100 protein-coding genes, 2 tRNA genes, 1 rRNA gene and 1 other RNA gene (1 of these 104 cut by a window edge) are annotated in these 114298 nt (G+C 67.8%); 60 read left to right on the forward strand and 44 right to left on the reverse strand.

Going from position 1 to position 114298, the window contains the following annotated elements:
• The 4 genes from rrf to MKK49_RS19565 all read left to right on the forward strand — a co-directional run bounded on the left by rrf (position 1) and on the right by MKK49_RS19565 (position 5384).
• Positions 1 to 116: ribosomal RNA gene (rrf, locus tag MKK49_RS19550) — 5S ribosomal RNA — on the forward strand.
• A gap of 233 nt (positions 117 to 349) precedes the next feature.
• On the forward strand, positions 350 to 1048 hold the full coding sequence (locus MKK49_RS19555; RefSeq protein WP_244031828.1) for a response regulator transcription factor: 699 nt from the start codon (positions 350 to 352) through the stop codon (positions 1046 to 1048).
• Complete coding sequence (locus MKK49_RS19560; protein ID WP_244031436.1) at positions 1048 to 2487, forward strand: sensor histidine kinase; 1440 nt, start codon at positions 1048 to 1050, stop codon at positions 2485 to 2487. The genes MKK49_RS19555 and MKK49_RS19560 overlap by 1 nt, the downstream gene beginning before the upstream one ends.
• A complete protein-coding gene (locus MKK49_RS19565) occupies positions 2484 to 5384 on the forward strand; it encodes a bifunctional [glutamine synthetase] adenylyltransferase/[glutamine synthetase]-adenylyl-L-tyrosine phosphorylase (protein ID WP_244031438.1) in 2901 nt (966 codons plus the stop codon). Before MKK49_RS19560 ends, MKK49_RS19565 begins: the two co-directional genes overlap by 4 nt.
• A gap of 114 nt (positions 5385 to 5498) precedes the next feature.
• On the opposite strand, the gene MKK49_RS19570 is transcribed toward MKK49_RS19565, so the two are convergent.
• Together MKK49_RS19570 and pepN are read right to left on the reverse strand one after the other, a co-directional pair.
• Positions 5499 to 7874 carry a PAS domain-containing sensor histidine kinase gene (locus tag MKK49_RS19570; RefSeq protein WP_244031440.1) on the reverse strand — a complete coding sequence of 792 codons (2376 nt, stop codon included), beginning with the start codon at positions 7872 to 7874 and terminating at the stop codon, positions 5499 to 5501.
• Positions 7875 to 8073: 199 nt separating this feature from the next.
• On the reverse strand, positions 8074 to 10692 hold the full coding sequence (gene pepN, locus MKK49_RS19575; protein WP_244031442.1) for an aminopeptidase N: 2619 nt from the start codon (positions 10690 to 10692) through the stop codon (positions 8074 to 8076).
• Positions 10693 to 10841: 149 nt separating this feature from the next.
• Here pepN and gloA point away from each other — a divergent pair, with 149 nt between their 5' ends.
• Positions 10842 to 11282, forward strand: a complete 441-nt coding sequence (gloA, locus tag MKK49_RS19580) for a lactoylglutathione lyase (RefSeq protein WP_244031443.1) — start codon at positions 10842 to 10844, stop codon at positions 11280 to 11282.
• A gap of 59 nt (positions 11283 to 11341) precedes the next feature.
• Here the strand turns inward: gloA and MKK49_RS19585 are convergent, their stop codons facing one another.
• Positions 11342 to 11518, reverse strand: coding sequence for a hypothetical protein (locus MKK49_RS19585; RefSeq protein ID WP_244031444.1), 177 nt, complete (start codon positions 11516 to 11518; stop codon positions 11342 to 11344).
• A 186-nt stretch (positions 11519 to 11704) separates the two neighbouring features.
• Here MKK49_RS19585 and rnpB point away from each other — a divergent pair.
• The 16 genes from rnpB to MKK49_RS19665 all read left to right on the forward strand — a co-directional run bounded on the left by rnpB (position 11705) and on the right by MKK49_RS19665 (position 31949).
• Positions 11705 to 12104, forward strand: an RNA gene (gene rnpB, locus MKK49_RS19590) — RNase P RNA component class A.
• Between the two features lie 372 nt (positions 12105 to 12476).
• Positions 12477 to 13520 carry a 16S rRNA (cytosine(1402)-N(4))-methyltransferase RsmH gene (rsmH, locus tag MKK49_RS19595; protein WP_409565109.1) on the forward strand — a complete coding sequence of 348 codons (1044 nt, stop codon included), beginning with the start codon at positions 12477 to 12479 and terminating at the stop codon, positions 13518 to 13520.
• Complete coding sequence (locus MKK49_RS19600; protein ID WP_244031446.1) at positions 13517 to 13948, forward strand: hypothetical protein; 432 nt, start codon at positions 13517 to 13519, stop codon at positions 13946 to 13948. The genes rsmH and MKK49_RS19600 overlap by 4 nt, the downstream gene beginning before the upstream one ends.
• Positions 13949 to 14001: 53 nt before the next feature.
• Positions 14002 to 15804: a peptidoglycan D,D-transpeptidase FtsI family protein gene (locus tag MKK49_RS19605; protein ID WP_244031447.1), complete on the forward strand. Its 1803-nt coding sequence runs from the start codon at positions 14002 to 14004 to the stop codon at positions 15802 to 15804.
• Positions 15801 to 17270 carry a UDP-N-acetylmuramoyl-L-alanyl-D-glutamate--2,6-diaminopimelate ligase gene (locus tag MKK49_RS19610; protein WP_244031448.1) on the forward strand — a complete coding sequence of 490 codons (1470 nt, stop codon included), beginning with the start codon at positions 15801 to 15803 and terminating at the stop codon, positions 17268 to 17270. The genes MKK49_RS19605 and MKK49_RS19610 overlap by 4 nt, the downstream gene beginning before the upstream one ends.
• Complete coding sequence (locus MKK49_RS19615; protein WP_244031449.1) at positions 17267 to 18739, forward strand: UDP-N-acetylmuramoylalanyl-D-glutamyl-2,6-diaminopimelate--D-alanyl-D-alanine ligase; 1473 nt, start codon at positions 17267 to 17269, stop codon at positions 18737 to 18739. Before MKK49_RS19610 ends, MKK49_RS19615 begins: the two co-directional genes overlap by 4 nt.
• A gap of 82 nt (positions 18740 to 18821) precedes the next feature.
• A complete protein-coding gene (mraY, locus tag MKK49_RS19620; RefSeq protein WP_147708801.1) occupies positions 18822 to 19907 on the forward strand; it encodes a phospho-N-acetylmuramoyl-pentapeptide-transferase in 1086 nt (361 codons plus the stop codon).
• A complete protein-coding gene (gene murD, locus MKK49_RS19625) occupies positions 19907 to 21268 on the forward strand; it encodes a UDP-N-acetylmuramoyl-L-alanine--D-glutamate ligase (protein ID WP_244031450.1) in 1362 nt (453 codons plus the stop codon). Before mraY ends, murD begins: the two co-directional genes overlap by 1 nt.
• A 99-nt stretch (positions 21269 to 21367) precedes the next feature.
• Entirely contained in the window at positions 21368 to 22483 is a 1116-nt protein-coding gene (locus MKK49_RS19630; protein WP_244031451.1) for an acyltransferase family protein, read from the forward strand.
• 84 nt (positions 22484 to 22567) lie between these two features.
• Positions 22568 to 23830 carry an O-antigen ligase family protein gene (locus MKK49_RS19635; RefSeq protein WP_244031452.1) on the forward strand — a complete coding sequence of 421 codons (1263 nt, stop codon included), beginning with the start codon at positions 22568 to 22570 and terminating at the stop codon, positions 23828 to 23830.
• Positions 23831 to 24122: 292 nt separating this feature from the next.
• Positions 24123 to 26270: a sodium-translocating pyrophosphatase gene (locus MKK49_RS19640; protein ID WP_244031453.1), complete on the forward strand. Its 2148-nt coding sequence runs from the start codon at positions 24123 to 24125 to the stop codon at positions 26268 to 26270.
• 237 nt (positions 26271 to 26507) lie between these two features.
• Positions 26508 to 27599 carry an alkene reductase gene (locus MKK49_RS19645; RefSeq protein ID WP_244031454.1) on the forward strand — a complete coding sequence of 364 codons (1092 nt, stop codon included), beginning with the start codon at positions 26508 to 26510 and terminating at the stop codon, positions 27597 to 27599.
• Between the two features lie 171 nt (positions 27600 to 27770).
• On the forward strand, positions 27771 to 29669 hold the full coding sequence (locus tag MKK49_RS19650) for a PAS domain S-box protein (RefSeq protein WP_244031455.1): 1899 nt from the start codon (positions 27771 to 27773) through the stop codon (positions 29667 to 29669).
• Positions 29666 to 30313, forward strand: coding sequence for an HAD-IA family hydrolase (locus MKK49_RS19655; RefSeq protein WP_244031456.1), 648 nt, complete (start codon positions 29666 to 29668; stop codon positions 30311 to 30313). Before MKK49_RS19650 ends, MKK49_RS19655 begins: the two co-directional genes overlap by 4 nt.
• A gap of 101 nt (positions 30314 to 30414) precedes the next feature.
• Positions 30415 to 30639 carry a hypothetical protein gene (locus MKK49_RS19660; RefSeq protein WP_244031457.1) on the forward strand — a complete coding sequence of 75 codons (225 nt, stop codon included), beginning with the start codon at positions 30415 to 30417 and terminating at the stop codon, positions 30637 to 30639.
• A gap of 212 nt (positions 30640 to 30851) precedes the next feature.
• A complete protein-coding gene (locus MKK49_RS19665; protein ID WP_244031458.1) occupies positions 30852 to 31949 on the forward strand; it encodes a GGDEF domain-containing protein in 1098 nt (365 codons plus the stop codon).
• A gap of 85 nt (positions 31950 to 32034) precedes the next feature.
• On the opposite strand, the gene MKK49_RS19670 is transcribed toward MKK49_RS19665, so the two are convergent.
• Positions 32035 to 32532, reverse strand: a complete 498-nt coding sequence (locus tag MKK49_RS19670) for an outer membrane protein assembly factor BamE (RefSeq protein ID WP_244031459.1) — start codon at positions 32530 to 32532, stop codon at positions 32035 to 32037.
• Between the two features lie 209 nt (positions 32533 to 32741).
• Between MKK49_RS19670 and MKK49_RS19675 the strand changes: the two genes are divergently transcribed.
• The 10 genes from MKK49_RS19675 to MKK49_RS19720 all read left to right on the forward strand — a co-directional run bounded on the left by MKK49_RS19675 (position 32742) and on the right by MKK49_RS19720 (position 42687).
• Positions 32742 to 33308: a ubiquinol-cytochrome C chaperone family protein gene (locus tag MKK49_RS19675; protein ID WP_244031461.1), complete on the forward strand. Its 567-nt coding sequence runs from the start codon at positions 32742 to 32744 to the stop codon at positions 33306 to 33308.
• A complete protein-coding gene (locus MKK49_RS19680) occupies positions 33305 to 33820 on the forward strand; it encodes a YceD family protein (protein ID WP_244031463.1) in 516 nt (171 codons plus the stop codon). Before MKK49_RS19675 ends, MKK49_RS19680 begins: the two co-directional genes overlap by 4 nt.
• A 167-nt stretch (positions 33821 to 33987) precedes the next feature.
• On the forward strand, positions 33988 to 35022 hold the full coding sequence (gene plsX / locus MKK49_RS19685) for a phosphate acyltransferase PlsX (protein WP_244031464.1): 1035 nt from the start codon (positions 33988 to 33990) through the stop codon (positions 35020 to 35022).
• Between the two features lie 25 nt (positions 35023 to 35047).
• Positions 35048 to 36025, forward strand: a complete 978-nt coding sequence (locus MKK49_RS19690; RefSeq protein WP_244031465.1) for a beta-ketoacyl-ACP synthase III — start codon at positions 35048 to 35050, stop codon at positions 36023 to 36025.
• Positions 36026 to 36120: 95 nt separating this feature from the next.
• On the forward strand, positions 36121 to 36444 hold the full coding sequence (locus MKK49_RS19695) for an integration host factor subunit alpha (RefSeq protein WP_244031466.1): 324 nt from the start codon (positions 36121 to 36123) through the stop codon (positions 36442 to 36444).
• Between the two features lie 8 nt (positions 36445 to 36452).
• Positions 36453 to 36947 (forward strand): MerR family transcriptional regulator, encoded by a 495-nt coding sequence (locus tag MKK49_RS19700; protein ID WP_244031467.1) that lies wholly within the window; start codon positions 36453 to 36455, stop codon positions 36945 to 36947.
• 130 nt (positions 36948 to 37077) lie between these two features.
• On the forward strand, positions 37078 to 37521 hold the full coding sequence (locus tag MKK49_RS19705) for a 4-aminobutyrate aminotransferase (RefSeq protein WP_244031468.1): 444 nt from the start codon (positions 37078 to 37080) through the stop codon (positions 37519 to 37521).
• Between the two features lie 168 nt (positions 37522 to 37689).
• A complete protein-coding gene (locus MKK49_RS19710) occupies positions 37690 to 39642 on the forward strand; it encodes a PrkA family serine protein kinase (protein WP_244031471.1) in 1953 nt (650 codons plus the stop codon).
• A 96-nt stretch (positions 39643 to 39738) separates the two neighbouring features.
• Positions 39739 to 41040 (forward strand): YeaH/YhbH family protein, encoded by a 1302-nt coding sequence (locus tag MKK49_RS19715; protein WP_244031472.1) that lies wholly within the window; start codon positions 39739 to 39741, stop codon positions 41038 to 41040.
• Positions 41041 to 41112: 72 nt separating this feature from the next.
• Positions 41113 to 42687, forward strand: coding sequence for a SpoVR family protein (locus MKK49_RS19720; protein WP_244031473.1), 1575 nt, complete (start codon positions 41113 to 41115; stop codon positions 42685 to 42687).
• A 136-nt stretch (positions 42688 to 42823) separates the two neighbouring features.
• Here MKK49_RS19720 and MKK49_RS19725 read toward each other — a convergent pair.
• From MKK49_RS19725 to MKK49_RS19745, 5 genes are all read right to left on the reverse strand, one after another.
• Positions 42824 to 42900: transfer RNA gene (locus MKK49_RS19725), tRNA-Pro, on the reverse strand.
• A gap of 198 nt (positions 42901 to 43098) precedes the next feature.
• Positions 43099 to 46308 (reverse strand): efflux RND transporter permease subunit, encoded by a 3210-nt coding sequence (locus MKK49_RS19730; RefSeq protein WP_244031474.1) that lies wholly within the window; start codon positions 46306 to 46308, stop codon positions 43099 to 43101.
• A gap of 291 nt (positions 46309 to 46599) precedes the next feature.
• The gene (locus MKK49_RS19735) at positions 46600 to 47736 is read right to left on the reverse strand and encodes an efflux RND transporter periplasmic adaptor subunit (protein WP_244031475.1); all 1137 of its coding nucleotides are present in this window, start codon (positions 47734 to 47736) and stop codon (positions 46600 to 46602) included.
• A 140-nt stretch (positions 47737 to 47876) separates the two neighbouring features.
• Positions 47877 to 48200 (reverse strand): rhodanese-like domain-containing protein, encoded by a 324-nt coding sequence (locus tag MKK49_RS19740; RefSeq protein WP_244031476.1) that lies wholly within the window; start codon positions 48198 to 48200, stop codon positions 47877 to 47879.
• Positions 48201 to 48228: 28 nt separating this feature from the next.
• Positions 48229 to 49533, reverse strand: a complete 1305-nt coding sequence (locus MKK49_RS19745) for a glycosyltransferase family 4 protein (RefSeq protein ID WP_244031477.1) — start codon at positions 49531 to 49533, stop codon at positions 48229 to 48231.
• 104 nt (positions 49534 to 49637) lie between these two features.
• Here MKK49_RS19745 and MKK49_RS19750 point away from each other — a divergent pair, with 104 nt between their 5' ends.
• Positions 49638 to 50507, forward strand: a complete 870-nt coding sequence (locus tag MKK49_RS19750; protein WP_244031478.1) for an MBL fold metallo-hydrolase — start codon at positions 49638 to 49640, stop codon at positions 50505 to 50507.
• Between the two features lie 3 nt (positions 50508 to 50510).
• Here the strand turns inward: MKK49_RS19750 and MKK49_RS19755 are convergent, their stop codons facing one another.
• Positions 50511 to 51215, reverse strand: coding sequence for a glutathione binding-like protein (locus tag MKK49_RS19755; RefSeq protein ID WP_244031479.1), 705 nt, complete (start codon positions 51213 to 51215; stop codon positions 50511 to 50513).
• Positions 51216 to 51463: 248 nt separating this feature from the next.
• Between MKK49_RS19755 and MKK49_RS19760 the strand changes: the two genes are divergently transcribed.
• The 3 genes from MKK49_RS19760 to MKK49_RS19770 all read left to right on the forward strand — a co-directional run bounded on the left by MKK49_RS19760 (position 51464) and on the right by MKK49_RS19770 (position 52115).
• Positions 51464 to 51622, forward strand: coding sequence for a hypothetical protein (locus MKK49_RS19760; RefSeq protein WP_244031480.1), 159 nt, complete (start codon positions 51464 to 51466; stop codon positions 51620 to 51622).
• A 63-nt stretch (positions 51623 to 51685) separates the two neighbouring features.
• Positions 51686 to 51762: transfer RNA gene (locus MKK49_RS19765), tRNA-Pro, on the forward strand.
• 41 nt (positions 51763 to 51803) lie between these two features.
• Positions 51804 to 52115 (forward strand): ETC complex I subunit, encoded by a 312-nt coding sequence (locus MKK49_RS19770; protein ID WP_244031481.1) that lies wholly within the window; start codon positions 51804 to 51806, stop codon positions 52113 to 52115.
• A 169-nt stretch (positions 52116 to 52284) separates the two neighbouring features.
• On the opposite strand, the gene MKK49_RS19775 is transcribed toward MKK49_RS19770, so the two are convergent.
• From MKK49_RS19775 to MKK49_RS19785, 3 genes are all read right to left on the reverse strand, one after another.
• The gene (locus tag MKK49_RS19775) at positions 52285 to 52749 is read right to left on the reverse strand and encodes a nucleoside deaminase (RefSeq protein ID WP_244031482.1); all 465 of its coding nucleotides are present in this window, start codon (positions 52747 to 52749) and stop codon (positions 52285 to 52287) included.
• A 24-nt stretch (positions 52750 to 52773) separates the two neighbouring features.
• Complete coding sequence (locus MKK49_RS19780) at positions 52774 to 53841, reverse strand: spore photoproduct lyase family protein (protein ID WP_244031483.1); 1068 nt, start codon at positions 53839 to 53841, stop codon at positions 52774 to 52776.
• A 160-nt stretch (positions 53842 to 54001) separates the two neighbouring features.
• Positions 54002 to 54748: an SHOCT domain-containing protein gene (locus tag MKK49_RS19785; protein WP_244031485.1), complete on the reverse strand. Its 747-nt coding sequence runs from the start codon at positions 54746 to 54748 to the stop codon at positions 54002 to 54004.
• A 310-nt stretch (positions 54749 to 55058) separates the two neighbouring features.
• On the opposite strand from MKK49_RS19785, the gene glgX reads away from it, so the two are divergent.
• Entirely contained in the window at positions 55059 to 57287 is a 2229-nt protein-coding gene (gene glgX / locus MKK49_RS19790; RefSeq protein WP_244031486.1) for a glycogen debranching protein GlgX, read from the forward strand.
• A 149-nt stretch (positions 57288 to 57436) separates the two neighbouring features.
• Complete coding sequence (locus tag MKK49_RS19795) at positions 57437 to 57748, forward strand: plasmid stabilization protein (protein WP_244031487.1); 312 nt, start codon at positions 57437 to 57439, stop codon at positions 57746 to 57748.
• A 40-nt stretch (positions 57749 to 57788) separates the two neighbouring features.
• Here MKK49_RS19795 and MKK49_RS19800 read toward each other — a convergent pair whose 3' ends face one another.
• Positions 57789 to 59000 carry an NADP-dependent isocitrate dehydrogenase gene (locus tag MKK49_RS19800; RefSeq protein ID WP_244031488.1) on the reverse strand — a complete coding sequence of 404 codons (1212 nt, stop codon included), beginning with the start codon at positions 58998 to 59000 and terminating at the stop codon, positions 57789 to 57791.
• Positions 59001 to 59222: 222 nt separating this feature from the next.
• Between MKK49_RS19800 and MKK49_RS19805 the strand changes: the two genes are divergently transcribed.
• The 3 genes from MKK49_RS19805 to MKK49_RS19815 are packed head-to-tail and all read left to right on the forward strand — an operon-like array spanning position 59223 to position 62906.
• Positions 59223 to 59771, forward strand: a complete 549-nt coding sequence (locus tag MKK49_RS19805) for a formaldehyde-activating enzyme (protein ID WP_244031489.1) — start codon at positions 59223 to 59225, stop codon at positions 59769 to 59771.
• 34 nt (positions 59772 to 59805) lie between these two features.
• A complete protein-coding gene (locus tag MKK49_RS19810; protein ID WP_244031490.1) occupies positions 59806 to 60543 on the forward strand; it encodes an RNA methyltransferase in 738 nt (245 codons plus the stop codon).
• A 38-nt stretch (positions 60544 to 60581) separates the two neighbouring features.
• Complete coding sequence (locus tag MKK49_RS19815) at positions 60582 to 62906, forward strand: putative bifunctional diguanylate cyclase/phosphodiesterase (protein WP_244031491.1); 2325 nt, start codon at positions 60582 to 60584, stop codon at positions 62904 to 62906.
• Positions 62907 to 62934: 28 nt separating this feature from the next.
• On the opposite strand, the gene MKK49_RS19820 is transcribed toward MKK49_RS19815, so the two are convergent.
• From MKK49_RS19820 to MKK49_RS19830, 3 genes are all read right to left on the reverse strand, one after another.
• Entirely contained in the window at positions 62935 to 64230 is a 1296-nt protein-coding gene (locus tag MKK49_RS19820; protein ID WP_244031492.1) for an O-acetylhomoserine aminocarboxypropyltransferase/cysteine synthase family protein, read from the reverse strand.
• A gap of 29 nt (positions 64231 to 64259) precedes the next feature.
• A complete protein-coding gene (locus MKK49_RS19825) occupies positions 64260 to 64643 on the reverse strand; it encodes a response regulator (RefSeq protein WP_244031493.1) in 384 nt (127 codons plus the stop codon).
• 198 nt (positions 64644 to 64841) lie between these two features.
• A complete protein-coding gene (locus MKK49_RS19830; RefSeq protein ID WP_244031494.1) occupies positions 64842 to 66122 on the reverse strand; it encodes an O-acetylhomoserine aminocarboxypropyltransferase in 1281 nt (426 codons plus the stop codon).
• Between the two features lie 218 nt (positions 66123 to 66340).
• On the opposite strand from MKK49_RS19830, the gene MKK49_RS19835 reads away from it, so the two are divergent.
• The 3 genes from MKK49_RS19835 to MKK49_RS19845 all read left to right on the forward strand — a co-directional run bounded on the left by MKK49_RS19835 (position 66341) and on the right by MKK49_RS19845 (position 70562).
• Positions 66341 to 66688 carry a DUF3140 domain-containing protein gene (locus MKK49_RS19835; protein ID WP_244031495.1) on the forward strand — a complete coding sequence of 116 codons (348 nt, stop codon included), beginning with the start codon at positions 66341 to 66343 and terminating at the stop codon, positions 66686 to 66688.
• 514 nt (positions 66689 to 67202) lie between these two features.
• Positions 67203 to 68489, forward strand: coding sequence for an MFS transporter (locus tag MKK49_RS19840; protein ID WP_244031496.1), 1287 nt, complete (start codon positions 67203 to 67205; stop codon positions 68487 to 68489).
• 345 nt (positions 68490 to 68834) lie between these two features.
• Entirely contained in the window at positions 68835 to 70562 is a 1728-nt protein-coding gene (locus MKK49_RS19845; protein WP_244031498.1) for a retron Ec67 family RNA-directed DNA polymerase/endonuclease, read from the forward strand.
• Positions 70563 to 70573: 11 nt separating this feature from the next.
• On the opposite strand, the gene MKK49_RS19850 is transcribed toward MKK49_RS19845, so the two are convergent.
• A complete protein-coding gene (locus MKK49_RS19850) occupies positions 70574 to 70996 on the reverse strand; it encodes a CoA-binding protein (RefSeq protein ID WP_409565110.1) in 423 nt (140 codons plus the stop codon).
• A gap of 59 nt (positions 70997 to 71055) precedes the next feature.
• Here MKK49_RS19850 and MKK49_RS19855 point away from each other — a divergent pair, with 59 nt between their 5' ends.
• The 4 genes from MKK49_RS19855 to MKK49_RS19870 all read left to right on the forward strand — a co-directional run bounded on the left by MKK49_RS19855 (position 71056) and on the right by MKK49_RS19870 (position 73180).
• Entirely contained in the window at positions 71056 to 71496 is a 441-nt protein-coding gene (locus tag MKK49_RS19855; protein WP_244031500.1) for a PaaI family thioesterase, read from the forward strand.
• A gap of 395 nt (positions 71497 to 71891) precedes the next feature.
• Positions 71892 to 72365, forward strand: coding sequence for a 50S ribosomal protein L13 (rplM, locus tag MKK49_RS19860; RefSeq protein WP_244031502.1), 474 nt, complete (start codon positions 71892 to 71894; stop codon positions 72363 to 72365).
• 2 nt (positions 72366 to 72367) lie between these two features.
• Positions 72368 to 72847 carry a 30S ribosomal protein S9 gene (rpsI, locus tag MKK49_RS19865; protein WP_056093906.1) on the forward strand — a complete coding sequence of 160 codons (480 nt, stop codon included), beginning with the start codon at positions 72368 to 72370 and terminating at the stop codon, positions 72845 to 72847.
• 81 nt (positions 72848 to 72928) lie between these two features.
• Entirely contained in the window at positions 72929 to 73180 is a 252-nt protein-coding gene (locus tag MKK49_RS19870) for a hypothetical protein (protein ID WP_244031503.1), read from the forward strand.
• Positions 73181 to 73184: 4 nt separating this feature from the next.
• On the opposite strand, the gene MKK49_RS19875 is transcribed toward MKK49_RS19870, so the two are convergent.
• From MKK49_RS19875 to MKK49_RS19915, 9 genes are all read right to left on the reverse strand, one after another.
• Entirely contained in the window at positions 73185 to 76130 is a 2946-nt protein-coding gene (locus tag MKK49_RS19875; RefSeq protein WP_244031504.1) for a PAS domain S-box protein, read from the reverse strand.
• Complete coding sequence (locus tag MKK49_RS19880; RefSeq protein WP_244031505.1) at positions 76123 to 76827, reverse strand: TerC family protein; 705 nt, start codon at positions 76825 to 76827, stop codon at positions 76123 to 76125. Before MKK49_RS19880 ends, MKK49_RS19875 begins: the two co-directional genes overlap by 8 nt.
• A gap of 608 nt (positions 76828 to 77435) precedes the next feature.
• Positions 77436 to 79892, reverse strand: a complete 2457-nt coding sequence (locus MKK49_RS19885; RefSeq protein WP_244031506.1) for a PAS domain-containing protein — start codon at positions 79890 to 79892, stop codon at positions 77436 to 77438.
• Between the two features lie 4 nt (positions 79893 to 79896).
• The gene (locus tag MKK49_RS19890) at positions 79897 to 80229 is read right to left on the reverse strand and encodes a hypothetical protein (protein WP_244031507.1); all 333 of its coding nucleotides are present in this window, start codon (positions 80227 to 80229) and stop codon (positions 79897 to 79899) included.
• A gap of 106 nt (positions 80230 to 80335) precedes the next feature.
• A complete protein-coding gene (locus MKK49_RS19895; RefSeq protein ID WP_244031508.1) occupies positions 80336 to 80476 on the reverse strand; it encodes a hypothetical protein in 141 nt (46 codons plus the stop codon).
• A gap of 99 nt (positions 80477 to 80575) precedes the next feature.
• Positions 80576 to 83572, reverse strand: a complete 2997-nt coding sequence (locus MKK49_RS19900) for a PAS domain S-box protein (protein ID WP_244031510.1) — start codon at positions 83570 to 83572, stop codon at positions 80576 to 80578.
• Positions 83573 to 83944: 372 nt separating this feature from the next.
• The gene (locus tag MKK49_RS19905; RefSeq protein ID WP_244031829.1) at positions 83945 to 84784 is read right to left on the reverse strand and encodes an HWE histidine kinase domain-containing protein; all 840 of its coding nucleotides are present in this window, start codon (positions 84782 to 84784) and stop codon (positions 83945 to 83947) included.
• 139 nt (positions 84785 to 84923) lie between these two features.
• A complete protein-coding gene (locus MKK49_RS19910) occupies positions 84924 to 85067 on the reverse strand; it encodes a hypothetical protein (RefSeq protein WP_244031512.1) in 144 nt (47 codons plus the stop codon).
• 71 nt (positions 85068 to 85138) lie between these two features.
• Positions 85139 to 85777, reverse strand: a complete 639-nt coding sequence (locus tag MKK49_RS19915) for a winged helix-turn-helix domain-containing protein (protein WP_313899191.1) — start codon at positions 85775 to 85777, stop codon at positions 85139 to 85141.
• A gap of 126 nt (positions 85778 to 85903) precedes the next feature.
• On the opposite strand from MKK49_RS19915, the gene MKK49_RS19920 reads away from it, so the two are divergent.
• The 3 genes from MKK49_RS19920 to MKK49_RS19930 are packed head-to-tail and all read left to right on the forward strand — an operon-like array spanning position 85904 to position 87922.
• Entirely contained in the window at positions 85904 to 86236 is a 333-nt protein-coding gene (locus MKK49_RS19920) for an NIPSNAP family protein (protein WP_244031514.1), read from the forward strand.
• The gene (locus MKK49_RS19925) at positions 86233 to 87210 is read left to right on the forward strand and encodes an alpha/beta hydrolase (RefSeq protein ID WP_244031516.1); all 978 of its coding nucleotides are present in this window, start codon (positions 86233 to 86235) and stop codon (positions 87208 to 87210) included. Before MKK49_RS19920 ends, MKK49_RS19925 begins: the two co-directional genes overlap by 4 nt.
• A gap of 19 nt (positions 87211 to 87229) precedes the next feature.
• The gene (locus tag MKK49_RS19930) at positions 87230 to 87922 is read left to right on the forward strand and encodes an antibiotic biosynthesis monooxygenase family protein (RefSeq protein ID WP_244031518.1); all 693 of its coding nucleotides are present in this window, start codon (positions 87230 to 87232) and stop codon (positions 87920 to 87922) included.
• A 25-nt stretch (positions 87923 to 87947) separates the two neighbouring features.
• On the opposite strand, the gene MKK49_RS19935 is transcribed toward MKK49_RS19930, so the two are convergent.
• The 6 genes from MKK49_RS19935 to MKK49_RS19960 form a co-directional block, all read right to left on the reverse strand.
• Positions 87948 to 88301, reverse strand: coding sequence for an NIPSNAP family protein (locus MKK49_RS19935; RefSeq protein ID WP_244031519.1), 354 nt, complete (start codon positions 88299 to 88301; stop codon positions 87948 to 87950).
• Positions 88298 to 90298, reverse strand: a complete 2001-nt coding sequence (locus MKK49_RS19940; RefSeq protein ID WP_313899192.1) for a PAS domain S-box protein — start codon at positions 90296 to 90298, stop codon at positions 88298 to 88300. Before MKK49_RS19940 ends, MKK49_RS19935 begins: the two co-directional genes overlap by 4 nt.
• Positions 90288 to 91094: an alpha/beta fold hydrolase gene (locus MKK49_RS19945; protein ID WP_244031520.1), complete on the reverse strand. Its 807-nt coding sequence runs from the start codon at positions 91092 to 91094 to the stop codon at positions 90288 to 90290. The genes MKK49_RS19940 and MKK49_RS19945 overlap by 11 nt, the downstream gene beginning before the upstream one ends.
• 398 nt (positions 91095 to 91492) lie before the next feature.
• Complete coding sequence (locus MKK49_RS19950) at positions 91493 to 92314, reverse strand: methyltransferase domain-containing protein (protein ID WP_244031521.1); 822 nt, start codon at positions 92312 to 92314, stop codon at positions 91493 to 91495.
• Positions 92315 to 92554: 240 nt separating this feature from the next.
• Entirely contained in the window at positions 92555 to 92938 is a 384-nt protein-coding gene (locus MKK49_RS19955) for a VOC family protein (protein WP_244031522.1), read from the reverse strand.
• A 191-nt stretch (positions 92939 to 93129) separates the two neighbouring features.
• Positions 93130 to 94020 carry a LysR family transcriptional regulator gene (locus MKK49_RS19960; RefSeq protein ID WP_244031523.1) on the reverse strand — a complete coding sequence of 297 codons (891 nt, stop codon included), beginning with the start codon at positions 94018 to 94020 and terminating at the stop codon, positions 93130 to 93132.
• A 107-nt stretch (positions 94021 to 94127) separates the two neighbouring features.
• Here MKK49_RS19960 and MKK49_RS19965 point away from each other — a divergent pair, with 107 nt between their 5' ends.
• Positions 94128 to 95009, forward strand: coding sequence for an SDR family oxidoreductase (locus tag MKK49_RS19965; RefSeq protein ID WP_244031524.1), 882 nt, complete (start codon positions 94128 to 94130; stop codon positions 95007 to 95009).
• 156 nt (positions 95010 to 95165) lie between these two features.
• Here MKK49_RS19965 and MKK49_RS19970 read toward each other — a convergent pair whose 3' ends face one another.
• The 6 genes from MKK49_RS19970 to MKK49_RS19995 all read right to left on the reverse strand — a co-directional run bounded on the left by MKK49_RS19970 (position 95166) and on the right by MKK49_RS19995 (position 101854).
• Positions 95166 to 96422 (reverse strand): amidase, encoded by a 1257-nt coding sequence (locus tag MKK49_RS19970; RefSeq protein WP_244031526.1) that lies wholly within the window; start codon positions 96420 to 96422, stop codon positions 95166 to 95168.
• Positions 96423 to 96457: 35 nt separating this feature from the next.
• Positions 96458 to 97762: an amidase gene (locus MKK49_RS19975; RefSeq protein ID WP_244031528.1), complete on the reverse strand. Its 1305-nt coding sequence runs from the start codon at positions 97760 to 97762 to the stop codon at positions 96458 to 96460.
• A 69-nt stretch (positions 97763 to 97831) separates the two neighbouring features.
• The gene (locus tag MKK49_RS19980; RefSeq protein ID WP_244031530.1) at positions 97832 to 98809 is read right to left on the reverse strand and encodes an ABC transporter substrate-binding protein; all 978 of its coding nucleotides are present in this window, start codon (positions 98807 to 98809) and stop codon (positions 97832 to 97834) included.
• Between the two features lie 107 nt (positions 98810 to 98916).
• Positions 98917 to 99837, reverse strand: a complete 921-nt coding sequence (locus tag MKK49_RS19985; protein ID WP_244031532.1) for an ABC transporter permease — start codon at positions 99835 to 99837, stop codon at positions 98917 to 98919.
• Positions 99837 to 100622, reverse strand: a complete 786-nt coding sequence (locus MKK49_RS19990; protein WP_244031534.1) for an ABC transporter ATP-binding protein — start codon at positions 100620 to 100622, stop codon at positions 99837 to 99839. The genes MKK49_RS19985 and MKK49_RS19990 overlap by 1 nt, the downstream gene beginning before the upstream one ends.
• Before the next feature lie 251 nt (positions 100623 to 100873).
• Positions 100874 to 101854 carry a LysR family transcriptional regulator gene (locus MKK49_RS19995; RefSeq protein ID WP_244031536.1) on the reverse strand — a complete coding sequence of 327 codons (981 nt, stop codon included), beginning with the start codon at positions 101852 to 101854 and terminating at the stop codon, positions 100874 to 100876.
• A gap of 149 nt (positions 101855 to 102003) precedes the next feature.
• On the opposite strand from MKK49_RS19995, the gene MKK49_RS20000 reads away from it, so the two are divergent.
• From MKK49_RS20000 to MKK49_RS20040, 9 genes are all read left to right on the forward strand, one after another.
• On the forward strand, positions 102004 to 103020 hold the full coding sequence (locus MKK49_RS20000; protein ID WP_244031537.1) for a carbon-nitrogen hydrolase family protein: 1017 nt from the start codon (positions 102004 to 102006) through the stop codon (positions 103018 to 103020).
• An 83-nt stretch (positions 103021 to 103103) separates the two neighbouring features.
• Positions 103104 to 104414 (forward strand): substrate-binding protein, encoded by a 1311-nt coding sequence (locus MKK49_RS20005; RefSeq protein WP_244031538.1) that lies wholly within the window; start codon positions 103104 to 103106, stop codon positions 104412 to 104414.
• Positions 104415 to 104425: 11 nt separating this feature from the next.
• Positions 104426 to 105301 (forward strand): branched-chain amino acid ABC transporter permease, encoded by an 876-nt coding sequence (locus tag MKK49_RS20010; protein WP_244031539.1) that lies wholly within the window; start codon positions 104426 to 104428, stop codon positions 105299 to 105301.
• Complete coding sequence (locus MKK49_RS20015; protein ID WP_244031540.1) at positions 105301 to 107211, forward strand: ABC transporter permease subunit; 1911 nt, start codon at positions 105301 to 105303, stop codon at positions 107209 to 107211. Before MKK49_RS20010 ends, MKK49_RS20015 begins: the two co-directional genes overlap by 1 nt.
• On the forward strand, positions 107198 to 107902 hold the full coding sequence (locus MKK49_RS20020) for an ABC transporter ATP-binding protein (protein ID WP_244031541.1): 705 nt from the start codon (positions 107198 to 107200) through the stop codon (positions 107900 to 107902). The genes MKK49_RS20015 and MKK49_RS20020 overlap by 14 nt, the downstream gene beginning before the upstream one ends.
• 115 nt (positions 107903 to 108017) lie before the next feature.
• Complete coding sequence (gene nthA / locus MKK49_RS20025) at positions 108018 to 108659, forward strand: nitrile hydratase subunit alpha (RefSeq protein WP_244031542.1); 642 nt, start codon at positions 108018 to 108020, stop codon at positions 108657 to 108659.
• The gene (nthB, locus tag MKK49_RS20030; RefSeq protein WP_244031543.1) at positions 108656 to 109333 is read left to right on the forward strand and encodes a nitrile hydratase subunit beta; all 678 of its coding nucleotides are present in this window, start codon (positions 108656 to 108658) and stop codon (positions 109331 to 109333) included. The genes nthA and nthB overlap by 4 nt, the downstream gene beginning before the upstream one ends.
• Positions 109330 to 109674: a nitrile hydratase accessory protein gene (locus MKK49_RS20035; protein WP_244031545.1), complete on the forward strand. Its 345-nt coding sequence runs from the start codon at positions 109330 to 109332 to the stop codon at positions 109672 to 109674. Before nthB ends, MKK49_RS20035 begins: the two co-directional genes overlap by 4 nt.
• Before the next feature lie 386 nt (positions 109675 to 110060).
• Positions 110061 to 110582 (forward strand): DUF1993 family protein, encoded by a 522-nt coding sequence (locus tag MKK49_RS20040; RefSeq protein WP_244031547.1) that lies wholly within the window; start codon positions 110061 to 110063, stop codon positions 110580 to 110582.
• Between the two features lie 163 nt (positions 110583 to 110745).
• On the opposite strand, the gene MKK49_RS20045 is transcribed toward MKK49_RS20040, so the two are convergent.
• The 5 genes from MKK49_RS20045 to MKK49_RS20065 all read right to left on the reverse strand — a co-directional run.
• Positions 110746 to 110925: a hypothetical protein gene (locus tag MKK49_RS20045; RefSeq protein ID WP_244031548.1), complete on the reverse strand. Its 180-nt coding sequence runs from the start codon at positions 110923 to 110925 to the stop codon at positions 110746 to 110748.
• 250 nt (positions 110926 to 111175) lie between these two features.
• Positions 111176 to 111559: a hypothetical protein gene (locus tag MKK49_RS20050; protein ID WP_244031549.1), complete on the reverse strand. Its 384-nt coding sequence runs from the start codon at positions 111557 to 111559 to the stop codon at positions 111176 to 111178.
• A 305-nt stretch (positions 111560 to 111864) separates the two neighbouring features.
• Positions 111865 to 112362 carry an HD domain-containing protein gene (locus MKK49_RS20055; protein WP_244031550.1) on the reverse strand — a complete coding sequence of 166 codons (498 nt, stop codon included), beginning with the start codon at positions 112360 to 112362 and terminating at the stop codon, positions 111865 to 111867.
• Complete coding sequence (locus MKK49_RS20060) at positions 112362 to 112655, reverse strand: hypothetical protein (RefSeq protein WP_244031551.1); 294 nt, start codon at positions 112653 to 112655, stop codon at positions 112362 to 112364. Before MKK49_RS20060 ends, MKK49_RS20055 begins: the two co-directional genes overlap by 1 nt.
• A gap of 956 nt (positions 112656 to 113611) precedes the next feature.
• Positions 113612 to 114298, reverse strand: partial view of an efflux RND transporter permease subunit gene (locus tag MKK49_RS20065; RefSeq protein ID WP_244031552.1) — the 3' portion only. It continues 2493 nt past the right edge of the window; only the last 687 of its 3180 coding nucleotides appear in the window; its start codon lies beyond the right edge, outside the window — the gene reads right to left on this strand; its stop codon occupies positions 113612 to 113614.

Consider the following 114298-nt stretch of genomic DNA (forward strand, 5'->3'; position numbering starts at 1 on the left):
TCTGGTGGTTTGAGCGGTGTGCCCAGAACCCGATCCCATCTCGAACTCGGCCGTTAAACGCACCAGCGCCCATGGTACTGTGTCTCAAGACACGGGAGAGTCGGTCGCCGCCAGACCTGCACAGCACATCAATCACAAACACTCCCTCCAGACGATCACCCCCGAAACAGGCCGCCCCTCAACAGGGCGGCCTGTTCGCGTTCGCGGCCCTCGTACATGACCAAACCGTCATCGGCCCGCCAGCGTCCCGTCATGGGCCCGCCGCCATCCTCTCCGCCTTGGTCGAGAAGGGGAGGGGGCCATGGGAACTGCTTCCCCGTCGCGCAGCGAGGCCGTATCGTTCGGCCCCATGCGCCTACTCATCATTGAGGACGACCGTGAGGCGGCGTCCTATCTCGCCAAGGCCTTCCGCGAGGCCGGTCACGTACCCGATCTGGCCCATGACGGCCTCGACGGCTACGCGCTGGCTCGCGAAGGCGATTACGACATGCTCATCGTCGATCGGATGCTGCCCAAGCTCGACGGATTGTCGCTGATCCGCGCCCTGCGCGAGCAGGCCGTGACGACGCCGGTCCTCATCCTGTCGGCGCTCGGTCAGGTCGATGACCGGGTGAAGGGTCTGCGCGCCGGCAGCGACGACTACCTCCCCAAACCCTACGCCTTCTCGGAACTGCTCGCCCGGGCCGAAATTCTGGCCCGCCGCCGCGTTGCGCCAGCGGGGATCGCCGAGACCACGGCCTACCGGGTCGGCGACCTGGAACTCGACCGCTTGTCGCGTCGCGTGACCCGGGCGGGACACGAGATCGTCCTCCAACCGCGCGAGTTCCGGCTACTCGAATACCTCATGCGTCATGCCGGCCAAGTGGTGACGCGGACCATGCTGCTCGAACACGTCTGGGACTACCATTTCGATCCGCAGACCAACGTCATCGATGTCCACGTGTCGCGTTTGCGGGCCAAGGTCGACAAGGATTTCGAGCGGCCGATCATCCACACCGTGCGCGGGGCGGGCTATGTCGTGCGTGCCGACGAAGCGCGCGGCAGCTGATGGCCGCCGGTCTTCGAAAGCCTCGATCCTCGCCGACGCGCGGCCACGTCAAACTTCAGAACGTCTTTCGTACGACGGCCTTCAAGCTGTCCTTCGCCTATCTGCTCGTCTTCGCCACCTTCGCCTTCCTGGCGCTGGGCTACGTCGCCTGGAACGCCGGCCGGGTGCTCGACGACCAGATGGTGTCCACCATCGAGGCGGAAATCAACGGGCTGTCGGAGCAGTACAAGTCCGGCGGGCTGCGGCGCCTGATCTCCGTGGTCGAGCGCCGCGCCGGCGAGCCGGGGGCGTCCCTCTACCTCGTGACCACGGCGGCCGGCGAGCACGTGGTCGGCAACGTCGGTGCCTTGCCGCCAGGACTCCTCGCCGAGCCGGGACAGACCGAGGCCTCCTATGCCCGCGGCGGCTCGTCCAGCCTCGATCACCGCGCGATCATGCGGATCTTCACCCTGCCGGGGGGCTTTCGCCTCATCGTTGGTCGCGACGTCGAGGAGCGCGACCGCCTGCGTTCGGTCATCGGCGGCACCTTCGGCACGTCCCTGCTGCTGGTGATTATCCTTGGTGTCGTCGGCGGCTGGTTCGTGGCGAGCCGCGTACTGAAGCGGGTCGACGCCATGACGGAGACCACCCGGCGGATCATGGCGGGTGACCTCGGGGGGCGCCTGGCGGTGGCTGGCAACGGCGACGAACTCGATCGCTTGGCTCAGAACCTCAACGAGATGCTGGAGCGCATCGGAGAGTTGATGCTGGGGCTGCGCGAGGTGTCCGACAACATCGCCCACGACCTCAAGACGCCGCTCACCCGTCTGCGCAACCGGGCCGAAGAGGCCGTGCGTTCGGCTTCCGATGCCGAGGAACTGCGTCTCGCCATGGAAGGGGTGATCGAGGAGAGCGACGGTCTGATCCGGGTGTTCAACGCTCTCCTGATGATTGCCCGCCTGGAGGGTGTGTCCGCCCGGGAACTCGTGGCGGCGTTCGATATCGGGGCGACGGCGCGCGAGGTCGGCGAACTCTACGAGGCCGTGGCCGCCGAGGCGGGCCTGTCCCTCGACGTCTTCGCCGAGGATGGCCTTTGGTTCGTGGGCAGCCGCGAACTCATCGGCCAGGCGCTCGCCAATCTCATCGACAACGCGGTGAAGTACGGGGCCGCGCATCCGAGTCGAGGCGGTATCCGGGTCACGGCCGAGCGGGGCGCCGACGCGATCCGCCTCGTCGTATCCGATCGCGGACCCGGTATTCCGGAGGCGGCGCGTGGCCGCGTCCTCGACCGGTTCGTTCGCCTGGAGGACGCCCGCTCGCGGCCCGGGTTCGGCCTCGGGCTCAGCCTCGTGGCGGCCATCGTGCGCCTGCACCAGGGCAGCCTGGAACTCGAGGACAATGCCCCGGGCCTCGCCGTCGTGGTAACCCTTCCGGCCCTCGCCGTGGGAGACCGTGCATGACCGAGTCGGGCAGCCTCCACCACCGCCTGCGCCGGGCCCCGCCCCTGGTCGATCCGGCGGCAGCGGCCCGGCTCCTCGCCGATATCGAGGATGCGCTTCCCGCCGGACTGCTCGATGCCCCCCTGCGAGCGCTCCTCCTCGCGCTGACGGAGCAATCGCCGTTCCTGTGGCAGGCCGTGGCGCGCGATCCGGCGCGGTTCGCCGTGCTGGTTTCGCAATCCCCCGAGACCGCGCATGCCGATCTCGTGGCGCGCCAGCGCGCCGCCGGCGGCATCGGCGACCCCCTCGCCATTGCCCGCACCCTGCGGGTGAACCGCACGGAGCACGCGCTCCTCGTGGCCCTCGCCGATCTCGGGGGGCTCTGGACCCTCGACGGGGTGACGGCGGCCCTTTCCGACTTCGCCGATGCGTCGGTGCTGGCGGCGACGGACGCCGTCCTGGCCGAAGCGGCGGCGGCGGGGCGGTTCCTGCCCGTCGATCCGAACGATCCACAGACCGGGTCCGGGCTCGTCATCCTGGCGCTCGGCAAACACGGATCGGGCGAGCTGAACTACTCCAGCGATATCGATCTCGTGGTGTTCTTCGATTCCGCCGACGCCCCCCTCAAGGAAGGGCTCGCACCGACGCAGTTCTTCACCAAGCTCGCACAGGGCATCGCCAAGCTCCTGCAGGAGCGCACGGCCGACGGCTACGTTCACCGCGTCGATTACCGCCTGCGGCCGGACCCGGGCTCGACGCCGACGGCCGTGTCCCTGAACGCCGCGTATCTCTACTACGAGACCCTCGGCCAGAACTGGGAGCGCGCGGCCTACATCAAGGCCCGGCCCATCGCCGGCGATCTCGCCCTCGGCGCACGCTTCCTCGAAGATCTGCGCCCGTTCGTCTGGCGCAAGTACTTCGATTTCGCCTCCATCGCCGACGTCCATGCCATGAAGCGGCAGATCCATGCCGTGCGTGGACACGACACCATCGCGGTGGCCGGGCACGACATCAAACTCGGGCGCGGCGGCATCCGCGAGATCGAGTTCTTCGTCCAGACCCAGCAACTCGTGTTCGGCGGACGCCGGCCGGCTTTGCGCGGACGGCGCACGGTGGAGATGCTCGCCACCCTGACCGACGAGGGTTGGATCGACGCGACGGCCCGCGACGAACTGGCGAAGGCCTACGATTTCCTACGGACCATCGAGCACCGTATCCAGATGGTGCGCGACGAGCAGACCCAGCGCCTGCCGTCGGAACCCGCCGATCTCGAAAGGTTCGCGCGCTTCGCGGGCTTCTCGACGCTTGCGGAGTTCGAGACGGCGCTGCTGCATCATGCCCGCCGGGTCCAGGCCCACTACGCCCTCCTGTTCGAGGCAGAGCCGGACCTGTCGTCGGCGGTGGGCGATCTCGTCTTCAGCGGGACCGGCGAGGACCCCGAAACCCTCACCACCCTCCGCACCCTCGGCTTTCGCGAGGCCGAGCGCGCCGTCGAGACCGTGCGCGGCTGGCATTTCGGGCGCCGTCCCGCCGTTCGCACGGCGCGGGCAAGGGAGGTCCTTACCGAACTCGTCCCGGCGCTGCTGCAGGCCCTCGGCGGGACGGCCGAGCCCGATGCGGCCCTGGAAACCCTCGACCGGGCCTTCGCCCGGATGCCCGCCGCCCTCGAGCTCCTGACGATCCTGCGCTCCAACGAGCGCCTGCGCCTGCTCTTCGCCGATCTGCTCGGGACGGCGCCGCGCCTGGCCGAGACCGTCTCGTTCAGCCCGCACGTCCTCGATGCGGTGCTGGAGCGTGACTTTTCCGCGCCGCCCGCGGAGCCCGGCGGGATCGCCGCGCATTTTCAGGCCCTCCTCGGACACCCGGCCGACCACGAGGATTTCCTGGATCGCAGCCGCGACGCAGCCCGGCACCTGCGCTTCCTCACCGGCGCACGTCTCCTCTCGGGCATCCTCGCGCCGGCCGAGGCGGGCCGTGCCTATACGGCCGTGGCCGATGCGGTCGTCGCGTCCGCCCTCGAGCAGGTCTCGGAGACCTTCTTTGCCGAGCACGGGGCGGTGCCGAAGGGGCGCCTCGCAATCCTCGGACTCGGCCGGCTCGGATCGTGCCAGCTGACGGCGGATTCCGATCTCGACCTCGTCATGGTCTACGATTTCGATCCCGAGGCACGCCTGAGCGCCGGATCGCGCCCCCTCGACGCGGCGGTGGCCTATAACCGCCTGATCCAGCGCTTCGTCGCTGCCCTCACCGTCCCGACCCGGCGGGGGCGCCTCTATGAGGTCGATCTGCGCCTGAGGCCCGGCGGCGGACAAGGGCCGGTCGCCGTGCAGTTGCGCGGGTTCCGAGCCTATCATGAGACCGAGGCCGAACTCTGGGAACACATGGCCCTGACCCGCGCGCGGGTGATCGCCGGCGATGCTGGGTTCGGCGCCGAACTCCTCGACACGATCCGCGCCATCGTCACGCGCCCGCGCGCGGCCGCCGACGTGTATGGCGCCGTGCAGTCCATGCGGACCCTGGTGGCCGAGGAGAAGGGCGATTCCGGCCCCCTCGATCTGAAGCTCGCGCCGGGCGGTCTCCTCGACCTCGACTTCCTGGTCCAGGCCCTCGTCCTGGCGCATGGCGCCCGATTCCCCGATCTCGCGGGCGTGGCGGGCGCGGAGGTGCTGGCGCGGGCGGCCGAGCACGGTCTCCTGGCCCGCGACGATGCCGAACGCCTGCGCGGTGCCTACCGGCAGTTCGACGATGTCCTGCATTGGCAGAGGCTGATGGTGGAGGGCGACCCGACCCAGGCCTCGCCCATTGCCATGACGCGTCTGGCCGTGGCGCTGGGCATGCCGGACGCGGCCCACCTGATGGTTCAGCTCGACGAGCGCCGCGCCGAGGTCCGGACCCTGTTCGATCGCCTCCTCGCCTGAAGGGGACGGTCCTACGACCATCGCTTGAGCGCTTCGGCGAGGCGGAAGCCGCCTTCGCGCGAGCGCCGCGCTGCCTTGCCGATCCCCATCCGCCCTGATCGAGCGGACACGGTATCAGCCGGCGGCCGGCTCCATCCGGCCGAGGCGCGGCGTCGCCCCCGCCGCATCGCGCAGGGACGCGACGGTCTCCTGGGATGTCTCGAAGGCGACGTCACGCAGGCGCTCCGGCGTCGGGGCCGGCAGGCGTACGAGAACGATGGTGCCCAGGCCCTCCTGCGAGCGCAGGCGCAGGGAGCCGCCATGCAACTCGGCCATGGATCGGGCGATGGCGAGGCCGAGGCCGGAGCCTTTGTAGGTCCGGGTGAGGTTGGTCTCGACCTGCTGGAACGGGGCACCGAGGCGCCGCAGGGCCGCCCTGGGGATGCCGATTCCCGTATCCTCAATGAATATGTTTACGGCATCCCCCGACGGCCGCGCCTTCACGATGATCCGGCCATCGCCCTCGGGGGTGAACTTCACCGCATTCTGGACGAGGTTGAGCAGGATCTGATGCAGAGCTCGCTCGTCGGCCAGGACCGTCAGGCCCTCGACGAGATCGACGTCGATGGTCAGCGACTTGGCCCGGGCCGGCTCGGCCACGAGCTTGAGTGCCGCCTCGATGGCGTGGGCGAGTTCGATCTCGCGGCGGACCAGTCTGACCCGATGGGATTCGATGCGCGACATGTTCAGGATGTCGTCGATGACCGACAGGAGGTAGTCGCCGCTCGAACGGATATCCCGGCAGTACTCCGTGTAGCGTAGAGAACCGAGGACGCCGTAGACCCCGCTCTCCATGAGTTCGGCAAAGCCCATGATCGCGTTGAGCGGTGTGCGCAGCTCGTGGCTCATGTTGGCGAGGAATTCGGATTTGGCCTGGTTCGCCGACTCGGCCTGGGCCTTCTGATCGAGGTAGCGCTCGGCGAGGTCCGCGAGCTGCTGGGTCTGGAGTTCGAGGGTCCGGCGCGAGCGCTTGAGATCCTTGACCGTGGCGAGGAGTTCGCGCTCGGAGGCCACGAGCTGTTCCTGATGGCGTTTCAGGCTGGTGATGTCCGTGCCGACGGAGACGTAGCCCCCATCCTTGGTGCGCCGCTCGCTGATCTGCAGCCAGCGCCCGTCCGTGAGTTCCGCCTCGAAGGTGCGGGCGGTAGCGCCCGCATGCTCGAGTTCGCGCATCTCGCGGCGGATCGGCGGCAGCACGCCGCGTCCCATGATCTCTCCGTAGCGCCGTCCCGGTACGGCATCGTCCTGGCTCAGGGCGTGGAGGTGCCGGAACTTGGAGTTGCACAGGACGAGGCGGTTGCTGGTATCCCACAGGACGAAGGCCTCGGAGATCGCCTCGACGGCGTCGCGCAGGCGCATGTCGGCGGTGGCGTTGAGTTCGGCCAGATTGCGCTGCTCGGTGACGTCGAGGGCGATGCCGACGAGGTGGCGGCCGCCGGTCACGGTGTCGGGGACGATCTCGGCACGCATGCGCATCCAGGTCCAGATCCCAGAGGCCGACCGGATCCGGAATTCGTGGTCGACGGTGGACTGGCTGGCGGCAAGGTGGCGGGCGAGGCTGTAGAGGTCGCCGTCCTCGGGATGCACCAGGGCGTTGACGTCGCCGAAGGAGAGGAACTCGCGCTCGCGACGGTATCCGAGCAGGGTGTACATGGAGTCCGACCAGTAGATCCGGCCGCGCGGGATGTCCCAGTCCCACAGGCCGCAACGGCCACGGCCCAGCGCCGTGTCGAGGCGCTGCTTGATCTGCTCGCAGACCCGATCGACCGCATAGGCGCGGCGGGTCTGGAGCACGTAGGCGATTCCCGTGCCGACGATGACCAGGGCAGCGGCCCCCAGCAGGATGGCATGATTGCGCATCTGCACGCTCCAGGCGGCGGTGACGACCGCGAGGGGTTGCAGCACTGCGACCTGTCCGCGTCCGGCCGACAAGCTGCGAAGCGCGCCCAGGGCGGGACTGCCGTCGGCCAGGGCCACATTCATCACGCCGGCGCGCTCGCGCAGGGTGGTGAGGGCCTGCATCTCGCCGAGATGTCCGGTGAGGGTCTGGCTGCCGGTCCAGGGCGGTATCGCGGCGACGATGACGTCGTCGTTGCCGACGATGAGAAGCTGGCGCCCGTCCGGAAGGAGATGGGCGGGAAGAAGCGCGGAAAGGCGACCGCTCAGGTCGGCGTCGTTCCCGTCGGACTGAACCAGGGCGGCGGCGACCAGCCGCGTCAGGGCATCGATATCCGCGACAGCATGGCGGATCGTGTCCTGCCGCTGGGCATTCAGGTGCAGGCTCTCCACGATCGCCAGACAGGCCAGGAAAGTCGCCAACAGGGCCGGCAGAGCGAAGCGAAGCCAGGTCTCCGCCTGCACGAAACGGGTATGCGTCGCGGTCTGCGGGCGATGAATTCCAAGAATCGTATCCGCACGCGCGGAGAGGGAAGCGGAATCCGCCTCCAGCATGGTCTGACCCCGCGGTTAGGATGAATCGTCGTGGAAGCGCGATCGCGTCGCGCTTCGAATCGCATTCATAACACCATTTTCACTGCGGAGTTGTCCACGCTTTTTTGCGGGTTCCGTCGTAATGCAACTTTTAGTACGCCGATTCGATGGAGCTTGACCGTGGAAGAAATTCACCATTAACAACAATGGTTTGCCGAATTTACAGCATGCGTCCGACGATGTCCGACACGTCCCGTGATAGGCCCGTGCGGGCACGGATGGCCGTAAGTGCTTGTTCCGCTTGGGCTCGTCGTTCCGGCTCCAACGTCCGCCACGCGCTGAACCCCGTGAGCAGCTTGGCCGCGATCTGCGGATTGGTACCGTCGAGGGTCGTGACCGTCTCGGCGAGGAGGTCGTAGCCGGCCCCGTCCGGCCGGTTGAACTGGGTCGGATTGCCGACGCTGAAGCTGCCGATGAGGGATCGCACCCGATTCGGGTTGGTCATCGCGAAGGCCGGATGAGCCTGGAGTCGGCGGACGCGGGCGAGGGTGGCCTCCTCCGGGATCATGGCCTGGATCGCGAACCACTTGTCGAGGACGAGCGGCTCGTCGGCGTAGCGCTCCGCGAAGCCCGCGAGGGCGGTTTCACGGGCCGGACCTGGAATCTGCGCCAGGACCGCCAGGGCGGCGAGGCGGTCGGTCATGGTCGTCGCCGCCTCGATCTGCGCCAGGGCGAGGTCGCCACCAGCCCGCGGGTCGGCGGCCGCGATGAGATCGAGGGCGATGTTGCGCAGGGCCCGGCGGCCGGCCGCGGCGGCATCCGGCGAGAACGGCGTGCCAGGCCGGTCCGCCAAGGTCTCGCGCAGGCGGATCAGACGGTCGTGGAGGCCCTGTCCGAGGCGTCGGCGCAGAAGGGTGCGGGCGCGGTGGATCGCGTCGGGGTCGATGTCCCGGCCCAGGGTGTTGGCGATGTCCCCCTCGCTCGGCAGCGTCAGCACGAGGGCGGCATAGGCCGGGTCGCCAAGCGCCTCCGCATCGAGGAACGTCGCCAAGGCCGCGACAAGGCCGTCATCCGCCGCGTCCGGCGCCGGGGTACGGGACTCGGCGACGAGGCGCGCCATGGCGACGTCCTGCGCCGCCTGCCACCGGTTGAACGGATCGGTGTCGTGCGCCAGGAGGACGAGGCGGTCGGCATCCGTCGCCGCAGCTCCGATGTGCACGGGCGCGGAGAACCCCCGAAACAGGGACAGGACCGGGGCGACGGGCACATCCGTGAACGTGATGGTGTCGCCGGCCCGCTCCAGCACGAAGACGCCGTCCTGGACGCGGTTGCAGACGGCTTCGTCGATCACCCCGTGAGGGCCGACGAGGCCGAGGGCCACCGGGATGACGAGGGGTGATTCGGAGTTCCCGTTCAGCTCCTGGCGAAACCGTAGGGTCTGGGTCCGGGCGACCGGGTCGTGTTCGTCCTCGACGGTCACCATCGGGGTGCCGGGGCGCTCGTACCAGCGCGCGAAAGCGGTGAGGTCACGCCCCGAGACGACGGCGAAGGCGGCGAGGAAATCCTCCACCGTCGCGGCCGTGCCGTCGCACTCCGCAAAGTAGCGGTCCATGCCCCGGGCGAACGTGTCCGCGCCCAGCAGCGTGCGCAGCATCCGTACGATCTCGGCGCCCTTCTCGTAGACGGTGGCCGTGTAGAAGTTGTTGATCTCGGCATATTGCTGCGGGCGCACGGGGTGGGCGAGCGGCCCGGCATCCTCGGGGAACTGGCGGGCGCGCAGGGTGCGGACCTCTCCGATGCGGTGCACCGCCCGGGAGCGCATGTCCGAGGAGAATTCCTGGTCGCGAAAAACCGTGAGGCCCTCCTTGAGGCAGAGCTGGAACCAGTCCCGGCAGGTGACGCGATTGCCCGACCAGTTGTGGAAGTATTCGTGCGCGATGATCGTCTCGATGGCGGCGTAGTCCGCGTCGGTGGCGGTCTCGGGGCTGGCGAGCACGTAGCGGTCGTTGAAGATGTTGAGGCCCTTGTTCTCCATGGCGCCCATGTTGAAGTCCGACACGGCGACGACGTTGAACACGTCGAGGTCGTAGGACCGGCCGAAGGCGGTCTCGTCCCAGGCCATGGAGTGGATGACCGCGTCGAGGGCGTAGGCGGCGCGCTCCGCCTTGCCGGGTTCGACGTAGATGCCGAGCTCGACGGCGCGCCCCTCGCTCGTGGTGAAACGCCCGCCGAGCCGGTCGAGGCGCCCGCCGACGAGGGCGAACAGGTAGGCGGGCTTCGGGTGGGGATCGTGCCAGACGGCGTAGTGCCGCCCCGACCCCGCATCCCCGGCCTCAATGGGGTTGCCGTTGCCCAGCAGCACGGGCGCTTCCGTCCGGTCGGCCTCGATGCGGGTGGTGTAGACGGCCATCACGTCGGGCCGGTCGAGGAAGTAGGTGATGCGTCGGAAGCCGTCCGCCTCGCACTGGGTGCAGTAGACGCCGTTCGAGCGGTAGAGGCCCATGAGCCGGGTGTTGGCCGTGGGATCGATCCGCGTGCGGATCGTCAGGGTGAAAGCCCGCTGCGGCGGCTGAGCCAGGGTGAGGGCGGTCTCCGTCACCCGATACGCGTCCGGCGCGAGGCCGACCCCGTCGAGCTCAACGGAGAGCAGCGTCAGGTCCTCGCCATCGAGCACCAGTTCGACCCCCGCGCGGCCGGCCGGATTGGGCCGGAGGGTCAGAGTCGCGCGCACCTCCGTCGCGTGCGGGTGCAGGTGGATGTCGAGGGCGACCCGGTCGATGAGGTGATCGCTCGGGCGATAATCGGCGAGCCGGATCGGGATCGGGGTTTCGGTGCGCATGGATGCCTCGCCTGTCGCAGGCCTTCCTCTTGGAGCGCTTCGAGTCCGGGCGCAACGCGCGCTCGTTGAGGGGGTTGACGATGGGATCGGCCGTTGACGGGGCTCGCCCGGCCACCACATAGGCCGCACCTTCAGGAGAGTTCACGACGATGCGTTTTCTACACACCATGGTCCGCGTGGCCGATCTCGACCGGGCACTCGCCTTCTACGTCGACACGTTCGGGCTGACGGAGGTCCGCCGCGTCGACAACGAGAAGGGTCGCTTCACCCTCGTCTTCCTCGCCGCCCCCGGCGACGCGGCGACCGCCCGCGAGACCCAGGCGCCGGTCATCGAGCTGACCCACAACTGGGACCCGGAGACCTACACAGGCGGACGCAATTTCGGCCACCTCGCCTACGAGGTCGACGACATCTACGCCTTCTGCGCCAAGCTGCGGGATGCGGGCATCACCATCAACCGGCCGCCGCGCGACGGCAACATGGCCTTCGTGAAGTCGCCGGACGGGATCTCCATCGAGCTTCTGCAGAAGGGCGAGGCCAAGCCGCCGCGGGAGCCGTGGGTCTCCATGGAGAACACCGGTTCCTGGTAGCCGGGAGCCCTCAGCCGGACGACCCCCGCGCGGCCGACGGCTTCGCGGGGACCTGAGCGTCAGTCGGCGCCCACTTCGGGGGCCGGCGTGATGCCGAGTTCGGCCAGTTTGGCCGAGATGGACTCGATGGGCCGCTTGAGCCTGAGGCTGATCACCGAGATCGGCACCCGCTCGCGGGCCAGGGTCCGCAATTCCTGAACTTTCTCCAGCGTCCAGGCCGTTTCATCCGTCGCCATGGTCACCTCCCATCTTGGTCCAGGGGGGCGCCGCGCCGACGCGGCGACCGCCCGGTTTCAGAGTAGAACCCTGGTCGGACCGCACAACCGGGTGCCGAAAATCCCGGCATGCCGCGTCCCTCGGCAGCGGCTTGCGGCACCCCGCCCTTGACCGCGTCACGATCCGCGGCGCACATCCACGCCGGATCAGTCGGCCGGGCGGCCGCTCCGGGCCTCGCGTCCGGGGAGGAAAGTCCGGGCTCCATGGAGAGACGGTGCCGGATAACGTCCGGCGGGGGCGACCCCAGGGACAGTGCCACAGAGAGCAGACCGCCTTGCTTGCAAGGTAAGGGTGAAAGGGTGCGGTAAGAGCGCACCGCGGACGCGGCAACGCGGACGGCACGGCAAACCCCACCGGGAGCAAGACCGAATAGGGGCGACACGGTGGGCCTCGCGGCCCGCCAGGCTTCTCTCCAGGCCCGTCGCCCGGGTTGGTTGCTCGAGGCGCATCGGCAACGATCGTCCCAGAGGAATGGCCGCCACGTCAGGGGGACCCTTAACGGTCGTCCAGGCCCTACAGAACCCGGCTTAAAGGCCGACTGATCCACTTCGCGGTCGATCCGAACGTGCGGCGACGACACGATCACGACACGGCGAAAAACTTACCCTCGGTTAACCTTGCTGAGGTCTGATCGGACCGGGCCGATCCCATGCGGTCCCGTTCGTTGACGGCGCTCAGAGGCCCATGGTACCCCGATTCATCCCGTCAACGGCGATTTTCGGATCGACGGACGCAGCCCGACACGGTCGCGGCGGTGTCCATGCGAGCGGTCGCGCTCCGCGCCGATCCGGTGACGTCCCGTCTCTCCGCGCCGCCGCGAGGCGGCCCAGGCTCTTGGAAGGGACGCATGCGCGGCTCCATCCCCGTCGCGTCTTCGACGCCCCGAATTCAGAACCGTCGCGCCTTCGGGGCCGGGCGATGAAGCGCGTGCGCGACCCTCGTCCCGCGAGCGACGGGGCGCCGCATGTCCCGGTGCTGCTCGCCGAAGTGCTGGCCGCCCTCGATCTGCTGGGCCGGACGCTCGCCGTGGACGGCACCTTCGGGGCCGGCGGCTACACCCGCGCCATGCTCGGCGCCGATCCGGCCATCCACGTTCTCGGCATCGACCGCGATCCGGGCGCCATCGCGGGCGGCGCGCCACTGGTCGCGTCCGCGCATGGGCGCCTCACCCTGGTGCCGGGTCGCTTCGGCACTCTCGACGCCTGCGTGCGCGAGGCCGGTTGGCCCCAAGCCGATGCCGTCGTCCTCGATATCGGCGTGTCGTCCATGCAGATCGATCAGGCCGAGCGCGGCTTCTCGTTCCGCCACGACGGCCCCCTCGACATGCGGATGGAGCGCGCCGGGCGCAGCGCCGCCGACATCGTCAACGACGCTGAGGAAGGCGATCTCGCCGACATCATCTACCATTATGGCGAGGAGCGGCGGTCCCGCGCCGTCGCCCGCGCCATCGTCGAGGCGCGCCGCAAGGGTCGGATCGAGACCACCGCGGCCCTGGCCGAGGTGGTCGCCAGCGTGGTCTGGGCCGATCCGGCGAGCGGCATCAACCCGGCGACGCGGACCTTCCAGGGCCTGCGCATCGCCGTGAACGACGAACTCGGCGAACTCGTCCAGGCCCTGCATGCGGCCGAGCGCATCCTGCGGCCCGGCGGGCGTCTCGCCGTCGTCACGTTCCATTCCCTGGAAGACCGCATCGTCAAGCAGTTCTTCTCGGCCCGCAGCGGCCGCGCGGCGCAGGGTTCGCGCCATCTGCCGAGCCTGGAGGCGCCGGCCCCCCGCAGCTTCACGGCCGTGACCAAGGGTCCTGTCCTGCCTTCCGATTCCGAGATCTTCGCCAACTCGCGCGCCCGTTCGGCCAAGCTGCGCGCGGTGGAACGCACGGACGCGCCCGCGCCCGCGCCCCTGGCCGCCATCGAGACCCTCGCGGCCCTGCCGGAGCGGACTGGCAGGAGCGCACGCCGGTGATCCGTCTGCTGAACGTCCTCGCCGTCCTCGGTCTCATCGGCTCGGCGATCTACGCCTACTCGATCAAGTACGACACGCTGTATCAGGCCGGCCAGGTCTCCAAGGCGCGCAGCCAGCTCCACCGCGAGCGCCAGGCCATCGCGGTCCTGCGCGCCGAGTGGCAGCTGCTGACCCGGCCCGACCGGCTCCAGGCGGCGGTGGCGCGCCACCTCGCCCTCGAGCCCATCGGCACGGCGCATCTCGGGCGCCTCGCCGACCTTCCGGCGCGGCCCGATCGCGGCGACGAGATCGGCCGACTGCTCGCGGCCACCGCGACCCCGAAGGAGAAGCCCGGCGCCAATGAGCCGCGCACCACCGGCTCGGTCACGACCCGCACCGTCACCACCCGCACGACCACGACCAGAACCCCGACCACGGCTTCGAGGTAGCACCCGTGTCGCAAGACGTTTTTTCGGACGCCGTTCCGCCCGAGGCCGAGTCGATGCAACACCCCGAGGTCGAAGCCCCGGTGCCGGAGCCGGCTCCGGCGCCGCGCGCGAACCGGGTCGTCGCGCTCATCCGGGCGATGTTCCATCTCGCCATCGAGCGCAGCTACGCCCGCGTCGGCCTCGTGGGCCTGGGCTTCGCCGCCGTGTTCATGACCATCGGCGTGCGCCTCGTCTATCTCGCGGCGCTCCCCGAGACGGACAATTCCGACAAGCGCGTCGCCGCCTCCGCCACCACGGCGATCCGGCCCGACATCGTTGACCGCAACGGCGAGATCCTGGCCACCGACATCCGTACGGTCTCGGTCTTCGCCGAGCCGCGCAACATCGTCGACAAGGACGAAGCGGTGGAACTGCTCACCGCCGTCCTGCCCCAGCTCAACGCCAACGATCTGCGCACCAAACTCTCGGCCCGCGTCGGATCGACGGGGAAGGAGAAGGGCTTCGTGTGGGTGAAGCGCGAGATCACCCCGAAGCAGCAGGCCGAGGTCCATCGCCTCGGCATCCCCGGCATCGGCTTCCTGCCCGACCACAAGCGCGTCTATCCCAACGGGGTCGCCGCCGCCCACATCATCGGCATCACCAACCTCGACAATCTCGGCATCGCCGGCATCGAGAAGTACATCGACACGCAGGGCAACAAGGCGCTCAACGAGTTCGGCCTTGTCGCCAAGCAGACCGACCTCAAGCCGGTTCAGCTCTCCATCGATCTACGCGCGCAGTTCGCGCTTCGCGACGAGCTCGCCTGGGGCGTCGATCACTTCAAGGCCAAGGCCGCCGCCGGCATGATCCTCGACGTGACCACCGGCGAAGTCATCGCGCTCGCCTCCCTGCCGGATTTCGACCCCAACGACCCGGCCGACGCCCTCTCGGCCGACCGCATCAACCGCATGAATGTCGGCGTCTACGAGATGGGCTCGACCTTCAAGGCGATGACCCTCGCCATGGCCCTCGATTCCGGCAAGTACAACGTCAACTCGACCTTCGACACTAGGGGCGGCGTGCTCACCTGGGGCCGGCAGAAGATCCACGAGTACCACGGTACCAACCGCACCATCACCATGCCGGAGGTGTTCACGCACTCGTCCAACATCGGCTCGGCCAAGATGGCGCTGGGCATCGGCGTGCCCGGCCACAGGGCCTTCCTGAAGAAGATGGGCCTCACCGACCGCATGCGGACGGAGCTGCCTGAGAGCGCCGAACCCATCGTCCCGTCGCGCTGGACCGAGATCAACACCATCACCATCGCGTTCGGCCACGGCCTCGCCGTGGCGCCGATCCAGGCGGCGGCGGCGGTGGGCGCCATCACCAACGGCGGCAACCTCATCGTGCCGACCTTCCTCAAGACCACCGAGGCCGAGGCGCTGAAGAAGGCGACCCGGGTGCTGAAGCCGGAGACCAGCGAGGCGATGCGCTTCATCATGCGCCTCAACGCCGTCGAGGGCTCGGCCAAGAAGGCCTCGATCCCGCTCTACTACGTCGGCGGAAAGACCGGCACCGCCGAGAAGGTGATCCACGGGCGCTACGTGAAGAACCGTCTGTTCACCACCTTCATGGCTGCCGCACCCATGAACAGCCCGAAATACCTCTTCGTCACCATCATGGACGAACCCCAGGGCCTGCCGGAATCGGGCGGTTACGCCACCGCCGCGTGGAACTCGGGCGTGGTCACGGGCCGCGTCATCGAGCGCGTCGCGCCGATCCTCGGCCTGCCGCCGCAATTCGACCCGCCGGTGAAGCCGTTCCCCCTCATGGTGAAGCTCGGCGCCTACCACGCCACCCAGGTGGACGGGCGATGAGCGGGGCGACCCTCGGGCAGCTGTTCCCGGAGGCCGCCGGCGATACGACGCCGGTCTCGGGGCTGACAGCCGACTCGCGAAAGATCGAGCCCGGCTTCGTGTTCGTGGCCGTACCCGGCACCGTCGCCGACGGGCGCCGCTTCGCCGCCGGTGCCGTCGCGGCGGGAGCCGTCGCCGTGGTGGGGGAGGGCGCACGGCCGGACGGGCTCGATCCGGCGTTTCCCTACGTTCCCGTAACGGACGTGCGCCGCAGTCTCGCGCTTGCGGCCAGCCGTTTTTCGGGCGGCCAGCCCGCCCATGTGGTCGCGGTCACCGGCACCAGCGGCAAGAGTTCGGTCACGGATTTCGTCCGCCAGATCCTGTCGCGGCTGGGTCGCGCGTCGGCGAGCCTCGGGACGGTGGGCATCGTCACGAATGGGGGCGCCACCTACGGATCGCTCACGACGCCGGACCCCGTGACCCTGCACGCGACCCTGTCGCGGCTGGCCGAGGACGGCATCACGGATCTCGCCATGGAGGCGTCCTCGCACGGCATCGAGCAGCGCCGCCTCGACGGCGTTGAACTCTCCGCCGTCGGCTTCACCAATCTCGGGCGCGACCACCTCGACTATCACGCCACCCTCGACGATTACCTCGCGGCCAAGCTGCGGTTGTTCACGACCCTGGCCCGGCCCGGCATCCCGGCGGTGGTCAACGCCGACGGCGCCTACGCCAAGGTGGTCATCGCCGCCGCCCTGGCGCGCGGCCTGAGCCTGCGCACGACCGGTCGAGCCGGTGAGACCGTTCGGCTCGTCGCGGCGCGCACGGAGGGATTCTGCCAGCACCTCCACGTCATCGCCCCCGGTCCCGACGGACAGGCGGAGTACGACGTTCGCCTGCCCCTCGTCGGCGGGTTCCAGGTCGAGAACGCCCTGCTCGCCGCCGGGCTCGTCCTCGCGACACCAGCCGGCGAGGCCGATCCGGCCGGCGTGATCGCCGCCCTCGAACACCTCACCGGCGTGCCCGGTCGCATGGAGCGCATCGGCGAGGCGAACGGCGCCCTCTGCCTCGTCGACTACGCTCACAAGCCGGAAGCCCTCGACGGCGTGCTCACGGCGCTGCGCCCGTTCGCGACAGGGCGCCTCGTCTGCGTCTTCGGCTGCGGCGGCGACCGCGACCGGGGCAAGCGCCCGATCATGGGCGCCATCGCGGCCAAGGGCGCCGACTGGATCATCGTCACCGACGACAACCCGCGCTCGGAAGATCCCGCCGCGATCCGTGCCGAGATTCTGGCCGCCGCACCCGACGCCACCGAGATCGGAGACCGTGCGGAGGCCATCCGCACGGCGGTGCGGGCGCTGGCGCCCGGCGACGTCCTCGTGGTGGCCGGCAAGGGTCATGAAACCGGCCAGATCGTGGGCACAACCGTCCTGCCGTTCTCGGACCACGACGTGCTCCGGGCGGCCATCGCGGAGCGCGCGACATGACCTCGACCCAGTCCGACGCCCCCCTCTGGACGCAAGAAGCCCTCGAGACCGCCACCGGCGGCACTCTGCACGGCGCCCCGAAGCCCATCACGGGCGCGTCCATCGACACCCGCAGCCTGCAGCCCGGCGACCTGTTCTTCGCCATTCGCGGCGAGGCGCGCGACGGACACGACTTCGTCCGTGACGCCCTGTCCCGTGGGGCGGGCGCCGCCGTCGTCGCGGCCGGGCGCGCGGAGGAATTCGCCGGGGCCGGCGCGGTGCTCGCCGTCTCGGGCACGGGCGAAGATCCCGTCCTCGATGCCATGCGGGCGCTCGGGCTCGCCGCCCGCGCCCGTACCCAAGCCGGCATCGTCGCGGTGACGGGGTCGGTCGGCAAGACCGGCACCAAGGAAGCCCTGCGCCACGTCCTCTCGGCGCAGGGGCGCACCCACGCCTCCATCGCCTCATACAACAACCATTGGGGCGTGCCCCTGACGCTCACCCGCATGCCGGCCGACGCCGATTACGGCGTGTTCGAGATCGGCATGAACCACCCCCGCGAGATCGTGCCCCTCGCCGCCATGGTCCGGCCGGACATCGCCCTGGTGACCACCGTCGAGCCGGTGCACATCGAGCATTTCGCCTCGCTGTCGGCCATCGCAGACGCCAAGGGCGAGATCTTTTCCGGCCTGCGCCCCGGCGGCACCGCGATCCTCAACCGCGACAACCCGAGCTTTTCGCGGTTGCTGGCGCACGCGCAGGCCTCGAAGGCCGGACGGGTCGTCACTTTCGGCGAACACGCTGAGGCCGATGTCCGGGCGCTCCGCATCGTCCTGCGGCCCGACCTCTCCGTGGTCGATGCCAGGGTGATGGGTATTCCGGTGACCTACCAGCTCGGAACCCCGGGCCGGCATACGGCGATGAATTCGCTCGGCGTCATGGCCGTGGTCCATGCGCTGGGGGCGGATCTCGCCCTGGCGGCCCTGTCCCTCGCGGCGCTCCGGCCCCCCGTGGGGCGCGGCGAGCGCACGGCCCTGCGGATCGGGGAGGGCGAGGCGTTCCTCGTCGACGAGAGCTACAACGCCAACCCGGCTTCCATCCGCGCGGCCCTCGCCACCCTCTCGGCCATCGAGACCGGCCCCCGGGGCCGCCGCATCGCCGTGCTCGGCGACATGCTGGAACTCGGCGCCGCCGGTGAGGACCACCACCGTGACCTTGCCGCCGCCGTCGAGGACGCGGGGGTCGATCTCGTCTTCACCGCCGGTCCGCTCATGCGGCATCTGTTCGAGGCGCTTCCCTTGAGTCGGCGCGGCACCTGCGCGGCGACCTCGGGTGAACTCCTCGATTCCGTGCTCGGCACCCTGCGGGCCGGGGACGCCGTGATGGTAAAGGGCTCCAACAGCATCCGCATGGGCCGGATTGTCGAAGCCCTCAAAGCCCGGTACGCGAACCCCGGACAAGCCGACCCAGTCCAAGCGATCGCGCGCTAGGACGGCCGGCACGGCCGGGAGGCCGGGGCCCGCGGCCTCGCATGCCCGGAAACGATCCTCGAAAACCGCGGCCGGGTGCTGGATGCTGTATCTTCTGTCGGACCTGAGCGGCACGCTGTCGCCGCTCAACGTCTTCCGCTACATCACCTTCCGCACCGGCGGCGCGCTGTTCACGGCGGGTCTGTTCGTGTTCTGGTTCGGGCCGCTGATCATCTCGCTCCTGCGCCTGCGCCAGGGCAAGGGCCAGCCCATCCGCGAGGACGGGCCGCAATCCCATCTGCTGACCAAGCGCGGCACGCCGACCATGGGCGGCCTGATGATCCTGGCCGGCGCCATCGTGGCGATCCTGCTCTGGGCCAACCCGCGCAACCACTACGTCTGGGTCGTGCTCGCCGTGACCTTGGGGTTCGGCGCCATCGGCTTCTACGACGATTACCTCAAGGTGACGAAGCAGTCGCACAAGGGCTTCTCGGGCCGCTTCCGCCTGCTGCTGGAGGGCGCCATCGCGCTCGCCGCCTGCACCGTCATCGCGGTCTACTCGCCGGCGGCGCTTCAGAACCACCTCGCGTTTCCAGTCTTCAAGGACGCGCTGTTGAACCTCGGCTGGTTCTACGTGCTGTTCGCCGCCTTCGTCATCGTGGGTGCGGGCAACGCCGTGAACATGACCGACGGCCTCGACGGTCTCGCCATCGTGCCGGTGATGATCGCCTGCGGCACCTTCGGTGTCATCGCCTACCTCGTCGGCAACGTCTTCACGGCGGGCTACCTCCAGGTGAACTATGTGCGCGACACCGGCGAACTCGCCGTGGTCTGCGGCGCGGTGATCGGGGCGGGCCTCGGCTTCCTGTGGTTCAACGCGCCGCCCGCCCAGATCTTCATGGGCGACACCGGCTCCCTCGCCCTCGGCGGTCTGCTCGGCACCGTCGCCGTGGCCACCAAGCACGAGATCGTGCTGGCCATCGTCGGCGGCCTGTTCGTGCTGGAGATGATGTCGGTGATCATCCAGGTCGCGTCGTTCAAGCTCACCGGCAAGCGCGTCTTCCGCATGGCGCCGATCCACCACCATTTCGAGCAGAAGGGCTGGAAGGAGCCGCAGGTCGTGATCCGGTTCTGGATCATCGCCGTGATCCTGGCGCTTGCCGGCCTCGCCACCCTGAAGCTGCGCTGATGACGCCCGCCACCACGTTCTCCGGCCGGAAGGTCGCGCTGTTCGGCCTCGGTGGCTCCGGCCTCGCCACCCTGCGGGCGCTGCAGGCGGGCGGGGCCGACGTGCTCGCCTGGGACGACAGCCCGGAGAGCGCGGCGCGGGCCCGCGCGCAGGGCTTCACCGTCTCCGATCTGCACGACGCCGACTGGTCGGAGTTCGCCGCCCTCATCCTGGCCCCCGGCGTGCCGCTGACCCACCCGGTTCCGCACTGGACCGTGGACAAGGCCAAGGCCGCCGGCATCGAGATCATCGGCGACATCGAACTGTTCTGCCGCGAACGCGCCCGGATCGCGCCGCAAGCCCCCTTCGTCGCCATCACGGGCACCAACGGCAAATCGACCACCACGGCCCTCGTCGCCCATATCCTCGCCCGGGCCGGCCGAGATGTGCAGATGGGCGGCAATATCGGGACCGCGATCCTGTCCCTGGCGCCGCCCGCACCGGAGCGGATCCACGTCATCGAACTGTCCTCGTTCCAGATCGATCTGACGCCGTCTCTCGACCCCGGTGTCGGGGTGCTTCTGAACATCACCCCCGACCACCTCGACCGCCACGGCACCCTGGAACGCTACGCCGGCATCAAGGCGCGCCTGATCGCGGGCTCGGACCTCGCCGTCGTCGGCATCGACGACGCGCCGAGCCGCGCCATCGCCGAGGCGGTCGTCGGTCCCGTCGTGCGTGTGCATGTGGGCGCGGAAACGCCGGACGGAGGGCTCTCCGCCCGCGATGGCCTCGTGGTCGGAGCGGACGGCAGGCCCCTCGCGGATCTCAACGGGATCGGCACCCTGCGCGGCGCCCACAACTGGCAGAATGCCGCCGTGGCCATCGCCGTTGTCCGGGCCCTCAGCCTCGATGCCGATGCCATCCTAGCCGGGTTGAAAACCTTCCCCGGCCTGCCCCACCGCATGGAGGAGGTCGGCCGCCGCGACCGCGTTCTGTTCGTCAACGACTCCAAAGCCACCAACGCCGATTCGACGGAGAAGGCCCTCACGGCCTTCCACGACATCCACTGGATCCTCGGCGGCAAGGCCAAGGCGGGCGGCATCGAATCTCTCGTGCCGCTGTTCGGCCGGGTCGCCCACGCCTACCTCATCGGCGCGGCGAGCGACGCCTTCGCCGCCACCTTGGACGGCCGGGTGCCCTACACCCGCTGCGGCACCCTCGATGTCGCCACCGCCAAAGCCGCCGAAGCGACGGCCTCGTCCGGGGCGGCCGAACCCGTGGTGCTGCTCTCCCCGGCCTGCGCCTCCTACGACCAGTTCCGAAGCTTCGAGGATCGCGGCGACCAGTTTCGCGCCCGCGTGCGGACCCTGATCGGGTAGGCGGACGGCGTTCGGCATTTCGTTTTATCGGGGCTTAACCGCTGTCGCCCCATGCTCCGCCCGCGGTCGGCATCCTGCCGCCTCCGAGGCAGTGCCGACATGAAGCAGATCGTCTCCGTTCAGGTCCTGCGGGGGCTCGCCGCCCTCATGGTCGTTTTCGGGCATGCCCAGCATCATGCCCTCGTGCAGAGCATGAAGATCGGCGGCACGTTCGAGCGGGTGCACCTGCTGCCCTGGGGAGCCGGCGTCGACATCTTCTTCGTGATCTCGGGCTTCATCATGGTCTACGCCTCCGAAGGGCTGTTCGGACGGCAGGGGGCGGCGACCGAGTTCCTCGGCCGCCGCGTGGCGCGGATCGTCCCGCTCTACTGGATCTTCACCGCCCTCTACGTGGTGGTCGTGACGATCGGGCTGGCAGGCACCACCAAGGACGTCGCCGGCCCCTCGGCCATCCTCGCGTCGTTCGCCTTCTGGCCGGCCTATGCCGCCGGACGGGACATTCCGCTCCCGGTCCTCGAACTCGGCTGGACCCTCAACTACGAGATGTTCTTCTACCTCATCTTCGCCGCCTTCGTCGGATTGCGGCGCGAGCGGGCGGTGATGGCGGTGGCTGTCACCCTCGGCGCCCTCGTCGTCGGGGGAATGGTCACGCAGCCGAGCGCGGCGGCGCCCTTCTTCTGGACGCGCCCGATCGTGCTCGAGTTCGGGATCGGGATGGGCATCGCCCTCCTGGTCCGCAACGGCGTGCGGCTCCCGGGCCTCGCCCGGGGCGTCCTCCTCGTCGGCGGCGTCGCGATCCTGGTCGTCGACCCCATCGACTCGGCCCATCAGGCCATGAACTGGACCACGCCGAACGATCTCTGGCGGGTACTCGGCTGGGGCCTACCGGCCGCCCTCATCGTCGCCGCCGCCGTGCTCGGCCGTCAAGCCGGACCGTCGCCCCTGTCGAAGCTCGGGCTCCTCGTCGGCGATGCCTCCTACGTCCTCTACCTCAGCCACCCCTTCGTGATCGTCGGGATCCGCAAGGCGGCGCAATGGGGCGGACTCGAGGGACCGTCGATGCTCTGGCCGATGGTGATCGTCACGGTCGTCGGATCCTGTGCCGTCGCGGTGCTGATCCATCGCGTCCTGGAAAAACCGCTCACCCGCTTCGTCCAGGGGCTTCTCGTCCGTCGCCGGGCGCCTGACGCGCCCGCCGCCTTAAGTCTTCGCTGACGGGCGTGGTGCACAGTCGGAACGGGTGATTGCCCCGCAGCGGGTTGGACGAAGACGATGGCGGCAGGCTGGGCAGGAACCACGTTGAACGGTGCCGTCGCGACACCGCCGTGGAGTCGCCGCGCCGCGACGGGTCCGCTCCACACCCTCGGATACATTCTCTTCGGGCTGTTCATCTTCTTTACGTGCTTCACGTTCATGAAGCCGTCGCCCTACGACTTCCTGGCGCCGCCGACGATCCTGCTCTGGTTCCTGCTCGATATCAGGATCCATCGCGCGACGCTCATCGTCATCGCGCTGCTGGCGATCTATCTCGCCGCCATCCTGGTTTCGCTCATCCCCTATCTCGATGAAAGCCTTCCGGTCGAGTGGACCTATCAGACGGTCTATCTCGGCATCACGGGCATCTTCTTCGTGATGTTCTTCTCCGATGACACCGCCCGCCGGGTGACGTTCGGCCTGAAGGCGTATCTGGCGGGCTGCCTGTTCGCCGCGATCTGCGGCATTCTCAGCTACTTCGACGTCGTCGGCGAAAGCATCCTGTTCAAGATGGACGGCCGGGCCTCGGGCGTCTTCCAGGACCCCAACCTTCTCGGGTCGTTCCTCATCCTGTCGGCGCTGTATCTCATTCGCGGGATGCTGGTCGGGGAGACGCGACGGGTCTTCCTGTCCGCGACGGCCCTGCTCGTCATCCTCGCCTGCGTGTTCCTCTCGTTCTCGCGCGGGTCGTGGGGCGCCTGTGTCGTCGGCATCGCCCTCACCATCGGCCTCACCTGGGCGACCTCGCCGTCGCGGGCCATCCGTCGCCGCATCGCGCGATTGTCGGCGTTGGCGTTGGTCGTCGGGGCCGTGCTGATCGGGGGCCTGCTCTCCGTCGACAGCGTCGCCGAGCGGTTCACCGACCGCGCCCAGGTGACGAAGGACTACGACGAGGGCGAGACCGGGCGGTTCGGCAATCAGCGCCGCGGCATTCCGATGCTCATCGACCGTCCCCTTGGCTTCGGTCCCCTGCGGTGGCGGCGGATCTTCGACCTCGAGCCGCACAACACCTATATCGGCGGCTTCGCCAACGGGGGATGGCTCGGCGGGTTCGCCTTCATCTCCATCGTGCTGACGACGACGTTCGTCGGGTTCCGCCTGTGCCTGAAACCGTCTCCGTATCAGGGTCTGAGTCAGGTCGTCTTTCCGGCCCTGCTGATGTTCTTTCTCCAGGCGTTCCAGATCGACATCGAGAAGTGGCGCCACGTCTACATGATGCTCGGGATGGTCTGGGGCCTGGAGGTGGCGCGTCTTGCCTGGCTGGCGGGGCAGCGAGACGCCGGAGCCGCAGAATTCAGGATTTCATAAGTTTCGACCGGCGAACACGGACCATTTCGGTCTTATCCCGCGGACCGAGATCTGGCGACGACAGGTGATCCCAGTCGAAGGATTGCCTGAATTGTGCGATGCACAAATATCCGCAGCCTAAAATGCGATTGGCCGTTTGCGCTTCACGGCGAAGTTTGGCACTCAAGGAGGGCAATTCCGGGGAGGAATGCGATCACACCATCGGGTGTCACGTCCCATGGCACGCCAGGGACGAGGCAAGCCGACCCCGACGGTCGAGGGATCATCTCGAGATCACCCAAGGACGGTACGAATGACCGCATTGCTGCTGATCATCCTGGGCGGGCTGTGCGCCGTCGCCTACGGCATCGTCACGATCAACGACGTCCTGCGCCGCGACGCCGGCACCCAGCGCATGCAGGAGATCGCCGGCGCCATCGCGGAGGGCGCCCAGGCCTACCTGCGTCGGCAATACGCCACCATCGCGGTCGTCGGCCTCGCGTTGTTCGTGGCCCTGGCGTTCTTCCTCGGCCTCAAGGTCGCCATCGGTTTCCTCATCGGCGCGGTGCTCTCGGGCGCGGCCGGCTTCATCGGCATGAACGTGTCCGTGCGCGCCAACGTCCGCACGGCCCAGGCCGCCTCGACCTCGCTGGGAGCGGGCCTCGACGTGGCGTTCAAATCGGGTGCCGTCACGGGCATGTTCGTGGCGGGCCTCGCCCTGCTGGGCGTCGCTCTCTATTACGCCTACCTCACCCGCATCGCCGGGCTGGCTCCCGCCAGCCGCGAGGTCATCGACGCCCTCGTGGCCCTCGGCTTCGGCGCCTCGCTCATCTCGATCTTCGCGCGTCTGGGCGGCGGCATCTTCACCAAGGGGGCCGATGTCGGCGGCGACCTCGTCGGAAAGGTCGAGGCCGGGATTCCCGAGGACGATCCGCGCAACCCCGCCACCATTGCCGACAACGTCGGCGACAATGTCGGCGACTGCGCCGGCATGGCCGCCGACCTGTTCGAGACCTACGCGGTGACCGTGGTCGCCACCATGGTGCTGGCGGCGATCTTCTTCGCCGGACAGACCGATGTGGCCGGCCGCAACGTGCTGGAAGCGATGCTGCTCTATCCGCTCGCCATCGGCTCGGCCTGCATCCTCACCTCCATCGCGGGCACCTACGCGGTCAGGCTCGGCGCCAACCAGTCGATCATGGGCGCCCTCTACAAGGGCCTGATCACCGCCGGCGCCCTCTCCATCGGCGCCATCGCGCTGGTGAACTTCGCCCTGTTCGGCAGTTTCTCCACCACCTTCACCACCAATGCGGGGGTGAGCTTCACCTCGGGCGCACTTCTCGGCTGCGCCGTCGTCGGCCTCGTCATCACGGCCCTCATCGTGGTCATCACCGAGTACTACACCGGCACCAACTTCCGCCCGGTCAAATCCATCGCCGACGCCTCGGTGACCGGCCACGGCACCAACGTGATCCAGGGCCTGGCCGTCTCCCTCGAATCGACGGCGCTGCCGGCTCTCGTCATCGTGGCCGGCATCATTGCCACCTACTCGCTGGCGGGCCTGTTCGGCATCGCCATCGCGGTCACCGCCATGCTGGCGCTCGCCGGCTTCATCGTCGCGCTGGATGCCTTCGGACCCGTCACCGACAATGCCGGCGGCATCGCCGAGATGGCGGGCCTGCCGCCGGAAGTCCGCAAGTCCACCGACGCGCTCGACGCCGTGGGCAACACCACCAAGGCGGTGACCAAGGGCTACGCCATTGGTTCGGCGGGCCTCGGCGCCCTGGTGCTGTTCGCCGCCTACACCTCGGATCTGAACTACTTCATCGCCAATGCGAGCCCGACGCAGTACCGGTTTTTCCAGGGCGTCACCGTCGATTTCTCCCTGTCCAACCCCTACGTCGTCGTCGGCCTGCTGCTCGGCGGCCTGATCCCGTTCCTGTTCGGCGGCATGGCGATGACGGCGGTGGGCCGTGCGGCGGGTGCGGTGGTGGAGGAAGTCCGTCGCCAGTTCCGCGAGAAGCCGGGCATCATGGCCGGCACCGATCGGCCGGATTACGGGCGGGCCGTCGATATGCTCACCCGCGCGGCGATCAAGGAGATGATCCTGCCCTCGCTCCTGCCGGTGCTGTCGCCCATCGTGCTGTTCTTCGTGATCCAGGCGATTGCCGGTAAGAACCAGGCCTTTGCCACCGTCGGCGCCTCGCTGCTGGGCGTCATCCTCACCGGCCTCTACGTGGCGATTTCGATGACATCGGGCGGCGGCGCCTGGGACAACGCCAAGAAATATATCGAGGACGGGCATCACGGCGGTAAGGGGTCCGACGCCCACAAGGCGGCGGTGACCGGCGACACCGTCGGCGACCCCTACAAGGATACGGCCGGCCCCGCCGTGAACCCGGCGATCAAGATCACCAACATCATCGCCCTCCTGCTCCTGGCGGTGCTGGCGCGCTACTGAAGGCCCCACTGGACGTGGATCATCAGAAGAGGTCGGAGCCGCCAGGTTCCGGCCTTTTCCTCTATCGAAGACCGCATTGCGATCCGGCGTGTGCGATGCCGCACCGGTACGATGGGCTGGCGTCGCGTCACCCCTGACATCGCATCGTGCGCAATCCAACTACGGCTCTCGAAGCCTCGACATCCCCCGGGGTGTCGCGCGCTTCCGTTCGTTTCTGAAACAACGCGAGAGCCTGCAATGCCGAGCCTGTCCGACCCGATCCGCATCGGCGCGATCGAAGCCAAGAACCGCGTCTTCATGGCCCCGCTCACCCGCGGCCGCGCCACCCGCGCCCATGTACCGACGCCGATCATGGTCGAGTATTACACCCAGCGCGCCAGCGCCGGCCTCATCATCACCGAGGCCACCGGCATCAGCCAGGAAGGCCTTGGCTGGCCCTACGCTCCGGGCATCTGGTCCGATGAGCAGGTGGCGGCCTGGAAGCCCATCGTGAAGGCCGTGCACGCGGCCGGCGGCCGCATCGTCTGCCAGCTCTGGCACATGGGCCGCATCGTCCACCCCGATTTCCTCGACGGCGCCAAGCCGGTCTCGGCCTCGGCCACCACGGCGCCGGACGCCGCTCACACCTACGCAGGCAAGAAGCCGTACGCCGAGGCCCGCGCCCTCCCGATCGAGGAGATTCCGCGTCTCCTGGCCGACTACGACCGGGCGGCCCGCAACGCCATCGCGGCCGGCTTCGACGGCGTGCAGATCCATGCGGCCAACGGTTACCTCATCGACCAATTCCTGCGCGATGGTTCGAATTTCCGGGATGATCGCTACGGCGGCTCCATCGAGAATCGGATCCGCCTCTTGACGGAGGTGACCCGGACCGTCGCAGACGCCATCGGGGCCGACCGCACGGGCGTTCGCCTCTCCCCCAACGGCGCGATCCAGGGCGTGGACGATTCCGACCCCGACGCCCTGTTCGGCGCGGCCGCCAAGGCGTTGTCCGAGATCGGCATCGCCTTCCTCGAGATGCGGGAACCCGGCCCCGAGGGGACTTTCGGCACCTCGAACCACGCGCCCGTTGCTCCGATCGTCAAGGCGGCCTTCGACGGCCCCCTGGTGTTGAACTCGGACTACGACGGTCCGAAAGGGCAGGCCGTGCTCGACGCCGGCAAGGCCGACGCCATCGCCTACGGCCGGCCGTTCCTCGCCAACCCGGACCTGCCCGCCCGGATCGCCGAGGGTGCGCCCCTGAAAAAGGACGAGCAGAAGACTTGGTACAGCCAGGGACCCGAGGGCTACATCGACTACCCGACCCGCTCCGGCGCCAAGGCCGCCTGATCGAAGGCCGCCTGACAGAAGGTTGAGCTCCGGCGCCCGAACCGGTATCGGGCGTCGGACGTGATGCGGGCCGAAGACGCTCGAAGAGGGACACGCGGCCATCGCTCCGGACCGAACTTTGACGGACCTGTCACGCGCCCTATCTGAAGGCGCTGACGAGGATACCCGCTCTTGACCGCGATCACTTCCTGCGATGGTCCGTGGACGGACTGGACCGAGGCCGAACGGCTCGAGGCCCTCCGTGACACGAAGATCCTCGATACCGGCCAGGATCCGGCCTACGACGACCTCATCCGCATCGCCTCCATCGTCTGCGCCGCGCCCATCGTGCTGGTCAGCCTCGTCGACGAGACGCGGCAGTGGTTCAAGGCGCGCATCGGCTTCGAGGCGACCGAGACGCCACGATCGATGTCCATCTGCGCGCATGCAATCGAGAACGGCCCGCTTCTGGTGATTCCGGACCTCACAACCGATCCGCGCACGGCCGACAATCCCCTGGTCATCGGCGAGCATCGCCTGCGTTTCTACGCGGGCGCCGTCATCCGGGCCAAGGCCGGCCAGCCCCTGGGAAGCCTGTGCGTCCTCGACAGGGTCGCCCGGCCGGATGGGTTGACCCAGGTTCAGACCGAGACCCTGGATGCGCTGGCGCGGCAGGTCGCGACCCTGATCGAGCTGAAGCAGTCCCGCGAAGCGGTCGCCAACCGCGAGGCGGACCTCGCCGCGAGCGAGCGCCGTTTTCGTGTGATGACCGGTGCCATGCCCCAGATGGTGTGGACCACGCGACCCGACGGCTTCCACGATTTCTACAACGACCGCTGGTACGAATTCACCGGCGTTCCCTACGGCTCAACCGATGGCGAGGGCTGGAACGGCATGTTCCATCCCGACGATCAGGAGCGTGCCTGGACGCGTTGGCGCCACAGCCTCGCCACCGGCGATCCCTACGAGGTGGAGTACCGCCTGCGCCACCACACCGGTGTCTACCGCTGGACCCTGGGACGGGCGATGCCCCTGCGCGATGCCGAAGGCCGCATCGAGCGCTGGTTCGGAACCTGCACCGACATCGAGGACCTGAAGCGCGCCGAGGGCGAGGCCCGCAAGCTCGCCGCCATCGTCGAGCATTCCAAGGACTTCATCGGCATCGCCGACGAGGATGGCCGCATCCTCCATATCAATGCGGCCGGCCGCCGGCTTGTCGGCCTCCCCGACGCCGAGACGGCCCGGCGCACCACCGTGCCCGATTACTTCATGCCCGAATGCCGATCGACGGTGATCGAGACGGTGTTGCCGACCGTGCAGCGGGACGGCTGGTGGGAGGGAGAGCTCACCTTCCGCCATTTCGGGACGGGGGAGGGAATCGCGGTCCTCTACAGCGTGTTTCCCGTGCATGACGACCGCGGCGGCCTCCTCGGCTACGCCACCGTCACCCGGGACCTCCGCGAGCGCAAGCGCGCCGAAGAGGCCCGCGATCTGCTGATCAAGGAACTCTCCCACCGCATCAAGAACATCTTCGCCGTGGTCGAAGGCATCGCCGCCCTGTCGGCCCGCACCGATCCGGCGGCCCGTCCCTTCGTCGCCGCTTTCCGCGAGCGCCTCGGTGCCCTCGCCAACGCCCACGAATACGTGCGTCCGCATTCGCCCGCGAGCGCTCCCAAGGTGCAGGGCCAGACCCTGTTCGGCCTCATGCGCCTGATCATGGCGGCCTACGTGCAGGACGGCCGCGAGCGCATCGTGCTGCACGGTGACGATATCGTCGTCGGCGACCGGTCGGCCACGGCGTTCGCGCTGATCATGCACGAGCAGGCCACCAATGCGATGAAGTATGGCGGCCTGTCCACGGAAGCCGGGACCGTACGGCTCACCGGGCGACGCGACGGCGAGACCTACGAACTCGTCTGGGCGGAATCCGGCGGACCGCCCGTGTCCGGGCCGCCGACCCGGCGCGGGTTCGGCACCGTGCTGGCCGAGCGCAGCGTGGCGGGGCAACTCGATGGCACCCTCGAGCATGACTGGAGCGGCACCGGCCTCGTCATGCGTCTGGCCGTGCCCGCCGCCAACCTGACCGCGTGAGCGCAACGCCCTATCGTCTCTTGGTCTTCGATTTCGACGGGACCCTCGCCGACAGCTTTCCCTGGTTCGCCCGCGTCATCAACGATGTGGCGGATCGCTATCGATTCCGTCGGATCGCCCCGCATGAGACGGAGGTCCTGCGCGGTCTCGATGCCGCCGGCATCGTCCGCCACCTCGGCATCGCGCCGTGGAAGCTGCCCTTCATCAGCCGGCACATGCACGGGCTGGCAGCCCGTGACATCGGTGAGATCCCGCTGTTTCCCGGCATTCGGGAAATGCTCGCCGATCTCGACGCGGCGGGCATGCCGCTCGCCATCGTCAGCTCCAACACGCGGGCCAACATCGAAGCCGTGCTCGGGGCCGATGCCGGGCGCTTCCGGCACCATGCCTGCGGCGCCGCCCTGTTCGGAAAGGGCAAGCGCCTGCGAGCCCTGATCCGTGACGCCGGTTTCGCCCCCGAGACGGTTCTCTATGTCGGCGACGAGATCCGCGATCACGACGCAGCCCGCGCGGCTGGCTGCGATTTCGCCGCCGTGGCCTGGGGTTACACCCGGGTCGAAGCCATGCGGGCGACACGCCCGGCTCTGGTTCTCACCAGTCCCCATGCCGTCGCGAGGGTCGTGACCGGCCGCGTGACTCCGTAGACACACCGCGCCGGAAAGTATTCCCGACTCGACCGCGGCGGATTGCCTGCGGGCGATCGGTCGCGCACGACTCGTCACCGGAGAGCGGACGCGGAGTCGCCATGTCGATGCAGAGCCAGCGCGGTGGCCGGGATGGGATGCCCGCCGTTCCCCACGAGTCCAATGGCGGCGCATGGCCCGGAAGCCAAAGCCTCGCACCCGACATCGTCGCCAGCCTCGCCGGTGGTTTGCGGTCCGTCTACGAAGCCCGGCCCGACGCCGACATGCCCGACGCCTTCGCCGACCTTTTGAACCGCATCGAGGCCGCCGAGCGCGCCCGGGGCTGAGGCCACGAGGCGATACGTCCGAGGGCGGGGATATGTGCCGGCAGCGCAGTACTCCTGCCGATCCGGGGCCGATAAGCTTCGGTATGTCTCGAAAATTCTCCGCCGCATCGTCGTACTCGAGGCGGTGACCATCGTCGGCCGCAGGTTTTGTGAGACACCCTTAAGGCTTCCGCGATAATTTCCGGAGCTGTGCTCGCCGCGAAGTCAATCCGATGCCCTCTATCCCCGATGTCCCGACCCTTCGCCTGTGCAGCATCCTCGCAAGCACGGCCTTTGTGGTGGTTTATCTGTCCCTGTGGCGTGCCAGGACCCAGCAATCCTATCTGCTGGATTGGGCGGGGAGCTTCGCCCTCTACGCGGTGACGCTGATCGGCTTCGCGCAGGTCGGGCATCACCCGGTCCTCGCGGGACTCCTGTGCTGCCTTCTCGGTGTCGCCAACGTTCTCGTTCTGACCGGGGTGTACCGGTTCGACGGCGTGAAGCCGTTCCGGCCCTGGATGCTCCTGGTGATCCTGCTGCCGGGCCTCGGCGTCCTCGGCCCCGGGGCGATGGGATACCGGGTGGCCGCCGAGATCGGCGGCACCCTCGGGCTCATCTTCGACATGCTCACCATCGGCATGGTCCTGATCGGCGGCCGGGGCATGACCTCGAGCGGAGGCCGCCGCATCGCCGGGCTCGCCCTCCTCGGCTACATCCCGGGCTACGTCCTCGTGATCGTCGCCCTGGTGACCGACCGTTCCATCCCCGATGTCGTGGCCCTGGTGCCGATGCTGGCCGACCAAATGCTGCTGGCGATCCTGAATCTCGGCCTCATCGCCATGCTGGGCGAGCGCGCCCAGATGGCCCTGCGCCACATTGCCCTGCGCGACACCCTCACGGGCGCCCTGAACCGCGCCGGTCTCGCGGCCTACGGCTCCGCGCTCGCCGCGCCGGAGACCGCCGTCGTCGCCATCGATGTGGATCACTTCAAGGCCATCAACGACCGGCACGGCCACGGGGTGGGCGACGCGGTGCTCGTGGCGCTGGCCACCTGCGCCATGCGACGCGTCTCGGGGCGCGACCTCGTCGTGCGCCTCGGCGGTGACGAGTTCGTCATCGTCCTGGCAGGCACCGGTCGTGGAGATGTCCTGACCTTTGCCGCCGATCTGCGTCGGGCCTTCGGGGCGGTGCCGGACCTGCCGGCCTGGACCGCGAGCATGGGCGTGGCGACGGTCGCGCCCGGCGAGACCGACCTCCTCGAAGCCATCGCCCGGGCCGACCGGGCCCTCTACGAGGCCAAGGCTTCGGGCCGCGACCGCGCCGCCGCCTGACTTGCTATCGGTGTTTCCAACGAAAAGGCTGCCTCCGTTCGGACGGAAGCGGCCTCGATGCGGCGTGATGATCGGAGGGAGGCGATTACTGGCCGGCGCGCGCGCCCGGGACGACACTGGCGCCCTTGCCGCTGCCGAAGGGCTCGTAGCGGGTCAGGCCGCGGAAGAGCTGGCTGATGAAGGCCCGGTCCGCGCCGCTCGTCGGGGTCGAGCGCTCGATGAAGTCGAACACCTTGCCGTCCTGCAGGCCGTAGAGCGCCACGCGCTCGACCTTGAAGGCCGGGGTGAAGTACACTGCGGTCACCTTCTGGTCCTCGATCTGCTCGCCGAGGAACAGCACCGTGCGGCGGGTGTTCTGGCTGATGTAGTACCAGCTCTTGTTGCCGACGGTGGAGACCGTGGAGGGCGTGCCGAGGATCGTCAGCACCTGCTCGGCGCTCATGCCGGGCTTCACCGTCGCCAGCGCAGCCTGATCGATCTGGTAGCCGTGGCGCAGATCCTCGCCGATGCAGCCGGCGAGCCCGGTGCCGACGAGGCCGAGGACGGCAAGGCGCGCGAGCGGCAGAACGAAACGGCGCGACATCGACCACCCTTGATCTTGCTGAAGAACTGAACGCGTCTGCGGTCGGAGACCCGACACGGCACTCGAACGCCCAGGAAAACCCGAAGACGGTTGCACCTTGACCATTCGTTGCCGTACCCCGGGGTTATGGTTTTGACAAGGCAAGCGGGGCCACACCCGGCCCTTCCGCACCGTCCGCGGCGCGCTGTCCACACGGGAAGGGGGCGCGCATGATCGGTCGTCTGTTCGGGCGCAAGAGCCCCCGCGAACGCATGATTCGCGACCTTCACGTCCGCATCAACGCGGCGGCGCGGGTGCCCGGCCTCTACACTGACCTCGGCGTGCCCGACACGGTGGAAGGGCGTTTCGAGTGCCTCAGCCTGCACGTGATCCTGGTGCTGCGCCGCCTCAACCGGCTCCCCGATCCGGCGGCGGACGTGGCGCAGGACCTCGTCAACGCGGTCTTCCTCCAGCTCGATTCGTCCTTGCGCGAAAGCGGGATCGGTGATTTCGGGGTGCCCAAGCGCATGAAGAAGCTCGGCGCCGCTTTCTACGGCCGGGCCGCCGGCTACGATGCCGCCCTGGACGCGGGTGACGCGGACGCCCTGGCCCAGGCTCTCGCCCGCAACGTCCTCGGCGTCGAGGCGGCTGACGCCACGGATCTGGCGCGCTACGTGATGGCGAGCGACCGGGCCCTCGGAGTTCTCGACCTCGCCGCCCTCGTGGAGGCGGGGCCGCGTTTCGCCGCCATCGAAACCTCCGCCGGGACGGCGGACCAACTGGGAAGTCTGCGATGACACGGGATCAGACGGTCGGTCCGCTCACGCGCTCGATCCGGGTCGATCGCATGGCGCGCGCGCAGGGCGATTTCGTCGTCACGGCGACCCCCGAGGAATGCGCGGCGCTCGCCGCCGATTTCGGCATTCCGGCGGTCCGCGACCTCGTCGGCCGCTTCCGTGTCGGCGGCACCCTGGAAAACCTCACGGTGACGGGCTCCGTCGAGGCCGTGGTGACCCAGATCTGCACCGTGAGTCTCGATCCGTTCGAGGCGCCCGTGCACGAGGCCGTCGACGTGGTCTTCACCGACGGCGAGATCCCGACGGGACACGACGCCGACGAGATCGACGTGCCCGACGCGATCGTCAACGGCCGCGTCGATTTCGGCCTCCTCACCGCCGAGTTCCTGGCCATGGGTCTCGACCCCTATCCGCGCAAACCCGGTGTCACCTTCGTCGAGCCCGAGCCCGAGCCCGACGCGGAGGACGCGCCGCTCGGGGGCCTGCGGGCCTTGCAGGGCGGCAAGGACTGAGGGTTCGCGAGGGGCTTGAGCGAGGGCTTCGGCCCGCCCGGGGCAGATTTCGTTTGCCCGGCGGGCGCGAGTCGCTATTTTCCGCCGCGCCGTGACCGAGGCCGCCCCGATCCGGCCCTCGTTCGCGCGCCCAGTTTCTCGACCTCAAGGCCTCCGGCGAACTCCATATGTCTCAGAGAGTGTGCATCTCGCTCGACGCCATGGGCGGCGACCACGGCCCCACCACGGTGGTGCCGGGCGCAGCCATCGCCCGCGAGCGCCATCCCGAGATGACGTTCCTGATGTTCGGCGACGAGGCGGTGCTGGCGCCCCTGGTGGCGGCCGAGCCGCGCCTGAAGGGCGCCGTCGAGATCCGTCACACCATCATGGCGATCGCCATGGACGAGAAGCCGAGCCAGGCCGTGCGCACGGGCCGGGGAAAGTCCTCCATGTGGAAGGCGATCCAGGCGGTGAAGGACGGCGAGGCCGATGCCGCCGTCTCGGCCGGCAACACCGGCGCCCTCATGGCCATGTCGAAGATCTGCCTCAAGACGCTCGCCGGCATCGAGCGCCCGGCCATCGCCTGCCTGTGGCCCACCGTGCGCGGCGAGAGCGTGGTGCTCGATGTCGGCGCCACCATCGGAACGGATGCCGACCACCTCGTTGAGATGGCCCTCATGGGCTCGGCCATGGCCCGCATCGTGTTCGACATCGACCGGCCCACCGTCGGGCTTCTCAATGTTGGCACCGAGGAGATGAAGGGCAACGAGGCGGTCAAGGAAGCAGCCCGCCGCCTGCGCGAGGCCGACCTGCCGAACCTGAGCTATCACGGGTTCGTCGAGGGCAACGACCTCGGCAAGGGCACCGTCGATGTCGTGGTGACGGAGGGGTTCACCGGCAACATCGCCCTGAAGACCGCCGAGGGCACCGCTAAGCAGATCGGCACCTACCTGCGCGCCGCCATGAGCCGGACCCTGTCGGCGAAGATCGGATACTTCTTCGCCCGTCAGGCGTTCAAGGCCCTACGGGACAAGATGAACCCGAGTCGGGCCAACGGCGGCGTGTTCCTCGGCCTGGAGGGCATCGTCATCAAGAGCCACGGTTCGGAGGACGCGCACGGCTTCGCGGCGGCCGTCGACCTCGCCCACGACATGGCACGCCACGACCTCATGCGGACGATCCGCGACATGCTCGAACTGACACCGGCGGGGGCCTCCTCATGAGGCTGCTCCGGACAAGGACGATACGATGACGTGCTTGCGCTCCGTCGTGGTCGGCTGCGGCTCCGCCCTGCCGGCCCGATGCGTAACCAACGACGAGCTGGCGAAGACCGTCGAGACCTCCGACGAATGGATCGTCCAGCGCACGGGCATCCGCCAGCGCTACCTGTCGGACGCGTCCGAGACGACTTCGGTGCTCGGCACCCGGGCGGCGCAGGCCGCACTGGACGATGCCGGCCTCGCCGCCGCCGATATCGACCTCGTGATCTGTGCCACCTCGACCCCCGACCACACATTCCCTTCGACGGCGACGCAGATTCAGGCCGGCCTCGGCATGACCGGCGGCGTCGCCTTCGATCTCCAGGCCGTCTGCGCCGGCTTCGTCTACGCCGTCACCACCGCCGACAAGTTCCTCGTCACCGGTTCGGCCCGGCGCGCCCTCGTCGTCGGCGCCGAGACTTTCTCGCGCCTGCTCGACTGGGAGGACCGCACCACGTGCGTGCTGTTCGGTGACGGCGCCGGTGCCGTCGTGCTCGAGGCCCGCGAAGGCGAGGGGACCAGCGCCGACCGCGGCGTCCTGACGTCGAGCCTGCGCTCGGATGGGCGCCATCGCGAGAAACTCTACGTCGACGGCGGCCCCGGTTCGACGGGCACCACCGGACACCTGCGCATGACCGGTAAGGAGGTGTTCCGCTTCGCCGTCGGGTCGGTGACGGATGTCATCGACGATGCATTCCGGGCCTCGGGCACCAATGCGGACGACCTCGATTGGTTCGTGCCGCATCAGGCCAACCGGCGGATCATCGAGGCTTCGGCCGACAAGCTCGGCATCGCCCGCGACAAGGTGGTGCTCACGGTCGACCGGCACGGCAACACCTCGGCCGCCTCGATTCCCCTGGCATTGGACGTCGCCCGCAGGGATGGGCGGATCAAGGACGGCGACCTCGTGATGATCGAGGCCATCGGCGGTGGCTTCACCTGGGGCGCGGCCTTGATCCGCTGGTGACGCGCCGGCACGGTTGACCCCGGCATCGGCGCCGATTAGCGTGCCCCCTCAGACAGATAACCCACAAAACGTGAATCGACGCCGGGGGCAGACGCATGACGGGAAAGACGGTCACACGCGCCGATTTGAGCGAGGCCGTCTACCAGCAGGTCGGCCTCTCGCGCACGGAATCCTCGGCTCTCGTCGAGACGGTCCTGTCGGAAATCTGTGCCTGTCTCGCCGCCGGCGAGACGGTGAAGCTGTCCTCGTTCGGGTCCTTCGTGGTGCGCAGCAAGGGTCGGCGCGTCGGCCGCAATCCGAAGACCGGCGTCGAGGTGGCCATCGAGCCGCGCCAGGTCATGGTGTTCAAGCCGTCGAACGTGCTGAAGGCCCGCATCAACGGCATGAACGGCGTTGGCGATCACGACGACGACGAATGAGGGGCCCGATGTCGCTCGCCGCCGCCGAACCGCGTGATCCGCAGGAGAAGAGCGCGACAGCTTTCCGTACGATCAAGGAAGCAGCGGACGAACTCGAAGTCCCCCAGCACGTCCTGCGCTTCTGGGAAACGCGGTTCGCCCAGGTGCGACCGGTCAAGCGCGCCGGTGGACGGCGCTATTACCGCCCCGATGACATCGACCTCCTCAAGGGAATCCGGTGCCTGCTCCATGGGCAGGGCTACACCATCAAGGGCGCACAGGGCATCCTGCGGGAGAAGGGCGTGCGCTTCGTCCAGAGCGTCGGCCGGGGCGAGGTCGAGGTGGCGGCGCCGTCCCTGCCGTTGGGTCAGGAGCCGCACGAGGATGCCCCCGGGGCCGATGCGGAGACCGGCGGATTGTCGCCGGACGCGCACCACATCTTGGGGGCTGCGCTTCAGGACCTCTACGCCTGCCGGGCGATCCTGACGGATCTGCGCCGATCGGCCGACGCGGATATCACCTGACCGGGCCTGTCGGCGTCTGACGCCGATCCTCCGCCCTCGACGGGTGGCCCCCGCATCCCCACATCGACCGGACGCGTTCGCCCGCCCGCTGCCGCCGCACGGGGTCACGGGCTGCTCCGGAGAGTTTTCGATGTCGCTTGCCCGTTCGACCGCCGCCCTTGCCGCGGGTCTCTTACTGACCGCGCCCGCCCTCGCCCAGACGACCGTGACCCGCAGCGAGACCGCCGCGCCCGGCAAGTCCGTGCGCTTGGCCATCGTGCCCAACCTCAAGAAGGATTGCACCTCGGGGCCGATGCCGGAAATCCGCGTCAGCGGCGCGCCGAAGAACGGCTCGCTCATCACCAAGGTCGGCAAGATCAAGACGCCGGCCAAGTACCGGTGCCCCGGCAAGGAGGCCGCCGTGCAGGCGATCTTCTATCAGAGCAAGGACGGCTACACCGGCACCGACGAGGTAACCGTGGACGTCAAGGATTCCGACGGAAACGTGCAGACCCAGAACATCCGCATCACCGTCAACGCGGCCAAGAAGGAGGCTCCGGCCAAGGACGCGGCCAAGTCCGGCACCGATCTCTGAGGCTCCGGGCGAACCCAAGCCGAAGGGCGCCCGCGCCCTTCGGAATTGCCAGTGTGGCACGCAATCCACGCCCGTCCCATGCGTAGACCGCACTGCGACAAAACTGGGCCTGTCAGTTGCATCCCAGCCGAGACAGGATGAAGCTGTCGCTGTCGCGAGGGGATCGGAATGCCAATGCCATCGACGAACGACCTGTTCCAGAGCTTCACACGGGGTTACGAGGCGCGCCGCGATACGGAGATGAGTCTCTCCGAGTTTCTCGAAGCGTGCCGTGACGAGCCCCTGATGTACGCCACAGCGGCCGAGCGCATCCTCGATGCGATCGGCAAGCCGGAATTCGTGGACACCGCCAGGGACGCGCGCCTCGGCCGGGTGTTCATGAACCGCACGATCCGGGTCTACCCGGCCTTCTCCGAGTTCTACGGCATGGAGGAGACCATCGAGCGGATCGTCTCGTTCTTCCGCCATGCCGCGCAGGGGTTGGAGGAGCGCAAGCAGATCCTCTACCTCCTCGGTCCCGTCGGCGGCGGCAAGTCGTCCCTCGCCGAGCGCCTCAAGGCTCTGATGGAGGTCCATCCCATCTACGTGCTGAAGGCCGGCAACGAAGTCTCGCCGGTCTTCGAGAGCCCGCTGGGCCTGTTCGACCCCGAGGTGATGGGAGCCGAGATCCAGGAGCGCTACGGCATCCCGCGGCGTCGCCTCACCGGTCTCATGAGCCCCTGGGCCCTCAAGCGCCTCGACGAGTTCAACGGCGACATCTCGAAGTTCAAGGTGATCAAGGTCCGGCCGTCGCGCCTGCGCCAGATCGGCATCGCTAAGACCGAGCCCGGCGATGAGAACAACCAGGACATCTCCAGCCTCGTCGGCAAGGTCGATATCCGACGCCTCGAGACCCTGAGCCAGGCCGATCCCGACGCCTACTCCTACTCGGGCGGCCTCAACCGAGCGAACCAGGGCGTCCTCGAATTCGTCGAGATGTTCAAGGCGCCGATCAAGATGCTGCATCCCCTGCTGACGGCGACGCAGGAGGGCAACTACGTCGGTACCGAGAACATCGGCGCGATCCCGTTCACGGGCATCATCCTCGCCCACTCGAACGAGTCCGAGTGGCAGACCTTCAAGACCAACAAGAACAACGAAGCCTTCATCGACCGGATCTACGTCATCAAGGTGCCGTACTGCCTGCGGGTGACGGAAGAACAGCGGATCTACGAAAAGCTCGTCTCCGGCTCCGAACTCTCGCAGGCCGCCTGCGCGCCCGGTACCCTGGAGATGCTGGCCCGGTTCTCGGTGCTCTCGCGCCTGCGCGAGCACGCCAATTCCAACGCCTTTTCGAAGATGCGCGTCTACGACGGCGAGAGCCTGCGCGAGGTCGATCCCCGCGCCCGTTCCATGCAGGAGTACAAGGATTCGGCCGGCGTCGACGAGGGCATGGACGGGATCTCGACCCGCTTCGCCTTCAAGGTGATGGCCGCGACCTTCAACCACGACACCACGGAGGTCTCCGCCGACCCCGTGCACCTCATGTACGTGCTGGAGCAGGCCCTGCGCCGCGAGCAGCTCCCGCCCGAGACCGAGAAGCGCTACCTCGAATTCATCAAGACCGAGCTGGCGCCGCGCTACGCGGAGTTCATCGGTCACGAGATCCAGAAGGCCTACCTCGAATCGTACCACGATTACGGTCAGAACCTGTTCGACCGCTACATCGACTACGCCGACGCCTGGATCGAGGATCAGGATTTCAAGGATTCCGAGACGGGCCAGCTCCTCAACCGCGAGCTTCTCAACCAGGAGCTCACAAAGATCGAGAAGCCGGCCGGCATCGCCAACCCAAAGGATTTTCGTAACGAGGTCGTCAAGTTCGCCCTGCGGTCCAGGGCACAGCATGGCGGGCGCAATCCGTCCTGGACGTCCTACGAGAAGCTTCGGGAAGTGATCGAGCGGCGGATGTTCTCCCAGGTCGAGGAGCTGCTGCCGGTGATCTCCTTCGGCTCGAAGAAGGATGGCGAGACGGAGAAGAAGCACGGCGAATTCGTCGATCGGATGGTGGCGCGCGGCTACACCGAGCGGCAGGTCCGCCGTCTCGTCGAATGGTACATGCGGGTGAAGCAGGCCGGATAGGACGACCTTACGACGAAGGCGACCGCCCTGTCGGGGCGGTCGCTTCCGGCTCGTCGAAACCCGCGAGACTCTTGAGGGCGAAGGCAAACACACCGGATGCACATCGTCGACCGTCGTTTGAATCCCGGGGGCAAGAGCCTCGCCAACCGCCAGCGCTTCCTGCGCCGCGTGAAGGACATGGCCCAGCGCGCCGTGCGGGAATCCGCCCGCGAGAAGGACATCAAGGATCTCGGCAAGGATGGGCGCGTGTCGGTGCCCCTGGACGGTGTGCGCGAGCCGCGCTTCTCCCGTCAGTCCGGAACCGGGCTGCATGACCATATCCTGCCCGGCAACAAGACCTACGTGGAGGGAGACCGCATCGAGCGTCCGCCCGGCGGGGGGGGTGGCAAGGGTTCCGGCGAGGGCGGGGAAGGCCAGGAGAACAGCGAGGACGCGTTCCGCTTCGTCCTGACCCGCGACGAGTTCTTGGAGCTTTTCCTCGAAGACCTCGAACTGCCGGACCTCGCCAAGCGGCGCCTTTCCGTGGTCGAGACCGAAGGCCTGCGGCGCGCCGGGTACACGGTGTCGGGCTCGCCCGCCAACCTCGCGCTCACCCGCACCCTGCGCAACTCGATGTCGCGGCGCATCGCCCTCAAGCGCCCGAAGCCCGACGAGTTGGCGGCGTTGGAGGCACGCATCGCCGAGACTCCCTCGAGCCACCCCGATCTGCCCGACCTGCTCCTGGCGCTGGCGGCGCTCCGCGAGCGCACCAAGCGCATTCCCTACGTCGACCCCATCGATCTGCGCTACCGCCGCTTCGAGGCCTATCCGCGCCCCGTGGCCCAGGCGGTGATGTTCTGCCTCATGGACGTCTCGGGCTCCATGACCGAGCACATGAAGGATCTGGCCAAGCGGTTCTACATCCTGCTGCACATCTTCCTCACGCGACGCTACCGCCACGTCGAGATCGTCTTCATTCGTCACACCGACAAGGCGACGGAGGTGGACGAGGAGACCTTCTTCGGCTCGCGCGAGACCGGCGGAACCCTGGTCTCCTCGGCGCTCGTCGAGATGAAGCGCGTCATCACCGAGCGCTACGATCCGAACGACTGGAACATCTACGCGGCGCAGGCCTCCGACGGCGACAACGTCTCATCGGACGGGCCGACTTCCACCGAGTTGCTGCGCGCCCACATCCTGCCCGCCTGCCAGCACTTCGCCTACCTCGAAGTCGGAGACGAGAACGGACCCCGCGCCGGCTTCGTCGAGCATCGCACCACCCTGTGGCGCACCTACGAGGGCCTGGCCAAATCCGGCGGCGCCATCGCCATGCGCAAGGTCAACCACCGGCGCGACATCTATCCGGTGTTTCGTGAACTGTTCGGACGCAAGGACGCGCGGGCCGAAGCCGAGGCCTAGGCCACGACGGCACGCTCTTCCCTCTGACGGGGGAGGGGGTGCGAGACGGACCGCTTGGGAGATAGGACGACCATGGTCGGCAGCATCATCCGCCCCACGCTCGATCCGGTATCAGGCGGCCAACAGCCGCTGTTCACCGGCAACGACTGGGACTTCGACACGATCAAGCGCATCCACGACGCCTGCGAAGCCATCGCGGGCGGGGAACTCGGCCTGTCGTGGTATCCGAACCAGATCGAGATCATCACCGCCGAGCAGATGCTCGACGCCTACGCCTCCATCGGCATGCCGCTGTTCTACAAGCATTGGTCGTTCGGCAAGCATTTCGCCCAGCACGAGGCCAGCTACCGCCGGGGCATGATGGGGCTTGCCTACGAGATCGTCATCAACTCCAACCCGTGCATCTCCTACGTCATGGAGGAGAACACGGCGACGATGCAGACCCTGGTGATCGCCCATGCGGCGTTCGGGCATAATCACTTCTTCAAGAACAACTACCTGTTCAAGCAGTGGACCGACGCCGACGGCATCCTCGACTATCTCGATTTCGCGAAGAGCTTCATCACCCGGTGCGAGGAGCGCTACGGCCATGGCGCCGTGGAATCGGTGCTCGACGCTGCCCACGCCCTGATGAATCAGGGCGTCCACCGCTACCCGCGCAAAAAGCGGCCGGACTTGGCCTCCGAGCAGCGGCGTGAGCGCGAGCGGGCCGAGCACGGCGAGCAGGTCTACAACGACCTCTGGCGCACCCTGCCGCAGAAGATCGCCGGCGTGCGGCCCGATCTCGCCGTCGAGCGCCGCAAGGCCCTCCTCGAACTGCCGCAGGAGAACCTGCTCTACTTCCTGGAGAAGGCCGCCCCGCGCCTCAGGCCGTGGCAGCGCGAACTCCTGCGCATCGTCCGCCTCGTGGCGCAGTACTTCTACCCGCAGCGCCAGACCAAGGTGATGAACGAGGGCTGCGCCACCTACTGCCACTATCGGATCATGAACTCCCTGTCGCAGAAGGGCCTCATCGGCGAGGCCGCCTACCTCGAATTCCTGACCTCGCACACCAACGTCATCCGCCAGCCGAACTACAACGAGCGCGGCTACAACGGCCACAATCCCTACGCCATCGGGTTCGCCATAATGCAGGACATCGCCCGCATCGTGGAGCAGCCCACCGAAGAGGACCGTGCGTGGTTCCCCGACATCGCCGGCACGGGCGACGCCATGGCGACCCTGCGCGACATCTGGGCGAACTACCGTGACGAGAGCTTCATCGCGCAGTTCCTCTCGCCCAAGCTCATGCGGGACATGCGCCTGTTCCACGTCGTCGACGATCCCGACGAGGCGGAGCTTCGCGTCGAGGCGATCCATGACGAGCGCGGCTACCGCAAGATGCGCCGCTCCTTCGCCCGCCAGTACGATGTCGCTTGGCTCGATCCCGACATCGAGGTGATGGACGTGGACCTCGAAGGCGATCGCCGCCTCATCGTCCACCACAAGGCGCTCAACCGCATCACCCTGCAGAAGGACGACGCCAAGCGCGTGCTTCAGCACCTGGCCGATCTCTGGGGCTACGATGCCGTTCTCAAGGAGATCGATCCGGCGACCGACGACGTGCTCGCCGAGCACCACGCGACAGCCCGGCCGATCTTCTTCTGACTGGACGAAAACTGCCCGGACCGGTGTGCCGATGCTCCGGCTCGGACCAAGGCAAAGAAAAAGGCCGGGATGCGAGGCATCCCGGCCTTTTCTCGGAGCGGCGAGACCAGCGATTGGGCTGGGCTCGTGCTTTGATTGGTCGGAGTAGCAGGACTTGAACCTGCGACCCCCTGTCCCCCAGACAGGTGCGCTACCGGGCTGCGCTATACTCCGTCGGATACGCTCCGAAATCCGCCGTTCCCATCCCCTCGACCCATAACACGCATCTCTGGGGGAGGTGCGATCGACCAGGCCGATGGACGGTGCGGCACCCCTTGGCGGGGTGGACGCGTCTTAGCTTTCCACCCTTCGAGACGCAACCCCTAAGGTGGCTTCGGACACCGGTTCACGGTGTTCGAAGCCACGCATTTCTCACGCGTGGGATGGGGTGGCGTGGGGATCGTGCTTGTCGGGCGTGGAGTTGTCCGGCGACTTGCCGCGCTTCTTCGCGATCCAGATCAGCAGGTTGCGGATCACCACGTAGAAGACCGGGGTGAGGAACAGGCCGAACAGGGTTGCGCCGATCATGCCGAAGCACACGGCGGTGCCGAGGGCCTGACGCATCTCGGCTCCCGGGCCCGTGGCGATGACCAGGGGCACCGTGCCGAGGATGAAGGCGAACGCCGTCATCAGGATCGGGCGCAGGCGCAGGCGGCAGGCCTCGACGGCGGCGGCCACCGGCCCCTTGTGCTCCGTCTCCTCAAGCTGGTGGGCGAACTCGACGATCAGGATGGCGTTCTTGGCCGCCAAGCCCACGAGCACGATCAAACCGATCTGGGTCAGGATGTTGTTGTCCTGTCCCCGGAACTGCACCGCCGCGAGGGCCGCGAGCACGCCGGTCGGCACCACCAGGATGATGGCCAGTGGCAGCGCCCAGGATTCGTACTGGGCGGCGAGGACGAGGAACACGAGGAGCACGCCCAGGGCGAAGACGTACACGGCCGTGTTGCCGGTGGCCTTCTGCTGGAACGCGATCTCGGTCCAGTCGTAGGAGTAGCCCTCCGGCAGGGACTGGGCGATCTTCTCCATGGCGTCGAGGGCCTGTCCGGTGGAGATGCCGGGCTTGGCATCGCCCTGGATCGGCACCGAGTAGAACAGGTTGAACCGCTGAACGATCTGCGGCCCGCTGATCTCGCGGATCGAGGCCAGCGTTCCCATGGGCACGAGGGCGCCCGTGGAGGATCGGACCTTGAGCTGCTCGATGTCGCGCTTCTCAAGGCGGAACGGTGCGTCGGCCTGGGTACGGACCTGATAGATGCGGCCGAAGGCGTTGAAGTCGTTGACGTACGCGCCGCCGAGGTTGGTCTGCAGGGTCGAGAACACCGAGGCCAGCGGCACGTTCAGCATCCGCGCCATGGTGCGATCGATGTCGATGAAGAGCTGTGGGGTGTCGTTGCCGAAGGTGGTGAAGACGCGCTGCACCTCCTTGCTCTGATTGGCCTGGCCCAGCACCTCGTTGGCGGCCGCCAGCAGCGGGCCGATGGCCGAACTCTGGCGGCTCTCGATCTGCATCTTGAAGCCGCCGCCATTGCCGAGACCGCGCACCGGTGGCGGTGGGATGAACAGGACGCGGGCTTCCTGGATCTCGGCGGTGGCTTTGAACACGTCGCCGGTGATGACGGCCGCCGAGCGTCCCGTCGTCGCCCGCTCCTTGGCCCCCTTCAGGGTGAGGAACATTACCGCGCCGTTGGTGGTGTTGGTGAAGGTGGCGCCGTCGAACCCCGAGATGATGACCGCGTTGGCGACGCCATCGACCTTGCGGGCGAGTTCGGCGGCGCGCCGCACCACGGCCGTGGTCCGCTCCAGGGCGGAGCCTGCGGGAAGCTGGACGACGCCGATGAGGTAGCCCTGGTCCTGCTGCGGGATGAAGCCCGTCGGCACGGTGGTGACGAGATGGATCGTGCCGGCCAGGACGCAGCCGTAGACGATGAGCATGCCGATGAGGCCGATCACCCGCCCGGTGAGGAACTGGATCACCCGGGCGTAGCCGTTGGACAGGGCGTCGAAGCCGCGGTTGAACGTGTTGGCGCACCACGCGATGAAGCGCGCGAGGAAGAACTTCGGCGGTTTGTGCTCGTGGTGGGGCTTCAGGAGCAGCTTGCAGAGCGCCGGCGACAGGGTCAGCGAGTTGAACATCGAGATGATGGTCGAGGCCGCGATGGTGAGCGCGAACTGCTTGTAGAACTGCCCTGAGATGCCCGGGATGAAGGCGGTGGGAATGAACACCGCCGACAGCACGAGGGCGATGGCCACCACGGCGCCGCCGACCTCGTCCATGGTCTTGTGGGCGGCGTCTCCCGGCGAGAGACCCTCGGCCATGTTGCGCTCGACGTTTTCCACCACGACGATGGCGTCATCGACGACGATGCCGATGGCGAGGACAAGCCCGAACAGCGTGAGGTTGTTCACCGAGAAGCCGAACGCCGCCATGGCCGCGAAGGTGCCGATGAGCGACACGGGGATCGCGATCACCGGGATCAGCGCCGTGCGCCAACTCTGGAGGAACACCAGCACCACGATGACCACGAGGACGACCGCCTCGAAGAGGGTCTTGTAGACCTCGTGGACCGACTCCTCGATGAACTCGGTCGGGTTGTAGGCGATCTTGTACTCGACGCCGGGGGGGAAGTTCTTGGCGATGGTGTCCATGGTCTGGCGCACCTGGCTCGCCGCCTGGAGGGCGTTGGTGCCGGGCCGCTGGAACACGCCGACGCCCACCGCCGGGGTCGCGTTGAGGAAGGACTGGGTGGTGTAGTCCTTCTGGCCCATCTCCGTCCGGCCGATATCCTTGATGCGCACGAGGCGGCCGTCAGCGGCCTTGACGATGACCTCCGTGAACTCCTCCGGGGTCTGGAACCGCCCCTGTGACTGGACCACGAGCTGGAAGGCGTTCGATGCGGGGGCCGGCGGTGCGCCGAGCGCACCCGAGGCGACCTGCACGTTCTGCTCCTGCAGCGAGGTCAGGACGTCGGTGGTCGAGAGGCCGTAGGCGGCGAGCTTGTTGGGGTCGAGCCAGATGCGCAGGGCGTATTCGCTGCCGCCGAACACCGTGATGTCGCCCACACCGTCGAGGCGCAGCAGCTCGTCGCGAATCCGCAGGTAGATGTAGTTCGAGAGGTAGTTCTGGTCGTAGGTGTTGTCGGGCGAGAGCACGTGCACGACCAGCATCAGGTCGGGCGAGGCCTTGCGGACGGTGACGCCGAGGTTGCGCACGTCGGGCGGCAGGCGCGGCTGGGCAACCGAGAGGCGGTTCTGCACCAGCACGTTGGCGATATCGAGGTTGGTGCCGACCTTGAACGTGACGGTGAGCTGCATGTTGCCGTCGTTGGTCGACAACGATGTCATGTAGAGCATGTTGTCGACGCCGTTCACCTCCTGCTCGATGGGCGTCGCGATGGTGGCGGCCACGGTCTCGGCATTGGCGCCCGGATAGGAGGCGCGCACCACCACGGTGGGCGGCACGATCTCGGGATATTGCGAGACCGGCAGGGACTCGTAGGCCACGTAGCCGATGATCAGGAACAGGATCGACGTGACGGACGCGAAGATCGGCCGATCGACGAAGAAGTGGGCAAAACGCATCGGGTGAACCTCTCGCCGCTCCGGGGTCATGCGACCCGAACGGGACCGTTTCGTCGTCAGCGGTCGGGCGCGCGAATCGTAGGCGATCCGAACGCACGCTCATCTCGGCTACGGCCGGCCATCCGCCGACCGTTCATTCATGACGCGCCTTGCCCCCACCCGGCGCGCCGTGAACGGTTCGGGTCGTACGCTGGCCTCAGACACGCCAGCGCACGACCCGTGATCTTGTTTCAGGACATCGGCGCGGGCGCGGAAGATCCGCGCCGCGCGTCCTGGCCTTGACCGTTCCCGTCAGCTCTTGCTCGCCGGCAACGTCGAGGACTCGGCCGTGACCTTGGCGCCGGGGCGCACGCGAGACAGGCCGTTGACCACGACGTTCTCGTCGCCTTTCAGCCCGTCGCGGATCACCCGGTAGCCATCAACCTTCGGTCCGAGCTTCACTTCCCGGGACGAAACCGAGCCGTCATCGGCGACGAGATACACGACCCGCTTGTCCTGATTGGCCGAGATGGCGTCGTCCGGCAGCAATATGCCCTGATACGGCTTGGTGGCCGGCAGGGACACGATGCCGAACAGGCCCGGCTTGATGAACCCATCGGGGTTCTCGACGGTGGCGCGCAGGAGCACCGTTCCGGTGGCGTTGTCGACGCGGTTGTCGACGAAATCGAGGACGCCCTTGCGGGTCGGCTTCTCCTCGCCCGTGAGGGCGATGAGGATCGGGACGCCCTTGCCCTTCTGGGTCTGGCCCATGCCGATGCCGAGGGCACCCTGGTACTTCAGGAAGGAGCGCTCATCGACGGTGAAGCCGAAGTAGATCGGATCGAGCGACACGATGGTGGTCAGCAGGGTCTGGTCGGTGATGACGATGTTGCCCTCGGTGACCAGGCGGCGGCTGATACGGCCGGAGATCGGAGCCTTCACCTCGGTGAAGTCGTAGTTGAGCTGGGCTTGGCGCAGCTGCGCGTCGGCGCTGTCGACATCGGCCTGGGCCGTCTGCGAGGCTTGGCGCCGCTGGTCCGTCACCTGCTCGGAGATATTGCCCGACCGGCTCAGCGTCTGGGCGCGATCGAGGTCCGTCTGCGAGAAGTTGAGGCGAGCTTTGGCCGAGACCAGGGCGGCCTGGGCCTGATCGAGGGCGGCTTTGTACGGACGGCGGTCGATGACGAAGAGCAGATCGCCCTTCTTCACCGTGGCGCCGTCCTGGAAGTTCAGCTTCTCGAGGTAGCCGGTCACGCGGGCGCGGACATCGACGATTTCCACGGGGTCGAACCGGCCCGTGTACATGTCGGTCTCGACGATCTCGCGGACCACGGGCTTCGCTGTCGTCACCTTCGGCGGTGGCCCGCCCGGCGCCTGGGCGAGGGCCGGCAGCCCCGCAAGCGCGAGGCCGAGGGCCGGAAGGAAGCGGAAGAGCAGGCGCCTGCGCATATCGATAATCCCTATGCCCTGCGAGCTAGAGGTCTGATGCCCCCGATGTAGTGCGCTGCCGCACATGGTCGTTCGCACGGACGCAACCGCACGGATCGTCCACGCGGACGGCCGCGACCCGGTGACCGGGGTCGAGGCGCTTATCGCTCGATCGCCTCGCCGGCGCCGGACCAGTCCTTGAAGCCGCCGACGTAATGGGCGTCGATGGCGAGCCCGGCCCGCTGTGCGGCGGCCAGAGCGTGCACGGAGCGGACGCCGGCCGCACAGGAGAACACGGGCCGCCGTCCATCCTCCGACACCTGGGCGGCGATGGCCCCCGGATCGAAGGTCGAGAGCGGATGGGTGACCGAGCCCGGAATGTGTCCGCTGCTGAACTCATGCGCCTCGCGCACGTCGATGAGCAGTATCGTCCCGTCGGCGAGTCCCGCCTTGACCGTTTCCCGGTCCAGATCCACCACGTTCATTGACCCATCCTTGCCTGTTTCCTGTTGTTTAGGCGCGTGGCGGAATGCCCGCAACGCGCTCGGCCAGCACCGCGTCGACATGCGCGAAATGCGCCGTCCAGTCGGGCGGCGCGTAACCGTCGAGCCGGGCCTTCAATGCGACCCGCAGGGGGGAGGCCGGGGCACTCAGCGCCTGCACGGCCCCGCGCCAGCCCGGCCCATCCAGGGGATCGAGGAAGTGGGCGAACCCGCCTCCGATTTCGCGGTGGACGGCCAGATCGGAGGCGACCACGGGTAGGCCGCAGGCCGCCGCTTCGATCACGGGTAGGCCGTATCCTTCCGCGAAGGAGGGCATCAGGAGCGCGGTGGCCCCCTGGAGCAGGCGGGCGAGGCCGTGGCTGGAGAGGCCGCCGACCTCGATCACGTGGGCCCGCATGGCCGGGCAGCGCTCCAGCATGTCGATGATGTTCTCCGCCTCCCAGCCGCGCCGCCCGACGAGGATGAGCCGCGGGGTCGCCGGTCCGTGGCGTTGGGCGAGGTCACGCCAGAGGTTGAGCAGGCCGAGGTGATTCTTGCGCGGCTCGATGGTGCCGCAGGCCACGAAGGTCGGGCGGTCCGCGACGAGGGGGGGCTCCCCGGATGCCGGCCGGAATACGGGCTCGACGCCGAGCCAAGCCACCGTGGTAGGGCGTACGGGCAGGCCACGTACCGCGAGATAACCCGAGAAATGCCTCGCCACGTCGGCCGAGTTGACGAGGACGTGTGCGGCATGGGCCGCGATGGTCCCCATGCGCACGGCGTGGCGTTCCGCCTCGCCTGGGCGTCCGTACTCCGGATAGGCGATGGGGATGAGGTCGTGGACGAAGAAGACCGTGCGGATGTCGCGGCGGTCGTAGAGCCAGTCGAATCGCTCCGGCCGGTCGAGACGTAGGTGCGAGGTGTGGAGATAGACGGTCCCGGCGGGCAGGCGGTCCGGGCCGCGCGCGCGCAACACGGTCCAGACCGTGCGGGCCTGGAGCCGTCGGCGCGCATGCGAATCCCGGCGGTGGGGCGGGGTCGAGGTCTCCTGCGTCGGTGCCCCGAGGGCGGCGGCGAGGCGGCGATAGACTGGATCGTCCTCGGCCGCGCGGTCCTCGACCCAGCCCGCCGCCACCGCCTCGACGATCGCCATAGCCATGTCCCGCTCGAGCACCTTCGGGCCGAGTGCCGTTGAGACAAGGCCGAAGCGTGCGCCGTCCTGAGACAGAAAATGACGGGCGTAAGCAAGGTCGACCCGGTCGATCCCGCTCGGACTGGCGTGGCGGAGCCGCGTGATGAGGCGGGTGAGGTCGAAGGCGATCGAGGGGACGGGCATGATCCTCCGGCTGCGTTCAGGCACGACGCCGTATCGAAGCGGCGGCGATCCCGCCTATATGCTTGGCGCCATCCGGCAACGCCACCCAACCCGAGCAAACGCCCGTGTCTCCCGGTTACCTGCCCTTCGCGGGCGCCCTCGATCTGCCCGCCTACACCTGCGACAATTGCGGGTTCTGGCAACGCCACTTCACCGTGCCGGCAGCCTGCCCCATGTGCCTCGACGCCCGCCACGTGGTGCCGCAGAACGGTTGGCAGTTCTGGACCGAGGCTGAGGCGCAGGAACGCTTTCCGTGCCACTGGGAGGAGCTGGAGCCGGGGGTGTGGCGGTTCTGGAACGACCCCGTCTCGGGCATCGGTCCGAGCGCCTATCTCATCCAGACGCCGCAGGGGAACATGGGCTTTGAGGCCTGCCCGGTCTTCAGCGAAGCCGCCCTCCGGCACATCGCGACCCTCGGCGGGATGCAGGTGCTGTCCTCCTCGCACCCGCATGCCTACGGAGCCCTGGTGCAGCTGCAGGACCGGTTCGACCCTGAGCTCTGCCTGCCGGCGGCCGACTTCACCTGGAGCGCGGCGCTGCAGGTGTCGTGGCCCTACGACGACTTCCTCGAACCGCTGCCGGGCCTGGAGCTCCACCGCACCGCCGGCCACTTCGACGGCCACGCGGTCCTGTTCGATCGCGCGCGAAAGATCCTGTTCTGCGGCGACGCCCTGAAGTTCGAACTCGACCCGAAGGACTTTCGGCGGGCCGTCACGATCTCGGCCCACAAGGCGTTCGTCCGCGGGGTGCCGCTGACGACGAACGAGCTGCGGCGCTACCGCGACGTGTTCGCCGCCCTCGACTTCACCCAGACCTGGACGCCGTTCGAGCCGACCGCCAATTGCGGCCGGTCCGAAGTGTTGGCGCTCCTGGACGGCATGCTGGCGACCCGCCCGCACGCCGCCCCGGTGCCGCTCGACTCGCTCCGGCGCTGACGCTCAGGCCCGTCCCTTCGCGGTCTGGCCGAACATCACCTTCTTGGCGTCCTCGCTCATGGTTTTGCCGTGGTCGGGATTGACCTCCGGCGCACGGGCATAGGCCGCCCTTGTCGCCGGACGTTCGGCGATGGCGGTGAACCAGCGTGCGAGGTGGGGGAAGTCGGACAGGGTCTGTCCCTGCTTCTCGTACGGCACGATCCACGGATAGGCTGCCATGTCGGCGATGGAGTAGTCGGCCCCGGCGACGAAATCGCGGTCGGCCAGACGCCGGTCGAGGACGCCGTACAGGCGGTTGGTCTCCTTGACGTAGCGGTCGATGGCGTAGGGAATCTTTTCCGGCGCGTATTGGCTGAAATGATGATTCTGACCAAGCATCGGCCCAAGCCCGCCCATCTGCCAGAACAACCACTGCAGCACTTCGGCGCGACCGCGTACGTCCTGAGCGATGAACCGGCCGGTTTTCTCGGCGAGGTAGAGCAGGATCGCGCCGGACTCGAACAGGGCGACCGGATCGCCGCCGCCGGCCGGATCATGATCGACGATGGCCGGCATGCGGTTGTTGGGGGCGATGGCCAGGAAGTCGGGGTTGAATTGCTCGCCCTTGCCGATGTTCACCGGCTTGATCGTGTAGGGCAGGCCGGCCTCCTCGAGGAACAGCGTCACCTTGTGGCCATTCGGCGTCGGCCAGTAATGCAGATCGATCATCGGGCACCTCATCGGGCGAGCCGTCGCGTCGGCCGCTGGGGCCGAGTTGGCGCCGGACCTCGCAGGGTTCAAGCGTCCGATCCCGGGATCGATCGAATGCAACGGGTTCGCGATCCCTCCGCTTAACGGGTTGCGTGATCTTCTTGCCCGATGCGGGTGAGGGAGATGGTCCATGATCAGCGCGGTGTCGATCAGCAGCGGCGGGATGGCAGCGGCCACGCAGCGATTCGCCCAGGCCGCCGAGGGGGGTGGCGACCATCGGCTCCAGCCTGCCGGCGGCAACCCAGGTCGATCTGTCGAGCACGGCCCTGCAACTGACGGAGGCCAGGACCGATTTCGGCCTCAACGCGGCCATGCTGCGCACGTCCCTGGACATGGAGAAACGCGTCCTCGACATCCTCGCCTGAACGCTTCCATCCTTGCCCAGGCCCCGCAAAGCTCCTATGAGCCGAGGGGCGTCGAGAACGCGTCGGGGTGTAGCGCAGTCTGGTAGCGCATCTGGTTTGGGACCAGAGGGTCGTAGGTTCGAATCCTATCGCCCCGACCATCTCTCGACCGGCAAACCCCGTGACCATTGGGAACCGTCCGATGTCGAGCGCCCGGATCTATCAGCCCGCCAAGGACGCGTCGCAGTCCGGGATGGCACGCACCAAGGTCTGGGTCCTCGAATTCGACCAGAGCACCCCGCGCGAGACCGATCCGCTCATGGGCTGGACCGGATCGTCCGACATGCTGCAGCAGGTGCGCCTGGAATTCGAGACCCGCGACGAGGCCATCGCTTACGCGGCCCGCGCCGGCCTGTCGTACCGGATCGAGGAGCCGCACAAGCCGATCATCCGCAAGGGCCTGTCCTACTCGGACAACTTCAAGTTCAACCGCACGGCGCCTTGGACCCACTGATCCCGACGCGGCACGTCCCCGTCAGAGCTGAACCAGGATCGTGACGGCGCCGAAGATCAGTACCGACGCGACCGTTACGGCCAGGAGGATCAGGGCGGCGCGCGATTCGCGCAGATCGTTCTCTGTCATCGCGCGAGGCTAGCGTCGGATCGCAGTCAAGCCAATCGCCTTAACCCTTGCTGTTCGTCCGATCGCGCCAAGCCGCGTAGGGATGGTCCTCCGCCACCACCGGGTGATGGGCCACCTGCATCGGCTGGTCGGCGAGGGGACTGCACAGTTCGGCATAGATGCCGGCGCCGATGAGGCCGTAGGCCTCGCCTTCCTCGGCCGTGTAGGCGAAGTAGGCCTCGCGGATGCCGGAAAGCCGCATGGCGGCGTGGCACATGGGGCAGGGGCGTCCGCTGGCATAGACGACGCAACCGTCGAGCTTGGCCGAGTTCAGCTTTCGGCTGGCTTCGCGGATCGCCACCATCTCGGCATGGTCCGTCGGGTCGTTCGTCTCCGCCGTCCGGTTGACGGCCTGGGCCAGCACCGTGCCGTCGCGCACGATCACGGCGCCGTATGGCCGTCCCTCCGCGAGGACGTTTCCGTAGGCGAGGGCGACTGCTTTCCGCAGATGGGTCGCGTGATTCATGGGCGAAGACTTCGGAGCGGCTTATCAGAACGCGTAACGCACGGTGCAGTAGGGCATCCGCTCGGCGAGAAGTGCGGTGAAGCGGGCGAGCCAGCGACCTTTCCAGCCCGTGCGGTAGCGCAGGTTCGCACCTCCGCCCTGCGAGACCTTGGCCTCCTGGATGTCCGGCCGCCACAGGAGCTCCTCGGCCTTCGGGTGCCAGCCGAGGTTGACTGCGTGCAGATCCGCGTTGTGGGTCAGCATGATGACCTCGGCCTTGACCTGCGCCCGCGCTGCGGCTCCGATCCCACCATCGATGGTCGCGAACAACTCCGCCCAGTCCTTCTCCCAACCCTCGTAGAGGATGACCGGCGAGAAATTCAGGTGGACTTCATAGCCGGCGGCCACGAAATCGTCGATGGCGGCGATCCGCTCGTTGATCGGACTCGTGCGGACATCGACGATGCGGGCGATGCGCTCGGGCATCAGCGAGAATCGAATACGGGTCTTGCCCTGCGGGTCGTAGGTGAGGAGTTCGCGGTTCACCGCCTTGGTGGCGAAGGACGCCTTGGCGTTGGGCAAGGTGCGGAACAGACCGACGAGGTCGCGCACCGTGTCGCTGATCGCTGCATCGACGGAGAGGTCGCCGTTCTCGCCGAGGTCGTAGACCCAGAGCGCCGAATCGACGCTGTCCGGCTCGGGCAGGGGGCCTTGCCGGTCGGCATGCCGGCGGATGGCGGCGCAGACCGCCTCGACGTTGACGAACAGCGAGATCGGATTCGCGAACCCCTTGCGGCGCGGCACGTAGCAATAGGCGCAGGCCATGGCGCAGCCGTTGGACGTCGAGGGCGCAATGAAGTGAGCGCTGCGGCCGTTGGGCCGCATCGTCAGCCCTTTCTTCACCCCAAGGACGAGGGTGGAGCGCTTGATCCGCACCCAATCCTCCACCGAGCCGGCATTGCCGTGGAGCTCCGGGATGTTCCAGTGCGAGGGCACTTCAATGCGCCGGGCATCGGGGAAGCAATCGAGGATCGCACGGCCGCGCGAAAACTCCGCGACCGCCGGCTCGTGGTAGATCGTCCGAATGTCGATGAGGTCGCGTGAGAGTCCCATGCCATCCAACATGGGACTCCTGCCGTCGGCGGCGAGGCAGGTACGGCGTCAGAATTGTGGATCGGGGTCTGTCACAAAAATAGGATCGCTGTCGTACCCGGGGGGAAATCCGACGAGGACCAGGCGTTCCGCGCCGTACGCGAAGTCGCGCCGCCTTCCCTCAGAGACGCGCCAGGAGCTCCGCCTTCTTCGCCGCGAATTCCGCCTCGGTCAGCACGCCCTTGCGCTGCAGTTCCGCCAAGCGTTCCAGAGTCGCGAGCACGTCGTCGGCCGACGACGGCGGGCGGGGTGCTGCCGGTTCCGGGCGCTGCAGGGGCTCGGGCGTGAACGGCTTCGGCTGAGGGGAAGGCTCGGGGGCGTTCGGCTTCTCCTGCCCCGCCGCGTCGCCATCGATCCGGCGCAAAGTTTGGAGGTCGATGGCGCCGTCGGGCCCGGAGAAGCATAAGCTGCGGGTGCCGCCCTGCTGCTGCGAAACGCCGGTGATGTGGTGGCCCTCCGTGTCGTAGAGGGCGACCTGCCCGTCCGCCTCGACGGCGACGCGCTGAGCGTGCGGAAAGTATGCGTAGCGCTGGCCGTTCTGAGCGCCGGACGTCGCCGGGCGTCCCAGGCCCTGCGGCCACCACGCGCCAGAGACGCCGTCCCGTTCGGCGAACCCGGTCGGCGGCAGGGCGTCGGCGAGGGCGTCGCACAAGGTGGCGACGCGAGCCTTGAGCCCGGAATCGAACATGTTGCCGATCATCGTCATGCCGCCCGAGGACCATTGGCCGAAACCGCCGAGTTCGGGATGGTTGAATTGCGCCATGGTTCCGTGCCCGGCTTCCAGGGCACGGACGAGGTGGCGCACAGCGTCGAGGCTCACCCCGTGCCGGTCGGCAATGGTCTGAAGGCCGTTGGGCTGGTCGGTCATCGGGGATGCCTCGCGCGGAAAGGAGCCTATCGAACGGCGCGCAAAACGTCGCAACGCCCATGCCGCGGGATCGTGCCACGCAAAGGCGGTCCGTGTCGTGTCTTGGGTCTCCGCAAACGGGGACCGAAACGTTTCGCGCCGCAAAAAGTTTTCTTCCGTGGGGACCTTCGACCCAAGCGTAAGCGTTGCCGTTCCGGTTTTGGCGTGCCGTGGCGCCCGGTGTTCGCGCCACACCGGGCCCGGCACTGTCCCTGGAGCAGTTATGGCAGACGATTTTTCTCAGACCGGCAGGGCGTCCGCGCAGGGTTCCATGCGGCGATCGCGCATCAAGGAAGGCTCGCCCTATCCGCTCGGCGCCAACTGGGACGGGCTCGGCGTCAACTTCGCCCTGTTCTCTGCCCATGCCACGAAGGTCGAACTCTGCCTGTTCGACGATGCCGGCGAGCAGGAGCTCGAGCGCATCGAGTTGCCCGAGTACACCGACGAGATCTGGCACGGCTACCTGCCGGACGCGCGCCCCGGCACCATCTACGGCTACCGGGTGCACGGTCCCTACGAGCCGAAGGCCGGCCACCGCTTCAACCCCAACAAGCTGCTCATCGATCCCTACGCCAAGGGCCTCGTCGGCTCCATCACCTGGAACCCGGCCCTGTTCGGCTACCAGATGGAGACGGGCGACGACCTGACCTTCGACGAGCGCGATTCGGCTCCGTTCACCCGACGCAGCCGCGTCATCGACCCGGCGTTCACCTGGGGTCGTGACCGCAAGCCCCACGTGCCGTGGGAGAAGACGATCTTCTACGAGACCCACGTGAAGGGCTTCACCAAGCTGCATCCGGCCGTGCCAGAGAAGCTGCGCGGAACCTATGCGGGCCTCGGGACACCGGCCGTCCTCGACTACATCAAGAGCCTCGGCGTCACCTCGGTGGAACTGCTGCCGGTCCACGCCTTCGTGCAGGACGACTACCTGCAGGAAAAGGATTTGGTGAACTACTGGGGCTACAACACGATCTCGTTCTTCACCCCCGCCCGGCGCTACGCGGCGGTGCCGGACTTCGCCTTCTCAGAGTTCAAGGAGATGGTCGCGCGCATGCACGGCGGCGGCCTCGAGGTGATCCTCGACGTGGTCTACAATCACACGGCCGAGGGCAACGAAAAGGGGCCGACTCTCTCGTACAAGGGCGTCGACAATGCCTCGTACTACCGCCTGATGCCGAAAGAGCCGCGCTACTACATCAACGATACGGGCACGGGGAACACCTTCAACCTGTCGCATCCGCGCGTGCTGCAGCTCGTCACGGATTCCCTGCGCTACTGGGCCACCGAGATGCGGGTTGATGGCTTCCGGTTCGATCTCGCCACGATCCTCGGCCGCGAGCCGCACGGCTTCGACGAGGGCGGCGGCTTCCTCGATACCTGCCGCCAGGACCCGGTGCTCAACTCGGTCAAGCTCATCGCCGAGCCGTGGGATTGCGGGCCGGGCGGCTATCAGGTCGGCGGCTTCCCACCGGGCTGGGCCGAGTGGAACGACCGCTACCGCGACGACGTCCGCGGGTTCTGGCGCGGCGACGAGGGCCTGCTTCCGTCGCTGGCCTCACGCCTCACGGGCTCGGCCGACAAATTCAACAAGCGCGGGCGCAAGCCATGGGCGTCGGTGAATTTCCTCACCGCCCATGACGGCTTCACGTTGAACGATACCGTGTCGTACAACGAGAAGCACAACATGGCCAACGGCGAGAACAATCGCGACGGCCACTCGCACAACCTCTCGAACAATTACGGCGTCGAGGGCCCGACGGAGGATCCCGAGATCCGGGCCGTGCGTCTCCGGCAGATGCGCAACATGCTGGCGACCCTGTTCCTGTCGCGCGGCACGCCGATGCTGCTCGCGGGTGATGAGTTCGCCCGGACTCAGAACGGCAACAACAACGCCTATTGTCAGGACAACGAGATCTCCTGGCTCGACTGGGGCGCCATCGGTCCTGAGGAACGCGATCTGACCGAGTTCACCCAGCGCCTGATGATTCTCCGCGAGTCCCTTCCGATACTGACGCGCGGACGCTTCCTCACCGGCGAGTTCGACGAGGAACTCGGGGTCCGCGACGTCACGTGGCTGACTCCCCTCGGCACCGAGATGACGCCCGAGAACTGGACTCAGGGGGATGCCCGGTCGCTCGCCGTGGTTCTCGACGGCCGGGCCCAGGTCTCCGGTATCCAGCGTCGGGGCGGCGATGCCACCCTGCTCCTGCTCTACAATGCCTACCACGATCTCGTATCGTTCACCCTGCCGGCCACCGTCGGTGCGTCGGCCTGGACCCGCCTCCTCGACACCAACCTGCCCGATAGCCAGGATGTCGTGAGCGTGCCCGTGGGCGAGCGCTACGACGTCACGGGCCGCTCGATGCTGATGTTCGTCCTCAAGCCCGAGGAGGTCGAAGGCAGTGAGGTGACCGAGATGGAGCGCTCCTACCAACATGTGATGCAGGCGTTCGAACGCGCCAACATCGATAGCGTCCGTTTCGGCGCCCGCAGGGATTGATCGCGTCCGGGGCGGTGCCGGGATCGGCGCCGCCCGCATGCACCTACGAACCACGGAACGCCGACGCGCGCTGGAGTGGTCGACGAATGGATATCTTGGTTGTGTCGATGGGAGTTGATTGAGGGGCAGGACCCAACGAGGACTCGATCATGCCGCAGGGTGACAAGTCGCGCTACACCGACAAGCAGGCGCGCAAGGTCGACCACATCGCCGAATCCTACGAGGCGCGCGGCGTGCCGGAGAAGGAAGCCGAGGCCCGCGCCTGGGCCACGGTCAACAGGGACGATGGCGGCGGAAAGAAGCCCGGCGGTTCGGGCCGGGGCCGATCCACCGGTCATCCGGCAGCGCACAAGGGCGGTGAAACTGGCGGCAAGGCGTCCGCCGCGCGCACGCCCGAACAGCGTTCGGCTTCGGCGAAGAATGCCGCCGCGACGCGCAAGCGCAACGCCGCCAAAGCATGAGACGCGGCCCCGTCTAGGACGAGGCCGCGCCCGCGGGCCTTCAGGCCATGGCGGCCTTGAGGTGCTGGTCGACCTTGTCGAGGAAGCCCGTGGTCGAGAGCCACTTCTGATCGGGGCCGACGAGGAGGGCGAGGTCTTTGGTCATGAAGCCGGCCTCGACGGTATCGACGCAGACCGTCTCGAGGGTGGTGGCGAACTTGGCCAGATCCGCGTTGCCGTCGAGCTTGGCCCGGTGGGCGAGGCCGCGCGACCACGCGAAGATCGACGCGATGGAGTTGGTCGAGGTCTCCTTGCCCTTCTGGTGCTCGCGGTAATGGCGGGTCACCGTGCCGTGGGCTGCCTCGGCCTCGACGGTCTGGCCATCGGGGGTGAGGAGCACGGAGGTCATCAGGCCCAGCGACCCGAAACCCTGCGCCACGGTGTCGGACTGCACGTCGCCGTCGTAGTTCTTGCACGCCCAGACGTAGCCGCCCGACCACTTGAGGGCCGAGGCCACCATGTCGTCGATGAGGCGGTGCTCGTAGGTGATGCCGGCGGCGTCGAACTTGGCCTTGAACTCGTTCTGGAACACCTCCTCGAACAGGTCCTTGAACCGGCCGTCATAGGCCTTGAGGATGGTGTTCTTCGTCGAGAGGTAGACCGGGTACTTGCGGTTGAGGCCGTAGTTCATCGAGGCGCGGGCGAAGTCGCGGATCGAGTCGTCGAGGTTGTACATCGCCTGGGCGACGCCGGGGGAGGGGAAGTTGAACACCTCCCGCTCGATGACCGTGCCGTCCTCGCCTTCGAACTTGATGGTCAGGCGTCCCTTGCCCGGTACCTTGAAGTCGGTCGCCTTGTATTGGTCGCCGTAGGCATGACGGCCGACGACGATGGGCTGGGTCCAGCCCGGCACGAGGCGGGGCACGTTCTTGCAGATGATCGGCTCGCGGAAGATCACACCGCCGAGGATGTTGCGGATCGTGCCGTTGGGCGACTTCCACATCTCCTTGAGACCGAACTCCTTCACCCGCTGCTCGTCGGGAGTGATGGTGGCGCACTTCACGCCGACGCCGTGGCGCTTGATCGCTTCGGCGGCCTCGACGGTCACCCGGTCGCCCGTGGCATCGCGGTGCTCGACGCCGAGGTCGTAATATTCGAGGTCGAGGTCGAGATAGGGGTGGATGAGCTTGGTCTTGATCTCGCTCCAGATGATCCGGGTCATCTCGTCGCCGTCGAGTTCGACGACGGGCTTGGCTACCTTGATCTTATCCATCGCGTGTCAGGCCTTCCGCAAAAATCCCGAGGGGGGTCCCATGCAAATGCCGTGCGGCCCCGCGGGCGGGTCATAGCGCGGGCATCGAAGCGACGGAAGGCGGACGAGGCCCTTCACGCCGTGACAGGGCGCGGCATCTGTCAGGGAGACCCTGCCTCTGGACATTCTCCGCGAGAGGGGGGATCTGGCTCCCAACACACATCGGGACGGAACTGAAAAGCCATGAGCGAACGCATCATCCTACGGGCCGGGGAGGCCCTGGTCGCGGGCGGCCCGCCCAACACGGCCGCCGAGCCGGAGGTTATCATCGGTGAGCTCGACGGACCCGTCGGCACCGCGCTCGCCACCCTGACGGGCGATCAGGTCGTCGGCCACAGCCGCGTCTTCGCCCTGCTCAACACCGACATCATGGTCCGCCCGGTGACCCTGTGCGTCTCCAAGGTCAGCGTGACCGAGTCCAAGTACACGTCGATCCTCATGGGCACCGTGCAGTTCGCCATTGCCAACGGCGTGCTCGATGCCGTGCGTCTGGGCTACATCCCCAAGGAGAAAGCCAACGACCTCGGCATCATCTGCTCGGTCTGGCTCAGCCCCGGTGTGATCGAGGCCGAGACCGTGGACCACAAGGCTCTGTTCGAGATCCAGCGTAAGGGCATGACCGAGGCCATCCGCAAGGCGATGACCAACGAGCCGTCCATCGACTGGCTCCTGGAGAACCAGGACAAGATCATCCATAAGTATTATCAGATGGGCCTCGACGGAAAGATCTAGGCCCATGGACTGCGGCTCAATCCCGTCGCGGTCTATGCCGTCCGCGCCCGTCGTCGTCCTGGTCGAGCCGCAGCTGGCCGAGAATATCGGCATGGTTGCGCGCGCCATGGCCAATTTCGGGCTGGTCGAACTCCGACTCGTGGCGCCGAAGAACGGCTGGCCCAAGAAGGGCGTGCGCGAGGCGGCCTCGGGCGCAACCCATGTGCTCGACGGTGCAGCCTTGTTCGACACCGTCCCACAGGCCATTGCCGACCTCCACTACGTTCTGGCGACGACGGCACGCGAGCGCGGCCAGATGAAGCGCGTGATGGCCCCCGACGACGCCATGCGCGGCGTCGTCGCCCGGGACGGTCAGAGGGTCGGTATCCTGTTCGGCCGCGAGCGGGCCGGCCTGAGCAACGACGAGGTGTCGCTTGCCGACGCCATCGTGACCTTCCCGGTGACGGAGGAGTTCCCCTCCCTAAATCTCGCGCAGGGGGTTCTCCTCGTTGGATACGAGTGGCGCCGTGCGGCGGGACTCGCGCGTCTGCCGTTCTCCGGCGAGATGCTGTCGCCGCCCGCGACCCGCGAAGCCATGGCCGCCCTCGTCGGGACGCTGGAGGACAGCTTGGCGACGGCCGGCTTCTATCCTCCCGAGAAGCGCGAGATCATCGCCCGCAACATGCGGGACATGCTCCACCGCATGGCGATGACGGAGCAGGACGTGCGCACCCTGCGCGGCGCCTTGCGCGCACTTCGGCGGCCCCCTCGCGGTGACCGGAGCGCCTCTTAAGCTCTAGGCCAGCTTTTTCGTGCATAGGGTGGGGGGTCATGCCGAGCAACCGTCTCCACCCCATCGGCGGCGAGTTCGCCGTCCCCGAGCGCGAAGCCGCCTTCCAGGCCGAGCGGCTGCCGGAGACGATCCGGCACACCCGGCTGATCTTCCTCTTCGCCGTCGTGCTGAACGGCCTGTTCCTGTTCAGCGATGCGCGCTTTTATGGACAGGCGCATTTTCTGCCGGCGATCGCCGCACGCCTCTCCGTCATCATCGCCTCCTGCATTGCATACCGGGCTGTGCGGAACGTCGTTGAATTTTCCGCCCTTCAGCGGGTGATGATTGGATGGCAGTTCATCAGCGCCGTTGCGGTGGGCTATCTGTGCTCGACCCGCTCGGACATCGCGCTGTTCGTCCTGCTGATGCTGCCTGCGGTCTACATGCTCGTGGTACCGACGAGCTTCCGCTGGACGGTGATCTCAGGCAACTTCTGCACGGTGGTGCTGCTCTGCGGTTACCTGCTCCCGGCGCCGGTTCCCTCGACGGCGCTGGGAATCGTGTTGGCGACCGCCATGTCGAACGTGCCGATTCTCCTCTTCGTCGTTCGCTGGAATCGCTTGCGGCGACTGGAATGGACGGCGGTTCGGGCGGCGCAGCGTGCCAATGAGGAGCTCGCCGATAGCCGCCGGCTGTTCGAGACGATGTTCCGGGCCGTGCCCGTACCGATCGTAGTGTCCCGCCAATCGGACGGTCGGTTCGTGAACGTCAACGATGCCGGCCTGGCCTTTTTCGGGATTCCGGATCGGGCGAGCATCGTCCGCTACTCGACACCTGACGTGGTCGCTTCGCCCGAGCGACGGCGTCTCCAGGGACTTCTCGATGCCCACGGATCGACCCGCGATCAGGAAACGAGCATCACCACCCTCACCGGAGCCCGACGCGACATTCTGCTGTCGATGGAGACGGTCCATGCCGCCGGGGTACCGTGCGTCGTCTCCAGCCTCGTCGACATCACCAGTCGCAAGGCGGTGGAAGAGAGCATCCGGATCGCGGCCAACCACGACGTTCTCACCGGGCTGCCCAATCGCGCCCTGTTCCAGGCAACCCTCGACAACGCCCTTGCGCACGCCCGTGTCGAAGGTGCCAAGGTCGGACTGATCCTCATCGACCTCGACGCCTTCAAGGAGGTCAACGACACCCTCGGCCACGATGCTGGCGACACCCTTCTGAAGGAAGTCGCCCGGCGGCTGAACGGCGTGACGGAACCGGGCGACCTGGTGGCACGCCTGGGCGGCGACGAGTTCGTTGTCATCGCACCGTGCGGCCCGGCGGGCGAGACGGAAGCGCGCGACCTCGACACGATGTGCGAGGTGATTCTCGATGCCCTGCGTCCGTCCACCGCCATCGGCGGCCGCATCGTCGCCCCGCGCGCCAGTCTCGGCATCGCCGTCTATCCCGACGACGCCGACAGTCCGGCGGATTTGTTCACCGATGCGGATCTCGCCCTCTATGCGGCGAAGGAAGCGGGGCGGAATCGCGCGACCCGTTTCGTACCCAGCCTTCGCGCGACCATCGAGGACCGCGTCGCCCTCATCCGAGAGATGCGCGTGACCCTCGAGGAGGGCGGATTGGTCCCGTTCTATCAGCCCAAGGTGAAGCTCGCGACGGGTGAGGTCGTCGGCTTCGAGGCCCTGGCGCGCTGGCAGCATCCGACCCGCGGTCTGCTCACGCCCGCCGCCTTCGCCGCCGTCTTCGACGATCCGGAGATCGGCATCGGGGTCGGTCGCGTGCTGCGGCGACAGATCATCTCCGACGTCGCCCGCTGGATCGACCACGGCCATGATCCGGGCCGGGTCTTCCTCAACCTGTCCTCGGCGCAGTTCGCGGAAGGCGACCTCGCCGAGGTCCTGCTGGCGGATATCGCCGCCGGCGGCCTCGCCCGCGACCGGATCGGCGTCGAGATCACCGAAACGGTGCTGCTCGGCGGGAACGGCGATCGGGTCGGGCCTATCCTCGACGCGCTGCACGCCGCTGGTATCCGCGTCGCCTTGGACGATTTCGGGACAGGCTACGCCTCGTTGACCCACCTGAAGCGGTTTCCGGTGGACGAGATCAAGATCGACCGGAGTTTCGTGCAGGATCTCGAACGTGACCCGGACGACGCCGCCATCGTTACCGCCGTTCTGCGACTCGGACGCAGCCTCTCCCTCGACGTGACGGCGGAGGGCGTCGAGACCGAAGCGCAGGCGCGACTTCTCCTCGCGGAGGGCTGCAGTCACGTCCAGGGCTACCTCTACGGCCGGCCGATGCCGGGAGGGCGGGTGCCGAACTTCCTGACTCAGTCGAATGCCGGCGATGTTCCGGTTCGGGCTGACGCCTGACCGTGCGGGTCCCCGTCCGCGCGGCTCCTCAGCCGGTCTGCGCCAGGGCCTGCGCGATGTCGGCGATGAGGTCCTCGGCGTTCTCCAGGCCGATGGAGAGGCGCACGGTCTCCGGTCCCACCATGGCGGCGGCCTTCTCGTGCGGCAGGAGCTGACGGTGCGTCGTCGTCGCCGGATGGATCGCCAGGGACTTGATCTCGCCGATGTTGACGAGGTGCGAGATGAGCTTGAGGCCCATGATGAATTTGATCGCCGCCGGCTCGCCACCCTTGAGGGCGAAGGTGAAGATCGAGCCCGGCCCATCCGGAACGTACTTCGCGGCCAGCGCCTCGCCGGTCTGACCGGGTAGGGCAGGGTAGCTCACCCACGCGACGGCGGGATGGTCCTTCAGAAAGCCCGCCACCGTCCTGGCATTGGCGCAGTGGCGCGCCATGCGCAGCGGCAGGGTCTCGATGCCCGTGAGCGTGAGGAACGCGTTCATGGGCGAGAGGCCGGGGCCGAGCTCGCGCAGGCCGAACAAGCGGCAGGCCACGGCGAAGCTGAAATCGGGGAAGCGCTCGGTGATGACGAGGCCGTCGTAATCCTCCCACGGCTCGGCGATGAGGTTGTAGCGATCGGGTGCCGCCGCCCAGTCGAACGTTCCGGCGTCGCAGATCACGCCGCCGATGGTCTGGCCGGAGCCGCCGAGGAACTTCGAGGTCGAGTGCATGACGATGTCGGCACCGTGCTCGATGGGCCGGATCAGGGCCGGGGAGGCCAGGGTGTTGTCGACGATGAGCGGCAGCTTGTGGCGCCGCGCGACCGCGGCGATGCCGGCCAGATCCATCACGGTGGCACAGGGATTGACGATGGATTCGCAGACGATGGCCTTCGTCTCCGGCGTGATCGCCGCCTCGAAATCGGCCGGGTCGAGGCCCTTGGCGTAGAGCGCCTTCAGGTCGTAGCGCCCGTCGAGGCGGTTGATGAGGCCGAGCGAGCCGCCGAACAGGCGCGGGGAAACGACGTAGGCGTCCCCGCTCTTCATCAGCGTCATCAGGATGAGCAGGAGAGCGGACTGGCCGGACGAGACCGCCACGGCGGAGGTGGCCCCCTCCAGGGCGGCGACGCGGCGCTCAAGGGCGGCCACCGTCGGGTTCGAGCCGCGCGAGTACGAGAAGCCGGTGCGGCGCATGGCGAAGATGTCCGCCGCCTGCTCCGTCGACTCGAAGACGAAGCCGTTGGTGAAGTAGATCGGCTGCACCCGGGCGCCCGTGGCGGGGTCGGGGGCCGCGCCGGCATGGATGGCGGCGGTGGCGAAGCGCTGGGGTCTGGTCTCGGTGGCCATGGGGCCTTTTCTCGAAGTCTGACAGGGAGTTAGGCGGCCCGGTGCACGAAGGCGCGCAGGGTCCGCACGAGGGTCGAGGGTTCGTAGGGCTTCGGGATGAACCGGGCCCCGTCCGGCATGTCGTGCGGGCCGGGCGTGCCCATGCCGGAGACGACGAGGACGGGGATGTCGGGCCAGCGATGGGCCACGAGGCGGGCCAGCGCGAAGCCGTCCATGGAGCCGCGCGGCATGTCGACATCGGTCATCAGGACGCCGACATCGTCGCGATTCTCCAGCACCGTCAAGGCCTTGTCGGCGTGGCTCGCCTCCACCACGGCGAAGCCCGCATCCGACAGGGTATCGGCCGCCTCCATCAGGAGCAGGCCGTCGTCTTCGACGAGGAGCACGACGGGGCGGTCTGGGGAGTGCGTCATCGGCGGCCGGACGATCTCGCGCAACGGGGTGGTTGGGGCCTATTCCCCGCCATCCATGCCGTCAACAACGGGCCCCGGACCGGGATCGTTTCACCGGCGCGGGTATGACGCGGCGCGCCGGCGCGCGGCCTCACGCGCCGAGGCCCCGTCCGGTCCACGCCCCGGCGCGCGCCGGCCCATCGCTCCGGCGCGCCGGGATCACGCCGAGAGCGCCGCATCGAGGTCCTCGATCAGGTCGGCCGGGTCCTCGAGGCCGATGGACAGGCGCACCACCTCCGGTCCGGCGCCGGCCGAAATTTTCTGGGGATCGGTGAGCTGGCGGTGAGTGGTGGAGGCGGGGTGGATCACCAGGGACCGGGTGTCGCCGATATTGGCCAGATGCGAGAACAGCTGCAGGTTCGACACCAGCTTGACGCCGGCCTCGTAGCCGCCCTTGAGGCCGAGGGTGAAGACGGCGCCGGAGCCCAGCGGCGCGTAGCGCCGGGCGAGCCCGTGGTAGCGGTCGCTCTCCAGGCCCGGATAGCTCACCCAATCCACGGCGGCATGGCGCGAGAGGTGCGTGGCGATCGCCAGCGCGTTGTCGCAGTGGCGCTGCATCCGGAGCGGCAGAGTCTCGATGCCGTTGAGGATGAGGAAGGCGTTGAAGGGGGCCAGCGCCGGCCCGAGGTCGCGCAGGCCCAGCACCCGGATCGCGATGGCGAAGGCGAAGTTGCCGAAGGTCTCGGAGAGCACCATCCCGGCATATTCCGGCCGGGGCTGCGACAGGGCCGGGTAGCGGTCGTCGCCGGCCCAGTTGAACGTGCCGCCATCGACCACGAGGCCGCCGATGGAATTGCCGTGGCCCCCGAGGAACTTCGTCGCCGAGTGCACGACGATGTCGGCGCCGTGCTCGAACGGGCGGATGAGGTACGGCGTCGCCATGGTGTTGTCGACGACCAGCGGAATGTTGTGCCGCTTGGCGATGGCCGAGAGCGCCGCGATGTCGGTGATCACGCCGCCCGGATTGGCGATGGACTCGCAGAAGATCGCGCGGGTGCGGGGCGTGATGGCGCGCTCGAACGACGACGGATCGTCGGTGTCGGCCCAGACCACGTTCCAGCCGAAGTTCTTGTAGGCGTGATTGAACTGGTTGATCGAGCCGCCGTAGAGCTTGTCGGCCGCGATGAACTCGTCGCCCGGCTGCATCAGGGCGTTCATGGTCAGGAACTCGGCGGCGTGGCCCGAGGCGACGGCCACCGCCGCCGTGCCGCCTTCCAGCGCCGCGATGCGCTCCTCCAGCACGGCGTTGGTCGGGTTGGTGATGCGCGAATAGATGTTGCCGAAGGCCTGGAGACCGAACAGCGAGGCGGCGTGGTCGACGTCGTCGAACACGAACGACGCCGTCTGGTAGATCGGGGTTGCCCGCGCGCCCGTGGACTTGTCGGGGGCGGCGCCGGCGTGGATCGCCAGGGTGTTGAAGCCGGGCAGGCGGTCGGTCATGGAATCCTCCAGGGGCCGGCGGGCCCACATCGGCACCGTTCTAGCGCCGGCACCGTTGTCAGCGGAAGGGGCCCCCTGGCCCTGTTCCGCTTAAACGAACATCCGTTCTTTGTAGCGGACGAGCGCCCGAGGTCAAGCGCGGGACGGCCCCGGCACGGAACCCGCCCCCCTGCGTGTGCGTGATGACCATCAGACGCGCGTACCCGGGAGTTTTCGCGATGGCCGAGCATGACGACGAGACCACGTGGACGGACTTCAAGGCGGCCGTGAACATGACCGCCTCCGCGTTGGAAAAATTCCTCGCCACCGATGACAGCCAAGCCGTCGGCCAGAAAGCGCAAGGCAAAGGTGAATCCACCGGCCACGCCTCCGGCCGCCGCATCGTCGACCTGCTCCACACCAAGAAGGCCGACCTCACGGAGGACGACTACGCCCACATGCGCAAGGTCGTGGCTTACGTGAAGCGCCACCTGAAGCAGGGCGGCCCCGACGACAAGGACGCCGTGAAGGACTCGCCCTGGCGCCTGTCGCTGATGAACTGGGGGCATGATCCACTGAAGGAGTGATCGTCTCGGGGTGCGATCCGACCGGGCGCGTGTTGCCCCGCCCCATGGTGATCGCCCACGGACAGCGCGGGTTCCCTCACCCTTGAGGCAGGGGGATCTCAGTTGAATTGTCTCAAAACTCGGACGGAGGTCAGAGCGCTTGGCATGACCGCGACAGGCTCCCTCTCCTGGAAGGAGAGGGTTGGGGTGAGGTGTGGGACATCTTCGGAGAACCCACACACCTCACCCTGTCCCTCTCCTTCCAGGAGAGGGGACCCGTGCTGCTCGCGTGTTGGGGACATGCCGTCATCCAGAAGGAGAATGGGCCGGTCGCGAGACATCTGCGATCGCCCTGCCCGGAAGGAGAGAGAGCTCCGCCGGGCTCTGCGTCGACCCATCGTGGCTTTCGAACCCCGTCCCCGGACCGATGCGCCAGGAACGACCGGTCATCGAGCAAGTTCGTCCGCCGGGGGCCGAGTCGATCACCTCCATTCCTCGCTAGGCACCCCCGAAAAGCTTCGCTACAGCGGCGGCCATGCGCCCCGTCAGCCCGCCCCCCTCCGTCTCCGCCGCGCGGATTCTCATCGCCAGCTTCGTCGGCACGGCGATCGAGTTCTACGACTTCTACGTCTACGCCACCGCCGCCGCCCTGGTGATCGGGCCGATCTTCTTTCCGCCCGGCGATCCGGCGGTGCAGACGCTGGCGGCGTTCGCGACCTTCTCCATTGCGTTCATCGCCCGGCCGCTGGGCGCCGCGTTCTTCGGGCACTTTGGCGACCGGGTCGGGCGGAAAGCCACCCTGGTGGCCTCGCTGATGATCATGGGCCTGTCGACGGTGCTCATCGGCTGCCTGCCGACCTACGCCACCGCCGGCTGGTGGGCGCCGCTGGCGCTGTGCGTCCTGCGCTTCGGCCAGGGCCTGGGCTTCGGTGGCGAATGGGGCGGGGCGGCGTTGCTCGCCGTGGAGAACGCGCCGCCGGGCCGCCGTGCCCTCTACGGCATTTTTCCGCAGCTCGGGGCGCCGGTGGGCTTCATCACCGCCAATCTGGGGTTTTTGGGCTTGGCCCTGGCGCTCAGCCCCGAGGATTTTCAGGCCTGGGGCTGGCGCATCCCGTTCCTGGCGAGCGCCGCCCTCGTCGGCGTCGGGCTCTACGTCCGCCTGAAGCTCACCGAGACCCCGGTGTTCAAGGCCGCCCTCGAACAGGCCGCCCCCGAGCGCGTGCCGCTCGCGGTGATTTTTTCGAAGTACCTCCGCGCGACCCTGCTCGGCACCTTCGCCATGGTGGCCTGCTACGCGGTGTTCTACCTCTCCACCGTGTTCGCCCTCAGCTACGGCGTTTCGACCCTGGGCTTCACCCGGCCGACCTTCCTGCTGTTCGAGTGCGTCGCCGTGCTGTTCATGGCTTTGGGCATCCCGCTCTCCGGCTGGGCCGCCGATGCTTACGGCCGCCGCCCCGTCCTCCTCTCCGGCCTCGCCTTCACGGCCAGCCTCGGCCTGCTCATGGGCCCCATGCTCGGCAGCGGCCAGGGCGGCCTCGTCCTCGGTTTTTTGTGTTTGGGCCTGTTCGCCATGGGCTGGCTGTTCGGGCCCATGGGGGCTTTGCTCCCCGAGCTGTTCCCGACGCGGGTGCGCTACACCGGGGCCTCCGTCACCTACAACCTCGCGGGGATTTTGGGCGCGTCCGCTGCGCCGTACCTGGCGCAGCGGTTGAGTGAGTGGGGTGGTGTGGGTTGGGTGGGGCTTTATTTAGCTGTGGCGGCTGGGGTTAGTTTTGGAGCTGTTTGGTTGATGGACGAGACGGGCAACGTCAGTATAAAATAATGCTCGGTTAGATTAAAAAGTTTGTCAATAAACTGTTTTTGTGCAATAATACTTGTAAAAATTCTGCCTGATGTAAATTATATCTTGAGGGGCATTTTCCTCCAAAAAAGTGAGATATCGAGAATTATTACCAACTCTCAACAAAAATGGTTTCGATAGTGGGATATATGTTTTGTAATAGACTTACTCGCTTGAAAGGGCTATCCGTTGTACGGGCTTGTAGGCAGATTCGTTGCTATGTTTCGTAGCAAGTAACATAAATGGCGGGGGCATCGCCTCCGTGACTCGTGGCTTCGATGACCTTCGACTGTCATCCTGTGCATAGAGAGTGCCTACAAGCCCACAATGTCAAACGGACAGTTAGACCGGCTGAAAAATGCCCAAGGGAAGCTTGGGCTAGCTATGGCCCTTGGCGTTCCACTCCGCCAATTGACCCGAGCAGTCTATGGGATACCTATTCCAAACCGCTATACGGTTTTTGAAATCCGAAAATCCTCAGGTGGTAGTAGGATAATCCATGTTCCGCATAGAGAAATCAAGTTCGTACAGAAGTCACTCGCTCAACTTTTACAGTCTTGCTTGAGCGAAATCGAAACTAGGAATGGTGTGAAGCACCCTGTATCCCATGGGTTTCATCCAAAGCGTTCAATTTTTTCGAACGCTTGGCCTCACCGTAATAAAAACTATGTGATGAATCTTGATCTCGAAGACTTTTTTCATTCAATTCATTTTGGAAGGGTTTACGGCTACTTCGAAAAAAATAATGATTTTTTGTTGAATCCCAAAGTTGCAAATCTGATTGCAAATATATCCTGTCATCGAAACGATGTAGGGGGAACTTTTCTTCCGCAAGGAAGTCCCTGTTCTCCTGTAATTTCAAATCTTATCGCCCGCCCCTTGGACTCGAAGCTTCGAATTTTCGCGAAAGAAAATAAATGTCGGTATACTCGGTATGCTGATGATATTACATTTTCGACCAATTTGGATAATTTCCCGGAAAGTATTGCTTTATTAGATTCGGTAAAGAAATACTGGGTAGTAGGATCGGGTACGACAAAGATTATTACCAAAAGTGGTTTCAGACTAAATCTTGGTAAGACGCGCATGAGCGTTGCCGGGACACGCCAGATGGTGACAGGCTTAGTAGTAAATAGACAAGTAAGTGTTAATAAAACGACGTATAAATGGGCGCGGGCAGCGTCAGATCGACTGTTTAAGGAGGGCGTAGCGTTTAAGCGAGATCCTTCAACCGCCAGCATTCATACTACGGATCGGCAGGTAACAATCGCTCAGCTTATAGGGCAAGTAAACCACATATGTCATGCAAGGCGAAAGTCTAATATACCATTGCTGCATTCGCGTGATATGGTGGGCCCCGAGCTCTTATATCGAAGATTAACCTACTATGATAGATTTTTTTCCAATAAGAATACACTAATAATATGTGAGGGAGAAACTGATAATATTTATCTTAAAATTGCACTAAAGAAATTTGGTGCAAATTTCAAGAATTTATATAATCACGTCGATGATAAGGCAACTGTTCAATTGCTCAATATTACGACTCATGTTACTTCTTACACTGCGCTAAATGGTGGGTCCGATCAGCAAAAATCTTTCTTACAAAATTTTGATAACGACATGAGAATCGTGAAAGATCGATGGGCTGATAAGCCTGTTATTCTACTTGGTGACAACGACAGCGGTGCCAATGCTATCATGCAGATTTTACGTGGCAAATCTATTATTGCTGGAGATATAAAGACTGCTCAATTTACCCATTATATAAAAAATTTGTATGTCATTTTTACTCCTGTTACCTCCAAAACCGACAACTCGATGATTGAAGATTTTCTTGACCCAAAAGCGTCGAAAGCAATTTTGGGTGGCAAAAGCTTCCACCTGGGTGGGAAGGGTTTTGACGAAAAAAAACATTATGGAAAAAAGGCGCTGGCCGAGCACGTAAAAGAGAATGCAGATAAATATGATTTCTCAAGTTTCAACAGCATTCTTAAAAGATTAGACTTGGCAGTTGGGGATTATGCCGAGCGTTTAGCTCGATCCATGGCGTAGTCAAACTCAAATTACCGAAACATCTCAATCTTCGGGCACCGATCCATCACCACCACGCACCCCTTCGCCTCCGCCCGCGCGGCGGCGGCGTCATTCCGTACGCCGACCTGCATCCAGAGAAAGCGCGGCAGCCACGGCAGGGCCAGCGCCTCGTCCACCACCCCACCGGCCGCGTCGGAACTGCGAAAGATCTCGACCATGTCGACGGGTTCGGGCAGGTCGGCGAGGCGGGCGAGGACGGGGACACCCAAAAGCGTCCGGCCGGTGAGCCCGGGATTGATCGGGGTGACGCGGTAGCCGCGCCCGAGCAGGAACGCCATGACGTGGTGGCTCGGCCGGGCCGGGTTGGCCGAGGCGCCGACCAGGGCGATGTGCTGGGTCTCGGTGAGGACCCGGCGGATCAGGGCGGGGTCGTAGGCGTCGTGGCTGGGCATGCCGTCCCCTTGTCGGGCATGGCCCGGCATGCTGCAAGGCCGAGACGGAGACCCTCAGCATGTCCGACCCCCAAGCCCTCGCCCTGTCGCTGGCCGAGACCGTGGCGTTCCTCGACGCGGCGTTTCCCCAGATGGCGGCGGGGGGGCGGACCTATCACCTCGTCACCGTGCGGCCGCTGGGCGCCACGATGCGGATGGACCACCACGACCGCCACCTGCGCCCCGGCGGCACGGTCTCGGGCCCGTCCATGATGGCGCTCGCCGATTACGCCCTCTACGCGGCGATCCTGTCCAACATCGGCCCCGTGGCCCTCGCCGTCACCACGAGCCTCAACTTCAACTTCTTGCGAAAGCCCGGGCCGAATGGGCTGGTGGCCGAGGCGCGGCTCCTGAAGCTCGGGCGCCGTCTGGCCGTGGGCGAGGTGGCGATCACCGCGCCCGATTCGGCGGACCTCGTGTGCCACGCGACGGGGACGTACTCGATCCCGACGAAGCGGTGAGGGGGGTTCCCCCTCTCTTTGCTGCGGGCACCCGTTTTCATGTCGCCCGCAGGCATCGCGGGTCCCCTCTCCTGGAAGGAGAGGGACAGGGTGAGGTGTGCGAACTCTCCGAAGATGTCCCACACCTCACCCCAACCCTCTCCTTCCAGGAGAGGGAGCCTGTCGCGCGGTCCGGCGGTCCACCTCCATGAGGAGCAGAGGCCAAGAGCGATTTACGGTACTAGAATACCACTTCCGCGAACCCGCTCGAATCATTGCGCTTTTGGGCGTTTCCCAATCCCAAACCGCTTTCGGGCTTGACGCAGCTGCGGGCAACCCCTACAGACCCCACCAACGCCGCCGCGTCCTGCACGTGGCGGCGCGCCCTTTTCAAGATCAGTATGGAACGTCACGGGATGAGCAGCGCGCAAAAGACCTTTTCGCTGAAGCCCGCCGATGTCGACAAGAAGTGGATCATCGTCGATGCGGAGGGCCTGGTCGTCGGCCGGCTCGCCTCCATCATCGCGATGCGCCTGCGTGGCAAGCACAAGGCTTCGTACACGCCCCACGTCGATTGCGGCGACAACGTCATCGTCATCAACGCCGAGAAGGTGAAGTTCACCGGCCGCAAGCGCGAGCAGAAGGTGTACTACCACCACACCGGTTACCCGGGCGGCATCAAGGAGCGGACGGCCAAGTTCATCCTCGACGGCCGGTTCCCCGAGCGCGTCGTCGAGAAGGCCGTGGAGCGCATGCTCCCGCGCGGTCCGCTCTTCCGCGAGATCATGGGCAACCTCCGGGTCTACAAGGGCTCCGAGCATCCCCACACCGCCCAGCAGCCGCAGGCGCTCGACGTCGGCAGCCTCAACCGCAAGAACGTGAGCGCTTGATCATGGCGACCCTCCAGTCCCTCTCCGACCTCACCCGCGGCAACGTCGAGAACCCCGAGGACGCCGCCCCCGTCCACGTGCAGAAGCTCGATGCGCAAGGGCGCGCCTACGCCACCGGCAAGCGCAAGGACGCCGTCGCCCGCGTCTGGATCAAGCCCGGCAACGGCACGGTCATCGTCAACGGCCGCGCCGTCGAGGTGTACTTCGCCCGGCCCGTGCTGCGCATGATCCTGCGCCAGCCCCTCACCATCGCCAACCGCGTCGACCAGTACGACATCACCGTCACGGTGCATGGCGGCGGTCTCTCGGGTCAGGCCGGCGCCGTGCGCCACGGCCTGTCGAAGGCGCTGACCTACTACGAGCCCGAGCTGCGCTCGCCGCTCAAGCGCGAGGGCTTCCTCACCCGCGACAGCCGCGTGGTCGAGCGCAAGAAGTACGGCCGCAAGAAGGCCCGCCGCAGCTTCCAGTTCTCGAAGCGCTGATCGGCCGACCACGGTCTTTTGGAGAAGGGGCGGCGTCACAGCCGCCCCTTTTTTCGTTCATTCAGCAGGAGCAGCCCGCCCATGGCAAAACCCTTCCGGCGCGTGACCGCCCCCGTGGCGAGCGCCGTCACCCTGTGCCTGGACCAGAGGGGCGGCGACGTAGTCGGCGAGGTCAAGCTCGCCGACGGCGCGCTGTTCAGCAGCACCGGAACGCTCCCCGTGGGCGAGGCCTTCGGCATCGCCGTGCACGTCGCCAACGAGGGCGGCCTCGAGATCGTGGTTATCGACCCCCGCTCCGTGTGGAAGCCGTCCTGGGGCGAGCTGCAGGGCTGAACGCCTACGGGCGCGCGTCGCTCGCCCGCGACAGCAGCCCGTCGATGGCCGCGAACAGCATCGTCCAGTCGACGGGTTTGGCCACGTGGGCGTCCATGCCGGCCGCCCGGCAGCGGGCGATCTCCTCCGCCATGGCGTTGGCGGTCAGCGCCACGATGGGCAGGCGGGGCCGGCCCGCATCGGCCTCGGCCTGACGGATCGCCCGGGTCGCCGCGAGCCCGTCCTGGCCGGGCATCTGCACGTCCATGAGCACGAGGTCGAAGGGCGGCTCCGTCGCCACGGCGCTCACCGCCCGCTCGCCGTCGCCGACCACGGTGACCGCGTGGCCCTTCTGGCGCAGCACCGTGCCGATGATCTCCTGGTTGATGGGATTGTCCTCGGCGAGCAGCAGCCGCCGGGCCAGCGGCGCCGGCGCCGTCAGCGCCGTGCGCCCGGATCCGCCCTCGGTGGCCTGGGCCAGGGGCAGGGGGAGCGTGAACCAGAAGGTCGAGCCCTCGCCCATCCGGCTCGTCGCCCCGATCTCGCCGCGCATGAGCCGGACCAGGCGCCGGCTGATGGCGAGCCCCAGGCCGGTGCCGCCGTACTGGCGCGAGATCGAGCCGTCGGCCTGGGCGAAGCGCTCGAACAGGTGGGGCAGGGCGTCGGGCGCGATGCCGATGCCGGTATCGGCCACCTCGATGGTGACTTGGGGGACCGCGCCCGTGCCGGTATGGCGCGCCCGCAGGGTGACGCTGCCGTCCGTGGTGAACTTGATGGCGTTGGTGGCGAGATTGAGCACCACCTGGCGCAGGCGGGTCGGATCGCCGATGAACCAGTCGGGCATGTCGGGGGCGACCTCGACGGACACCGCCACGGCGCGCCCGCGCGCCGCCTCGACGGAGAGTTCGCGGCAGGCCTCCAGCAGGGCGCGCAGGCCGAAGGGCAGGGACTCGACGGCGAGCTGGCCGGCCTCGATCTTCGAGAAGTCGAGGATGTCGTTGACGATGGTCAGGAGCGAGCGCCCCGATTCCTGGGCGAGCCCGAGGAGGCGCTTCTGCGAGACGTTCAGGGTGGCGTCGCCCATGAGCAGGTCGTGGACGCCGAGCATGCCGGTGAGCGGCGTGCGCAGCTCGTGGCTCATGTTGGCGAGGAATTCGGCCTTCACCCGGGCGCCGGCCTCCGCCGCCACCTTGGCCCGTTCGAGGTCGATCTCCTGGCGCTGGCGCTCGGTGACGTCGCGGATGGCGTGGATGATCTGGACGTTGCCGTGCTCCTCGATGCGCCGGAACGCGGCCTCGACCCAGATGTCGGACCCGTCCTTGTGGCGCAGGCGGTACACCGCCGACCCCGTGGGCCGGGCCGGCGCGAGGGCGTGCAGGGTCGCCGACAGGTTGGCGATGTCCTCCGGGTGGACGAGGGTGCGCAGGCCCGCCGCGTTGGCCTCGTCGATGGTGTAGCCCAGCATGGGGGTGATGGCGGGCGAGATGTAGAGGTGGCGCCCGTTGGGGTCGTCGAGGAGGATGAGGTCCGAGGTGTGGTCTGCGAGCAGCCGGTAGCGCGCCTCACTGTCGCGCAGGCGGGTCTCCGCGAGGCGCCGGTCGGTGATGTCGGTCAGCGTCTGGACGTAGCCCCTGCCGTGGCCCTTGCCGTCGAGGATCGGCAGGGAGCGGATCTCGATGACGCTGCCGTCGTCGCGCCGGCGCTCCGAGCGCAGGTCCGTGGTGCGGCGCTCGCCGTCGAGGTGCCAGTGCGCCGGGTCCTGGATCAGGACGCCCCAGGCGCCCGTGGCGCGGCAGTGCCGGCGCACGGCGCGATAGTCGGGGCGCTTGCCGATCATGCCGGGGGGCAGGCGCAGGATCTCGGTGGCGCGGTGGTTGGCCACCGGCACGGTCCCGTCGGCGGCGATGAGCATCAGGCCCTGGTCGATGCTCTCGAGGGTCGCCTCGAGGAGGGCGGACTTGTCCGCCAGGGCGCGCTCGACCTGCTTGCGGTCGGTGAGGTCGGCGAACACCCCGAACAGCGAATCGGACCCGTCCGCCTCCGCCGCCTGATAGATGCCGCGGGCGAACACCTCGCGCACGTCGCCGTCGGGCCTGACGATGCGCAGGCGGATCTCGAAGCCGGTCCGGTCGCGGATCGCGGCGGTGATGCACTCCTCGACGCGGGCGCGGTCGTCGGGATGGTAGGCGCGAATCCCGGTCGCGAGGGTCGGGGTGAAGCGCGCCGGATCGAGGCCGTGGATGCGGTAGACCTCGGCCGACCAGAGCACCGCGTCGGTCGCCAGGTTGACGTGCCAGTGGCCGACATGGGCGACCTGTTCGGCCATGGCGAGGAGCCGGGTGGCGTCGCGGGCCTCCGCTTCGGCGCCCTTGAGGCGGGTGAGATCGTGCAGGGTGACGCAGACCAGGGTGGGGGCGCCCGACGCCGTTTCGCGCAACGGGACGTAGAGCGCATCGGCGCCGACCGGACCGAAGCGGTGCAGGATCTGCCCCACGACTCGGACCGGCTCGCCGGTGGCGACGGCCCGCGCGAGGTGGGGGCGCATGGCCTCCGCGTCGCCCGGCGGGACGACGTCCGGGAGCGTGCCCTCGAAGGGCCGGTCGTCGACCTGCGCCGCGGCGCGGCGGGCGGCCGCGTTGGCGCGCACGATCCGGGGGCTGCCATCCGCCGCGATGCGGACGAGGATCTGAGGGTCCGACGCGGCGTCGAACAGGTCGAGGAACAGGCCCCCCCCGTCGGCGAGCGACCGGTGCTGCCGGTCCAGCGCCAGGGCGAGGCCGACGAGGGCGCAGACGGCCACGCCGACGAGGCCGGTCTGGATCGCGGCATCGAACGCCCACGGCTCCGCCCCCGCGGAGCCGGTACGGCGGACGACCTGCCAGCACCCGAGGAGCAGGAGGGCGAGGGCCGCGACACCGGCGCCCCAGATGGCGAAGGCCCGGCGTGGACGCCCTGGGAAAAGATCAGCCACGCTGCACCGCGTCGGATGCTTGCATCCGGACCGTCCGGCGCCGCGTCAGGAGCGCCGCGACGGCGATCACGAGGAACGCGCCGGCGGCGGCGGCCCAGGCCGCGGCATGAGGCAGGCCCGCGAGCCGTTCGGCGATCAGCGGATCGGTGGCCAGCATCTCGCCGGCGATCCAGCCGAGCAGTCCGGCTCCGGCCCAGACGATGGCGGGGACTTGCTGGAGCAGGCGGGTGATCAGGGCGGCCCCCATGACGATGAGCGGGATCGACAGGAGCAGCCCGAACACGAACAGTTCGGCATGACCCTTGGCGGCGGCCGCGATGGCGACGACGTTGTCGAGGCTCATCACCGCGTCGGCCACCGCGATGGTCCGCACCGCCCGCCACAGGGACGTGTTCTCGTCGACGGCGTGGGAATCCTCGTCCTCGCCGAGCGCCAGCTTCACGGCGATCCACAGCAGCAGCACGCCGCCGACCACGCGAAGGAGGGGGACGGCCAGGAGCCAGGAGACCACGAGGGCGAAGACGATGCGCAGGGCCACCGCCGTGCCGGCCCCGAGCAGCATGCCGATCCGCCGCTGACGCGGGGGCAGCGCGCGGCACGCGAGGGCGATGACCACGGCGTTGTCGCCGGACAGGAGCAGGTCGATCCAGACGATCTGGAGCACCGAGACGAGAAACGGCGTGTCGAGGGTGATCATCGATGCCTTGATACGGACCCGGTCCCGGCGCGGAGTGCGCTGCGCAGCCTTGTCCTACGCGAATGCGCCTGAATGGTGAGCCGCGCGTGCGATCCCGCACCGGACTTGGATGTGGATAGTGGGGTGCCCGGGGGGCGGTGTTTCGTCGGCCGGCCGATGGGGTCGCCGTGGGGCGATCGGACCGTCGGTCCGGCTTACGTGTTTGCCTGCTGCGGGGAAAGGCGGGTCTCTGTTGAAGGGGTCCGAACCCGACGCTTGGTACCGGCCGCATCCGACCCGACCTCGCCGCTCGAGGCAACTTGCCCGAGGCAACTTGCGCTGGGCTCGAAATCGGTCGTCCGGCCAGCTACCGTTCTCGCAGACGTGCGCCCGTAGCGGCCGCTCTGGCCCGGAAAAATCTCTAGAGCATCGTCCCGAATCCCGTATTCGGGACGATGCTCTGAAGTCCTTGTTTTCGCATCGTCTTTTCCCGAAAGCCGGAAACCACCTTTCGGGACGATGCGCTAGAGCATTTTCCGCCGAAGTGGTTGCCGGTTCGGCGTGAGAAAATGCGATACACAACAAAGGGATAGAGCATTTTCTGCGATCCAAGGATCACAGAAAACGCTCTAGACCTTCGGGCACCTCCGCCGCAGGAGATTGCCGAGGATGTGCGACAGCTGATCGGCCGAGTAAGGCTTGTGCAGCAACTCGAAGCCATCGAGCCCGTCCTGTGCGAGGACGTGGCTGTAACCGGATGCCAGGAGGACGGGCATGTCCGGCAACCGCCGCTGCAGCAACCTCGCCAGCTCGATCCCGCCCATGCCGGGCATCACCACGTCGGAGAAGACCACGTCGAACCCGGCGCCGTCCGGACCGAGCGTGTCCAACGCCTCCTCGGCATTGGTCGCCCAGGTCGTGCGGTAGCCGCAATCCTCGAGGATCTGCGTGGCGAACCGCCCGACCTCGACGTTGTCCTCGACGACCAACACGCGTTGGCCATCGCCCGTCCGGAAGGTCTCGTCCCCATGGAAGGCGGCAGGCTCGTCCGACGCGGTGGCCTCGATCTCGGGGAGATACAAGGTGAAGGTCGTTCCTCCCCCCACCGTGCTCTCGACGTCGACGTCGCCGCCCGATTGCTTGGCGAAGCCGAACACCTGGGACAGGCCGAGGCCGGTGCCCTTGCCGACCTCCTTGGTGGTGAAGAACGGTTCAAAGATGCGTGCGATCTGATCGGGCGGGATGCCGCTCCCCGTGTCGGTGAGCGACACGGCCGCGAACGGTCCTGCCGATCCGGCATGGCCGCGGATGGCGGGAAGGCCGCTGGCGCAAACCAGGCGCAGCGTCAGCGTTCCCTCGCCGTCCATGGCGTCGCGCGCGTTGACCGCCATGTTGATGAGGGCCGTCTCGAACTGGCTGAGGTCGGCCTTGGCGAAGCAGGGGACGTCCGGCACCCTGGTGACGACGCGGATGCGCGCGCCGGTGACGGTGTCCAGCATGTCGGCGACGGCCGCCACCTGCCGGCCAACGTCGAACACCTGGGGCTTGAGCGCCTGGCGCCTCGCGAAGGCGAGGAGCTGGCCCGTGAGCTTCGCGGCGCGGTCGACGGTGTCGCTGACCGCGTCCATGTACCGGGTACGGCGCTCCTCGGAGAGGTCCGGACGGCGGAGGAAATCGACGGACGAACGGATGATGGTCAGCAGGTTGTTGAAGTCATGTGCGACGCCGCCGGTCAATTGCCCGACCGCTTCCAGCTTCTGGGACTGGCGCAGCGCCTCCTCGGCCTCGAAGAGCCGCTCCTGGTCCCGCAGCCGGTCGCTCACGTCCTGGACGTACTGGAACGCGCCGATCCTTCGCCCCTGCGGGTCCCGCAAGGTCGTGAACTTGAGCTCGTAGGAGGGACGCTTCCTATCCGGGTCTCCGAATTCCTGGACCAGGGTGAACTCCTCGCCGGACAACGCCCTCGCCCAGGCCGCGCGCACGGGGGCGAGTATGGCGGGGCGGTCCGCCAGCAGGTCGAGAATGCCGTCGCCGATCCGCGGCCGGATGCCGAAGACCGCGTCGAACTCCTCGATCCAGGCCCGGTTGGCGGCCAGGAGTCGAAAATCGGTGTCGAGGGCGCCGACGAGGGCGTCGGTGGCCTCGAACACTTCGGCCCAGAGCTTGCGCTGCAGGAGCGCTTCCTCGACCCGCCGCTCCAGCGTCTCGTTCAACTCGCGAAGGCGCGCCTCGGCGAGTTTCTTATCGTGAACGTCCTCGACCACGCCGTACCAGCGCATGATGGAACCGGCCGCGTTCCGGCGAGGCCGGGCGCGAGCACGCATCCAGCGATGCTCGCCGGTCGCGGCCATGCGAAGCCGGTAGTCCACGTCGACCGGCTCGCCCGTGGACAGCGCCCCGGCGAACGCGGCAAGCGTGTCCGGCACATCGTCCGGATGCAGCGCCTCGAGCCAACCGGCCCCGTCCGGCTCGCCCGGGGCCTGGCCGGTCAGTTCGAGCCAACGGTTCGAGTAGGAGGTGATGTTGCCGTCCGGATCGCAGGTCCAGGGCACCTGCGGGTTGAGCTCGACGGTCTGCCGGTAGTGCTCCTCGCTCTCCCGCAAGGCCCGGTCGCCCAGCACCCGCTTCGTGGTCTCGTTGGTGAAGATGAAGAGGCCGGCGACACGCCCGGCGCCGTCGAGCACGCGGGAATAGGAGAACGAGAACCAGGTGTCGGCCTCGCCCCTGTCGGTATCGAGCTTCCAGGGCAGGTCGTCGAAGCGTCGGCTGCGCCCTGCGAGGGCGTCGTCGATGATCGGCTTGGCCTGGTCCCATGCATCGGCCCAGACCACGTCGAAGCGCTCGCCCATCGCCCATGCGAGGCGTGGACCGAGCAGTGGGAAGTAGGTGTCGTTGAAGAAGAAGTGGAGGTCCGGTCCCCAGGTGAGGATCATGGATTCCGGCGAGTTCAGAACCAGGCTGAGCGCCGTGCGGAACCCCTCCGACCACGTCTCGGGCTGCCCGAGGGGGTGGTGAGACCAGTCGCGCTCGCGGATCATGCGGGCGGCCTCGCCACCGCCCGCCAGGAAAGCCAGGGCGTCGCTCACCACGTCACGTCCGGCTTGCCGCGATGATCGTCCCCGCCATCGGCTGCGATCCGTACTTTGGTGGCGTGGCGATGGGCATGCGGGCCTTCGGGGTGGGTTTTCCGGACTTGCAACGCGCCATCTCGCTCCAAGGCTGCGAGGCCCGGTTTGATAATCCCGCGCGCCTGGGCCGGAAAAGCTCCACGGGCACGAAAACCCACCGCTCGACGTGGCTCGATGCGGGTTCCTGCGAGGGATCTTGAACCCGACCGGCGAAGACGTTCTGCAGTGCCGAGGCCGCCCTGTTCACGCCCTCCTCGAATTCCTTGCCGGTCGCCTCGTGGTCGTCTTCGGCCATCGCTTGCGTCGCGATCGACGGGCGGTGTCCCTGACCGTTCGAGGATGAGGTCGGTCCCGGGCATCCCCGCACCGGGACGCCGGGTCGGGCCCGGTCCATGCGCCGCTCAGGATTTCGACCTGCCACCCTTCTTGCCCAGTTCGGCCTGGGCCGAGGACGAGGTGCGGGGATTGGACTTGCCCTCATGGCTCGCCTTGGCGTTCGCCTTCTTGGCCGTCTCGCTGCCGTGGCCCTTCTTCTCGGTCATGTTCGCCTCCCTGGATCGTCGAGCCAATGCCTTGGGGCCGTACCGCGTTCCGAACGTGGGATTCGCCACGGCTGACGCCCTGGACGGCGCCATGCACGGTCAGGCCGCCGCCTCGTCGCTCGCTTCCTGCATGGAGACCAGCGACGCCTCCAGGCGGCAGGTCAGGCCGGTGGGCGCGTAGGTCGACCGGACCTCGCCGCCGACCTCGGCCGCGAAGCTGCGCTCGATCAGGCGCGATCCGAAACCGCGGCGCGTCGGTTGTGCCAGGATGGGCGGGCCACCCTGCTCGGACCAGGTCAGGCAGAAACGCGGCGCATCGCCTTCGTGAACCACATGCCACCGCAGGTCGACGATCCCGGCCTCGTTGGAGAGTGCGCCATACTTGGCCGCGTTGGTGGCGAGTTCGTGCAGCGCCAAGGCCAGCGCAAGGGCCGCCTTGGCGGAGAGGGGAACGTTGGGACCGCTCGCCCTGATGCGCGACGCCGCCTCGCCTCGGTGCACCGTCAGCGCCCCGTCCACGACGTCGGCGATGGGGGCCTGGGTCCAACTCGACTGGGTCAGGATGTCGTGCGCCCGTCCGAGGGACACCAGGCGAGCCGAGAACGCTTCGCGGGCGGCTTCCAGGTCGGCGGCGTTGCGGAAGGTCTGGCTGGCAATCGCCTGGACCATGGCGAGGGTATTCTTGACCCGATGTTGCAGTTCTCCGGTCAGGAGACGCTGGTGCTCCTCCGCCCGCTTGCGTTCGCTGATGTCGAGCATGGCGCCGATCATCCGCACGGCACGTCCCCGCTCATCCCGGAGGACGTAGCCCCGGTCGAGGATGTCGGCGAAGGAGCCGTCGGCCCGGCGGAAGCGGTACTCGTCGGTCCAGCTCGTGCCGATCCTGTCGATGACGGCGTGGATGGAGCCGTCGATGCGGGCTCGGTCGTCGGGATGGATGTGGTCGATCCACCAGTCGCCCGTCGGCTCCACCGTCTCCGACCGATGCCCGTGGGCGGCCTGGAGCGCCTCGTTCCACAGCACGTGGTTGGTGGTCAGGTCCCAGTCCCAGATCGCGTCGTTGGTGGCGCGGGCGGCGAGGCGGTACCGTTCCTCGGTCTCCCTGAGCGCCTGCTCGGCGCGCCGGTTCTCGGTGATGTCGCGCGTGGTGCCGATGAAACGCAAAGCGCGGTCACGGTCGAAGAAGGCCTGGCCCTTGGCCGCCACCCAACGCTCGGTCCCGTCCTCGATGCCCACCGTCCGGAACGCGATGTCGTATCGGCCGCCGCCCGCGGGATCGAGGGCGGCCTTCACCGCCAGGTCCACCCATTCCCGGTCTTCCGGGTGCAGTCCCGCCAGGAAGGCGTCGTAGCTCACGGGTGCGTCGGGAGGCAGACCGAACAGGGCGCGGGTGCGCGCGTCCCATTCCAGCGTGTCCGCCACGAGGTCGTAGTCGAAGATGCCCGTGCCGGTCGCATCGACGGCCAGGGACAGTTGCTCCCGGGCCTTGCGCAGATCCTCCTCGGCCTGACGGCGGTCGTGGATGTCGCTGTTGCTGCCGAGCCAGCCGATGACGTGCCCGATCCCATCGCGCCTCGGCTCGGCCCGGATCAGGAACCAGCGGAAGGCCCCGTCGTGGCGCCTGAGGCGGGCCTCGGTGTCGTACACGACCTCGTTCGTGCGGGCATGCTCCCAGACGTGCAGCAGGCCGGGCAGATCGTCCGGATGGATCGCCTCGCCCCATCCGAGCGGCAAGGCCTGTTCGGGGGTCTGGCCGGTGTAGGCGTACCAGCGGTTGTTCAGGTAGCTGAGGCTGCCGTCCGGGTTCCCGAACCAGATGATGGCCGGCGCGAGCTCCGTCAGCGCCTGGAAGCGTTCCTCGGCGACCTTGCGCTCGTGGATGTCGAGCGAGGTGCCGATCCAGCTGCGAAGAGTTCCGTCGGCGTCACGCACCGGGTGGGCCCGTGACAGGAACCAGCGGTACTCCCCGTCCGCCCGGCGCAGCGGGAACTCGACCTCGTACGGCTGGCCCCGCGACGCCGAGGAGAGCCACGCCGCACGGGTCGCATCGCGATGGTCGGGATGGATCACCCCCATCCAACTCGTCTCCCCGGTCTCGCCCGCCGGCAGGCCGGTGTAGTCGTACCAATAGGCGTTGCAGTAGGTGACCGCGCCATCCGCGCTGGCGAACCAGACCACCTGCGGACTGACCTCGACGAGGGAGCGGTAGCGCAGCTCACTCGCCTGCAGGGCGGCCCCGGCCTCGCGCTCCCCGCTGAGGTCCCGCAGGATCTTGAGGAAGCCGAGGACCTCGCCGTTCTCGGACGTGAGCGGCTTCGCTTCGCCGGACGCCCAGAAGCGGCTGCCGTCCTTGCGCACGTGCCAGCGCTCGCCCGGGGCTCGTCCGGTCCGCAGGGCGAGCCGCATCTCCTCCTGCGGAAGGCCGTCGGCGCGATCCTCCGGTGTGAAGACGACGTCGATGGGCCGACCCAGCATCTCGGCCTCGTGCCAGCCCATGATGAGTTCGGCGCCGGCGTTCCACCGGGTGACGCATCCGTCCGGGTCGGTCGCGACGATGGCGTAGTCGGTCGCGCCATCGAGGATGCGTTCGTTGAGAAGACGTTGTGCCGCGTGTTCCCGAAGCGTGCGTCGAAGCTCCATCTGGCCCATGGCCTGTCGGGCGAGGCGCATCAGACCCTTGCGCTGCCGCTCGGTCAGGTCGTGCGGCTTGGTGTCGAGCACGCAGACGGTCCCTACGGGATACCCCTCGGCGGTCTTCAGCAGGGCGCCCGCATAGAAGCGCAGACCGGGCTCGCCGGTGACGAGCGGATTGCCGACGAAGCGTTGGTCGTGGCTCGCGTCCGGGATGCAGAGGAAATCCTCCTGGAGGATCGCCTGCCGACAGAAGGAGCTCTCCAATGGCGTCTCGCGCACGCCCAGGCCGACCTCGGCCTTGAAGAACTGGCGCCCGAACCCGACGAGGTTCACCACCGCGATCGGCGTCTCGCAGAGCTCGGCGGCGGCCTCGGCGATCTCGTCGAAGTCCTGCTCGCGGGGCGTGTCCAGCAGTCGATATCGGTCGAGGGCGCGAAGGCGCTCGACCTCCTCGTCACTCATCGTGGCGTGATCCATGGAAAGCTTAGGTTTGGGTCGCTTGAATCGTTCCAATCAATGAGGATTCCGACGCTGCATGCAATCACATTCACGCTCTCATATCCCGTGCCGCACCCGAACCAGGCCATGTCCCGCCGACCGCATCGGGGCCGCGGGCCATGTCCGAGCGGCCCGGCCGACGGCACGACCGACGCTCGGCGAGGTGGATACCGTGCGCGCTCCCGTCAGCGGCGCGGCAGCGGTAGTCCGATGCTGATCCGAAGCCCGTCGGCGTCCGCCGCCACGTCCACCTCGGCGCCCGTCTGTGCCGCGAGGATGCGATTGATCAGCCGCATGCCGAACCCCTCCCGGGTGGGGAGCGACGGCGGTGGGCCGTCATGCTCGTTCCAGATTCAGGCCAGCCACCCGGCATCGGTGCGATCCTCCACCGTCCACGTCACTGAGACCCGGCCGTCCGGATGCGCCAAGGCCCCGTGACGGAGGGCGTTGGTGGTGAGCTCGTGCAACGCCATGCCGACCGGCACCGCGAGTTCGGAAGGAAGCCCTCAGGTCCGGTCCCCGAAGCGTGATGCGGTCGTTCTCGTTGTAAGGATCGAGCTCGGCCCTGAGCAGGCCCTCGAACGAGGCGACCTGAGCCTGATCCTCGGTGATGAGCGCGTGCGTCCGTGCCAGCGAGGCGATGCGACCGGTGAAGGCCCGTCCGAATTCCGGCAGCGAGACCGCCGAGCGCATCGTCGCGTTCAAGACGGCCTGGACGGTCGCAAGGGTGTTTTTCACGCGGTGATGGAGTTCCCGGACCATCATGGCCTGCCGGTCCTCGAAGGCGCGGCGGTCGGTGACGTCGCGCTGCGCCGAGACCCAGTGCGTGACCCGGCCATCTGCCTCCCTGACGGGGGTGATCAGCCACTCGACCATGTAGGTCGAGCCATCCTTGCGGTAGTTCAGTGTCTCGCCCTGGAAGGCGTCCCCGGCCTCGAGCGAGGCTCGGGCTCGGTCCAGTTCGGCGCGTTCGGTCCTCGGGCCCTGCAGGAAGCGTGGGCTTCGACCGATGATCTCGGTCAAGTGGTAGCCGGTCAGGCGCACGAAGGCGCTGTTAGCGTATTCGATGCGCGGTCCAGGCTCGTCGAGCTCCGCCGTGGTGATCAGGATGGCCGCGCCCGTCGCCTCCACGGCGGCCTTCAGCAGCCTCGGATCGATGTCTCCCGACCCACTCACAACACGCAACGCCGCCGCCTCCCTGCCCCGGACCACGGGAACGCGATGGCCCTATGTCCCGGAAGGATGCGATCCTCGATCCAGCCGACGGGGGTACAACCTGCGATGGACGACTCGGTTGCCAACGAAGGTTCCCGCATCATGTCGGGGTCGGCAAGGCCCCGTTGCCCAGGACGGCCTGGACCTCGGCGCGGTCATCGCGAAAGCGCCGGCGATGGCGCGAACGGGTCGGCGAGCGTCCGGCGGTCGAGCGCGGCATGGTGGTGCCGAGGACCCGAGCCATGCCGCGCGCGGTTCAAGTGAACGACAGACCGAAGGTCTCGGCGCGGCCACGCCGACCGTCCGCCGTGACCGTCACGGCGCGGCCGTCACGTTCCGGCGGACCCAGCCGAGTTCCTCACAGCGCCGGCATAGTGCCGCTCCCAGCACGCCAGCGAGATGAGGTCGGCGCTCGCTCCGATCGAGGCACGGACGGCAGAGAAGACGGCGACGGCGTCCCATGGGTTCGACCGCCACCCCGTATCCGGCGAGCAGGGTGCGCCCGGCCTCCGTGACCTCACCCGCCTCCTCGCCGAGGACGACGGCGCCCCTGGCGACCAGCGCGTCGGCGATGCCGACAGCGACCCGTCCAGCCAAGTGGTCGCAACAGGTGCGGGCTTCGCGCAGGGCCGGATCAATCCTCGGCGTCGCGCAGCGCGATGCTTCGACATGCTCGTCCCAATCGGCGACCACCATCATGGCTTGCAGCATGCGGGCGACGTCGGGCGACGCCAGCCGAAAGTGGTTGTGCCGACCCTGCCGGGTCATCGCGAGCAGGCCGCCGGCCACCAGCTTCGTCAGATGCCCCCTCGCGGTGGCGGGTGTCACGGCCGCCGTCCAGGCAAGCTCGGTCGCGGTCAGCGCCCGCCCGTCGATCAGGGCCGACGGGATGTTGGCGCGGCCGGGATCACCGACGAGCGCACCGATCTCGGAGAGCGGAGGACCTGACGACATCGGCCGATTCTACACCGGCCCCGACCTCGTCGCATCCCCCGACGCTTCGGCCGAAACCGAAGCGTTCGCGGCTGACAGGCCGCTGCAGCGGGTCCAGATTCCGGGCAGAGGAAATGGGAGAACGCCATGCATACCCTCTGCCTGCGTTACACCATCGACCCGAACCGGATCGAGGCCTTCCGGACCTATGTCGAGGACGAGACGCCGGTCATCCGGGACTGCGGCGGCCGCATCGTCGGCTACTACCTGCCGACCGACTTCGCCGGTCCGACGAATGTCGGCTACGGGCTGATCGAGTTCGAGACTCTCGCCCGGTACGAGCGCTACCGGGAGGTCCTCGCCGCCGACCCCACGCATCGACGCAACGTGGCCGCGCTCACCGAGAGCGGCGCGGTCCTCGCCATCGCGCGGTCGTTCATCCGGCGCCACGGGTATGCCGAAGGAGCGGCGTCGGCATGAGCGTGGGGCACCCCATGACGCTCGACACGATGGACGCCCGTGAAGAGCACCACCGGATCGAAAGTCCGCACCCGGGGCTCTCGCTGTTCCTCCGCCGGCTGGCGCCTCCCACGGGCGGCGGTCGTCCCGTCCTGTATGTGCACGGCGCGACCTTCCCGTCGGCGCTATCCGTCGCGCATCAGTTCGCGAACGGCGCGTGGCGCGATGCGCTCGTCCGGGCCGGCTTCGACGTCTGGGCGCTCGATTTCCTGGGCTTCGGCGGATCGGACCCATATCCCGGCATGAGCGAGCCGGCCGAAGACAGGGGACCGCTGCTGCTCGCCGCCGATGCGGCGATCCAGCTCGAAACCGCAATGCGGTTCGTCGCGGATCGAACGAGTGCCGAACGGGTCAGCCTCCTGGCTCATTCCTGGGGAACGGCCGTGGCGGGCCTGCTCGCCGGCCGCCATCCTGATCTCGTCGACCGCCTCGTCCTGTTCGGTCCGATCAGTCGGCGCGATCCACCGCGCTACCGGCCCAGGCCCGACGGCCCGGCCTGGCGCATCGTCACGGCGCAGGCGCAGTGGGAGCGTTTCGTCGAGGACGTCCCGGCCGGGGAGCCGCCGGTCCTGTCGCGGACCGAGTTCGACGACTGGGCGCAGCGCTACCTCGACAGCGAGCCCGGAAGCCGCAAGCGCGATCCGGCCGGCGTGAAGGTTCCGACCGGACCCTTCGTCGAGATCCTGCGCAGCTGGCACGGCGAGCTTCCCTACGACCCTGGCCTGGTCCGGGCGCCCGTCTGTCTGATCCGGGGCGAGTGGGACGGGCTCGCCACCGATGCGGATGCCCGGTGGCTGTTCGACGCCTTCACGGGGGCGGCCGAGCGGCGCGACGTGAAGATCGGACGGGGCACCCACCTGCTGCATCTGGAAGCGAACCGCGAGGCGCTCTGGCGCGAGTCCATCGCGTTCCTCGACCAACCGACCCTCCCGTAACCGAAACGGAGACGACGCCATGTTTTCCGTGATCTTCGAAGTCCACCCGGGGGAAGGCAAGACGGACGAATACCTCGCCCACGCCAGGGAGCTGAAGCCGATCCTCGAAGGCATCGACGGGTTCATCGACAACGAGCGGTTCGAGAGCCGCTCGCGCCCCGGCTGGGTGCTCTCGCACTCGACCTGGCGCGACGAGAAGTCCGTCCTGCGCTGGCGCACGCAGTTCCGGCATCACGAGATCCAGGAAAAGGGCCGGTTCGCGGTTTTCTCGGACTATCACCTGCGGGTCGGCGAGGTCACCGCCGACACCCATCCGCCGGAGGGCGTGCCCGTCCGCGAGCAGCGCTTCGACGAGACCGAGGTCGGGCGCGCGAAGCTCTGCACCATCGTGGAATTGACGCCGCAGAAGGGAAACGAACTTCCGAAGCACGAGGACGAGGTCCTGCAGGCCGTCAGGCTGGATCGCGACGCCCCGGGCCTGCACGCCGTCGAGGTCTGGGACTCGATCTACGTTCCCGGCAAGATCCTCGTCCTCGGGTCCTGGGCGGAAGCGTCCGATGCCTCGGCGTTCCGGCCATCCGAGGTGCCGGAGGCCGCGACGGTGCGCAGCCGCGCCGTTCGGGTGATCCGCGATTACGGCATGTTCGACCGGCGCGAGACGCCCCAGTACTTCCCGGACGCGCGGTCGCGAAACCGGCCGCCCCCGGCGTAGGGCCGGCGGTCCGATCTCGATCCGCTCAGCCCTCGGACAGCCCGGTTCCGGCTGGCAGGAGCGAACGCATGAAAGTCCGATCGGTCCGGATCACGCAGTCGGTCTCGTCCCGTACGTGGTCGGCCTCGACGAAACGCGGGTCCTGCCCGAACGGCGATCGAGACCGCTCATCGTCGGCAATGCGCGGGAAGCTGAAGAGCGCCAAGGCCCTGTCGCTCGCCCCCTCGGCGGGCAGGTCGTAGCCGTGATGCGTGCCGCCATGCCGATTGACCAGATCGATCCAGCGCCGACCGAATTCCTCGAATGCCTCGATCTTCCCTGGATCGATGACGTCAAGCGAGCCCCTCGCCACCCTCAGCCGATAGGGATGGCCTCTCACTCCCGTCGTCGCGGCACGACCTTGCCGAGGATACGCCCGAGCTGATCGGCCGAGTACGGCTTGTGCAGCAGCTCGAAGCCGTGCAGCCCGTCATGGGCCAACACGTGGCTGTAGCCCGAGGCCAGCAGGACCGGCAGGTCCGGCATCCGACGCTGGAGGGTCTTGGCGAGCTCGATCCCGCCCATGCCGGGCATCACCACGTCGGAGAAGACCACGTCGAACCCGCCGCCGTCCGGGCCGAGCTTATCCAACGCCTCCTCGGCATTGGCCGCCCAGGTCGTCCTGTAGCCGATATCTTCCAGGATTTGGGTCGCGAACTTGCCGACCTCGACGTTGTCCTCGACGACAAGCACGCTCTGCCCCGCGCCGGTCGGGAAGGCCTCTTCGTCGGGGGAGGTCGCCGGCTGCACGGGGGCACCCGCCACGATCTTCGGCAGGTAGAGCGTGAAGGTGGCCCCCCGGCCGAGCTCGCTTTCGACTTCGACATCGCCGCCCGATTGTTTGGCGAAGCCGAAGACCTGGCTGAGACCGAGGCCGGTTCCCTTGCCGACTTCCTTCGTGGTGAAGAACGGCTCGAAGATGCGGATGACCTGGTCCGACGCGATCCCGCTGCCGGTATCGGTGAGGGAGACGGACACGAACGGGCCGGGTGCCGCGGCATGCCCGCGGATGGGCGGCAGGTTGTCCGTAGAGGTCAGACCGAACGTCAGCGTGCCCTCGCTGTCCATGGCGTCCCGGGCGTTCACCGCCATGTTGACCAGTGCGGTCTCGAACTGGCTCACGTCGGCCTTCACGAAGCACGGCTCGTCCGGGATCTCGGTGACGATGTGGATGCGGGCGCCGGTGACGGTGTCGAGCATGTCGGCGATGCCGCGAAGCCGTTCGCCGACGTCGAACACCTCGGGTTTCAGCGCCTGGCGTCGCGCGAATGCGAGCAGCTGGCCGGTGAGCTTGGCGGCGCGGTCGACGGTGTCCGAGACCGCATCCATGTAGCGGGCTCGGCGGTCCTCGGGCAGATCCGGCCGGCGCAGGAAGTCGACGGAGGAGCGGATGATGGTCAGCAGGTTGTTGAAGTCGTGCGCCACGCCGCCGGTCAGTTGCCCAACGGCCTCCAGCTTCTGCGACTGGCGGAGCGCCTCCTCGGCCCGACCCAGTGCGGCGGCCTGCTCGTACTCGACCGTCGTATGGCGGCCCGTCGCGTAGATCTGGCCGTCCTCGAACGCGCCCGTCCAAGCGAACCGGCGATAGCTGCCGTCGGCATGTCGGAGTCGATACTCGTAGGGTTCAACCAACGGCGCCGTCATGATGCGGCCGAGGGCGGCAAACGTCGCCTCGAGGTCGTCCGCGTGGGTAAACCCGACGAAACTTTGCCCAACGAGATCGGAGGCCGCCCAGCCGAGCAAGTCTTTCCAGGCCGCGTTCACGACCAGGATCGTCCCTTCGGCATCAGCGATGACGAGGAGGTCGGGCGAGAGCCGCCAGGCCCGTTCCAAGGCGCGCGCACGGTCGGCGACCCGAGCTTCCAGGTTCAAGTTCAGATCCTGCAAGGCGCGCGTTGCCGCCTCCGCGACCCGGCGCGCCTCCAGCATCTCGCGCTCGTAGCGCCTGCGATCCGAGGCGTTGAAGACGGTGATCCGGATAAAGCGCACGCCACCCGCCTCGTCCTTGCGCACGACGGCATTGACCAGGACTGGCAGCGTCGTGCCGTCGGCGCGCACGAGGTCGAGGGCGACCTCGTTAAAGAAGCCCTGCATTCGCAGCATCGGCGCGAAGTGGGTCTCGTAGTAGACCTTGCCGGCGATGTTCAGGAGGTCGAGGAAACGGCGTCCGACGAGTTGCTCGGCCGGGTGACCCAGCCAGGTCGAGAGCGTGCGGTTGACCTTGGAGATGCGACCGTTCGGCAGGGCGGAGGCGTAGCCGCAGGGCGCGTTCTCGAACAGGTCCTCCAGGTCGTCCACGTCCGGCGCCGGAAGGGTGGCGGACGCGTCATCCACCACGCGGACCCCGAAGGAATCCGGCGATGGCCGCGATGGTTTCCTCGGGCGCGCTCAAATTCGGGCAATGGCCCGTCGCGTCGAGCAGGACGAATTCGCTGTTCGCCAAGTTGCGGTGCACGTACTCACCGACCTCCTGCGGTGCGATCACGTCCTCGGAGCTTTGGATGACGAGGCAGCGGGCTTTCACGCCTGCGAGGTCGGCTCGGTTGTCGGCGAGGAAGGTCGTGCGGGCGAAACGCCTGGCGATGTTCGGGTCCGTGCGGCAGAAGCTGTTGGTCAGTTCCTCGCCGAGTTCGGGACGGTCGGCGTTCCCCATGATCGCCGGCGCCATCGCCTGGGACCAACCCATGTGGTTCGTGTCGAGGAAGTCGAGCAACTCCTCGATCTGCGAGGCGCTGAAGCCGCCGACGTAACCGTCGTCGTCGAGATAGCGCGGCGAGGGGCAGACCAGGACGAGGCTCTCGAACAGCTCCGGGGCCTTCTTCGCGGCGAGGACGCCGATCATCGCGCTGACGGAATGCCCGACGAACACGCCGCCGGTCACCGCGAGGTCCCGGCAGAGCGCGACCACATCGTCGGCATAGCCGTCGAGCGAGGCGTACTTGCCGGCGTCGTAGGCGGCCAGGTCCGATCCGCCGGCGCCGATGTGGTCGAACAGCACCGTGCGGTAGCGGTCCTCGAAGGCCGGAGCCACGAAGCGCCACATGTTCTGGTCGCAGCCGAAACTGTGAGCGAAGACCATGGCGGTCCCGCCGGTGCCGGCCTGCCTTACGTGGTGTCGCCGAACAACCGACAAGCCAGAATTCCTTGGACGGCAACGGTCTAGAATGCGCTCCGACGAAATGGATACCGGTTCGTCGCAAGAGAGCACGATAGAACAAGGCGTTGGAGACGTGATCCGATCCCACTGGATCGGACACGGCTCTAGCATGCATCTGCCGGCAGTGCTTGCCCGATCCGTATGGTCGTAGCGTCTCGTTTGGCCGCACGGTCCGCGGTCCCCGGTAGGAGCGCACCCTTATCCACTGGCCGTCGGAAAGCGGGGCCTCTCCGTATCCGCAGAGGGTCGTGAGCGGGCGCGGCGGTGGCGTCCGCTTCCGTCCTTAGCAGTGACAGGTGACGGCACGCGCCGAGAGACGAACGGCTGGCGGCAGTTCCTGCGCGGTGCGGAGGGTCGGCAGCGCCCCGGTTCAACTACCCGCCGCGTGTGATCCGCGCCGAGACGAGAAACGCCAAGTCCCAGACGATCGTCCCGGCGGCCGCGCGATGCTCCTCCCGGAGACGGTCCGCCAGCGTGTCGAGGCCTACGGCCTCCGCGCTTGCCACACCGCGCTCGACCATGCGGGGGACCATGGCTTGGGCGAGCGTCGCCAGGAAGGACGGCTCGCCAGCCTGCAGGAGCACCCCCTCGCTGCGTGCCACCTCGATGCCATGCCCCGCCGCCCGCATGAGGTCCACCAGACGCAGCGCCAACCCCGTATCGCCGCCCTCGGCCGCGACCGTGTCCCACAACCAATCGTAGAGTCGACGATGCAGCGTCAGCGCGCCGAGCCCGGCGGGAAGTCCAGCACGCCCGTGCTCCTGGAACGCCATGATCGCCCCGGGCTTCGCGAGGGAGGCGAGACGCGCGAGCGTCGCGGCGGCGGCGGGCAGGTACATCAGGACGCGGCGCCCGACGATCGCATCGAAGCGACCCAATTCGGGCAGCGCACCGGCGAGGTCCGCCTGCCGGTAGTGAATGGGCGCGGCCTGCAGCCCTGCATCGGCTGTCCGGCCCGTCGCCATCGCCTCCGGGCTTCGGTCAATCGCGATGACCTCGCCGTCCGGTCCCACCAAGCGGGCGACGAAGCGGCTGAGGTCCCCATTTCCACAACCGACGTCAAGCACGCGCATGCCGGGGGCGAGGCCGATCTCGGCGAAGAACCGGGCGCTCGGTCCGTTTGCCGGATTGGGGGCTGCCTGCGCGACGGCAGGCGGCGAGGCGAGATCGGGCGAGGCGAGGTTAGGCGGTGACATGGGACATGGCCTCACCGGTAAGATCAAAGCGCTTCTCCGCCAAGTCGCTCGCCCCAGCCCGGCTTTGGCGAGCTCCATCGGCCTCGGCCGTGTCGCGGAACAAAGCGACACCCCCTGAACCGAGGACCAGAAGGCCCGACGAACGGCAGCCGTCGTCTGGTCGCGACGCGATGGGGTGCCGCCATCGGGCAGCGGTCTCCTGCCGGTCAGGGGCAGATGGTCGACCGGCAGGGATCGGCGTCAGTCCCCGACCTTGCAGCGTGCGCAGAGCTTGTTGCCGTCCGGGTCGCGCAGGTAGGCAAGATAGATCCGGCCCATCGGCGTCTGACGCTCGCCCGGCGGATTCTCGGCGGATGTACCCCCGTGGGTGACACCCGCCTCATGCCAAGCCTTGGCCTCGTCCGGGCTGTCCATCGCGAACCCGATCGTGCCCCCATTGGCGGCGGTCGCGGGGTCCCCGTTGATCGGCTTGGTGATGACGAACCGGCCGCCGCGGTGCGCGTAGACCAGGCGCCCCAGGGCATCGGTCTTGCCGGATTCAGCGCCCATCGCTCCGAACAGCGCGTCGTAGAACGTCTTGGACGTGGCGAGGTCGTTACTGCCGACCACCATATGGCTGAACATGTGTTTCCCTTTCGCGATCGTCCGTCCGCTGAGCTACCGCGTCCGGGGCACGGGCTGCAACCGCGGGCCATTCCGCGTCTCCGCAGGACCCCTGTGTGAGAGGGACGATCCTGTGCACGCGTCATAGGCAAAGCGAGGACGGGCCACCCGCCGACGTTGGTCGAAGCCGCATGCCTGGGGCAGGGGCGGCCTCATCCCTGGACATAGGATGCCAGCTCGTCCGGTGTCCCGTTGGGAAACGCCTGTTTCAGATGGTCGAGGAACGCCGCGACGCGCGGGCTTAGCAGACGGCGCGTTGGGTAGAGGGTCCACAGGGCGATCTCCGGCGCGTCGACGTCGCCCCAGTGGGCCAGGGCGCCCTCACGGAGATCGTGGCTCACGAGCGAAATGGGCAAGCGTCCGGCGCCGACGCCCGCGCGCACCGCGTCGCGGACCATGATGAGCGATGCGAGGCCGAGGACCGGCTCGACCGCGATCGTTGCGCGGCCGGTCGGCGTCCTGACCCGCCATGGCGCGCGGTCGCCGTCTCCCCGCACAACAGCCGGAACGGCCGTGCCTTCGGTGGGCCGGGCGAGATCGGGACTCGCCACAACTACCAAACGGTCGCGCAGGAACGCGCGGCCGACGAGGCGCTCGTCCGGGGCCGGGTTGACCCGGATCACCAGATCGAAGCCCTCCTCGATCATATCGACGGCTCGGTCTTCCGTCGTGACTTCGAGCCGGACCGCCGGGTACTTGAGGGCGAAGTTCGCCGCGAGCTTTCCCATCACGGTCTGGGAGAACAGCAAGGGTGCGCTGATCCGCAGGCGGCCCCGGGGCTCCCCGCCGCCAGATGCGATCGCCGCTGCGGTCTCCTCCAGTTCGGTGAGCAATGCGCCCGCCCGTTCGAACAGCGCCCGTCCTTCCTGCGTGAGCTTCAGGTCACGCGCGCCCCGCTCGAACAGGCGCAAGCTCAGGCGTGCTTCCAACTCGGCCACGCGACGGGACAACGTCGCCTTCGGGCGCCCGGCGGAACGGGCGGCCTTTCCGAACCCACCATGGCGGGCGACGAGGGTGAAGTCGGCGAGGGCGAGCAGATCCATGTCGTTCCACCAGTGAGACGGACCGTCCAGATGTAGCGGCTATTGGCGTGGGAATGGATCGCTCATTTTGGGGTCAGCCAAACGGCTCAACCCAAGGAGCGATCCCCATGACCATCCTCGTCACCGGTGCCACCGGCCGCGTCGGCCGCAACGTCGTCGATCAGCTCGCCAAGCGCGGCGCGCGCGTTCGTGTGCTGACCCGCGATCCCGCCAAGGCCAGCTTCCCCGAGGGCGTGGAGATCGTGAAGGGCGACCTCCTCGACCTCGACGCCCTGCGCAATGCCCTTGCCGGCATCCGCACGCTGTTCCTGCTGAATGCGGTGACGGGCGACGAGTTCACCCAGGCGATCATCACGCTGAACGTCGCGCGCGCGGCAGGTGTCGATCGGGTCGTCTACCTGTCGGTGTTCGATGCCGACCGCGCCGTCAACGTCCCGCACTTCGCGGTGAAGTTCGGGGCCGAGCGCATGCTGGAGCAGATGGGCTTCGGCGCCACGATCCTGCGCCCTAGCTACTTCATTGACAATGAGGTCATGATCAAGGACGTGATCGTGAACCACGGCGTCTACCCGATGCCGATCGGGTCCAAGGGCGTCGCCATGGTCGACGCACGCGACATCGCCGAGGTTGCGGCGATCGAGCTGATCCGCCGCGACGCGGCGCCGGGCAAGCTGCCGATCGAGACCATCAACCTCGTCGGCCCTGATACGCTCACCGGGTCGGATGCCGCCGCGATCTGGACCGACCTACTCGGCCGCCCGGTCGCCTACGGCGGCGACGACCCGAGCGCGTTCGAAGCGACCATGGCGACGTTCATGCCGAAGTGGATGGCCTACGAGATGCGCTTGATGGCCGAGCGCTACGTCAGCGACGGCATGATCCCGGAGGCGGGCGACCGCGAGCGGCTGGCCGGCATCCTCGGCCGACCGCTGCGCACCTACCGCGCCTTCGCCACCGCGCTCGTCGGCCAGGGGACGGCAGCCGCCTGAGGGTGTGCCCCCCTCGCGGTGACCGCCTGGGAGGGGCGAGGCTTCGGCCTCGCCCCAAGCGCCTGCGCTTCCGCGTCGGGCCGCAGTCCCGTCATACGAGACTGCCGAAGCGTTCGTTCTCCACGCCGTCCTCCCAACTCCGCGCGATCGTCTGCATCAGCGATACGCCTCACGCATCAACGTCTCGACGAGACGTGCAGCCATGACGGCCCGGGCATCGTCGCCGAGGCGGGCAATCACCTGCACGCCCAATGGCAGGCCCGACGCGGTGCTTCCCACCGGCACGGTCACGCAGGGAACGCCCATCAGGGTCCAGAGGCGGTTGAAGCGGGAATCACCCGTGCTGGCATAGCCTTCCGGCGCCGGGCCCGGTGCCGAGAGCGTCAGGATCACGTCGAAGTCGTGCTCCAGGAACAGGTCGGGTAGTTGCCGCCGCGCGCGGTCGGCCACCGTCAGGGACGCGTCGTAGGCGGCGGGCGTCACCGCCTGCGCGGCGTCGAGATGCGCGCCGAGAAGGGGGCCGAGATTCGCGCGGTGCGTGGTGTATTCCCAGTCAAGTGCCTGCGCGGCCTCGAAATCCTGGATCGTGCCGTGGAGCCCGAAGGCCTCGGCGAAGAGGGCCGGCAGGGCGACGTCGCGCGGGCGAGCGCCGGCGGCCTCGACGGCGTCGCGGACGCGTTCGAGGGCGGCCAGCGCCTCCGGCTCCGCCGGGGCGCAGAAATCCTGCAGGACGAAACCGATGCGTGGCATGCCCGGGTCGGTGGCGGGAAGATCGAGGCCGGGGCGCCCCGTCATCAGCGCGAGGGCGTGGGCGGCATCCGCGACGCCCGCGGTGAACAGGCCCAGGGTGTCGAGCGTCCAGGAGAAGCACTTCATGCCCACCGTCGGCAGCAATCCGAAGGAGGGCTTCAGCCCCACCACGCCGCAATAGGCGGCCGGGCGGATCACCGAGCCACCGGTCTGGGTGCCGAGGGCCAGCGGCAGCATCCCGGCCGCGATGGCGGCGGCGGAGCCCGCCGACGAACCGCCCGGCGTATGGCCGAGACCGCGCGGATTGCGCGTGCCGGTCGGGTCGAGGAAGGCGAAGGCCGTGGTGGTGGTCTTGGCCAGCGGAACGGCGCCGAGGCGCTTCAGGCGCGCCACGGCGGCCGCATCGGCGCGCGGGCGCCAGTCCGCGTAGATCGGCGAGCCCATCTGCGTCGGCAGGTCGGCGGTGTCGAGGATGTCCTTCACGCCCACGGCGATGCCAGCGAGCGGACCGTGCTCCGGTACGACCGGGTCGGGATTGCAGCAGACCAGGGCCCGGACTTCTGGCTCGCGCTCGGCGATCGCGGCCTGCGAGAGGGCGATGGCCTCATACGGCGTCAGGGTGCCGGCATCGATCTGCGTGCGCAGCGACAGGAGGGACAGCATGGGGCAGCGTTCCGTTGCGCGCGATGCGCGGGTTCTCAGGGGGCGGGGACCGTGACGGGTCGGGCCAGGACCGTCTCGCACCAGCGCGCCGTGCGCAGCAGCGCGAGATCGTTGCGGTAGGGGCCGACGAGCTGGAGCCCGAGCGGTAGCCCGCGGCTCGTCCCGGCCGGAAGCGCGACGGCCGGGACGCCGAGGCAGGTCCAGGGCACGCAGAAGGCCGGGTCGCCGGTCGAAGCGAGGCCTTCCGGCGCAGGGCCGGAGGCGGGCAGGGTCAGGATAGCGTCGTAGCCCGCCAGCACGGTGTCGAGGTCTGCCCGCCAAGCGACCTGCCGCCGCAGGGCGTCCACGTAGGCGACGGCCGGCACCTGCGCGCCTTCCGCGACGAGATCCTTGAGCGGCTGGCTCGTCCGGTCGGGGAAACGCGCCACGAGCGCCCCGAAGCAGGCGCTGGCCTCGACGGCGAGGAGGGTGCGCGCGCAATCCCACAGCCCTTCGAGGGCGGCCGGCAGCACGAGGTCGGATACGTGGGCGCCGGCCGTCCGGAAGGCCGCCGCCGAGGATTCGAGCAGCGCACGCTGCTCCGGTTCGGCCCTGTCCCAGATCGCGGTCCGAACCAGTGCCAGGCGGGGCGCCTCGCACGGAGCGAATGCCGCATCGAGGTCGATGGAAAAGCCCGGCAGCGGGCGGCCGTGCCGGTCCGCGTCGTCCCGGCCGATCAGGCGCGACAGGGCGAAGGCGGCGTCCGTCACCGAGCGGGTGAAGAGTCCCACGTGGTCGAGGGACGGGGCGAGCGGATGCACGCCGACCCGGGGAATCGCGCCGTAGCTCGGCTTGAATCCGACGACCCCGCAATAGGCGGCCGGCCGGATCACCGATCCGAAGGTCTGGGTGCCGAGCGCCAGGGGGACGATCCCGGCCGCCACGGCGGCGGCCGAGCCGCTGGAGGAGCCGCCCGGCGTGTGCCCGCGCTTCCAGGGATTGTGCGTCGGCCCCGGATGGCGCCAGGCGAATTCGGTGGAGACCGTCTTGCCGAGGACCGAGGCGCCGAGGGCCTTCAGGCGGGTGACGATCCAGGCATCGGCGGCGGGCACGTGGTCGGCATAGACGGGCGAGCCGTTCGTGGTCGGCATGTCGGCGGTGGCGATGATGTCCTTCACCCCCACGGGGATGCCGGCCCAGGGGCCGTCCCCCGGTGCGAGTTCCGTCGCCAGAACCGTGAACGCGGCGAGATCCGCCCGCGCGCGGGCCGCTTCGTGGCAGGCCGCGAGGTAGGCGCCGGGCGACACGCGTCCATCGCGAAACGCCCGCAGGGCGTCGACGAGACCGAGGGGATTGGGCATCGGAGGGTCCGTTGTCTTGCGCGTGCGAAAGCCGCGCCCGTGCGGCGCGGCTCACGGACGTTCGGGGTCTCAGTTCGCCGCGAGGCTCTTCTCGATGAAGTCGCGGCGCACGAAGGTGGCGTAGTCGGGCAGGGCCGAGAGGTTGCCCAGCGCCACCTGCGTCTCCATGCCGGTCTTCAGGGCGTCGGCCGTGATGTTGACGCTGTCCGGATAGACCTTCTCGCGCATCATGCGCTTGACCGCGGCCTCGACGACGGCGGGGTCGAGATTGGGGAACTGCTTCTTGGCGATGGCGACGGTCTTCTCGGGCTCCGCGTGCATGAAGCGGATCGCGTTCTGCAATCCGGTGACGACCTTCTGGGTCACGGCCGGATCGACGTCCTTGCGGGCGCTCACGGCCGAGAAGGCGTAGGGGCCGTAGCGCTCGGGAAAGCTCAGCACGACCTTCATGCCCTTGGCCACCACCTGGTCGAGGCCGGGCTCGTACATCACGGCGATCTTGGCCTGGCCGGCGAGGAGGGGGCCCGGCTCGGAGCCGAGCTGGACCTGGGTCATCTCCACGTCGTCGGGCTTGAGGCCGTTCTCCTTCAGGAGCTTCAGGAACAGCGACGTGCTCGTGGTCGGCATCAGCCCGGTGACGATCTTCTGACCCTTGAGGTCCTTCACGTCGTTGAAGGTCACGTCGGGGGTGGCTGCGATCCAGACCGCGGCCCCGTTGACCACGTTCGCCACGACGTTGACGGGCGCCCCCTTCGAGGCGGCGATGGCGGTCCATTCGGGGCCGTGGATCGAGTACTGCGCGCTCTTCGAGATCACGGCCGAGAGCGCGACCGCCGGGGCGCCCGCCGTCTCCTTGGTCACCTCGACGCCCTCGCCCGCGAAGAAGCCGCCATCCATGGCGACGTAGAACGGCAGGTAGAGCATCGACTGGAAGGCCTGCGAGATCGTGACCTTGTCGGCCGCGCGGGCCGGCAGCGCCGCGAGGCCGGCGAGCCCCAGGGTCGCCGCCAGGGCGGTCGAGAGACGCAGACGCTTGGAACGGATCATCCGTGGGGCCTTTCTTCGAGGAACGTTCGGGAAGCACGCGCCCCCGCGCCGACCTCGGCGGATCGATGCGCGCGCGAGGGGCGGGGGGATCGGAGGCGGGACAGGAATCAGACCTGGACCTGGCCTGCGGTGGTGATCTGTCGCCAGGGCAGGATGCGACGCTCGGCGAAATCGATGACGTGGTAGAGGAGGAAGCCCACGAACATCAGCACGAACAGCCCGACCCAGACGGTATTCAGGTCGTAGAGGCTCGAGGCCGAGTAGATCAGGTGCCCGAGGCCGCGCTGCGACGAGATGAATTCGCCGACCACCGCGCCCACGAGGGCGAACCCGATGTTGATGCGGAACATCCCGATGATGGCCGGCAGGGTCGAGGGCACGATCACGCTCTTGAAGATGCGGTTCTTAGAGGCGCCCATCGAGGCCAGCAGGGCCTGCAGGTCGGGGTCGGCATCGCGCGCCGCTTGGTAGGCGGCGATGAGGGCGACCAGGGCGGTGAGCGAGACCGCGAGCGCCACCTTCGAGACGAAGCCGGTTCCGAACCACAGGATGATGATGGGGGCCAGCGCGATCTTCGGCACCGAATTGATGGCCACGATGAAGGGCTCGACGAGCCGCGCCACGAAGGCCGAGTACCAGAGGCCGAGGCCGGCCAGCGACCCCAGGAGGGTGCCGATCAGGAACCCGATGATCGCTTCGATCACGGTGTACCAGGTGTCGACCGGCAGCGATCCGTCCCGCATTGAGGCGAGGAAGACGCGCCAGATGCCCGACGGGGCGCCGACCAGGAATTCCGTGAGCCAGCCGGCCCGGACCGCCGTCTCCCAGGCCAGGAAGAACACCCCCACCGCCAGCAGCTGGATGATGCCGCGCCCGAGCGTCGTGTCGGCCGCCCGCGCGACGGCGCCCGGTTTTGCGCGCGGCCGGGCAACGGGTTTCCGGATGGGCCGGGCCGAGGCCGGGGAGGATGCCGCGAGGGTCCGGGACGTCTTCACGGTTTGCGAGGTCTTCAAGGCTTGCGATGCCATCAGGCGGCCCTCTGGCGGGTCTGGATCTCGAGCTCGCCGCACAGGGTCTGGAAGTAGTCGGAGAAGCGCGGATCGCTGCGCGCGCCGATGGGCGAACGGGCATCGAGCCCGATCTCGTGGACGGACTTCACCTTGGTGGGGCGATTGCCGAGAACGACCACGCGCTTGGAGAGGGCGACGGCCTCGTCGATGTCGTGCGTCACGAGCACCACGGTCTTGTGGAAGGTCTCCACCGCGTCGAGGAGCACGCCTTCGAGGTAGAGCCGCGTCTGGTAGTCGAGGGCCGAGAAGGGTTCGTCCAGGAGCAGGATGTCGGGATCCATGATCAGGGTCCGGATCAGCGCCGTCCGCTGCCGCATGCCCCCGGACAGCATCTTGGGGTAGGCGTTCTCGAAGCCCGACAGACCGAAGGTCGAGAGATATTCGCGGGCCGTGTCGAGGGCCTGGGCGCGGTCGACGCCCTTCATCTCCAGGCCGAGCATCACGTTCTGGAGGACCGTCCGCCAGGGAAACAGCAGGTCCTTCTGCATCATGTAGCCGACCCGGCCCTGGAGCCCGGGCACCACCTCGCCGCGAAACGTCATCGTTCCGCTGTCGGGTTCGAGAAGTCCGGCGATGACGTTGAACACCGTCGTCTTGCCGCAGCCGCTGGGGCCGATGATGCTGACGAAGTCGCGCTCGTAGATATCGAAGCTGAGCCCGTCGAGGACCGGGACCGGACCGCCCTTGCCGGGGAAGGATTTGCGGATGCCGTCCAGGCTGAGTTGGACCTCAGGAACCGTCATGACCCCTCCGTGTGTGTGGGGCGGCTCCAGCAAACCTCGGGCCAAAGAAAATCATGAATCATGAATACGAAGGGTGGGCGGGTCGGTGCATCCGGCGCCGTTGCGCTCGCGGACCTCCGCTCGCGCGCTTTTCAGGAGACTGGATAAGGAGCGGGATCATCGGGGAGAACACCGTGACTCATGACGCCCGTGGCTTCCACGGCTCGGCATGCGGCGAGCGGACCCCTTCGCCTTTCCCGAAGGCCGTCCGATTACGTCATCAAACTCGATACGTGCGCCGGCGGCGAAGGGTTGGCACAGCGGGGTGCCTGTGGGACGGCCTTGGGCGCGGACAGCTGAAACTGGGCATCCGATAGGAAGGTCCCCTTCAGGAAAACCATGACAGCTCGGACCCGGGGAGCGAATTGCAGGTCCGCGTGGACGTTGAGCCAGAGTTCCCGCGTGGTGAAGGCGATGTCGTGCAGGACCGGGACGAGATCATCGCGGGCCGTCACCGCGAAACTCGGCAGGAGAACCAGTCCGAGGCCGCCGAGGGCGGCGCTCTTCTGGGCGATCATGCTGTTGGAGCGAAACACCGTGTGAGGCTCTTCGATGAGGTCGTCCAACCAACGGACGCAATCGATCTGAACGAGATCGTCGACGTACGAAACGAAGTGATGCTGCGCCAAGGCCCGTCGATCGACCGGGCATCCATGCCGGGCGAGATAGCTCGGCGCCGCATAGAGTCCGAGCCGGAATGCGCCGATCCGCTCCGAGATCAACCCTTTTCCGGGCGGCTCGAAGAAGCTGAGGAAGAGGTCGGCCTCGCGGCGGTTGACGTAGACGGTCTGGGCCGAGGTCACGAGGTCGACCATCAGATCCGGATGGCGCTCCCGCAGGCCCCAGAGGCGCTCGGCGAGGTACAGGGAGGCGATGCCCTCCATCGTGGCGAGCCGCACCCGCCCTCCGATGCGACCGTCGCCGGGGTGATCCTCGTGCTGGAGGGAGATGACCGCGCTCTCGACCTGCTCGGCATGCCGCAGCAGGCGCTGCCCCACGTCGCTGAGGCGTAGGCCCGACGGCAGGCGCTCGAACAGCGCAAGGCCGAGGACACTCTCCAGGTTGGCGAGCCTCCGGCTCACGGTGGACTGATCCACCTTCAGGCGCTTCGCTGCGGCTGCGAGACTTCCGCCCCGCGCTGCTCCGAGGAAGACCTTGATGTCGTTCCAGTCGAGGAGATCGAAGGTCTGCATAGGCTGAGGTCGCGCAAGATGCGCGCCAGAGTTCCCCCGACGCCCATCCGGAAACCGGCTTCCCAGGACATCCTGCAAGGCGCCTTGCAGATCTGCCGGCTTTGCAGGCCCCGCGCGCACCGTAACCTTGCCGTGGAAAGGGGAATTCCATGCTCCCACGGTTCAAGGCCGCCGCCGTCCACGCGGCACCCGTCTTCCTCGATGCGGCAGCGACCACCGCCAAGGCGGTCGCCCTGATCGAGGAGGCCTCCCGGGCCGGCGCCGCGCTGATCGCCTTTCCCGAGACCTTCATCCCGGCCTTCCCGGTCTGGGCAGCACTCTCGGCCCCCATCGACAACCACGATCTCTTCGCCCGCATGGCGGAGCAGTCGGTGCTCGCGGACGGGCCGGAGGTCGCACGCATCCGGCAGGCGGCGCGCGCCGCGGGCATGGTCGTGTCCATCGGTATCAGCGAGCGTTCGCCCGCCAGCGTGGGCTGCCTCTGGAACGCCAATCTGCTCATCGGTGAGGACGGCACGGTCCTCAATCATCACCGCAAGCTGATGCCAACCTACTACGAGAAGCTCATCTGGGCCTCGGGCGACGGGGCCGGGCTGAAGGTGGTGGAGACGGGCATCGGCCGCATCGGTCAGCTCATCTGCGGCGAGAACACCAACCCCCTCGCGCGCTACGCCCTGATGGCGCAGGGCGAGCAGTTCCACATCTCCTCCTGGCCTCCGGTCTGGCCGACGCGCCGGCCGAAGGGCGGCGGCAACTACGACAACCTCGCCGCGAACCGCCTGCGCGCCAGCGCCCACTGCTTCGAGGCCAAGGCCTTCGGCCTCGTCACGGCCGGGGTCCTGGACAAAGCCGCCTACGGCCTCCTGGCGGCGCGCGATCCGGGCGCCGCCGACGTGCTCGACGGAACGCCGCGCGCCGCCTCGTTCTTCGTCGATCCCACAGGGGCGCAGATCGGCGAGGCCCTCCATGACGAGGGTATCCTCTACGCGGAGATCGACCTCAACGCCTGCGTCGAGCCCAAGCAGTTCCACGACGTGGTCGGCTACTACAACCGCTTCGACGTCTTCGACCTCAGGGTGAACCGGCAGCGGCTCGTGCCCGCCCAGTTCCGCGACGGCCCGATGCCGGTCCCCGAACCGCTGCCGCCGGTCGCGACCGGCGCGTGACTTGCTCGCACCGTGTCACGTTCCCCGCGCCCTTGATTCCGACAGAGACCCACGCGCTCGAAGTCCCACCGGAGAGACCCCTCATGCTCGATCGTCGCAAGCTTATCCTCGGAGGCGCGGCCGGCCTGATGCTGCCGGACTTGCGCGGGGCCTTCGCGCAGAGCCCAGCCCAGATCGGGACCTTTCCGGAGGGGGTCGGGGCGGACTCCGTCTTCATCGGTCTCAACATGCCGCTGACCGGGGTCTTCTCCGGTGATGGCAGCGACCTGAAGCTCGGCTACGAACTTGCCATCGCGCAGATCAACGCGGGCGGCGAGATCCCCGCCGCCTGGGGCCTCAAGGGCAAGGGCGTACTCGGACGCCAGATCCGCCACAAGATCGCCGACACGGAGGGCAAGCCCAACGTCGCGGTCCAGGCCGCCACCCAGTTCATCCAGCGCGACAAGGCGATCCTGTTCCAGGGCTCCGTCAGCAGCGCCGAGGCCATCGCCCTCGAGGAACTCGCGAGCCGCGACAAGGTCCTCTACATGGTCGGCATCGCCGGCTCGAACGACGTCACCGGCAAGAACTGCCAGCGCTACGGCTTCCGCTCCCAGCAGAACGCCTACATGGCCGCCAAGGCGCTGGCCCCCGTCGTCGCCAAGGCGCTGGGCAAGAAACTCAAGGCCGCCTTCCTGGTCCCCGACTACACCTACGGCCAGACGGTCTACGAGTCCTTCGCCAAGTTCTCGAAGGAGCAGGGGTGGACGCAGGTCCTGAAGGAGACGGTGCCCCTGGGCACGGCCGATTACAGCTCGGCGCTGCTCAACATCGCCAACAGCGGCGCCGACGTCTTCGTCAACATCTGCTTCGGATCGGACGCGGTGGCCTCGACGAAGCAGGCCGAGCAGTTCGGCGTCCTCTCCAGCATGAAGCTCGTGGTGCCCAACCTGTCCTCGTTCCAGGACAAGGAGGTCGGGCCCGAACTGATGCAGGGCGTCTACGGCTCCTGCGACTTCTGGTGGACCCTGGAGGACCGCTTCCCCCTCGCGAAGACCTTCGTCGAGGCCTTCCTGGCCAGGAACAAGTACCGCCCGCGCTGGGGCGCCCACATCGCCTACATGCAGACCTATCTCTGGGCGCTCTCGGTGGAGCGGGCGGCAAGCTTCAATCCGGTCGACATCATCAAGGTGATGGAGGGATCGAAGGCCCAGCCCTACGAGACCACCATCGGCCGCGTCTATTACCGCGCCGAGGATCACCAGATGGTCCGGCCGATCCCGATCCTGCGCGGCAAGGCGCCCTCGGCCATGAAGGGCCCTGAGGACTTCTACGAGGTCGTCGATCTCGTCGACGGCGAGACCGTGATGAACCCGCCCGACCTGTTCGGGTGCAAGCTCGGCCCCTACAGCTGAGGCGCGCCGCGATGCCCAGCACCGCCGTCCTCCTCTCTCAGGCCTTCAACGGCCTCGCCCTCGGCAGCCTCCTGGCCCTGGTCTCCAGCGGCCTCACCATCATCCTGGGCACCCTCGGCGTGCTCAACTTCGCCCACGGCGCGCTGTTCGCGGTGGGCGCCTACACCGCCTTCGTGATGATGCAGGCGACGCACTCCTTCGTGCTCGCCCTGCTCGGGGGCTGCGCGATCATGCTCATCATCGGCTTTGCCATGGAACGGCTGATCATCCGCCACTTCTACGCCCGGCCGGACGAGGACCAGATCCTCGTCACCTACGGGATCGGCATGGTGCTGGTTGAGGGCCTGCGGAGCTGGTTCGGGGGCAACAGCCAGCGGGTGCCGGTGCCCTCCTGGGGCACGGGCGCGACGAAGCTCGGCTTCCTGGTCTACCCGACCTACCGCCTCCAGCTCATCGGCATCATCGCGGGGCTGCTGGTCGGTCTCTACCTTGTGCTCTACCGGACCTCGGTGGGCCTCGTGGTGCGGGCCGGCATCGAGAATGCCGGCATGGTCGGCATCCTCGGCATCGACGTCCGGCGCACCTTCCTGTTCGTCTTCGCGGTGGGCATCGTCGCGGTCGGCCTCGCCGGCATGCTCTACGCCCCCGTGGTGGCGGTGACACCCGACATGGGCGCGAGCTTCATGGTGCAGTCCTTCGTCGTCATCGTGCTCGGCGGCCTCGGCTCCTTCCCCGGCGCCATCGTGGGCGGCCTGATCGCGGGCGAGATCATCAGCCTGACGAGCGCGTTCAATTCCGCCTACTCGGAGGTGATGCTCTACGGCCTCATGGCCCTCGTCCTCGTGGCGCGGCCGCAGGGGCTGTTCGGTACGGAGGGACGGGTCTGATGAACCGCGATTCCGTTCGCGCGGTCCTGCCCGAGCTCGCCCTCCTCGTCGTCCTCCTGGCCGCGCCCGTTCTGCTGCCGCCGCTCGGCTTCTCGCACGACCTGCTGTCGCGGGCGCTCAACTGGGCCCTGTTCGGCCTCGGCCTCGACATCCTGTTCGGGCTCGCCGGCCTGCTCTCCTTCGGACAGGCGGCTTTCTACGGGGCCGGCGGGTTCGTGGCCGCCTACCTGCTGGTCTCGGGGCTGGTCCACAGCGTCTGGCTCGCCTTCCTGATCGGCACGCTGGCCGCCGGCCTGTTCGGCCTCGCGGTCGGCTGGCTCGCCGTGCGACGCATCGGCATCTACTTCGCCATGATCACCCTGGCCTTCGGCCAGATGGCCTACTTCATCCAGAACTCGCCCCTGTCCGACTTCACGGGCGGCGAGAACGGCATCGCGGGGGTTCCGGTGCCGGTGATCGGCTTCGGAGCGTGGGCCGTGCGGATCACCGCCGGCGTGCCGATGTACGCGCTGCTGGCGGCGACCTTCTTCCTCGGCTTCGTGCTGGCCCGGCGCATCGTGCATTCGCCGGTCGGGCTGATCCTGAAGGCCATCAAGGAGAACACGGCGCGGGTGGCCATGCTCGGCCACGACGTGCCGGCCTACAAGCTCGCGGCCTTCACCATCGCGGCCCTCTATGCGGGTCTCGCCGGTGCGATGCTCGGCTCCTTCCAGAGCTACATGCCGCCCGACGCCTTCGCGCTCGAGACCTCGGGTCAGCTCGTGGTGCAGACCATCGTGGGCGGCGTCGGCACGCTGGTCGGTCCCCTCGTCGGCGCCGCGCTCTGGCTGTGGCTGCGCGACAATCTCCAGCTCATTCCCGGCTTCGGCTCCCTCTGGAAGCTGATCCTCGGGCTCGCCTTCATCGGCCTGGTGATGGGCCTGCGGCGGGGCATCTGCGGCGAGATCCTGCATCGCTGGCGGCAGCGCGGCGAGGCCGCCCGCCTTCACGCGGCGAAGGCCCGCACCGAGGCGATCGAGGCGGGACGCCTGCATGCACCGGAGGTCCCGGCCGAGGTCGCGCTGCCGATGCCCCGCCCGGCGGTCGACGGCCGCTCGGCCCATGCGGAGATCGCCCTGGAGGCGCAAGGCCTCGCGCGGCATTACGGGGGGCTCAAGGCCGTGGACGGCGTGAGCTTCCAGGTCCGCCGCCGTTCGATCCACGCGGTGATCGGGCCGAACGGCGCCGGCAAGAGCACGCTGTTCAAGATGCTCTCCGACGAGGTCAGCCCGAGCGCCGGATCGGTGCTGCTGTTCGGCGAGCGGCTCACGGGGGCGGGGGTGACGGAGGCGACGCAGCGCGGCGTCGTCAAGAGCAACCAGCTCAACCAGCTCTTCCTCAACCTCACCGTCCGGGAGAACCTGCGGGTGGCGGCCCTCGCCCGGGCGCGCGGACGCTTCCGCCTCGACCTCCTCGCCCCGGCGGGGGCCCGAGCGGACGTGGAGGCGCAGGTCGAGACCCTGCTGGACATCCTCGACCTCGGGATGCGGGCGGAGACGCGTGTGGGCGTCCTGGCCTACGGCGAGAAGCGCCGCCTCGAGATCGGCATGGCCCTGGCCACCAGCCCCAACGTCCTCCTCCTCGACGAGCCCCTGGCCGGGATGAGCCCGGCGGAGCGCGTCGCCACCTGCGCGCTCATCCGCAGGATCGGCCGCTCCTGCACGATCCTCCTCGTCGAGCACGACCTCGATGCCGTGTTCGATCTGGCCGAGCGCATCACCGTGCTGAGCGAGGGGCGCCTTCTTGCGGACGGTCCCGCCGACATCGTGCGCCGCGACCCGGCGGTCCAGAAGGCCTATCTGGGGGCGGCGCCGGACGAGGCCGTCGACGAGGGAAGCGCGACGCGGGGAGCCATGCATGAGCCTGCTTGAGGTCGAGGCCATCAACACTCTCTACGGGGATTCGCACGTCCTCTTCGACGTTTCCCTGCGCGTCGAGGAGAACGAGGTCGTGGCCCTGCTCGGCCGCAACGGTGCCGGCAAGACCACGACGCTGCGGACCCTTATGGGCGCGCTCGCCCCGCGCAGCGGCACGATCCGCCTCGACGGTAAACCGATCCAAGGGTTGCCACCCGAGAAGATCGCCCGCGTCGGCATGCAGCTGGTCCCGGAGGAGCGCGCCATCTTCGGGACCCTCACGGTGGAGGAGAATCTGCGCGTCGCCCGCCTCACTGCGCCGAAGGGCTGGTCCCTCGACCGGATCTGGGAAGTCTTCCCGCGCCTGAAGGAGCGCCGGGCGTCGCGGGGCCGAACCCTGTCGGGCGGAGAGCAGCAGATGCTGTCGATCGCTCGCGCCCTCATCCGCGATCCCCGGATCCTCCTCCTCGACGAACCGTTCGAGGGTCTGGCACCGCTGATCGTGCAGGATCTGATCGCGCTCACGCGCCGCCTCGCGGAGGAAGGCCGGACCATCGTCGTCGTCGAGCAGAACGTGGCCGCGGTGCTCGGCTTCGCCCAGCGGGTGTACGGCTTCAACAACGGACACGTCGTCTACGAAGGGTCGGCGGCGGAGCTTCGCAGCGACCCGGCGCCGATGCGCGCCTTCATGGGGCTGACCGCATGACCCGCGACTCTCGCCCTTCGCCGAACATGGAAGGCCCGGCGGATGGCCGTGCATCGTCGACGGCGCGAATGGCCCTCGACGATCCATCTGCTCTTGTGCAGTCTGGAGATTGAGTATGGCGCACGACCACGACCACGACCACCATCATCATGAGACGCAAGGCGGGAGCGAGCTCTCACCGATGGAGCTGCGCGTCCGCGCCCTCGAATCCGTCCTCGTGGAGAAGGGCTACGTCGATCCCGCCGCCCTCGATGCGCTGATCGAGACCTACGAGACCAGGATCGGTCCGCATAACGGTGCCCGCGTCGTGGCCCGCGCCTGGGTCGATCCCGCCTTCCGCACCCGCCTGCTCGGCGACGCCACCCCGGCGATGCGCGAACTCGGGGTCGGCGGCCGGGGCGGCGAGCACATGGTCGTCGTCGCCAACACGCCTGACGAACACAACCTCGTCGTCTGCACCCTATGCTCCTGCTACCCCTGGCCGGTGCTCGGCCTGCCGCCGGTCTGGTACAAGTCGCCGCCCTATCGCTCCCGCGCGGTGATCGAGCCCCGCGCGGTGCTGGCCGAGTTCGGCGTGACGCTGCCGCCCACGCAACGCATCCGGGTCTGGGACTCCACCGCCGAGCTTCGCTACATGGTGCTGCCGATGTGCCCGGCCGGGACGGAGGGCCTCGACGAGGCGGCGCTCGCCACCCTCGTCACGCGGGATTCGATGATCGGCACCGGCCTGCCGCGCGCACCGGGGCCAAGCGCATGAACGGCGGCCAGGATCTTGGCGGCATGCACGGCTTCGGCCCCGTCGCCCCGGAGGCGGACGAGCCGCGCTTCCATGCGGCCTGGGAGAAGCGCGTCTTCGGCCTCGCGATGGCGATGGGCTATTCCGGCGCCTGGAACCTCGATGCGAGCCGGTCCGCCCGCGAGGCGCTGCCGCCGGGCGAGTATCTCACCTCCAGCTACTACGCGATCTGGCTCAAGGCCCTGGAACGCCAGGTCCAGGGCCACGGCCTCGCCACACCCGAGGAACTGTCCTCCGGCATCGTCTCGACACCCGCGGCTCCGGTGAAACGCGTACTGAGGGGCACGGAGGTGGCGCCGCTCTTCGCGCGCGGCTTCCCGAGCGACCGACCTGTTCCCGACCCTGCGCGCTTCTCCGCGGGGGACCGCGTCCGTGCCCGGAACATCAACCCGAGCGGACATACGCGCCTGCCGCGCTACGTGCGTGGGCATGTCGGCACGGTGGAGACGGTGCATGGCGGCTTCGTGTTTCCGGACACCAACGCGCACCTCGCCGGCGAGGCCCCGCAATGGCTCTACACCGTCAGGTTTTCCGGCCACGACCTCTGGGGCGAGCGGGCGGAGCCGGGCCACGCGGTTTCGGTGAACGCGTTCGAGAGCTACCTGGAATCCATCGATCCGGCGTCGGTCCGATGAGTGAGGATCCGATCCCCTTCGGCAGCGCGGCCGACACGGTCTTCGCCGAGCCCTGGGAGGCTCAGGCCTTCGCCCTTGTGGTGTCCCTCCACGATCGCGGCCTGTTCGGTTGGAGCGAATGGGCGCAGGCCCTCGGGGCGCATACGCGGCAGACCGGCCGGGCGGCGGACTACGCCGCCTGGCTTGCGACCCTCGAAGGCCTGCTCTCGGCGCGTGCGGTCGTGACGCCCGAGCTCCTCGCCGAGCGCAGGGCGGCCTTCGCCCGCGCCGCCGCCGCGACACCGCACGGCGAGCCGATCCTCCTGACGAACGATCCCCAGGCAACCGCCCTCCCGGGATGAGTCTCAGGAGCGTCGCCGTCTCGGAGCTGATTTCGCGGCATCGGAACCCCAGGGCCGAGACGCCGCCGTCGCCGACCAGCACGAGGTCGCGCCCGGGCAGCCAGCGGCGCGCCTGCAGGACGCGTTGGCGACCGACGTCGAGCAGGGGCTTGGCCCGACATGCCCCGCATCGCGCAAAGGACTCGAGAGCCGCGAGGAACTCGGTCGTCACCGTTGGGTCGTCGAGCGACCCGGCGGATCTCGACCCATGCCAACCGCCCGGACCACCCCCGTCGCTTCCCCGAAGCAGCCGTTCGTCGGCCGTCCGGCGACTTCGCTCGACGGACCCTCACGCGGTGTGCGCCTTCTCACCGCGTCTTTGATGGCAGGTGCCTATCCCTGCCCGGATGAGCATCAGCATCCACGACGTCAGCGTCCCGGTCTTCACCAACGCGCTTCGCAGCATGAGCGCGTGGCTCGACAAGGCGGCCTCGGAAAAGCCGGAAGCCGAGTTGCTCATCCGGCGGCTGGCTCCGGACATGAAGCCTTTGCCTGCCCAGTATCAAATGGCGTCCGACAGCGCGAAGAACGCGGTGGCCCGGCTCGCCGGGATCGAAGCGCCCGCGATGCCCGACGTTGAGGCGACCTTCGCCGAACTCAAGGAGCGCTGTGCCAGGACGATTGCTTTCGTCGAGGGCATCGATCCGGCCGCGTTGGCCTCAGGCGCGGAGCGCGAGGTGGAGCTGAAGTTCCCGAACGGCATGGGATACCGCTTCAACGGGCAGTCCTATCTCACCGGCTTCGCGCTTCCGAACTTCTTCTTTCACGTGACCACGGCCTACGGGATCCTCCGAAGCGCTGGAGTGAGTCTCGGCAAGCCGGACTTTCTCCAGCATCTCGGGCCGCCGAACATCCACACCGCGAAGTAGTCGTTCACGCTCCCCAGGCCCGAAACGGATCTGCGCGATTGCGGGAACGCGCGCAGAAAGACCTCGCCCGACCCGGCACATCCGCCGACCTGAAACCCGCCCGGCTCGCGCCCCGGCGGGCTTTTCATTTCGAGCCGGCGCCCCTGCAGCGTCCGTCATCCCCCTAAGAAATGTCGAGGTTCCACTCGATCACCCGCCCAACCCTCAGCATAAGGGCTCGCGTGATCGCGTCGAGGGGAGGGGCTTTGAGAGCGAAGACATCTTCGGCCAGCGCCGGGGTGCGCTCACCCAGCCGCTCGCGGGCCGCGGCGTCCAGATCCTCGGGATCTTGCGGGTCGGACACCAAAACCCCCCGCTTTCATCGAATCACGCACGCACACAGGAATGGCGACGCCTAGACTTTGCAGTCCCATAAGGAAGGGGACCGTGACACCGCTCGCCCGCTCCAACCGTCCGGCAGGCTCTCCGCGAAATCCTCAGGTACCTCGCCGAACTGCCCCCAGGATCGTCATGGCGGAGAATCGAATCTCAATCTTCCCATATAAAGCAGGAGCGACCCTCCAGCGCCGGTGACGTTGTGCGCCCTCGCCTCTTCAGGCCGACCCTCCCTGGAACGGCCTGATCAGCCACGGAAGCTGGCCAGCGTCATTATCGGCAGCAGCGCGTCCTGAATCCGCCGAGTTCCTTGGCTCTGCCGCTTCAGAAGCGAGCATGATTTCCCCAAGGGAGGAAGGCGGGTCGACGCCGTACTCCTTCAGCAGCAGCCCTGCTTCGAGGAGAGCGCGGATATGGTCGTCGGGGACCGGGCGTTCCAGAAGCTGCGCATTCAGCACCTGATCCACCAAAAGCGTCGCGAGGCGAGAAATTTCGTCGAGGCGCTTATCTGCGACGTCGATGGTCGGAACCGATGGAGACGCAGCGCTCATATTGGCCTCCGCTCGCTTCAGGACGCTGAATTGAATGCTGCCGTCCTGCAAGCGGGTACGCCGGAACCTCGATCCAGTGGCTCGATCAAGAGGATACCGAACTACCAATTTCGGCTTCAATGACATGAAGCGTGGGGGTGAGAAGAGCCGAATCCTTCGTTTGGATGGTGGGATGCGTTCCCTGCGCGGACGGGTTCTTGCCAAAAGCAATTCCGGTTCTGGATTTTCGCTCCTGTGCCCGCCGGGCTTGCCCATAAGCGCACGTGGTCGACAAAGGTCGGGATGCGCTCACCCGGCAACACAACGCAGGTCGCCGAGCGGCCGACGGCACGCGCGTAACGGCCCCCCTAACCTCGTTAAGGCCCCGTGTACCCCAGGGCAGCTGCAGCGTCGCGAAGCCTCGGCATCGAAGCGGCGTAGCGGGCCGTAAGGCCGGTACCGACCGGCAGTTGTCGGTCGGCCCGCGCATTGTCCTCATTGTCCGACAGCTTGATGAGGATTGCGCCGATATTGCCGGACCGAATCAAGGTGCTGATGCGCTCGGCGTAGGACACCACCTCATCGGTCTTGGACAGGAGTTGCACCATCTTGACGACCTGAGGAACGTAGCCTGCTTGCAGGAGATCGTCAGCAGTCGTCGGCGTGTCCTCCAGAACGTCGTGAAGGTAGGCCGCCTGCAGCACGTGATCCGGGTTGATGTTCAGGCCGTCTTTCTCGAAGGCGTGGATTGCACGGTCGCTGGCAGCCCCCGCAACGCGGTTCACATGCCGAATGTACGGCTTCCCGGCCTTGTCGACCTGGCCTGCATGGGCTTGCGCCGCGAATTGATGCGCGTCGGAATTGGACGGAGGCATCACACCTTCTCCGGCCGGGAAAGCAGGATCGCATTGCGCATGGCGGCGCGCTTCGGATGGTCCGCCGCATCCGTGTTGGCCGTCGTGACGGAGGCCCACGCGTGCGCGTGCACGGCCTCGGCGAGGTCGATCCGGTAGCCCTCGCCGAACCGGAACGCCGACGTGCTCGGATCGGCCATGAAGGCGTCTTCGGCGGCGGCGATGTCCGCGTCGGTCATCGCCTTCGCCTTGAACAGTTTGCCGGTGGTTTGGAGCGTGTTGGCCATACCGGCCAGATAGGGCTTACCGTCCAAACAGCCAGATCGGCCCGGCGCCGATCGGACGGCACGGTTTGTCGAGGTAGTAGGCCGTGGTCACGAACGTGATCCGGGTGCCGATGACGGCTGAGACCTCGTCGCCTGACATGATGATGCCGCCGCAATAGTTGGGAAGATCATGCCTGCCGTGGGATGCACACCAAAGAGATCCAGTGCCGTCCACCCTCGGTCGGCAGCCTCATGAGCCAAGCGGTCGAGGAAGGCGACGCACGTCTCAGGGACGTCGGCCCAATTCTGCCTCGTCAGATCGGGGCACGGCACGACGTTCGGCCAGATGTTCAGGAGACCCTGGAGTCAAGCTTGCGGGTCGCGGAGGGGATGATCTCGCGTGCGGCTGACATGGGGGCCAGCGTGTGATGGCCGGACGGGATAGGCGCGAGCGAAGCGCGAGGCGATGGCGCGCCGGCCACGGGCCTCTTCCGGATTTCCTCTCCCTATCCCTCGGATGGACCCATCTGGCCCACGCAGTCACCATCCAGGGCGCATCAGTATTTTGCAGCTCTGAAACCATAATCATTTCGGCTGCGAGGCAATCCAGGATCGCCGCTGAACGTGCAGAATTGGAGAACTCGATCGCCTGGGGTGAAATATGGAGAAGCGCCCGCGAACCGGTCCCAGGCGTTGGCGCAGGTGGCTCGAACGCCGGTCACCACAGATCGCCTCTTTCATCGAGAGAGCGATGCTTCGGAGGAAAAGGTCGCTTCGAAACTCGCAACCCAAACCTTACCCGCTCTGGGCCATGAACGATAACACCCCGAGGAGCGGGTCGCGGTGACGGTCATCCTGCGACCCCGCTCCACCGATCCGAACCCTTCACACCGATCCGGTCTGCGCACCCCGCGCGTTCAGCGATGGCGCGCGCGACGCGTCGCCAGAAGCGGTCTCGGCCGAGCCGACCCTGTGATCAAGCCGACCCTCTGATTTGGTGGCGATCAATCGGCTGTGTTCGGCGCTCGGAACTGGGCAAAGCGGCGTGCCAGCATGGGCAGCACGGCAAGATTGAGCACGGTCGAGGTGATGAGCCCACCGAGGATCACCTGGGCCATCGGGCCTTCGATCTCACGCCCGGGCTCGCCTGCACCCAACGCCAAAGGCAGGAGGCCGAGACCCGTGACGAGGGATGTCATCAGGATCGGTACGAGGCGGTCGGCCGCGCCTTCGACGGCCACGGCCGCATTCCAGGTGCGGCCCTCGACGAGCACGAGGTGCTCGTAATGCGCGATCATCATGATGGTGTTGCGGAGCGAGATGCCGAACAACGTCACAAAGCCGACGATCGAGCCGAGCGAGATCACCGCGCTGGTGGCGGCGACCGCCATCACGCCGCCGACGAACGCGAACGGGATATTGACGAGGATCAGGGCAAGGTTCGTCAGCGACCCCGTGACGAGGAGGAGCAGCAGCACGATCCCGAGCCCGGCAAGCCCCGAATACAGGATCAGGTCGCGCCGCGCCGCGGCCTGCGCCTCGGCCGCGCCGGCGATGCCGATGTCGACGTCTGAGGGCGGCGTTACCGACCGGGCGAGTTTCCGCTTCACAGCCTCGGTGAACGAGGCGACGTCGCGCCCCTGCACGTTCGCGGTCACCACCCGCACGCGTTGGGCGCCGACATGTCCGAC

It is taken from the genome of Methylobacterium sp. J-090 (assembly GCF_022829345.1).
Classification (GTDB): domain Bacteria; phylum Pseudomonadota; class Alphaproteobacteria; order Rhizobiales; family Beijerinckiaceae; genus Methylobacterium.

What these genes read in the sequence shown, in the direction of transcription:
- MKK49_RS19555 (WP_244031828.1), top strand. Translation starts at nt 350, where the DNA reads ATGCGCCTACTCATCATTGAGGACGACCGTGAGGCGGCGTCCTATCTC.
- MKK49_RS19560 (WP_244031436.1), top strand. Translation starts at nt 1,048, where the DNA reads ATGGCCGCCGGTCTTCGAAAGCCTCGATCCTCGCCGACGCGCGGCCAC.
- MKK49_RS19565 (WP_244031438.1), top strand. Translation starts at nt 2,484, where the DNA reads ATGACCGAGTCGGGCAGCCTCCACCACCGCCTGCGCCGGGCCCCGCCC.
- MKK49_RS19570 (WP_244031440.1), bottom strand. Translation starts at nt 7,874, where the DNA reads ATGCTGGAGGCGGATTCCGCTTCCCTCTCCGCGCGTGCGGATACGATT.
- pepN (WP_244031442.1), bottom strand. Translation starts at nt 10,692, where the DNA reads ATGCGCACCGAAACCCCGATCCCGATCCGGCTCGCCGATTATCGCCCG.
- gloA (WP_244031443.1), top strand. Translation starts at nt 10,842, where the DNA reads ATGCGTTTTCTACACACCATGGTCCGCGTGGCCGATCTCGACCGGGCA.
- MKK49_RS19585 (WP_244031444.1), bottom strand. Translation starts at nt 11,518, where the DNA reads ATGGCGACGGATGAAACGGCCTGGACGCTGGAGAAAGTTCAGGAATTG.
- rsmH (WP_409565109.1), top strand. Translation starts at nt 12,477, where the DNA reads ATGAAGCGCGTGCGCGACCCTCGTCCCGCGAGCGACGGGGCGCCGCAT.
- MKK49_RS19605 (WP_244031447.1), top strand. Translation starts at nt 14,002, where the DNA reads ATGCAACACCCCGAGGTCGAAGCCCCGGTGCCGGAGCCGGCTCCGGCG.
- MKK49_RS19610 (WP_244031448.1), top strand. Translation starts at nt 15,801, where the DNA reads ATGAGCGGGGCGACCCTCGGGCAGCTGTTCCCGGAGGCCGCCGGCGAT.
- MKK49_RS19615 (WP_244031449.1), top strand. Translation starts at nt 17,267, where the DNA reads ATGACCTCGACCCAGTCCGACGCCCCCCTCTGGACGCAAGAAGCCCTC.
- mraY (WP_147708801.1), top strand. Translation starts at nt 18,822, where the DNA reads ATGCTGTATCTTCTGTCGGACCTGAGCGGCACGCTGTCGCCGCTCAAC.
- murD (WP_244031450.1), top strand. Translation starts at nt 19,907, where the DNA reads ATGACGCCCGCCACCACGTTCTCCGGCCGGAAGGTCGCGCTGTTCGGC.
- MKK49_RS19630 (WP_244031451.1), top strand. Translation starts at nt 21,368, where the DNA reads ATGAAGCAGATCGTCTCCGTTCAGGTCCTGCGGGGGCTCGCCGCCCTC.
- MKK49_RS19640 (WP_244031453.1), top strand. Translation starts at nt 24,123, where the DNA reads ATGACCGCATTGCTGCTGATCATCCTGGGCGGGCTGTGCGCCGTCGCC.
- MKK49_RS19645 (WP_244031454.1), top strand. Translation starts at nt 26,508, where the DNA reads ATGCCGAGCCTGTCCGACCCGATCCGCATCGGCGCGATCGAAGCCAAG.
- MKK49_RS19660 (WP_244031457.1), top strand. Translation starts at nt 30,415, where the DNA reads ATGTCGATGCAGAGCCAGCGCGGTGGCCGGGATGGGATGCCCGCCGTT.
- MKK49_RS19665 (WP_244031458.1), top strand. Translation starts at nt 30,852, where the DNA reads ATGCCCTCTATCCCCGATGTCCCGACCCTTCGCCTGTGCAGCATCCTC.
- MKK49_RS19670 (WP_244031459.1), bottom strand. Translation starts at nt 32,532, where the DNA reads ATGTCGCGCCGTTTCGTTCTGCCGCTCGCGCGCCTTGCCGTCCTCGGC.
- MKK49_RS19675 (WP_244031461.1), top strand. Translation starts at nt 32,742, where the DNA reads ATGATCGGTCGTCTGTTCGGGCGCAAGAGCCCCCGCGAACGCATGATT.
- MKK49_RS19680 (WP_244031463.1), top strand. Translation starts at nt 33,305, where the DNA reads ATGACACGGGATCAGACGGTCGGTCCGCTCACGCGCTCGATCCGGGTC.
- plsX (WP_244031464.1), top strand. Translation starts at nt 33,988, where the DNA reads ATGTCTCAGAGAGTGTGCATCTCGCTCGACGCCATGGGCGGCGACCAC.
- MKK49_RS19690 (WP_244031465.1), top strand. Translation starts at nt 35,048, where the DNA reads ATGACGTGCTTGCGCTCCGTCGTGGTCGGCTGCGGCTCCGCCCTGCCG.
- MKK49_RS19695 (WP_244031466.1), top strand. Translation starts at nt 36,121, where the DNA reads ATGACGGGAAAGACGGTCACACGCGCCGATTTGAGCGAGGCCGTCTAC.
- MKK49_RS19700 (WP_244031467.1), top strand. Translation starts at nt 36,453, where the DNA reads ATGTCGCTCGCCGCCGCCGAACCGCGTGATCCGCAGGAGAAGAGCGCG.
- MKK49_RS19705 (WP_244031468.1), top strand. Translation starts at nt 37,078, where the DNA reads ATGTCGCTTGCCCGTTCGACCGCCGCCCTTGCCGCGGGTCTCTTACTG.
- MKK49_RS19710 (WP_244031471.1), top strand. Translation starts at nt 37,690, where the DNA reads ATGCCAATGCCATCGACGAACGACCTGTTCCAGAGCTTCACACGGGGT.
- MKK49_RS19715 (WP_244031472.1), top strand. Translation starts at nt 39,739, where the DNA reads ATGCACATCGTCGACCGTCGTTTGAATCCCGGGGGCAAGAGCCTCGCC.
- MKK49_RS19720 (WP_244031473.1), top strand. Translation starts at nt 41,113, where the DNA reads ATGGTCGGCAGCATCATCCGCCCCACGCTCGATCCGGTATCAGGCGGC.
- MKK49_RS19730 (WP_244031474.1), bottom strand. Translation starts at nt 46,308, where the DNA reads ATGCGTTTTGCCCACTTCTTCGTCGATCGGCCGATCTTCGCGTCCGTC.
- MKK49_RS19735 (WP_244031475.1), bottom strand. Translation starts at nt 47,736, where the DNA reads ATGCGCAGGCGCCTGCTCTTCCGCTTCCTTCCGGCCCTCGGCCTCGCG.
- MKK49_RS19740 (WP_244031476.1), bottom strand. Translation starts at nt 48,200, where the DNA reads ATGAACGTGGTGGATCTGGACCGGGAAACGGTCAAGGCGGGACTCGCC.
- MKK49_RS19745 (WP_244031477.1), bottom strand. Translation starts at nt 49,533, where the DNA reads ATGCCCGTCCCCTCGATCGCCTTCGACCTCACCCGCCTCATCACGCGG.
- MKK49_RS19755 (WP_244031479.1), bottom strand. Translation starts at nt 51,215, where the DNA reads ATGATCGATCTGCATTACTGGCCGACGCCGAATGGCCACAAGGTGACG.
- MKK49_RS19770 (WP_244031481.1), top strand. Translation starts at nt 51,804, where the DNA reads ATGTCGAGCGCCCGGATCTATCAGCCCGCCAAGGACGCGTCGCAGTCC.
- MKK49_RS19775 (WP_244031482.1), bottom strand. Translation starts at nt 52,749, where the DNA reads ATGAATCACGCGACCCATCTGCGGAAAGCAGTCGCCCTCGCCTACGGA.
- MKK49_RS19780 (WP_244031483.1), bottom strand. Translation starts at nt 53,841, where the DNA reads ATGGGACTCTCACGCGACCTCATCGACATTCGGACGATCTACCACGAG.
- MKK49_RS19785 (WP_244031485.1), bottom strand. Translation starts at nt 54,748, where the DNA reads ATGACCGACCAGCCCAACGGCCTTCAGACCATTGCCGACCGGCACGGG.
- glgX (WP_244031486.1), top strand. Translation starts at nt 55,059, where the DNA reads ATGCGGCGATCGCGCATCAAGGAAGGCTCGCCCTATCCGCTCGGCGCC.
- MKK49_RS19795 (WP_244031487.1), top strand. Translation starts at nt 57,437, where the DNA reads ATGCCGCAGGGTGACAAGTCGCGCTACACCGACAAGCAGGCGCGCAAG.
- MKK49_RS19800 (WP_244031488.1), bottom strand. Translation starts at nt 59,000, where the DNA reads ATGGATAAGATCAAGGTAGCCAAGCCCGTCGTCGAACTCGACGGCGAC.
- MKK49_RS19805 (WP_244031489.1), top strand. Translation starts at nt 59,223, where the DNA reads ATGAGCGAACGCATCATCCTACGGGCCGGGGAGGCCCTGGTCGCGGGC.
- MKK49_RS19810 (WP_244031490.1), top strand. Translation starts at nt 59,806, where the DNA reads ATGCCGTCCGCGCCCGTCGTCGTCCTGGTCGAGCCGCAGCTGGCCGAG.
- MKK49_RS19815 (WP_244031491.1), top strand. Translation starts at nt 60,582, where the DNA reads ATGCCGAGCAACCGTCTCCACCCCATCGGCGGCGAGTTCGCCGTCCCC.
- MKK49_RS19820 (WP_244031492.1), bottom strand. Translation starts at nt 64,230, where the DNA reads ATGGCCACCGAGACCAGACCCCAGCGCTTCGCCACCGCCGCCATCCAT.
- MKK49_RS19825 (WP_244031493.1), bottom strand. Translation starts at nt 64,643, where the DNA reads ATGACGCACTCCCCAGACCGCCCCGTCGTGCTCCTCGTCGAAGACGAC.
- MKK49_RS19830 (WP_244031494.1), bottom strand. Translation starts at nt 66,122, where the DNA reads ATGACCGACCGCCTGCCCGGCTTCAACACCCTGGCGATCCACGCCGGC.
- MKK49_RS19835 (WP_244031495.1), top strand. Translation starts at nt 66,341, where the DNA reads ATGGCCGAGCATGACGACGAGACCACGTGGACGGACTTCAAGGCGGCC.
- MKK49_RS19840 (WP_244031496.1), top strand. Translation starts at nt 67,203, where the DNA reads ATGCGCCCCGTCAGCCCGCCCCCCTCCGTCTCCGCCGCGCGGATTCTC.
- MKK49_RS19845 (WP_244031498.1), top strand. Translation starts at nt 68,835, where the DNA reads ATGTCAAACGGACAGTTAGACCGGCTGAAAAATGCCCAAGGGAAGCTT.
- MKK49_RS19850 (WP_409565110.1), bottom strand. Translation starts at nt 70,996, where the DNA reads ATGCCCAGCCACGACGCCTACGACCCCGCCCTGATCCGCCGGGTCCTC.
- MKK49_RS19855 (WP_244031500.1), top strand. Translation starts at nt 71,056, where the DNA reads ATGTCCGACCCCCAAGCCCTCGCCCTGTCGCTGGCCGAGACCGTGGCG.
- rplM (WP_244031502.1), top strand. Translation starts at nt 71,892, where the DNA reads ATGAGCAGCGCGCAAAAGACCTTTTCGCTGAAGCCCGCCGATGTCGAC.
- rpsI (WP_056093906.1), top strand. Translation starts at nt 72,368, where the DNA reads ATGGCGACCCTCCAGTCCCTCTCCGACCTCACCCGCGGCAACGTCGAG.
- MKK49_RS19870 (WP_244031503.1), top strand. Translation starts at nt 72,929, where the DNA reads ATGGCAAAACCCTTCCGGCGCGTGACCGCCCCCGTGGCGAGCGCCGTC.
- MKK49_RS19880 (WP_244031505.1), bottom strand. Translation starts at nt 76,827, where the DNA reads ATGATCACCCTCGACACGCCGTTTCTCGTCTCGGTGCTCCAGATCGTC.
- MKK49_RS19890 (WP_244031507.1), bottom strand. Translation starts at nt 80,229, where the DNA reads ATGGCCGAAGACGACCACGAGGCGACCGGCAAGGAATTCGAGGAGGGC.
- MKK49_RS19895 (WP_244031508.1), bottom strand. Translation starts at nt 80,476, where the DNA reads ATGACCGAGAAGAAGGGCCACGGCAGCGAGACGGCCAAGAAGGCGAAC.
- MKK49_RS19900 (WP_244031510.1), bottom strand. Translation starts at nt 83,572, where the DNA reads ATGAGTGACGAGGAGGTCGAGCGCCTTCGCGCCCTCGACCGATATCGA.
- MKK49_RS19910 (WP_244031512.1), bottom strand. Translation starts at nt 85,067, where the DNA reads ATGGCTCGGGTCCTCGGCACCACCATGCCGCGCTCGACCGCCGGACGC.
- MKK49_RS19915 (WP_313899191.1), bottom strand. Translation starts at nt 85,777, where the DNA reads ATGTCGTCAGGTCCTCCGCTCTCCGAGATCGGTGCGCTCGTCGGTGAT.
- MKK49_RS19920 (WP_244031514.1), top strand. Translation starts at nt 85,904, where the DNA reads ATGCATACCCTCTGCCTGCGTTACACCATCGACCCGAACCGGATCGAG.
- MKK49_RS19925 (WP_244031516.1), top strand. Translation starts at nt 86,233, where the DNA reads ATGAGCGTGGGGCACCCCATGACGCTCGACACGATGGACGCCCGTGAA.
- MKK49_RS19930 (WP_244031518.1), top strand. Translation starts at nt 87,230, where the DNA reads ATGTTTTCCGTGATCTTCGAAGTCCACCCGGGGGAAGGCAAGACGGAC.
- MKK49_RS19950 (WP_244031521.1), bottom strand. Translation starts at nt 92,314, where the DNA reads ATGTCACCGCCTAACCTCGCCTCGCCCGATCTCGCCTCGCCGCCTGCC.
- MKK49_RS19955 (WP_244031522.1), bottom strand. Translation starts at nt 92,938, where the DNA reads ATGTTCAGCCATATGGTGGTCGGCAGTAACGACCTCGCCACGTCCAAG.
- MKK49_RS19960 (WP_244031523.1), bottom strand. Translation starts at nt 94,020, where the DNA reads ATGGATCTGCTCGCCCTCGCCGACTTCACCCTCGTCGCCCGCCATGGT.
- MKK49_RS19965 (WP_244031524.1), top strand. Translation starts at nt 94,128, where the DNA reads ATGACCATCCTCGTCACCGGTGCCACCGGCCGCGTCGGCCGCAACGTC.
- MKK49_RS19970 (WP_244031526.1), bottom strand. Translation starts at nt 96,422, where the DNA reads ATGCTGTCCCTCCTGTCGCTGCGCACGCAGATCGATGCCGGCACCCTG.
- MKK49_RS19975 (WP_244031528.1), bottom strand. Translation starts at nt 97,762, where the DNA reads ATGCCCAATCCCCTCGGTCTCGTCGACGCCCTGCGGGCGTTTCGCGAT.
- MKK49_RS19980 (WP_244031530.1), bottom strand. Translation starts at nt 98,809, where the DNA reads ATGATCCGTTCCAAGCGTCTGCGTCTCTCGACCGCCCTGGCGGCGACC.
- MKK49_RS19985 (WP_244031532.1), bottom strand. Translation starts at nt 99,837, where the DNA reads ATGGCATCGCAAGCCTTGAAGACCTCGCAAACCGTGAAGACGTCCCGG.
- MKK49_RS19990 (WP_244031534.1), bottom strand. Translation starts at nt 100,622, where the DNA reads ATGACGGTTCCTGAGGTCCAACTCAGCCTGGACGGCATCCGCAAATCC.
- MKK49_RS19995 (WP_244031536.1), bottom strand. Translation starts at nt 101,854, where the DNA reads ATGCAGACCTTCGATCTCCTCGACTGGAACGACATCAAGGTCTTCCTC.
- MKK49_RS20000 (WP_244031537.1), top strand. Translation starts at nt 102,004, where the DNA reads ATGCTCCCACGGTTCAAGGCCGCCGCCGTCCACGCGGCACCCGTCTTC.
- MKK49_RS20005 (WP_244031538.1), top strand. Translation starts at nt 103,104, where the DNA reads ATGCTCGATCGTCGCAAGCTTATCCTCGGAGGCGCGGCCGGCCTGATG.
- MKK49_RS20010 (WP_244031539.1), top strand. Translation starts at nt 104,426, where the DNA reads ATGCCCAGCACCGCCGTCCTCCTCTCTCAGGCCTTCAACGGCCTCGCC.
- MKK49_RS20015 (WP_244031540.1), top strand. Translation starts at nt 105,301, where the DNA reads ATGAACCGCGATTCCGTTCGCGCGGTCCTGCCCGAGCTCGCCCTCCTC.
- MKK49_RS20020 (WP_244031541.1), top strand. Translation starts at nt 107,198, where the DNA reads ATGAGCCTGCTTGAGGTCGAGGCCATCAACACTCTCTACGGGGATTCG.
- nthA (WP_244031542.1), top strand. Translation starts at nt 108,018, where the DNA reads ATGGCGCACGACCACGACCACGACCACCATCATCATGAGACGCAAGGC.
- nthB (WP_244031543.1), top strand. Translation starts at nt 108,656, where the DNA reads ATGAACGGCGGCCAGGATCTTGGCGGCATGCACGGCTTCGGCCCCGTC.
- MKK49_RS20035 (WP_244031545.1), top strand. Translation starts at nt 109,330, where the DNA reads ATGAGTGAGGATCCGATCCCCTTCGGCAGCGCGGCCGACACGGTCTTC.
- MKK49_RS20040 (WP_244031547.1), top strand. Translation starts at nt 110,061, where the DNA reads ATGAGCATCAGCATCCACGACGTCAGCGTCCCGGTCTTCACCAACGCG.
- MKK49_RS20055 (WP_244031550.1), bottom strand. Translation starts at nt 112,362, where the DNA reads ATGCCTCCGTCCAATTCCGACGCGCATCAATTCGCGGCGCAAGCCCAT.